At 49.9% G+C, this 115,343-nt stretch carries 91 protein-coding genes, 3 tRNA genes and 1 riboswitch (2 of these 95 only partly in view); of the genes, 43 read left to right on the forward strand and 51 right to left on the reverse strand.

Annotated elements, in window-relative coordinates; genetic code table 11:
- Window positions 1-845, reverse strand: the 5' portion of a protein-coding gene (locus FOA19_RS10775) for an aldo/keto reductase (protein WP_149090835.1). 208 nt of this gene lie to the left of the window's left edge; the window shows 845 of its 1,053 coding nt (coding positions 1-845); it begins with the start codon at window positions 843-845; its stop codon lies off the left edge, out of view.
- Window positions 846-1,027: 182 nt separating this feature from the next.
- Window positions 1,028-1,999 carry a 6-phosphofructokinase gene (pfkA, locus tag FOA19_RS10780; protein ID WP_149090836.1) on the reverse strand — a complete coding sequence of 324 codons (972 nt, stop codon included), beginning with the start codon at window positions 1,997-1,999 and terminating at the stop codon, window positions 1,028-1,030.
- Between the two features lie 404 nt (window positions 2,000-2,403).
- Here pfkA and FOA19_RS10785 point away from each other — a divergent pair, with 404 nt between their 5' ends.
- Complete coding sequence (locus FOA19_RS10785) at window positions 2,404-2,733, forward strand: TerB family tellurite resistance protein (protein WP_223808844.1); 330 nt, start codon at window positions 2,404-2,406, stop codon at window positions 2,731-2,733.
- Between the two features lie 8 nt (window positions 2,734-2,741).
- Here the strand turns inward: FOA19_RS10785 and FOA19_RS10790 are convergent, their stop codons facing one another.
- From FOA19_RS10790 to FOA19_RS10845, 12 genes are all read right to left on the reverse strand, one after another.
- A complete protein-coding gene (locus FOA19_RS10790) occupies window positions 2,742-3,374 on the reverse strand; it encodes a hypothetical protein (protein ID WP_149090838.1) in 633 nt (210 codons plus the stop codon).
- Window positions 3,375-3,480: 106 nt separating this feature from the next.
- A complete protein-coding gene (locus tag FOA19_RS10795) occupies window positions 3,481-5,238 on the reverse strand; it encodes an SLC13 family permease (protein WP_149090839.1) in 1,758 nt (585 codons plus the stop codon).
- Between the two features lie 161 nt (window positions 5,239-5,399).
- Window positions 5,400-6,593: an aspartate aminotransferase family protein gene (locus FOA19_RS10800; RefSeq protein ID WP_149090840.1), complete on the reverse strand. Its 1,194-nt coding sequence runs from the start codon at window positions 6,591-6,593 to the stop codon at window positions 5,400-5,402.
- 835 nt (window positions 6,594-7,428) lie between these two features.
- Window positions 7,429-7,884, reverse strand: coding sequence for a hypothetical protein (locus tag FOA19_RS10805; RefSeq protein WP_149090841.1), 456 nt, complete (start codon window positions 7,882-7,884; stop codon window positions 7,429-7,431).
- Window positions 7,885-7,894: 10 nt separating this feature from the next.
- Complete coding sequence (locus FOA19_RS10810) at window positions 7,895-8,317, reverse strand: hypothetical protein (RefSeq protein WP_149090842.1); 423 nt, start codon at window positions 8,315-8,317, stop codon at window positions 7,895-7,897.
- Window positions 8,318-8,373: 56 nt separating this feature from the next.
- Window positions 8,374-8,913 (reverse strand): RNA polymerase sigma factor, encoded by a 540-nt coding sequence (locus FOA19_RS10815; RefSeq protein ID WP_149090843.1) that lies wholly within the window; start codon window positions 8,911-8,913, stop codon window positions 8,374-8,376.
- A gap of 180 nt (window positions 8,914-9,093) precedes the next feature.
- On the reverse strand, window positions 9,094-10,050 hold the full coding sequence (locus tag FOA19_RS10820; protein ID WP_149090844.1) for a transketolase family protein: 957 nt from the start codon (window positions 10,048-10,050) through the stop codon (window positions 9,094-9,096).
- Between the two features lies 1 nt (window position 10,051).
- Window positions 10,052-11,446 carry a vWA domain-containing protein gene (locus FOA19_RS10825; RefSeq protein WP_223808845.1) on the reverse strand — a complete coding sequence of 465 codons (1,395 nt, stop codon included), beginning with the start codon at window positions 11,444-11,446 and terminating at the stop codon, window positions 10,052-10,054.
- A gap of 54 nt (window positions 11,447-11,500) precedes the next feature.
- Window positions 11,501-12,358, reverse strand: coding sequence for a transketolase (locus FOA19_RS10830; protein WP_149090845.1), 858 nt, complete (start codon window positions 12,356-12,358; stop codon window positions 11,501-11,503).
- Window positions 12,359-12,499: 141 nt separating this feature from the next.
- Window positions 12,500-12,946 (reverse strand): thioredoxin-dependent thiol peroxidase, encoded by a 447-nt coding sequence (gene bcp / locus FOA19_RS10835; RefSeq protein ID WP_149090846.1) that lies wholly within the window; start codon window positions 12,944-12,946, stop codon window positions 12,500-12,502.
- Window positions 12,947-13,118: 172 nt separating this feature from the next.
- On the reverse strand, window positions 13,119-15,035 hold the full coding sequence (locus FOA19_RS10840) for a M23 family metallopeptidase (RefSeq protein WP_223808846.1): 1,917 nt from the start codon (window positions 15,033-15,035) through the stop codon (window positions 13,119-13,121).
- Complete coding sequence (locus FOA19_RS10845; RefSeq protein WP_149090847.1) at window positions 15,022-15,633, reverse strand: fumarylacetoacetate hydrolase family protein; 612 nt, start codon at window positions 15,631-15,633, stop codon at window positions 15,022-15,024. The genes FOA19_RS10840 and FOA19_RS10845 overlap by 14 nt, the downstream gene beginning before the upstream one ends.
- Window positions 15,634-15,867: 234 nt before the next feature.
- On the opposite strand from FOA19_RS10845, the gene FOA19_RS10850 reads away from it, so the two are divergent.
- Window positions 15,868-16,662: a M48 family metallopeptidase gene (locus FOA19_RS10850; RefSeq protein WP_317132031.1), complete on the forward strand. Its 795-nt coding sequence runs from the start codon at window positions 15,868-15,870 to the stop codon at window positions 16,660-16,662.
- Between the two features lie 556 nt (window positions 16,663-17,218).
- Here FOA19_RS10850 and FOA19_RS10855 read toward each other — a convergent pair.
- Window positions 17,219-18,040: a 3'-5' exonuclease gene (locus tag FOA19_RS10855; protein ID WP_149090848.1), complete on the reverse strand. Its 822-nt coding sequence runs from the start codon at window positions 18,038-18,040 to the stop codon at window positions 17,219-17,221.
- A gap of 10 nt (window positions 18,041-18,050) precedes the next feature.
- A complete protein-coding gene (locus FOA19_RS10860; protein ID WP_149090849.1) occupies window positions 18,051-19,433 on the reverse strand; it encodes a UDP-N-acetylmuramate--L-alanine ligase in 1,383 nt (460 codons plus the stop codon).
- 464 nt (window positions 19,434-19,897) lie between these two features.
- Here FOA19_RS10860 and dnaB point away from each other — a divergent pair, with 464 nt between their 5' ends.
- The 3 genes from dnaB to FOA19_RS10875 all read left to right on the forward strand — a co-directional run bounded on the left by dnaB (window position 19,898) and on the right by FOA19_RS10875 (window position 23,082).
- Window positions 19,898-21,460, forward strand: coding sequence for a replicative DNA helicase (gene dnaB, locus FOA19_RS10865; RefSeq protein WP_223808847.1), 1,563 nt, complete (start codon window positions 19,898-19,900; stop codon window positions 21,458-21,460).
- Between the two features lie 203 nt (window positions 21,461-21,663).
- Window positions 21,664-22,395: a TlpA family protein disulfide reductase gene (locus tag FOA19_RS10870; protein ID WP_149090851.1), complete on the forward strand. Its 732-nt coding sequence runs from the start codon at window positions 21,664-21,666 to the stop codon at window positions 22,393-22,395.
- A 135-nt stretch (window positions 22,396-22,530) separates the two neighbouring features.
- The gene (locus FOA19_RS10875) at window positions 22,531-23,082 is read left to right on the forward strand and encodes a glycosyl-4,4'-diaponeurosporenoate acyltransferase CrtO family protein (protein WP_149090852.1); all 552 of its coding nucleotides are present in this window, start codon (window positions 22,531-22,533) and stop codon (window positions 23,080-23,082) included.
- Window positions 23,083-23,181: 99 nt separating this feature from the next.
- Here FOA19_RS10875 and FOA19_RS10880 read toward each other — a convergent pair whose 3' ends face one another.
- Entirely contained in the window at window positions 23,182-25,023 is a 1,842-nt protein-coding gene (locus FOA19_RS10880) for a glycoside hydrolase family 15 protein (RefSeq protein ID WP_149090853.1), read from the reverse strand.
- A 230-nt stretch (window positions 25,024-25,253) separates the two neighbouring features.
- Here FOA19_RS10880 and FOA19_RS10885 point away from each other — a divergent pair, with 230 nt between their 5' ends.
- From FOA19_RS10885 to FOA19_RS10920, 8 genes are all read left to right on the forward strand, one after another.
- Window positions 25,254-25,703: a hypothetical protein gene (locus FOA19_RS10885; protein WP_149090854.1), complete on the forward strand. Its 450-nt coding sequence runs from the start codon at window positions 25,254-25,256 to the stop codon at window positions 25,701-25,703.
- A 195-nt stretch (window positions 25,704-25,898) separates the two neighbouring features.
- Complete coding sequence (locus FOA19_RS10890; protein WP_149090855.1) at window positions 25,899-27,884, forward strand: S41 family peptidase; 1,986 nt, start codon at window positions 25,899-25,901, stop codon at window positions 27,882-27,884.
- Window positions 27,885-28,271: 387 nt separating this feature from the next.
- Window positions 28,272-28,970, forward strand: coding sequence for a hypothetical protein (locus FOA19_RS10895; protein WP_149090856.1), 699 nt, complete (start codon window positions 28,272-28,274; stop codon window positions 28,968-28,970).
- Between the two features lie 68 nt (window positions 28,971-29,038).
- Window positions 29,039-29,290: a hypothetical protein gene (locus FOA19_RS10900; protein WP_149090857.1), complete on the forward strand. Its 252-nt coding sequence runs from the start codon at window positions 29,039-29,041 to the stop codon at window positions 29,288-29,290.
- Between the two features lie 67 nt (window positions 29,291-29,357).
- Window positions 29,358-29,750 (forward strand): hypothetical protein, encoded by a 393-nt coding sequence (locus FOA19_RS10905; protein WP_149090858.1) that lies wholly within the window; start codon window positions 29,358-29,360, stop codon window positions 29,748-29,750.
- Window positions 29,751-29,914: 164 nt separating this feature from the next.
- The gene (locus FOA19_RS10910; RefSeq protein WP_149090859.1) at window positions 29,915-30,907 is read left to right on the forward strand and encodes a hypothetical protein; all 993 of its coding nucleotides are present in this window, start codon (window positions 29,915-29,917) and stop codon (window positions 30,905-30,907) included.
- An 89-nt stretch (window positions 30,908-30,996) separates the two neighbouring features.
- Complete coding sequence (locus FOA19_RS10915) at window positions 30,997-31,368, forward strand: VOC family protein (RefSeq protein ID WP_149090860.1); 372 nt, start codon at window positions 30,997-30,999, stop codon at window positions 31,366-31,368.
- Window positions 31,369-31,698: 330 nt separating this feature from the next.
- A complete protein-coding gene (locus tag FOA19_RS10920; protein ID WP_149090861.1) occupies window positions 31,699-32,058 on the forward strand; it encodes a DUF4180 domain-containing protein in 360 nt (119 codons plus the stop codon).
- 379 nt (window positions 32,059-32,437) lie between these two features.
- On the opposite strand, the gene FOA19_RS10925 is transcribed toward FOA19_RS10920, so the two are convergent.
- Entirely contained in the window at window positions 32,438-34,519 is a 2,082-nt protein-coding gene (locus FOA19_RS10925; protein WP_223808848.1) for a S9 family peptidase, read from the reverse strand.
- A gap of 463 nt (window positions 34,520-34,982) precedes the next feature.
- On the opposite strand from FOA19_RS10925, the gene FOA19_RS10930 reads away from it, so the two are divergent.
- The 6 genes from FOA19_RS10930 to FOA19_RS10955 all read left to right on the forward strand — a co-directional run bounded on the left by FOA19_RS10930 (window position 34,983) and on the right by FOA19_RS10955 (window position 39,099).
- A complete protein-coding gene (locus FOA19_RS10930; protein ID WP_223808944.1) occupies window positions 34,983-36,317 on the forward strand; it encodes a carbohydrate-binding protein in 1,335 nt (444 codons plus the stop codon).
- Window positions 36,318-36,650: 333 nt separating this feature from the next.
- The gene (locus tag FOA19_RS10935) at window positions 36,651-37,031 is read left to right on the forward strand and encodes a PH domain-containing protein (protein WP_149090864.1); all 381 of its coding nucleotides are present in this window, start codon (window positions 36,651-36,653) and stop codon (window positions 37,029-37,031) included.
- Between the two features lie 58 nt (window positions 37,032-37,089).
- Window positions 37,090-37,698: a DUF5025 domain-containing protein gene (locus FOA19_RS10940; RefSeq protein WP_149090865.1), complete on the forward strand. Its 609-nt coding sequence runs from the start codon at window positions 37,090-37,092 to the stop codon at window positions 37,696-37,698.
- Between the two features lie 227 nt (window positions 37,699-37,925).
- Window positions 37,926-38,309 (forward strand): methionine-R-sulfoxide reductase, encoded by a 384-nt coding sequence (locus FOA19_RS10945; RefSeq protein ID WP_149090866.1) that lies wholly within the window; start codon window positions 37,926-37,928, stop codon window positions 38,307-38,309.
- Between the two features lie 15 nt (window positions 38,310-38,324).
- A complete protein-coding gene (locus FOA19_RS10950; protein ID WP_149090867.1) occupies window positions 38,325-38,804 on the forward strand; it encodes an AAA family ATPase in 480 nt (159 codons plus the stop codon).
- Window positions 38,773-39,099 (forward strand): peptide-methionine (R)-S-oxide reductase, encoded by a 327-nt coding sequence (locus tag FOA19_RS10955; RefSeq protein ID WP_149090868.1) that lies wholly within the window; start codon window positions 38,773-38,775, stop codon window positions 39,097-39,099. The genes FOA19_RS10950 and FOA19_RS10955 overlap by 32 nt, the downstream gene beginning before the upstream one ends.
- 426 nt (window positions 39,100-39,525) lie before the next feature.
- On the opposite strand, the gene msrA is transcribed toward FOA19_RS10955, so the two are convergent.
- On the reverse strand, window positions 39,526-40,221 hold the full coding sequence (gene msrA / locus FOA19_RS10960) for a peptide-methionine (S)-S-oxide reductase MsrA (protein ID WP_149090869.1): 696 nt from the start codon (window positions 40,219-40,221) through the stop codon (window positions 39,526-39,528).
- A 319-nt stretch (window positions 40,222-40,540) separates the two neighbouring features.
- On the opposite strand from msrA, the gene FOA19_RS10965 reads away from it, so the two are divergent.
- From FOA19_RS10965 to FOA19_RS10990, 6 genes are all read left to right on the forward strand, one after another.
- Entirely contained in the window at window positions 40,541-41,395 is an 855-nt protein-coding gene (locus FOA19_RS10965; protein WP_149090870.1) for an ABC transporter ATP-binding protein, read from the forward strand.
- Window positions 41,379-42,155, forward strand: a complete 777-nt coding sequence (locus tag FOA19_RS10970; RefSeq protein WP_149090871.1) for a hypothetical protein — start codon at window positions 41,379-41,381, stop codon at window positions 42,153-42,155. The genes FOA19_RS10965 and FOA19_RS10970 overlap by 17 nt, the downstream gene beginning before the upstream one ends.
- 15 nt (window positions 42,156-42,170) lie before the next feature.
- Window positions 42,171-42,548 carry a GntR family transcriptional regulator gene (locus FOA19_RS10975; RefSeq protein WP_149090872.1) on the forward strand — a complete coding sequence of 126 codons (378 nt, stop codon included), beginning with the start codon at window positions 42,171-42,173 and terminating at the stop codon, window positions 42,546-42,548.
- A 6-nt stretch (window positions 42,549-42,554) separates the two neighbouring features.
- The gene (locus tag FOA19_RS10980) at window positions 42,555-43,289 is read left to right on the forward strand and encodes a DUF2807 domain-containing protein (RefSeq protein WP_149090873.1); all 735 of its coding nucleotides are present in this window, start codon (window positions 42,555-42,557) and stop codon (window positions 43,287-43,289) included.
- 523 nt (window positions 43,290-43,812) lie between these two features.
- On the forward strand, window positions 43,813-46,314 hold the full coding sequence (locus tag FOA19_RS10985) for a TonB-dependent receptor domain-containing protein (protein ID WP_149090874.1): 2,502 nt from the start codon (window positions 43,813-43,815) through the stop codon (window positions 46,312-46,314).
- Between the two features lie 279 nt (window positions 46,315-46,593).
- The gene (locus FOA19_RS10990) at window positions 46,594-47,637 is read left to right on the forward strand and encodes a flavin reductase family protein (RefSeq protein ID WP_149090875.1); all 1,044 of its coding nucleotides are present in this window, start codon (window positions 46,594-46,596) and stop codon (window positions 47,635-47,637) included.
- A gap of 95 nt (window positions 47,638-47,732) precedes the next feature.
- Here the strand turns inward: FOA19_RS10990 and FOA19_RS10995 are convergent, their stop codons facing one another.
- The 3 genes from FOA19_RS10995 to FOA19_RS11005 all read right to left on the reverse strand — a co-directional run bounded on the left by FOA19_RS10995 (window position 47,733) and on the right by FOA19_RS11005 (window position 52,122).
- Entirely contained in the window at window positions 47,733-48,173 is a 441-nt protein-coding gene (locus FOA19_RS10995; RefSeq protein WP_149090876.1) for a hypothetical protein, read from the reverse strand.
- A gap of 158 nt (window positions 48,174-48,331) precedes the next feature.
- Window positions 48,332-50,797 (reverse strand): alpha/beta hydrolase family protein, encoded by a 2,466-nt coding sequence (locus FOA19_RS11000; RefSeq protein ID WP_149090877.1) that lies wholly within the window; start codon window positions 50,795-50,797, stop codon window positions 48,332-48,334.
- A gap of 134 nt (window positions 50,798-50,931) precedes the next feature.
- Window positions 50,932-52,122 (reverse strand): transglutaminase domain-containing protein, encoded by a 1,191-nt coding sequence (locus FOA19_RS11005; RefSeq protein ID WP_149090878.1) that lies wholly within the window; start codon window positions 52,120-52,122, stop codon window positions 50,932-50,934.
- Window positions 52,123-52,297: 175 nt separating this feature from the next.
- Between FOA19_RS11005 and FOA19_RS11010 the strand changes: the two genes are divergently transcribed.
- Window positions 52,298-52,633 (forward strand): hypothetical protein, encoded by a 336-nt coding sequence (locus FOA19_RS11010; RefSeq protein ID WP_149090879.1) that lies wholly within the window; start codon window positions 52,298-52,300, stop codon window positions 52,631-52,633.
- Window positions 52,634-52,791: 158 nt separating this feature from the next.
- Window positions 52,792-53,178 carry a hypothetical protein gene (locus FOA19_RS11015; RefSeq protein WP_223808849.1) on the forward strand — a complete coding sequence of 129 codons (387 nt, stop codon included), beginning with the start codon at window positions 52,792-52,794 and terminating at the stop codon, window positions 53,176-53,178.
- A gap of 135 nt (window positions 53,179-53,313) precedes the next feature.
- Here the strand turns inward: FOA19_RS11015 and FOA19_RS11020 are convergent, their stop codons facing one another.
- Both FOA19_RS11020 and FOA19_RS11025 read right to left on the reverse strand, forming a co-directional pair.
- The gene (locus FOA19_RS11020; RefSeq protein WP_149090880.1) at window positions 53,314-54,078 is read right to left on the reverse strand and encodes an MBL fold metallo-hydrolase; all 765 of its coding nucleotides are present in this window, start codon (window positions 54,076-54,078) and stop codon (window positions 53,314-53,316) included.
- 173 nt (window positions 54,079-54,251) lie between these two features.
- A complete protein-coding gene (locus FOA19_RS11025) occupies window positions 54,252-56,195 on the reverse strand; it encodes a glycoside hydrolase family 2 protein (RefSeq protein WP_149091905.1) in 1,944 nt (647 codons plus the stop codon).
- Window positions 56,196-56,691: 496 nt separating this feature from the next.
- On the opposite strand from FOA19_RS11025, the gene FOA19_RS11030 reads away from it, so the two are divergent.
- Window positions 56,692-57,810 carry a glycoside hydrolase family 43 protein gene (locus FOA19_RS11030; protein WP_149090881.1) on the forward strand — a complete coding sequence of 373 codons (1,119 nt, stop codon included), beginning with the start codon at window positions 56,692-56,694 and terminating at the stop codon, window positions 57,808-57,810.
- 383 nt (window positions 57,811-58,193) lie between these two features.
- On the opposite strand, the gene FOA19_RS11035 is transcribed toward FOA19_RS11030, so the two are convergent.
- From FOA19_RS11035 to hppD, 6 genes are all read right to left on the reverse strand, one after another.
- Entirely contained in the window at window positions 58,194-59,201 is a 1,008-nt protein-coding gene (locus tag FOA19_RS11035) for a PorP/SprF family type IX secretion system membrane protein (RefSeq protein ID WP_149090882.1), read from the reverse strand.
- Between the two features lie 6 nt (window positions 59,202-59,207).
- Window positions 59,208-61,832 (reverse strand): gliding motility-associated C-terminal domain-containing protein, encoded by a 2,625-nt coding sequence (locus FOA19_RS11040; RefSeq protein WP_149090883.1) that lies wholly within the window; start codon window positions 61,830-61,832, stop codon window positions 59,208-59,210.
- An 838-nt stretch (window positions 61,833-62,670) separates the two neighbouring features.
- On the reverse strand, window positions 62,671-63,441 hold the full coding sequence (locus FOA19_RS11045) for a carbon-nitrogen hydrolase family protein (protein WP_149090884.1): 771 nt from the start codon (window positions 63,439-63,441) through the stop codon (window positions 62,671-62,673).
- 163 nt (window positions 63,442-63,604) lie between these two features.
- On the reverse strand, window positions 63,605-64,042 hold the full coding sequence (locus FOA19_RS11050; RefSeq protein WP_149090885.1) for a hypothetical protein: 438 nt from the start codon (window positions 64,040-64,042) through the stop codon (window positions 63,605-63,607).
- Window positions 64,043-64,327: 285 nt separating this feature from the next.
- Window positions 64,328-66,076: a phospho-sugar mutase gene (locus FOA19_RS11055; RefSeq protein ID WP_149090886.1), complete on the reverse strand. Its 1,749-nt coding sequence runs from the start codon at window positions 66,074-66,076 to the stop codon at window positions 64,328-64,330.
- 72 nt (window positions 66,077-66,148) lie between these two features.
- A complete protein-coding gene (gene hppD / locus FOA19_RS11060; protein WP_149090887.1) occupies window positions 66,149-67,249 on the reverse strand; it encodes a 4-hydroxyphenylpyruvate dioxygenase in 1,101 nt (366 codons plus the stop codon).
- A 159-nt stretch (window positions 67,250-67,408) separates the two neighbouring features.
- On the opposite strand from hppD, the gene FOA19_RS11065 reads away from it, so the two are divergent.
- Together FOA19_RS11065 and FOA19_RS11070 are read left to right on the forward strand one after the other, a co-directional pair.
- Window positions 67,409-67,804 carry a hypothetical protein gene (locus tag FOA19_RS11065; protein WP_149090888.1) on the forward strand — a complete coding sequence of 132 codons (396 nt, stop codon included), beginning with the start codon at window positions 67,409-67,411 and terminating at the stop codon, window positions 67,802-67,804.
- A 163-nt stretch (window positions 67,805-67,967) separates the two neighbouring features.
- Window positions 67,968-69,125 carry a DUF4738 domain-containing protein gene (locus tag FOA19_RS11070; protein WP_149090889.1) on the forward strand — a complete coding sequence of 386 codons (1,158 nt, stop codon included), beginning with the start codon at window positions 67,968-67,970 and terminating at the stop codon, window positions 69,123-69,125.
- A 73-nt stretch (window positions 69,126-69,198) separates the two neighbouring features.
- On the opposite strand, the gene trpS is transcribed toward FOA19_RS11070, so the two are convergent.
- From trpS to FOA19_RS11100, 6 genes are all read right to left on the reverse strand, one after another.
- Window positions 69,199-70,173, reverse strand: a complete 975-nt coding sequence (trpS, locus tag FOA19_RS11075) for a tryptophan--tRNA ligase (RefSeq protein ID WP_149090890.1) — start codon at window positions 70,171-70,173, stop codon at window positions 69,199-69,201.
- A gap of 97 nt (window positions 70,174-70,270) precedes the next feature.
- Window positions 70,271-70,924, reverse strand: a complete 654-nt coding sequence (locus tag FOA19_RS11080; protein WP_149090891.1) for an alpha/beta fold hydrolase — start codon at window positions 70,922-70,924, stop codon at window positions 70,271-70,273.
- A gap of 24 nt (window positions 70,925-70,948) precedes the next feature.
- Complete coding sequence (locus FOA19_RS11085) at window positions 70,949-71,743, reverse strand: queuosine precursor transporter (RefSeq protein WP_149090892.1); 795 nt, start codon at window positions 71,741-71,743, stop codon at window positions 70,949-70,951.
- A gap of 862 nt (window positions 71,744-72,605) precedes the next feature.
- Window positions 72,606-73,523 (reverse strand): ribonuclease Z, encoded by a 918-nt coding sequence (locus FOA19_RS11090; RefSeq protein WP_149090893.1) that lies wholly within the window; start codon window positions 73,521-73,523, stop codon window positions 72,606-72,608.
- 18 nt (window positions 73,524-73,541) lie between these two features.
- Window positions 73,542-73,919, reverse strand: a complete 378-nt coding sequence (locus tag FOA19_RS11095) for an STAS domain-containing protein (protein WP_062545662.1) — start codon at window positions 73,917-73,919, stop codon at window positions 73,542-73,544.
- Window positions 73,920-73,987: 68 nt separating this feature from the next.
- Window positions 73,988-74,923 carry a phosphoribosylaminoimidazolesuccinocarboxamide synthase gene (locus FOA19_RS11100; protein WP_149090894.1) on the reverse strand — a complete coding sequence of 312 codons (936 nt, stop codon included), beginning with the start codon at window positions 74,921-74,923 and terminating at the stop codon, window positions 73,988-73,990.
- 202 nt (window positions 74,924-75,125) lie between these two features.
- A riboswitch (SAM riboswitch) is annotated at window positions 75,126-75,240 on the forward strand.
- A gap of 280 nt (window positions 75,241-75,520) precedes the next feature.
- Between FOA19_RS11100 and FOA19_RS11105 the strand changes: the two genes are divergently transcribed.
- Genes FOA19_RS11105 through FOA19_RS11115 form a run of 3 tightly spaced genes read left to right on the forward strand, consistent with a single transcriptional unit; the run spans window position 75,521 to window position 79,145 of the window.
- Window positions 75,521-76,858: an O-acetylhomoserine aminocarboxypropyltransferase/cysteine synthase family protein gene (locus tag FOA19_RS11105; protein WP_149090895.1), complete on the forward strand. Its 1,338-nt coding sequence runs from the start codon at window positions 75,521-75,523 to the stop codon at window positions 76,856-76,858.
- A gap of 5 nt (window positions 76,859-76,863) precedes the next feature.
- Window positions 76,864-77,919 (forward strand): homoserine O-acetyltransferase MetX, encoded by a 1,056-nt coding sequence (gene metX, locus FOA19_RS11110; protein WP_149090896.1) that lies wholly within the window; start codon window positions 76,864-76,866, stop codon window positions 77,917-77,919.
- Window positions 77,898-79,145, forward strand: coding sequence for a homoserine dehydrogenase (locus FOA19_RS11115; RefSeq protein ID WP_149090897.1), 1,248 nt, complete (start codon window positions 77,898-77,900; stop codon window positions 79,143-79,145). The genes metX and FOA19_RS11115 overlap by 22 nt, the downstream gene beginning before the upstream one ends.
- A gap of 399 nt (window positions 79,146-79,544) precedes the next feature.
- Here the strand turns inward: FOA19_RS11115 and lysA are convergent, their stop codons facing one another.
- From lysA to FOA19_RS11175, 12 genes are all read right to left on the reverse strand, one after another.
- Window positions 79,545-80,690: a diaminopimelate decarboxylase gene (gene lysA, locus FOA19_RS11120; RefSeq protein WP_149090898.1), complete on the reverse strand. Its 1,146-nt coding sequence runs from the start codon at window positions 80,688-80,690 to the stop codon at window positions 79,545-79,547.
- Window positions 80,683-82,017, reverse strand: coding sequence for an aspartate kinase (locus tag FOA19_RS11125; RefSeq protein WP_149090899.1), 1,335 nt, complete (start codon window positions 82,015-82,017; stop codon window positions 80,683-80,685). The genes lysA and FOA19_RS11125 overlap by 8 nt, the downstream gene beginning before the upstream one ends.
- 118 nt (window positions 82,018-82,135) lie before the next feature.
- Complete coding sequence (locus FOA19_RS11130) at window positions 82,136-88,846, reverse strand: Ig-like domain-containing protein (protein WP_149090900.1); 6,711 nt, start codon at window positions 88,844-88,846, stop codon at window positions 82,136-82,138.
- A 325-nt stretch (window positions 88,847-89,171) separates the two neighbouring features.
- The gene (locus FOA19_RS11135) at window positions 89,172-90,404 is read right to left on the reverse strand and encodes a beta-ketoacyl synthase N-terminal-like domain-containing protein (RefSeq protein ID WP_149090901.1); all 1,233 of its coding nucleotides are present in this window, start codon (window positions 90,402-90,404) and stop codon (window positions 89,172-89,174) included.
- A gap of 31 nt (window positions 90,405-90,435) precedes the next feature.
- Entirely contained in the window at window positions 90,436-91,722 is a 1,287-nt protein-coding gene (gene bioA, locus FOA19_RS11140) for an adenosylmethionine--8-amino-7-oxononanoate transaminase (RefSeq protein ID WP_149090902.1), read from the reverse strand.
- Complete coding sequence (gene bioD / locus FOA19_RS11145) at window positions 91,712-92,365, reverse strand: dethiobiotin synthase (RefSeq protein WP_149090903.1); 654 nt, start codon at window positions 92,363-92,365, stop codon at window positions 91,712-91,714. The genes bioA and bioD overlap by 11 nt, the downstream gene beginning before the upstream one ends.
- Complete coding sequence (locus FOA19_RS11150) at window positions 92,314-93,477, reverse strand: aminotransferase class I/II-fold pyridoxal phosphate-dependent enzyme (RefSeq protein WP_149090904.1); 1,164 nt, start codon at window positions 93,475-93,477, stop codon at window positions 92,314-92,316. Before FOA19_RS11150 ends, bioD begins: the two co-directional genes overlap by 52 nt.
- 9 nt (window positions 93,478-93,486) lie before the next feature.
- Complete coding sequence (gene bioB, locus FOA19_RS11155; protein WP_149090905.1) at window positions 93,487-94,521, reverse strand: biotin synthase BioB; 1,035 nt, start codon at window positions 94,519-94,521, stop codon at window positions 93,487-93,489.
- 369 nt (window positions 94,522-94,890) lie between these two features.
- The gene (locus FOA19_RS11160; RefSeq protein ID WP_149090906.1) at window positions 94,891-96,216 is read right to left on the reverse strand and encodes a toxin-antitoxin system YwqK family antitoxin; all 1,326 of its coding nucleotides are present in this window, start codon (window positions 96,214-96,216) and stop codon (window positions 94,891-94,893) included.
- Between the two features lie 71 nt (window positions 96,217-96,287).
- Window positions 96,288-97,472 carry an acetyl-CoA C-acyltransferase gene (locus tag FOA19_RS11165; protein WP_149090907.1) on the reverse strand — a complete coding sequence of 395 codons (1,185 nt, stop codon included), beginning with the start codon at window positions 97,470-97,472 and terminating at the stop codon, window positions 96,288-96,290.
- 403 nt (window positions 97,473-97,875) lie between these two features.
- Window positions 97,876-98,784: a tetratricopeptide repeat protein gene (locus FOA19_RS11170; RefSeq protein ID WP_149090908.1), complete on the reverse strand. Its 909-nt coding sequence runs from the start codon at window positions 98,782-98,784 to the stop codon at window positions 97,876-97,878.
- Window positions 98,781-99,749: a VWA domain-containing protein gene (locus FOA19_RS11175; protein WP_149090909.1), complete on the reverse strand. Its 969-nt coding sequence runs from the start codon at window positions 99,747-99,749 to the stop codon at window positions 98,781-98,783. The genes FOA19_RS11170 and FOA19_RS11175 overlap by 4 nt, the downstream gene beginning before the upstream one ends.
- A gap of 281 nt (window positions 99,750-100,030) precedes the next feature.
- On the opposite strand from FOA19_RS11175, the gene FOA19_RS11180 reads away from it, so the two are divergent.
- From FOA19_RS11180 to FOA19_RS11190, 3 genes are all read left to right on the forward strand, one after another.
- Window positions 100,031-100,118, forward strand: a tRNA-Ser gene (locus FOA19_RS11180).
- A gap of 113 nt (window positions 100,119-100,231) precedes the next feature.
- A tRNA-Pro gene (locus FOA19_RS11185) sits at window positions 100,232-100,305 on the forward strand.
- A 65-nt stretch (window positions 100,306-100,370) separates the two neighbouring features.
- Window positions 100,371-100,444: transfer RNA gene (locus FOA19_RS11190), tRNA-Arg, on the forward strand.
- A 235-nt stretch (window positions 100,445-100,679) separates the two neighbouring features.
- On the opposite strand, the gene FOA19_RS11195 is transcribed toward FOA19_RS11190, so the two are convergent.
- The 3 genes from FOA19_RS11195 to FOA19_RS11205 all read right to left on the reverse strand — a co-directional run bounded on the left by FOA19_RS11195 (window position 100,680) and on the right by FOA19_RS11205 (window position 102,612).
- Window positions 100,680-101,081, reverse strand: a complete 402-nt coding sequence (locus FOA19_RS11195) for a GlcG/HbpS family heme-binding protein (RefSeq protein ID WP_149090910.1) — start codon at window positions 101,079-101,081, stop codon at window positions 100,680-100,682.
- Between the two features lie 334 nt (window positions 101,082-101,415).
- Entirely contained in the window at window positions 101,416-101,967 is a 552-nt protein-coding gene (locus FOA19_RS11200; RefSeq protein WP_149090911.1) for a DUF4269 domain-containing protein, read from the reverse strand.
- A gap of 96 nt (window positions 101,968-102,063) precedes the next feature.
- Window positions 102,064-102,612 carry a hypothetical protein gene (locus FOA19_RS11205; protein WP_190300372.1) on the reverse strand — a complete coding sequence of 183 codons (549 nt, stop codon included), beginning with the start codon at window positions 102,610-102,612 and terminating at the stop codon, window positions 102,064-102,066.
- Between the two features lie 819 nt (window positions 102,613-103,431).
- Here FOA19_RS11205 and FOA19_RS11210 point away from each other — a divergent pair.
- The 7 genes from FOA19_RS11210 to FOA19_RS11240 all read left to right on the forward strand — a co-directional run.
- The gene (locus FOA19_RS11210; protein WP_149090913.1) at window positions 103,432-105,810 is read left to right on the forward strand and encodes a GH92 family glycosyl hydrolase; all 2,379 of its coding nucleotides are present in this window, start codon (window positions 103,432-103,434) and stop codon (window positions 105,808-105,810) included.
- Between the two features lie 405 nt (window positions 105,811-106,215).
- A complete protein-coding gene (locus FOA19_RS11215) occupies window positions 106,216-106,545 on the forward strand; it encodes an L-rhamnose mutarotase (protein ID WP_149090914.1) in 330 nt (109 codons plus the stop codon).
- Between the two features lie 104 nt (window positions 106,546-106,649).
- The gene (locus tag FOA19_RS11220) at window positions 106,650-107,063 is read left to right on the forward strand and encodes a hypothetical protein (RefSeq protein ID WP_149090915.1); all 414 of its coding nucleotides are present in this window, start codon (window positions 106,650-106,652) and stop codon (window positions 107,061-107,063) included.
- A 636-nt stretch (window positions 107,064-107,699) separates the two neighbouring features.
- Window positions 107,700-110,471 carry a hybrid sensor histidine kinase/response regulator transcription factor gene (locus tag FOA19_RS11225; protein ID WP_223808945.1) on the forward strand — a complete coding sequence of 924 codons (2,772 nt, stop codon included), beginning with the start codon at window positions 107,700-107,702 and terminating at the stop codon, window positions 110,469-110,471.
- A 588-nt stretch (window positions 110,472-111,059) separates the two neighbouring features.
- On the forward strand, window positions 111,060-112,397 hold the full coding sequence (locus FOA19_RS11230) for a sugar porter family MFS transporter (protein ID WP_149091906.1): 1,338 nt from the start codon (window positions 111,060-111,062) through the stop codon (window positions 112,395-112,397).
- A 12-nt stretch (window positions 112,398-112,409) separates the two neighbouring features.
- Window positions 112,410-113,321: a carbohydrate kinase family protein gene (locus FOA19_RS11235; RefSeq protein ID WP_149090917.1), complete on the forward strand. Its 912-nt coding sequence runs from the start codon at window positions 112,410-112,412 to the stop codon at window positions 113,319-113,321.
- A 13-nt stretch (window positions 113,322-113,334) separates the two neighbouring features.
- Window positions 113,335-115,343 carry the 5' portion of a SusC/RagA family TonB-linked outer membrane protein gene (locus tag FOA19_RS11240; protein WP_149090918.1) on the forward strand. It continues 1,021 nt past the right edge of the window, so 2,009 of the gene's 3,030 nt are visible here — the first part of the coding sequence; the start codon lies at window positions 113,335-113,337; its stop codon lies beyond the right edge, outside the window.

A 115,343-nucleotide genomic window follows, 5' to 3' on the forward strand; every position in this document is an offset into this window, starting at 1 on the left:
TGCAGTAGCCAGTTCAGTGCCACCTGGGCTACCGTTTTCTCTGTCTCCGCCGCTATTTCATCTAGCGCGTCAATAATGTTGTAGAAAACCTCTTCGTTCACCACGGCTTCAGGGACGGGGCTGCCTCCCTGTGCAACGCGGCTGTCCTGGGGCATGGGCTGGCCCCGGCGGTACTTGCCGCCCAATCGGCCGGCGGCTAGGGGCGACCAGATGATGCCGCCCACGTTCTGGTCAAGCCCCAGCGGCATGAGTTCCCATTCGTATTCCCGATTGGTGAGCGAGTAATATACCTGGTGCGCCACGTAACGGTTCCATCCATATTTGTCAGAAACTCCCAGTGATTTCATCAGGTGCCAACCCGAGAAGTTGGAGGCCGCGATGTAGCGCACCTTACCGCTTTGCACCAGGTCATCCAGGGTGCGCAGGGTTTCCTCTACAGGAGTGTTACCGTCAAAGCCGTGCATGTGGTACAGGTCAATGTAATCGGTATTGAGGCGTTTGAGGCTGCCTTCTACTTGTTTCAGGAGGTGAAACCGGGAGGAACCTTGGTTGTTGGGCCCTTCCCCAAAGGGGAACGTACCCTTGGTGGAGAGGATCACCTCAGAGCGGCCGAGGCCTTTCAAGGCTTGCCCCAGAATCTCCTCAGACATGCCCTGGGAGTAGATGTCGGCGGTGTCAAAGAAGTTCACGCCGGCATCCATACAGAGGTTAACCATGCGGGTGGCCTCCTCTACCTGGGTGCTGCCCCAAGCCTTGAAGAATTCGCCGCCTCCGCCAAAAGTGGCGGTTCCAAAACTGAGCACCGGCACCTTTAGCCCAGATGCGCCAAGTTGTCTAAATTCCATTGCTGTTCTTTTAAGATGTTGGGTTAGAAAACGGCATTCCCCTCCATTGGTTTTGTTCAGCAAAGCAAAAGGCTGCCTTAAACTCAGGCTTCAAAGGGCCATAAAAGAGAATGCGTTTCCAACCCGATTTTTTAAATCAGGCTGAAAACGCATCAGTAATGTTGCAGCGGTTAAAAGGCGCTTTACACGCTCAGTACTTCCACTAGCTTCAGGAAACTCTCGCTGATGGGCTTTTTCTTGGTGATGGTGTCATGGAACGGGGTGTACACCAGTTCGCCGTTCATTACGCCCACCATTTCATTAGAGCGGCCGGCAATCAGGCCTTCCACGGCGGCCATGCCCATTTGGCTGCTCAAAAGACGGTCGGCGGCGGTGGGGGTACCCCCGCGTTGTACGTGCCCGATGATGGTTACCTTGGCATCCATCTGCGGTAGCGCCTCTTTCACCTTGGCAGCGATCTCGGTGGCACCACCTTCTTCGTCGCCTTCGGCCACGATGATGATGAAGGAGGTTTTGGAACGACGCCAGCCTTGCTGCAGAGTCTCAATCACTTCAGACATAGAGGTAATCGTCTCCGGGATCATCACCATCTCGGCCCCACCACCGATGGCGCAGGGCAGGGCAATGTACCCCGAGTCGCGGCCCATCACTTCCACAAAGAAAACGCGCTCATGGCTGTCGGCGGTGTCTCTGATCTTGTCAATGGCGTCAAGGGCGGTGTTCACGGCGGTGTCATAACCAATGGTGTAGTCGGTGCCGTAAAGGTCGTTGTCAATGGTGCCGGGGCAACCGATGATAGGAATGCCGTACTCTTGGTGGAAAATCTGAGCGCCGGTGAAGGTTCCGTTCCCGCCAATGGCCACAATGCCCTCAATCCCGAACTTTGAAATCTGGTCAAAGGCTCTTTTTCTGCCTTCGGGAGTTTGGAACTCCAGACAGCGGGCCGATTTAAGGATGGTCCCGCCTTTTTGAATGATATTGCTCACGGAATGGGAGAACAACCGGTAAATCTCCCCTTGGATCATGCCATTGTAGCCTCTGCCTATTCCGTATACTTCTAATTTATGGTAAACTGCTGTCCGCACAACGGCACGGATACAAGCATTCATGCCCGGAGCATCTCCCCCGGACGTAAAAACAGCTATTTTCTTCATCTTAACTTCTAAAACGAATCGCAAAGTAAGGCATTACCTCACAAAACTCAAGCTTTTTTGGTTACTCATCTGCCAAATACCCCCCAATCTTCGCTCTGCAGCCCCGCTTATAATGCAGGACTTTTTACCAGTTCTACGATTAAAAAGGCGATAAAGAAAAATATAAATACTTTTAAGGAAATGGGGCAGCGATTTTTTTCAAAAGTCCGTAAATTATATCGTGAAATTGGACGGGTGCAAAAATTTGCGCAAAGGCCGTGCAACCACTAGAAAAAATTTTCTTCCACCAATCATGTAACTCTATGTTTTCAATTTTTGAGAGTGAAGAAACAAAACGGCTCAAGAGCCATATTGTTAATTTAGGGGCGTTGGCTAAAATTGATGGGCACATAGATTCTGCCGAGATGGAACATATCATTGCCATTGGCGCACGGAAGGGAATGCGGGCGCAGGATGTGCGGGCCCTGCTGGCCAACTGCGGAAGCGTGAAACTCACCATGCCCAACAATGACATAGACCGGTTTGACCAAGTCTATGACCTGGTGGAGATGATGCTGGCCGATGGTATTGTGGATGACAGCGAGATGGAGTTCTGCATTGACATTGCCACCAAAATGGGCTTTAGAAAAGCAGTAGTGGGTGTGTTGGTGAAGAAAATCACCACGGGGGTGAAAGACGGCCTCACCCGGGAAGAGATAAAAGACGAAGCCATCCATTTCCTGGAGCTCCAGTAACCAGGCGCTTAGTCACCTGTTTCAAATTTCCTGAATTTCCCTTTCTCCCAAACGTAGGTGGCGGTGTAGTTCTCGGCCCCCACGGAAATGCCATCCTGTGCAATAGTAAAGTGCTGTTTGGTGGCATAGTCATAATACCGATCGGTTTTCTTGGCTAGCCTCAGGTAATGGATACTCCTTTTCTGGTTATCCATATCATACAGTTTGTCCCGTTCCAGAAGGAATTCCTGAAAATCGCCCTCAGAACGCATCACAAAGGCATACACAAACGCTGAGTCCCGCTCCATGAGCTGGATGGCGTAATCTTGCTTTTTATCCCCGTTAAAATCTGCCTGCACGTAGTAAGGCCCTTGTTCTTCCTCCGGAATCCGCTGCAAATCTGTGGGGGTAAGGGTAGGGAACTGCCAGAGGCCGTGGGTCCGGTCCAGGTGCACCTCCAGTTCGGCCGGAAGCTGTTGCCGTACGTCCAGGGGAACCGTGCTGGTGGCGGTACCGTCAAGCGAGGCATCGGTCACCGAGTCTGCTACTTCCTCTAGGACGGTATCAGCGGCAGCAATGGGTTCCTCGGCCAGCGTTTCTCGGGCTTTCTCAGGAGAACAGCCTAAAAGCAGAAGGGAGACAAACAGGGCAGCGCGGTTCATAGATCGTACACAAAAGTTAGCCTTCTCTGTACGCGTGAATCTGTAAACAGGCTACCGGATGGCAGCTGTTTTAAAGCCGATTCTTCAAAAACAGGGCTAAAACAGATTATAGCGGCCAGAACATAGGCACCATTACCAGGATGATAATCACCAGCAAAAGCGTAAGCCCTGACCCGATCTTGAGGAAGTCTTTGAACGTGTACTTGCCCGGGCCATACACCAGAATACAGGAAGGCTCAAACGGCGTCACCAAAGAAACCGAGGCAGACAGCATAATGGCCACGGCAAAGGTACGTGGGCTCACCCCCAGCTGAATGGCTGTTTGCAAGGCCACTGGCAGTACCACCAAAGCGGCTGCCGCGTTGGACATGGGCTGGGTAAGGAAAACGGTGAGCAGGACAAATCCGGCCATTATGACGATGGTACCAAAGGGTTGCAGAAGGTTCACAATGGCGTTGGCCAGGAACTTATCGGCGCCGGTGTTCTCCATGGCCATCCCGAAGGCGGTCATTCCGCCAATTAAGATGAGCAAGCGCCAGTCAATCACCTGATAGGCTCTATCAGTGGAGATGCATTTGAACAGCACGCTGAGCACGGCCGCGCCCAAAAAACAGATTGACAAAGGCAGCAGGTTCAGGCTACCCACTAAAATGGCCACGATAAAGAAAGACAGCGTTAAAATACCTTTGCGCCGTTTAAACAGAATAGGTTTGAACTCTCCCAAGACCGTCAAGTGCTGGGTTGTTTTCAGGTGTTCCACTCGTTCCCCCGATCCCTGCACCAGAAGTAAGTCACCCAGCTGAAGCTGCACATCGCCAATCTTAGTCCTGATGGTTTCGCCCTGTCGGGAGACCGCCAGCACCACCAACCCGAAACGCCGTAGAAATTCCACCTGCTTGATGGTGTTTTTGAGCAAATCAGACTGGCCCGTAATCAGAATCTCCGCTAGCCGGATGTCGCCGCCCACCAGATCGTCCTCCACAATCACATCGGCCAGAATCTGGATGCCTTTGGTTTCCTTCACCTTGATGAGGTCGTCCATCTCGCCCTCCACCAGCAGCACATCATTGCTCCTGATGCGGGTGCGGTAATCGGGCAGGAAGTTTTCTTTGCTCCGGATGATGTTGAGGATGCGGAAACCCATTTTAGAGAGATCGGAGGTAAACGCCACCTGACCAATCAAAGGCGAATCTTCCTGCACCAGGATCTCGGTGAGGTAGGTTTTGATGTTATAGCGGGTAGTAAGGCCCACCGAAGCGGTCTGGGGCAGCATGCGCTTCCCGATGGTCATCATGTAGGCGATCCCCACCATGAAAATCACTATGCCAATGCCCGAAAACTCAAAGAACCCGAACGGCTCATAGCCCGCTTTGCTCATGTATCCGCTCACGGCCACGTTGGTGGAAGTGCCAATCAAGGTACAGGTACCGCCCAAAATAGAGGCATACGCCAGCGGCATGAGGAATTTTGAACTACTGGCGCGCATTTTCTTGGCCACACCCACAATAGGCGTCACAAAAAGGGCCGTCACGGTGGTGTTGTTCATGAACGCTGACACCAAGCCCGGGAAAAACATGATGGAGAAAAGCAGGGTATTGGGCCGGTGCCCCGCGTGCCGCATAAGCCAGTTCACCAGGAAATCCAGAATACCGGTGTCTTCCAGCGCCGTCCCAATCACGAAGATAGACGCCAGAATGATGATGAAATCACTGCTGAAGCCGGCAAAGGCCTCGGCGGGCGTGATGATCTGGGTGCCGGTTAGAATGATGAGGAGAATGAGCGTGACGATGTCTACTGAAAGCTTCTCTGAGGCGAACAGGGCAACAGCAGCCAAAAGTAAGAACAGAACTAAGGCTATCTCCATGTGGCAGGCACCAAGTTAAAAAGGTTGGTAGTTGTATCTACGGATAGGTATGTCAAGGCAGCAGAATAAGCAGAAACTAATTCGTGTCTTGTACTGGCACAGGGTCTAAAAGGTTCAGGAATATACTTGGGCTGATTTGTGCTTATTTACGGGAAAACGGCTCAAAAACGAACTTCCTCGGCAATAGCCGCCAGGATGATGTCACAGGCTTCGTCAATCTCAGGAAAGGTAATGGTAAGGGGAGGGGCAATGCGCATGGATTTGTCGCAGAACAGGAACCAGTCCGTGAGGGCGCCTTTTAGGATGGCATTGTCAATGATAGGTTTCAGGATGTCAAAAGAGTCAAACTCCACCGCCATCATGAGACCCAGGTTCCTGATCTCTTTAATGGCCGGGTGCACCAACCGCTCTTTGAACCGGGCAGCTTTGGCGTTCACCTGCAGCAGCAATTCTTCTTCTTGAATCACCTGCAGCGTGGCCAGCGAAGCTGCGCAGGAAACCGGGTGACCGCCAAACGTAGTAATGTGGCCCAGCATGGGATCATTCTTGAGCGAATGCATGATTTCCTGGCGGGAGATAAATGCGCCGATGGGCATGCCGCCGCCCATGCCTTTGGCACAAGTGAGAATATCCGGTACCACACCAAACTGCTCAAATGCCCAGAACGTGCCGGTACGCCCAAAGCCGCTCTGAATCTCGTCCAGGATCAGGAGCGCGCCTACTTCTTTGCAGCGAGCCTGGAGCGCCTGAAGATAGTCCACAGAAGGAACCCTGACCCCCGCCTCGCCCTGCACCGTCTCCAGAATCACCGCCGCCGTACGCGAGGTGATCTGCGCCAAATCCTCCACTTGGTTATGCCGGATGTGCCGCACATCAGGCAACAGCGGCCGAAAGGCCCGTTTGAAGCTTTCCGATCCGTTCAAGGACAAAGAGCCCTGGGTGGAACCATGATAGGCATTCTCAAATGCCACCAGCTCGGTGCGGCCGGTGAAGCGCTTGGCCAGTTTACAGGCCCCTTCCACCGCCTCGCTGCCCGAGGAAACGAAATAGACATTGTCCAGCCCAGCCGGAAGGGTTTGCGCCAGCGCATGTGCCAGTTGGGCCGGCGGTGCCTGCACAATCTCGCCGTACACCATCAGGTGCAGGTATTTTTCCAGTTGCCCCTGGATGGCCTGCAACACCCTAGGGTGCCGATGCCCTACGTTGCTTACCCCAATCCCCGAGATCAGGTCCAGGTACCGTTCGCCGTTTGGCCCATACATGTATACCCCCTCGGCCCGCTCGACTTCTAAAAGCAAGGGAAAATCAGTGGTCTGGGCTTGGTGTTGCAGGAAGAGCTGGCGAGGTGAAAGCATAGTGGTCAAGGTTAATCTGGGGCAAAGATACAAAGAAGCGGGTAAGGGCTTTCAATGGGTATGGCTTGTATCAATTAGGAGGGAAGTAGCGGAACTGTTTCTAGCCTGTTTTGCCGAAATCTAGGTGGAAACGTAACCCACCCCAACCCCTCCCAGGAGGGGAATCCCAGAATGCGTGAGGAGGCGGATAAATGGCAGTTCTGGTTGTGGGTGATAACACCATCAAAGGTTGGCACGACGAACGGGGTTGATAGGAGGAAGGTAATATGATGTAGGGGCACCTCTTGTGGGTGCCCTTACAGGTAGCTACTGGTTATTGCGGAGACCCCGTTGGAGACAAGGCATGCCTTGTCTCTACATTACCAGATAATCCTAGCAGATACCAAGCGCATCTGTTTCCTGCGGCAGGGCAGGGCGAAGGCCTACAGTGAGGCCGAGGCACGGCCCGCCGCACGGAAGGACAGTTCAGGTGGTAGTGGCCTGCGTAGACTATATAATAGATAGCTTTAGCCAGGTGGTACCTTTACTGAAGCCTCACTGTCCGAGCGTCAGCGAGTTTGAGGCTTCTTGATTCTTTTGGTTACTTTTCTCATCAAGGAGAAAAGTGACGAACGCCCGCAGACCCGGCTGCAGCCAAAGAGTTAGAAGAAAGGGAATAGGAAGTAACTACCTCTAAAGCGGTTCTGAGGCTCGCGCCTCACTGCAGTTGCAAACTGCAGACCATTGTAGGTCCAAGTTGAAAACTTGAACCAGGAGAAGAGGGGAATTATTTTTAATAATAGGCTAAAACAAAAAGGGAGACTTTCGCCTCCCTATTCACACTAAAACCAAATCTTTATTTCTTAGCCGTCTGCAAACGCTCCAGCAACAGCTTGGTGAACTCGCGCTCTGCACGGTAAAACAAAGCCAGTTGGCGAGGACTGATGATGCGCAGGTATTTGTCCATGTATTCTTTTTCCAGGTCCAGTTCTCTTTGGCGGATGTTCAAACGGGCCTCTAATCCAGCCTGAATCTGCTCGTCGGTGAGGGCGTTCAGGTTCTGTTCTTTGTAGGGGCGGCTTTTCTGGCGCAGATCGTTCCGTTTCCGGTCATGTTCCTGGTAAACGGGCCAGAAACGCTGGGCCTGGTCGCCGGAGAGGTTTATCTTGTCGGTGATGAAGGCAATCTTGGCCGTCTCTATTTTCTCTATGCGGGCTTTGCGTTCCTCGGGTGTTTCTTTGTTCTGGCCATGGGCTACGGCAACCGAGCCGGTGAACAGGAAAAACAGAAACAGCAACTTGGTCAATTTCATTCTTTTAGGATTAACGGTAATCATACTCTTCTTCCAACAACTCCTGGGTATGGGTTTCATTCAGATCATTGCGGCGGACATCCAGGAACTCCAGCGACTGGTTCGGCTTCACGGCCGGTACCTCGGCTAAGTCGGCGGTTTCCAGTTCTTCGTGGTTCACCAGGTACTGGAAGATATCTTTCTGCGATATCTGGGCCATTACCGCGTCTGTAGACGGGTTGGCGTCAAAGTACTGGGTGGCCAGAAAAGACACGGCAAACACCACACCCAAAGAGGCGCCGGCTACAGCCGTCCTGAACTGCCAGAACCATGCCACTGGTGACGCTGCACGAGCTGGCGCGGCGTAGGCCGTCCGCTGCATGATGCGCGTGGGCAGAGCATCAAAATAATGCTCGGGTACTTGAAAGCCCGGGTCCTTGGGTAAATCTGCCATATCTAGCTCCTTTTTCCTATCCATCTGTTTCTTAGATGTGTTTTGTCTGAAGAGGTTTAATCTTTTTTCAAATATTCCTCAATTTTTTTTACCGCAATGTGGTAAGAAGCCTTGAGCGCGCCCACCGAGGTGCCCAGAATCTCAGAGATCTCCTCGTACTTGAGATCGTCAAAGTATTTCATGTTGAAGACCAGCCGTTGCTTGTCAGGCAGACGCAGAAGTGCCTTTTGGAGTTTCAGCTGCACCTCGTCGCCGGAGAGCGTGTCTGTAGAATCCAGCTTCTGCGTGAGCTCGGCGGCCACGTCATGGATGGGCAGGAAAAAGCGTTTCTTTTTAGCGCTCAGGAAGTTGAGACACTCATTGGTGGCAATGCGGTAGATCCAGGTGTAGAGCTGAGAATCTTTCCGGAAATTCTCCAGATTGGTCCAGACCTTCACAAACACCTCCTGGGTCAGGTCATCGGCATCGTCATGGTCGATGACCATTTTGCGGACGTGCCAATACACCTTCTGCTGGTACTTGCGCACAAGCTGGTTAAAGGCCAGGTTCCGGGAATCTGGGTGCTGGAATTTCTCTAAAATCTCTTTGTCTTCCAAGGGAAGGGCGTGGTTCAGGTACGTGATGTTTGTGTTTGGCTCAGAGTAGAGGTGTAATCAAATTCAGGTTTGGTTTATGGTGAAATAACGCTTCTGTTTAGGGGCCGATTTCTGGAAAACGGCCCCTAAACAGAAGCGGGATCATTATTTAAGTTATTATTAGCTAGTCACCTCTTGAGATTATTTCTTGCGGGAGATAACGCGCTGAACCGCAGAAACAATGCTCTGCTCATTAAGGCCGTACTTCTCCATCAGCTGCTCCGGCGTGCCGCTTTCCCCGAAGGTATCCATCACCGCCACAAACTCCTGCGGCGACGGTAACTGCTGGGCCAGAACGCGGGCCACCGATTCACCCAATCCGCCGTTGTAGTTGTGCTCCTCTGCGGTCACCACGCAACCGGTCTTGCGTACCGAGGCCAAAATAGCTTCCGTATCCAGTGGCTTGATGGTGTGGATGTTGATGATCTCGGCATCGATGCCTTGCTCGGCCAGCAGTTTGCCCGCCAGGATGGCTTTCCAAACCAAATGACCGGTAGCCAGAATGGTCACGTCTTTGCCTTCGTTCAGCATCAACGCTTTCCCAATCTCGAATTTCTGGTCAGCGGGGGTGAAGTTAGGTACCACCGGTCTTCCGAAGCGCAGGTACACTGGGCCTTCATAATCGGCAATGGCGATGGTGGCGGCTTTGGTCTGGTTGAAGTCACACGGGTTGATCACCGTCATGTGCGGCAGCATCTTCATCATGCCCAAATCCTCCAGAATCTGGTGCGTGGCGCCGTCCTCGCCTAGGGTCAAACCCGCGTGCGACGCGCAGATCTTCACGTTCTTACCCGAATAGGCCACGCTCTGGCGAATTTGGTCATACACCCGGCCGGTAGAGAAGTTGGCGAACGTACCAGTGAATGGGATCTTACCGCCAATGGTCATCCCCGCGGCCAGCCCAATCATGTTGGCCTCGGCAATCCCCACCTGGAAAAAACGCTCCGGAAACTCCTTGATGAAGTCGCCCATTTTAAGGGAGCCAACCAGGTCGGCGCACAGGGCCACCACGTTAGGATTGGTACGGCCTAGTTCCAGCAGGCCAGCCCCGAAACCGGAGCGGGTATCTTTAGATTCTGAATATGGGAAGTCCTTCATCTTAGTTGAAAAGTTTTATCGTCGTCGTTAAATTCGATTTTATGGTAAAATTCTTTACGTCGGTGAATTGGCTGCCTTTTGCAGATTTTAGCCTATAAACCACGCGGTAACGGCCGGGCTGCAAGGGTAGGCTTATCTTACTGCTGCCCTCGGGCAGGTTCCAGAGCCAGTCCTGGGTGCCGTCATTGTTCACCAGGTACAGACTACCGTAGCCTTTCAGGTCCTGTGTGATGTTGAGCGCGCCCGGCGGCGCAAAGGTGATTTCCGTGGCCTGACTCTGTTTGATGGTTACCGTCTTGCGGATGCGCGGCAAAGTAAGCAATTCCACTTCGTAGGTTCCAGTAAGGTATTTCTGCTGGCTGGGGAAGCGCTGGGTCTCCAGAATGTACGGACTGCCTTTCTCGCGTACCAGCGCCGTCACGGAGCCGTAGGAGGTGGGCGCATCCTGCCGCAGATACAAGTAGCCCTGTGGCGCTTTCACTTTGAACACGTTGTGTTGCCCCGGCTTAATGTTCAGGTTTTTCAGTTCCACCGCGGGCAGCGTGTTTACCACCAGGTCATAAGAAAGCAGCGCGTCAATTTCCAGCATATCGGGCTTGCCCGCCAGATCCAGAAAATGCACAAAGTTGTACTCCGGCTGGCCGGTCACGTTGTTCAGGAACGTGAGGTTCACATTGGTTTCTACCGGCCGGCCGGCGTCATCCGTTAGCTCTACTGACACCGTAGTCTTCTTCAAAGCGATACTGATGACGTTGTCCAGCACCTTCTGGAAGGTTTTGATGTCTGAGGCGTTGTAGTACTGGCCCATGCACCCAAACTGCTGCGCGTACCCCGGGTCATCGCCCAAGCCAATAATGAACGGTTTAAGGAAAACCCGCTTTTTCTGGAGCGCCAGCGAGGTAGCGCAGGGATCTCCGCCGCAGCTTTCCAGACCATCGGTAATGATCACGATCACATTACGCGAATTGGCATCCGCCGGAAAATCATTCGCGGATTGCTCCAGGGAGTAGGTGATGGGTGTGTTGCCTTTGGGCGTGATCTGCTGCAGCCGCTTTTTAATGGCGGCGGCATTATGGGCGGCAAACGGAACCTCCAGCTTGGTGTCTTTGCAGTTCTTGAGGTTGACCGGCGTCTGGTGCCCGTACACCCGCAGCGCGATCTCCAGGTTGGCATAAGAGTCCAGGGAATCGGCCATGCGGGCCAGCATGCGCTGGGCTACTTTCCAGCGGTCGCTGGTTTCCCATTTGGCCTGCATGGAGCCTGAGGCATCCAAGAGAAACAACAGTCGCGTCTTCTTGGGCGCCGGTGCCTTGTTTTGCGCAGCCGCAGGCAGAACCGTCATGCCTCCTATAAGAAAGCAGATGAGCCACAGATAAACGGAGCGCAGGAACGTCATACCTAAGAAGGGAAGATGGGCAGACGCCAGAGCGCCTGCCCGCCAGAGAAATGATTAATAGTCGTTGAGGGTTTCTTTCAGTTGTACCAACGCCTGCTCCAACTGGGCATCGTTAGGCGCTACGCCATGCCATTTGTGTGAGCCCATCATGAAGTCTACCCCGAAGCCCATTTGGGTGTTCATGAGAATACAGATAGGTTGACCCTGGCCAGACAAGGCTTTGGCTTCATCCAGCACCGGAATCAGGCTGGCAAAGTTGTTCCCGTTGTCGCAGTTCAGTACTTTCCAGCCGAAGGCCTCAAACTTGGCGCGCAGGTTACCCAAACTCATTACCGCGTCTACCGGACCGTCAATCTGTTGGCCGTTGTAGTCCACGGTCCAGATGAGGTTATCTACTTTGTGGTGGGCGGCGTACATGGCAGCTTCCCAAACCTGGCCTTCCTCCAACTCACCGTCGCCGGTAAGCACATACACCAGTTTGTCATCGCCGTTCAGTTTCTTGATCTGCGCCGCTCCAGTAGCCACCGATGGACCCTGGCCCAGAGAACCAGACGCGATCCGGATGCCGGGCAGCCCTTCCTCCGTGGCCGGGTGGCCCTGCAAACGGGAATTCAGTTTCCGGAAGGTAGCCAACTCTTTTGGATCAAAGTAGCCGGCACGGGCCAGCGTGCTGTACCAAACCGGGGAGATGTGCCCATTAGACAAGAAGAACAGATCCTCGCCGATGCCGTTCATGTCAAACTCGGGCTTGTGGGTCATCTGCCGGAAGTACAGCGATACCAGGAATTCGGTGCAGCCCAGCGAGCCGCCCGGGTGGCCCGAGTTCACGGCATGCACCATGCGCACGATATCGCGGCGTACCTGGTAGGCCACGTTCAGCAGTTGATCCGCGTCGTAGTTGAATGGGTTCATATGAAAAGGTGGAGGTTTTAAAGGTTGAAAATAGGAAGGCTGGCCTTCAATAAATCCGTTTAGCGCCAGAATTTAGGAAAATTGGCCTAAAACAAAAAAGAGCTGCCTACCCCAAGGATGGGAGCGGCGGCTCTTCAAACGTTATTTCAGCAACTGCGCGGTGTGGTTCTTGGTGTCTACCTTGGTGATGATGTCCTCAATCTTGCCTTCCTCGTCAATCACGAAGGTGTAGCGCATAGTGCCCATGTATTTGCGGCCGTACATGCTTTTCTCCTGCCAAACGCCGTATTTCTCCACGATCTCGTGCTCGGTATCGGCCAGTAGGGGGAAGGGCAGCTCAAACTTTTGGATGAACTTCTGGTGTGACTTCTCATCGTCCACGCTCACGCCAAGCACCACGTAGCCTTGGGCCAGCAGCGCGTCATAGTTGTCGCGGAGGTTACAGGCCTGGGCCGTGCAGCCCGGCGTGTCGTCTTTGGGGTAGAAGTAAAGCACCACCTTTTTGCCTCTGAATTGGCTCATTTTCACCGGCGCACCATTTTGGTCTTTCACCTCAAAGTCTGGGGCCGCGTCACCTATCTGTAGCATTCTTTTTTGATTGTTAGTTGTTGGTTGTTGATTGTTAATTGTTGAAGCTGTCAATGGTAACTGTTTTAAGGCTTATTTTCTAAAAACAGGCCTAACGCAGATAGCTAAATTCAGAAGGATCATTGGCTTCTGATTACCAAAAGAAACAATCAGCAATTAACAATCAACAATATTAAATTTTAGTAGTGTACACGGCTTCGTTGCCCATGGCATCTTTCACGCGCAGCACTACGTCACCGGCCAAAGGTACAGTTTTATCCAGTCTCTCTGAGGTGAGGGTGGAGTTTTTGTGTTCCCATTTGAGCAGGAGCCATTGGCCGTTCACCTCGCAGCTCCAATTGGCAATTCCCGACAAGTTGTCCCAGATCCTGAAGCTGAGCTGGTTCGGAGATTTGCTGACCAGTTTCACGGTAGGCGCCACGGTATCGCTCAGGACTTTGAATTTGCCCAGGTCTTTGGCGCTGAAGGTGATAGCGTCTCCGTTCCAGGTGCCGCCCAGGAACCCGGCGCCCTTGCCCCAGCCCAGCGCGTACACCGCCGCTTTGGTTTTGTCCAGCGGCAGTTTGGCGGGCCTGATGGTGACTTTGGCCGGTTGGAACAACGTCGTCAAGGGGTTGTTGATGCTGAAGACATCCTGCGCATCGTGCGAAGTCTGCAGAATCAACGTGTCATACAGCGAGTTCTTTCCGAAGGTGATGTCCATGAACCGGTTGGAGTACAGGTACTCGGTGCCCGGCGGAATGAGGTGGCTGAAGGGGAACCGCACTCGGGTGCCGCCCACCTCGGCTGAATCAGGCAGGCCTCCTATCATGTTATACAGGTACACCGATCCCGCTTTGGTGGTGTAAGACGGAATCACCGCATATTTATAGTTGCCGATGTACAAGTCCAGGTTACGGGGAGCTTTGGCGGTATCTGCCACCGTGATTTTCAGGAAACTCTCCACTATTTCATGCCCGATTTTGGGTTTGGCTACCTGCGGCGTTCCCATGGATTTATAGGCACTGCTTTCGCCTTTGAGGTAGAAACGCAGTTGGGTGGTGTTCTTATAAGAGTCGTACAGATCGGCGGTTACCTCGTATACCTTGCCTTCCTCAATCCGGAACCGGCCCCGGTTATGGTCAATCTCATAGATGGGCAGGTTATTGCCGTCGGCCATGTACAGCCGCTGGAAAGCCCGGTTGTTGATCTTGAGCACCGGAAAGTTGATGTGCGCCGATACCTGCCGCTGCTTATCAAACGGCACGCCGTCAATGGTGTGGCGGTAAACCGGTTCTCCATTGATCTTCAGTTCCATAGACTGCACGCCGTTGGTGTTGGCCGCGCCGTTGTACTGGTCAATCGCCTGGATTTCCAGCCCCAGCAACCCCGAGGCGGAAAGCGTATCTGCGATGGTATAGCTATTGCCTTGTTTCACCGGCGTGAACTCTTGCCGCTTGAATTCGCCTTTCACGCGGGCGTCAATGCTCTGCGGCGTCAGGGCGAAGTTGTAGACGGTGGGTGGTATCTGGTCCACAATCTCGGGAAAGCCGTAGCGCAGCGGGTTGAGCAGGTTGTTTTTGGCATCCCGTACCTCAAAGTGCAGGTGCGGCCCGCCGGAGCCGCCCGTGTTGCCGGAGAAGGCGATAACGTCACCTTTCTTTACGGGGAACTGGGCCTCGTTGAAAGACGCCTCCACGTCAAAAGACTTTTTCTGGTACTGCAACCCCAGCATGTAGTCAGCCAAGGCCGGTACCAAATGGTTCAGGTGGCCGTAGGTAGTGATCAAACCGTTGGTGTGGGTCACGAACACCAGGTTGCCGTAGCCGTAGCTGGAGAGCTTCACATAAGAGATGTAGCCATCGCCGGCGGAGTAGACCGGCAAACCTATCTTGCCCTCGGTCTTGATGTCAATGCCGCCGTGGAAGTGGTTGGGCCTGATCTCACCCATGCTGCCCGAGAGGAAGTTCTGGGTGCCGGGTTTGATGGGGAACGCAAAGGGGTTGGCGGAAAAAGATGCCTGGGGGGTAGGCTGGGCCTGCGCCAGGGCAGCCCCGCTACTTCCCAGCAGAATGGCAATGAAAAAGGAACGTACGCTACTTAACTTCAAAATTCAAAAGGTTTTTGTCTTCTATAAACGCCTCCAGCCGGTCTCCTATTTTAACGGGGCCTACGCCCGCCGGCGTGCCAGTGAAAATAAGGTCGCCTTTCTTGAGGGTGATGAACCGGGACATATACGCCAGAATAGCGCCAAAGTCATGGATCATCATGCCTGAATTTCCCTGCTGTTTCAGCTCGCCGTTCTGTTTCAGGCTGAAGTTGATGTTGTCAAACGCCGGAAATTCCTCCACCGGCAAGAATTCTGAGATGGGGGCGGAGCCGTTAAAGCCTTTGGCCAGGGTCCAGGGCAGGCCTTTCGTTTTGGCTTTGGTTTGCAAATCACGGGCGGTAAAATCAATGCCAATGCCGATGCCGTCAAAATACTTCGCCGCGAACTTGGGCTGGATGTTCTTGCCTTCCTTGCTGATGCGCAGCACCAACTCTACTTCGTAATGGATATCCGTGCTGTAGTCTGGAAAGTAGAAAGGTTCGTTGTTGCGCAGAACGGCAGTATCGGGCTTGAAGAAAATCACGGGCTCATCCGGAACCTCGTTTTTCAGCTCAGCAATATGTTCTGAGTAGTTACGGCCTATGGCAAGTATTTTCATGGCTGGTCTTTTGTTTTCAAAGATAGGACTTTCTCGTGGTCGCCTCAAGTCTGGCAAAAAGACTTGGCTAAAAATAAAATTGGCATGGAATTGTATAGAGGATTGAAATAGATTTGCGCCGTGATTCTGAAGAGGCCAACACTTTGTCTTCCATTCTCCGTATAGGTCAACGTTCCTAGACAGAGGCAGTGCCACGGCAGGATCTTTTTGTATTACCTTAACCTATCTATGAAAATGAGCATGTTCAAAAATGCACTCTTCACCTTGGCGGTTCTGCTATTGGCGGGGTGTACCACCGTTCCTATCACAGGTCGCCGGCAGTTATCGCTGGTGGGTGACCAGGAGGTGATCCAGATGTCTTTCCAGGCCTACAATGACCTGATGAAGCAAAGCAAACTTTCTTCCAACGCTACTCAGACCGCCATGGTGAAACGGGTAGGCCAACGCATCCAAGGCGCCGTAGAGAGCTTCATGCGCCAACAAGGTGCCTCGGCTCAGTTGGAAGGGTATCAGTGGGAGTTTAACCTCATCCAAGACGATAAGCAACAGAACGCGTTTGCCATGGCCGGCGGAAAAACCGCGGTGTACACCGGCTTGCTGCCCATCACGCAAAATGAGACCGGTTTAGCCGTGGTCATGGGCCACGAGATTGCGCACGCCATTGCCAAGCACTCTAATGAGCGCATCAGCCAGCAATTGGCCGCCGAGTTTGGGGGAGCTACCCTGGGTTCTTTGGGCGGAGGTGCCTCTTCGCAGGTGTTGAATACCGCCTACGGGATTGGAGCCGGGGTAGGTTTGATGAAGTTCGGGCGGACCCAGGAGTCTGAAGCCGACCGCCTGGGGCTGATCTTCATGTCTATGGCCGGGTATAACCCAGAAGCCGCCATTCCTTTCTGGGAGCGGATGGCTGCCTCCAGCAACGGACAGTCACCACCTGAGTTTCTGAGTACGCACCCTTCCAACGAAACCCGTATCGCGGATATCAGGAAGAACATGCCGGAAGCGAAAAAATACTACAAAGCCCGCTAAGCCATGAAAGCCAGCACCAAATGGTTTGTCTTCAGCGCTGTTCTGATAGCGCTCTTGCTGAAGTCTGACAAAGCAAGGTAGCCTCCCGCAACTCGTAGAAGATTAATGGATCATTTGACCAGAACGGCCTTCCTCAACAAGGGGAAGGCCGTTCTGTTTTTAAGCTGATTTGATAAGAAAAGGCAATAAATAAAATGCGTATGTAGTATGAACATTCGTAGAGACCAGGCACCGCCTTGTTTCCGCATTATCTGATCAATGTAGAGACAAGACGTGGTAATTGCTATTGCCTCTAAGGTTGTTTGCGATAAAACAATGTATCCTTTAGGCCATGAGGGAAGATGTGTACTACGTTGCAGTGAAACGTCGCTACAGAAAACCAGACAATGTAGCCTTGTTACACGATAACGAGGTACTTCTGCAATAAAAATTGGCCCTGCCACACCTTCAAGAAAACAGAAAAGCCTCTTCCTTTTGAAAGAGGCCTTTCTGTTTAGGGGCTGTTTTTAAGAAAACAGCCAAGATTCATAATTTTAAACGGGGTACTTACTCCTAACTACAGTTTCAAAGCTGTTTGCTTCAAGGCGCCCCTAAGTTTGATGCGGGTTAAGACTTTCTTGGTGTACAGCGGAAAATTTCCCTTCATCATCCAGTCATAATAGCTGGGCTCTTTCTTGAATACTTCCTCTACGGCTACATTCTTGTGTTTCCCGAAGTTGAAGACTTCCACTCCATGGTTGTTGAAAACAATACAGCCAGAGAGGTCAGCGGTTTTCTGGAAGGTGAACTTATGCAGCGCCTGCATGTCATTCTGGATCGGGAAAATGGCTTGGTCCTCGGCACCGGGGAGGGGCACCTCCGCGTACATCTCAACCTGTGATTTCAAGATTTCGTAAGTGGCAATGGTGTCGGCCTCGGCGGAGTGGGCGTTCTCCAGGGGCTTGTTGCAGTAGAACTTGTAGGCCGCCGAAAGCGTGCGCTGCTCCATCTGGTGGAAAATGCGGCACACGTCCACGATGGAACGGTTCTCAATGTCAAAGTCAATGTCCACACGCAAGAACTCCTCGGCCAGCAAAGGAATGTCAAACTTGATGAGGTTAAATCCGCCCAAATCACAGCCTTTCAGGAAATCATCCAGCGACCTCGCCAGCTTCGCGAAAGTAGGGCAGTCGGCCACGTCATCGTCGTAGATCTTGTGGATCATGCTGGACTCAATGGGAATAGGAATGGTGGGGTTGACGCGCGTGGTCTTGAGGATTTCCTCGCCGTTGGGCATCACCTTAAGCATGCTTATTTCCACGATGCGGTCGCGGCAGATGTCCACTCCCGTGGTTTCCAGGTCAAAGAAGACAATGGGTTTGCGCAGATGTAATTTCATAAACCAGGAATTAAGAAGCGGTGATGGTATCTGCCAACTGCTGAAGGTCCAGGTTCCCGAAGTTACCAGACGTCATCATGAGCAGGTTTTTGTCTTTCCAGTTGTTGTTGAGCAGGTACTCCTGCAGGGCCTGGTTATCGGTGTACACTTCAATCCCCTCGTCGCCAAAGGCGGCTTTCAGATCTTGTGGGTCCAGCGGAGGCATGCGTTTGTGCTCCAGGGTCTTCGGGTTGAAGTACACAATCTTCACATCCGGCGACAGGAACGTGCCTTTGTATTGCGGCAGGAAGTCTTTGTTCAAACTGCTGAAGGTGTGCAGTTCCAGGCAGGCAATGAGTTTTCTATCCGGGAACTGTTTCTTCAGAGCCTCAGAAGTTGCTTTCAGTTTAGACGGGGCGTGCGCGAAATCTTTGTACACCAGCGTGTGCTCGTTCTCGCCAATTTTCTCTAGACGGCGGGCAGCGCCTTTGAAAGTAGCCAGCGCTTCATAGAACGCTTGGCCTTTGATCCCGATTTGCTTGCAGACTTCCTTGGCGGCGCTAATGTTCCGCAGGTTGTGCTCCCCGAAAAGCTGGATTTCTACATCGTCCTTCTTAGTTTTAAGCACGGTTTTGCCGCTCTTCTTGATTTTGTGCTCGTGGATGGTGTATCCGATATAGTTCACATCAGAATCATTCGGCACGCACACTTCCTGCACCTGCTCATCATCCTGGTTGTAAATAAGGGTGCCGGCCTTAGGCGTCATGTCCACGAAAATGCGGAACTGTTCGCGGTAGTTTTCCTCGGTGGGGAACACGTTGATGTGGTCCCAAGAGATGCCGCTGATCACGCCAATGTGGTGGTGGTACTTATGGATCTTGGGAACACGCTGGATAGGTGAGGAGAGGTACTCGTCGCCTTCAATCACGATGATGGGCGCATCCTCGGTGAGTTTCACCATCAGGTCGAAGCCTTCCAGTTGGGCACCTACCGCGTAATCAAACTTGCGGTTGTGGTACTTGAGCACGTGCAGGATGATAGACGTAATAGACGTCTTGCCGTGACTACCCGCAATCACAATGCGCTGCTTGTTTTTGGACTGCTCGTAGATGAACTCGGGGAAGGAGAAAATAGGAATGTTGTGTTCCTGCGCGTAGAGCAGCTCAGGGTTATCCGGGCGAGCGTGCATGCCCACAATCACGGCATCGGGGGTAGAATGAAGCTTTTCGGGGAACCAGCCTTCGGCTTCGGGGAGCAACCCTTCGGCGGCCAAGCGGCCTTTTGCCGGTTCAAAAATCTCATCGTCTGAGCCTGTAACTTTCAGGCCTTTCCGGTGCAATGCCAGGGCAAGGTTGTGCATAATGCTTCCTCCAATGGCAATCATGTGAATGTGTTGATACGCCTCTGTACTCATGTAGTCTCAATCAAAGAGAGCAAATGTAGTGATTTTAGAATACGCCCTTCTACGAGACCCGCAACGGATTTGTGGATATCTCCCCTAAAATTTGTGGATTACTCTCCAAGGTTCACCAAACAAGAGTCTAAAGTTTGGCTAAAATGCATCAGATTTTTAGGCGTTTTAAGCCAATTTTTAAGAAAAGAGACCCCAAACCCCGGGCTGATTTCAAGATGTTTGAACAAGCAAATCACTCCTCAGGAATTCTGTTACATCCTAAGCAGCAATCATTATCTTGCTTTTGCACCCATCCAGGCGGAAAATCCGGAAATTATTTAGCCACGGCTCAGGAGTAGATTCAATTTGAGAATCAAGGGAATAGACAGGTGGTTGAAAAATAAGTGGCTGGAGTGTGGATATGTAGGTCTTTTTTGTGGATTACCTGAGGCCCGAACTTAGTTACATTTGCTTTTATGGAGGAGATGAAATTAAAAGCGACGCGGGGTAAGGCTGCCTGGAATCCCAAGCAGACCGTAACACCCGGAATGGGAAAGCTTCCGCCGCAGGCGTTGGAGTTGGAAGAGGCGGTGTTGGGTGCGCTCATGTTGGAGAAAGACGCCCTCACGGCCGTAATTGACTTATTAAAACCCCAAAGTTTCTACAAAGACGCGCACCAGCGCATATTCAAGGCGATTCTGGCCCTTTTTGACAAATCAGAGCCAATCGATATTTTAACGGTAACCCAGGAACTGCGCGAGCAGGGCGAACTGGAGTTTGTGGGCGGGGCCTTTTATGTGACCCAGCTCACCACCCGTATCAACTCGGCGGCGAACATTGAGTTTCACGCCCGTATCATCACCGAGGCCGCCATCAAGCGCGATCTCATCAGTATCTCTTCTGAGGTGCTGGGCCGTGCTTACGAAGATACCACCGACGTATTTGACCTGCTGGACAGCACTGAGGCCAAGTTGTTTGAGGTGTCTGAAAGCAACATCCGGAAGAACTTCGATGACATGCAGTCCTTGATGCACAAGGCCATCAAGGAACTGGAAGCGAAGAAAAGTCAGAAAGAAGGGTTGACGGGGGTACCAAGCGGCTTTACCGCCCTGGACCGCGTGACTTCTGGCTGGCAGCCCTCTGACTTAGTGATTCTGGCCGCCCGTCCGGCGATGGGAAAGACAGCCTTCGTGGTTTCGGCCATGCGAAACGCCGCCGTGGACTTCAACAAAGGAGTAGCGATCTTCTCTCTGGAGATGTCGTCCATTCAGTTGGTGAACCGTCTTATCTCCGCTGAGGCGGAGCTGGAAGGGGAGAAGATAAAGAAAGGAAACCTCGCGGATTACGAGTGGGCGCAGTTGAACCACAAGATTTCCCGCCTGAGCCAAGCCCCTATTTTTATCGATGATACCCCGGGTCTTTCCATCCGGGAGCTCCGCACTAAATGTCGTCGTTTGAAGGCGCAGCATGACATCCAGATGGTCATCATTGACTACCTGCAGCTCATGAGCGGAAACACCGAGGGCAAAGGCGGCGGTAACCGTGAACAGGAAATCGCGTCTATCTCCCGGGCCTTGAAACAGCTGGCCAAAGAATTGAACGTACCGGTGATTGCGCTTTCGCAGTTGAGCCGGGCCGTGGAAACCCGTGGAGGAGACAAAAAACCAATGCTTTCCGACTTACGTGAATCTGGATCCATTGAGCAGGATGCCGACATGGTAGTGTTCCTGTACCGTCCGGAGTACTATGGTATCACCGAGGATGAGATGGGTAACCCAACCTTGGGCGTGGGGGAAGTGATCATTGCCAAGCACCGGAACGGTGAAGTGGGCAGTGTGCACCTCAAGTTTATTGGTAAGTATACTAAGTTCGGGAACCTTGAAGATGGCTTCGGCGGCGGCATGGACGGCGGCGGCGGCGGGTTTCCGACCTCTGACTTTGATGGACCACCCTCAGCGGGAGGACCAAATACCATTAGATTAGGCAGTAAGATGAACGACGGTGGCGGGTTCCCAGCCTCCTCGTTTGACGATGCTCCTCCGTTTTAATAAACAAACACTTAAAATATTAAAAGGCCGCTTCTGCAAAGGAACGGCCTTTTTGTTTTAACATCAATTAGTAAAAATAGCCCTAAACTGATTTTCGATAGTATATTAGAAGTCTTTAATATTCCGTTGAGGGAAAGGCAGTCACTTTTTCTAAGCATTCCTGCTCCTTCTACTTTTAAGATTTTATACCATATTAAACCTTCATGAAAAGAATCGCTTATTCCATTCTATTAGCATCATTGTCATGGTCTTGCACCAAAGAAGTTCAGAAGTCGGAAGAGGTTTTACCCGCGGAGAAAGTTTACCTGGGGAGCACTGAGGGTAAAATCCAGAAGTACCGCGAAGACTCCCAAAAATACTGGGATAAGGGTGATTCTGAGAATGCCCAGAAATACCGCGATTCTATCAAAGCCGTCGTTGTCAATACCTATCTCAAAGAATATACCTTCACGTCCCTGAGCGGATCTGTTTTTGAAACGGCCAGGCAACCCAAACCGATGCTCCTGCAGATCACCGCTTCCTGGTGTGTGCCTTGTCGGGCAGAGATTCCTGCTTTAAACCAGATTGTAGAGAAGTTCCAGGACCAGATTGACTTTGTTCTTCTGTTCCAAGACCAAGCCGATGGGCTTACAAGTCTAGCCAAAGAATACAACTCCGCCATTACGTTGGTACCTTCCCATAAGGAAGTTTCAGACCCCAATACCATTGACATTGCCGGGTTCAGGCACACCATGGGTTTTCCAAGCAACTACCTCGTTACCGCTGAAAACAAGGTGGTCAACTTTACCCAAGGAGCGCAGGCCCCTAGGAATTATACCGGCGAGGATGGAAAAGAAGTCATCATCACCGTGGAAGAGGCAAACCGCCAGAACTTTGAGCGGTTAGAAGCGGAAATCAAAGACTTGCTTCAGAAATCAGCCGTGCACAATTTCTAAGGCAGTCCTTTTAAGGCTAGGCAGATGGAGGATAGCTGATGTTGCCTCCAAGTGGCCACTATAAAAAATATGGCTTAAAACGAATGCATAGGGGGAGTACTACTTCAACATATCTTGTCGTTTAAAGACCACTACATGAAAAAGGCACTTCTGAACTGGAGCATTGCTTTAGGAGCTACCTTGGTTACCGGGGGAACGTGTTATTTCCTTGCCAATAGCTTTGGGGCTGATAGTTTTGTGTTCAGTTGGGTGCTCAATTTTATGCTAATGGCATGGTACACGCTGGTAGTTAACCTGTTTGCCCCAAAATTGGATTTCAATTACTTTAAAGCCAAGAAATTTGAGCGAGGCGGAAAAATCTACGAATATTTGGGAATACGTTTCTACCGAGGTTTACTGGAAAGGATTGGCTGGGAAAAACTAAACAACAAAGCCTATCCCATAAGGAAGGATTTGGCGGTCCTGAAAGCGCGTGAACGGAATACCCGCATTTCTGAACTGGGCCATTTAGTTATTGCTGTTATCGTTTTCTGTACTATGCTTTTGGTTTGCGATTCTTTACTAGAAGCAAAATGGCTATTGGTGCTGAATGTCTTGTTAAACATTTATCCCATCTGGTTGCAGCGGTATACCCGTCCTAGGTACACCAGAATATTAGCGATTGTTATGAGATCTAAAGTCCGTTAGCCGAAGCAAGAAAGGTCTTTTGAATTAAAAACTTCATAGTATTCAAACTTACAGTTTTAAGCCTGTTTTCTTGAAATCCGCTTTAAAACGAAATCTGACCTAGATAAATAGATCGCGGTACCCGTTTTTCTTTTCTCCGTTGAGTTGGCGGTTGAGTTGGTAAGCGGCGCTGATGAGGGCCAGGTGAGTGAAGGCTTGGGGGAAATTACCCAGCTGCTCGCCTTGTTTGCCTATCTGCTCAGAGTAGAGGCCCAGGTGGTTGGCATAGCCCAGCATGGTCTCAAACTGAAGGCGGGCTTTGTGGTGCTGACCGGCCTTGGAAAGATTCTCGGCGTACCAAAAAGAGCACATACTGAAGGTGCCTTCATCACCAGATAATCCATCCTGGGCGCCGTCGGTGAGGTTGTAGCGGTACACCAGGGACCCGGCCATAAGTTCTTCCTCAATGGCTTTGAGGGTAGACAGCCATTTGGGATCTACGGGGCTGATCATGCGCACCAGAGGCATCAGGAGCACGGCGGCATCCAGGGTGGTGGCGCCCCTGTACTGCACAAAAGCCTGCTTTTCCTCGCTCCAGTGTTTCTCATAGACTTCTTCGTACACCGTGTCGCGTTCCTTGATCCACTTCTCCAGAGGGGCAGGGAAGGACCGGCTCTGCGCAATTCGTATGCCACGGTCCAGGGCTACCCAGGCCATGATCTTAGAATAGGTGAAATCCTGCTTTTCGCTGCGCACTTCCCAGATGCCGTGGTCGGGCCGGCGCCAGTTGTCGGCCACGAAATCAACCAGGGAGCAAAGGGCTTTCCAGAAAGAGTAGGTGATGGGGCCACCATACTTGTTGTAGAGGTAGATGGTGTCAATGAGCTCGCCATAGATGTCCAACTGGAACTGCTGGGAGGCTTTGTTCCCGATGCGCACTGGTCCCGACTGGAAATAACCCTCCAAATGATCCAGCGTGGATTCGTGCACATCTGTGGAGCCGTCCACGGCGTACATCAGTTGCAGGTCAGAGGGTTGGGGCATGTCTTTGCAGCGGTCCATGACCCAGAGGCAGAATTTCCGGGCTTCGTCCATGTAACCCAGGCGCAGAAACGCGTAAATGGTGAAGGCGGCGTCCCTGATCCAGGTGAAGCGGTAATCCCAGTTGCGCACGCCGCCAATGGCCTCGGGCAGGCTGAAGGTAGCGGCCGCCACGGTGGAGCCGTAGGTGCAGGAGGTGAGCAGTTTGAGCGTGATAGCCGACCGCATGACCATCTCCTGCCAATAGCCCTGGTAAGTAGACTTCGCCACCCAATTATGCCAGAACCGGAAAGTTTGCTTCAGGGTATCGTCAAAGTACGTCATCAGGTCCTGCGGGAGCCCTTTTTCCTGGGCGGTTGGCCCTTCCAACACAAAACAGATGGTCTCGTTTTTAGCCAGGGTCCAGGTGCCTTTAAGATCGCCTTTGACTACCGTGCAAGGTTTGCTGGCCGAAAACCTGATTTGGGTCTTGTCTTTGCCTTCGCTTTGGATGAGGAAGGTTTGGTTTCCCTGCCGGTTGACCACGTGCGGAGCCCGGGCATAGTCAAATTCCGGTTTAAAATCCATCCGGAAGGTCATCTCTCCTTTCACCACTTTCACCATGCGCACAATGACCCCGCTGTTTTCCTGGTCTTTGATCGGCATGAAATCAAGCAGCTCGGCCATCCCGTTCTGGGTAAAGAACCGGGTCTGCAGAATGGCGGTGTCTGGGATGTACTGCTGCCTGCTTCTAAACTCCTTGGCGTCAGGCTGGATAGCCCAAAACCCGCCTTTCTTGTGGTCCAGCAAGCGGGCGAAAAGGGTAGGGGCATCGAACCGGGGGAAAGGGAGGTAATCCAGGGAGCCGTATTTGGAGACCAGCGCCACGGTGTGGAGATTCCCAATCAGGCCGTATTTCTCAAGGGGTAAGTAGTGTTGCATGTCCTGAAGCAGTATTTACACTGTAACGGCTCAGGAAAAGGAGTGTTCATCTTTCTGTAAAGGCACAAGCCTAGGTGGGTCCTGTTTCAGGCCCGTTTTTGGGAATTCCGCCGGAAAACGGCAAGCCGCCTTAGCCTCGGCTTTGGATTTTCGTATAGCAAGAGCCCACGGGTTTTCGTTTTTGAATCTGTTGTGGTATGTTCGTGGTAGCGAGGGCTTAGTTTGATCAGATGAACACGTTTCAGTTAAAAAGAGGAAGTTTACGAATAGAGGGGGACCGCATCTTCATCAATGGTGAGCAAGCCAAGTATGTGAAAGTATTGCACCTGGTAGCCTCCCTGTGCTGGACGGTGTTTTTCTCTCTGCAGGCCCAGAAGCACTATAAAACCTACCTGCTCACCCACCAACTCTACCAGTTGCTTTTTGCCGGCATCACGGCTGGCATAGTGGTGTTCTGGCTTTACGTGGGCTACACCCGCGGCATCAAAGACTCTGGGCGGGATGAGATTGACCTCAAGCAGATTGTGAAGGCCCAGAAAAAGCTGCGCGGCTCTGATGAAGTGCCCATGATCACCCTTTTTTTAAACGATAACCGCCGAAAGACTCTGGAGTTCAACAACCTGGATGACCTCCATTTTGCCGATTCCTTGGCCGGGCGCGGCGTACTCATTGTGGAATAGCAAAATAAGCCCAACCTTACACCGTTTAACAGGTAATAGTCCGTTTTGGGTTTGTTTCTCCAAAACAGGCGTAAAACGGATTTTGATCTTTCTACAAGCCACAAAAAGGAGCGGCGCCTTTTGCACAAGCGCTTTTGGAATGGACGGCAAATCACCCTTGTTTCCTTAGTAGCCAGGCAGGAAAAGACGTTTATTATGAGAAACAGCTACAGAACACCACCCCTTGTCTATATAGAACCCCGCTTTAGGTTTAAGCTCCTGATGCTCCTGTGGATTATAGGCGTTGGCCTTCAAAGCCAAGGAAAGGCTTGGGCCCAGGAGAAAGACAACCTGGACACCGATAAGCAGTTGTACTTCTTCCGGATTTGGGGGCACCTCAAGTACTACCATCCGACCTCGGCCATGGGGCAGCTAAATGCCGATTCTTTGTTTCTGGCCAACCTGCCCAAGGTAGACTCGGCTAAAACAGAAAAGCAGGTGAACGCCGTATTCAAACAACTCCTGAAGGAAGTGGGTGTGCCGGCCGGCGACAAATCAAGTCCGCAGAAAGACAATCCCAAAGGCGCTTTCCTGCTCAAGAACCTGGACGATACCTGGCGCACCAAATCAAAATTCCTTTCCTCTGATAACCGCAAAATGCTCAACCAGATCTTTGAGCGGCGCTATACCGGGGAGAAACACTACTACACCTACATCCGCAACAACCCATACGGCGGCACCATGCCCCACGAGCCGGAATATGCCTTAGAGCCCAAGGAGAACCTGCCGTATCCGCTCCGCATGCTGGCTCTGGCCAAATTCAAGGCCTTTGTAGACTACCTGTTCCCTTACAAGCACCTCATGGACGAGAGTTGGGATGCTGTCATAGGCCAGTACCTTCCGCAGTTTGCCCAATGTGATTCCCGTGAGGAGTACGAGCGGCTGTTGTTAGGCGTGAACGCGCGCCTGGATGATACCCAGGCCTATTCATTCTTCAGGCAATTGAACCACCGCGAGAAACTCTTCAAGAACCACTACTACCCACCCTTTGACTACCAGGTGGCCGAGAAGAAGATTGTGGTCACCGCCATCATTGACGAGGCCCTCTGCAAACGCTCCAACATCCGCCGCGGCGATGTGATAGAAGGTCTGGACAGTGTTTCGGTGGCCGAGTGGGTGGGGGCGTTGGATGCGCTGCTGTCGGTGTCCAATGAATCCAGTCTGTGGGCGCGGGTAGGCGAGTGGGGCGATAACCTGCTGTTCCGCTCAGAGGATGCTACCATGAAAGTACAGCTCACCCGTGGCGAGGAACAGCTTACCACCACGCTTCGGCTGATGGATCCCTCGGTCGCTGCCAAAGCCAAACTCATTGACGCGTACTTTAAAAAGACGCAGGCAGTGCCGGCCAAGAAAAGCAAAGGCCTGGCGTACGCGGCCAAAGGCATTGTGCACTTCAAAATAGACGATACTTTCCGGCTTATCAAAGACGAGACTTCTGAGGAGGATTACCGCCTGATGGACTCCCTGTTCACCCGCGCCATGAAGGCCAAAGGCATCATTTTTGACATGCGCGGCGAGCCAGATAACAGCGATTTCGTTTTCCATTACGCCTACAAGAAATTCGGGAAGAAGAACCACTACTTCGCCCGTTATTTTCAGTTGAACCCTTACCAGGTAGGTTCTTACCGTCTGCTCACCCAGCCCGAAGTCTATTATCCTACGGACATCACGCCTAATGAGGAAGAGTATAACGGCAAAGTGGTGATTCTGGTGAACGGTACCACCCAAAGCATTAGTGAGTGGCACACCATGAGCCTGCAACGCCTGTTCCCCAACAGCATTACCTTGGGCGAGCAAACCGCCGGCGCCGACGGCGATGTGAAGCGGATCATGTTGCCCGGCAAGTACCTGGTGGCGCTCTCTGGCAACGGCATCTATTACCCCAACAACAACGTTACCCAACGCCTGGGGGTGCGCCTGGATGAGCAGGTGCGTCCTACCCTTATGGGCGTGCTCGGCAAAAAAGACGAGTTGCTGGCGAAAGCCATTGAACTCATTGGCGAAGAAGAGAAATCCGCCGATCAGGAAAAGCCAACGGAAGCGAAAAAGCCAGAAATAAAGAAGGCTGAATCCAAGAAAACCGAAACCAAGAAAATAGAGGCGAAGAAAGCAGAGCCCAAGAAAAGCAAGGCTTCCTTGTAAGGCCTTGATCTGCCTCTAACACTCCCCGTTGGAAAGCTTATATAACAAATTATAGAATTAAATATTGAAGGGAATTTAAGCACTTGGTGCGAATGACTTTAATTGGAACCTGAAGTAAATGCTGCAGATTAAGACTGTAGGTTTAAAAAAGCAGCAAGTCACTAAAATCCCATTCCCTTTTACTTCCCATAGGTTTGACGGTATCCTGTGTCCGCTTGAAAATCTTTTTGCATTGGCTATATTGGCAAGTAAATATAAGGGACGGCCCTTCGGTAAAGGAGTTCTGTAAATGGGTGTTTGGAAGGGAAAGCGACTATACCCAATGTTTTAATAACCGGAACTGCTCCTTATACACAATAGTTGTGTAGCATTTAATAAAATCTAGAAATGTTAATTGTACCAGAGGAAGAAGTTTATATTGATAAAGAAGATCAAGACGGTTATAAATCAATAGGAATAGTAACTGAAAAGCTTGATATCTGTATTCAAAAATATAAACAGGAAAACTTTAATGGAATATTTGGTCATCCTAATTTTGGGTTCAAGAATGAGGACTTTGGTTTTATAAAGGACTTTAAGGAGGCGAAACGCATTTGGTTTTGGGATATTAATGTTTCTGATGTTTCAGGATTATACACTCTAGAAAATCCAGAATATTTCGGCGTGATGGGAAAAAGGCCAATGCTAGATTTTTTCCATTTTGCTAGTTTAAAAACTTTAGTACTTGAATGGAATTCAAAAGACAGGAACTTACAAACCTGTAAAAATCTAGAATTATTCAATCTGTGGAACCATAAGCCAAAAGAAAAGTCATTTATAAATTTTAATTTTCCAAACGCGGCTAAAGAGGTTGGACTCTATTGGACTAATATTGAAGATTTAACCACGATGAATGGTTTAAGAGGTTTAAATAAAATTTCAATTGAAAGGTCAAGAAATCTAAAAAGTTTAAGAGGACTGGAAAAATACTCCAATTCTTTAGAAAGCATTTTTATTGATACCTGCGGAAAATTAACAGATTATACTTTTGTCCTAGAGTTTCCGAATCTTAAAAGTGCTACAATCAATAGAGTAAAATTAAAATAAACGCTACACAACACCAGCTAAAAAGCATTAAAACGCTTTTTAGCCGCGGACCGTTAGCACAAATAAAAATGAATAAAGAAGAACAGAATTGGCGAGCAGTATTTGTAATAATACCAATAATTCTAGGATACAATCTTGCCAATGTAATAGCACCAGAGGATAACAAGGAATTTCTTTATGCTGCCCTTTTTGGTGGTGCTGGAGCGTTGATTGGGGCAGGTGTTTACTACCTCATTAAAGAGAAAAGCAAAAAACTAAAGATTGCTTCAGCAGTTGGTCTTTTCACTATTGGAGTACTAGCCCTTTATCTGGCAGTATAAGAAACGGCAGACGTGCAAATTTTGAAAAGGTTATAACACAGTTCTATAATTAATAAAACAATAAATCATGTCAAGAGCTTTCATTGCTTTATTTATTCTTTTACAAGTCTTAACAAGCTGTACTCAAAAAGTAGCCCAACAAAGTAGTGAAACATTAAATTCTAATCTTTCCCAGTCCGATTTAAAAACATTCATTCTTAAGGAGACTGAAGCAGGAGGCAAACTCGACTACTTCACATCAATCAAGGGACACGAATACGACGGAATACAGGTAAAACCAGGGATCTACGATACCAAAATAGGATTGGCGATTTATAAATGGGGCAAAGCAAACTATGATGCTGGCGTAAAATCTCTAGAAGAAGTATATGCTATCTTTTCTGAATATAAGAAGCGACCAGTAAATGAAATAGAAAAAACCTATTTAAAAATGGGGTTCGGTAGAGAATTAGAAAAATAACTTCTGGCAACAACGTGTAAACGCCCGGTTCGGCCAACAGCCTTGCCGTCCTTTAGTTCAGTTAAAGGTCGATGGTACCTGTATCTAAAAAGTGCATTAGCCATCCAGCGTCTAATGCAAGTGCCCACCTTCTATAAAAGTACCTTTCCAGTAGATAACCTTAAATGAATTTTTATATACGAATTGTTTCAATTGCTTTACTTCTTTCAGGGTGTGTTTATGAAAGGGATTACTCAGAAGTGCTTGATATCAGCCAATTGAAGAATACTTCTTTTGTTCCAACTCTAGAACAAGCCATTGACAAAGGTAAAAATCAAATATACTGCTCTACTTTACTTTTTGCCTGGAACGAAATAAGGGAGGAATCGAGCAGTAATATAGAAATTAGAAAAGCAACTGAACAGTTAATTTTTATCAATGAATCAACCTTATTCAGAAACTCCCTTTCTGAAAATGAGATTAATAACCAAGTCGCCATTGAAGATGATTTGATAAGTGCTAAATCTGAGTTCTCTAAGTCATTACCATTTATCTTTCATTTTGAAAGGAATAACAAGAATCTGAGGTTTGGTGCTAACCTTGTAGAGTCCTTCGGATTCAATGGAAGTAGCCCTGAACTTGCTTCCCAGGTTGAAGTCTTGTTTTACTGCAGTGAAAAGGAATTTGCCATTAGATTGAAACCTAAGGCAGAAGATCAAGAAGTACTTCTTTATTTACCTTCAAAAACATCTGGTTCCTTTGAGAAGTTGTTGCGTAAATTAAATCAAAGCATTAAAACATTCTCTAAATCACGATCGGCAGAGAAGGATTATTGGAGATATTACTTTTCTGAGCAAGACACATTGAGTATCCCAATCTTAAATTTTAATTTAGAGAAGAATTATAATACATTGGTAGGTAGTAAGGTGGCGATAAATGGTAAAGAGTTTACTGTCCAAGAAGTAAATCAGCAAATTGCCTTAGTTCTTGATCATAAAGGAGCAGAAGTGCAAAGTGAGGCAGAAATCGGACTTGTAACTGGAGAGATAGCAGACTTGCCAAAATCTAAAAGGATCATTTTTGACAAACCCTTTTTAGTGGTGTTTAAAAAGAAATCCTCTGTAAACCCTTACCTAGTAGCCTGGATAACAAATGCAGAACTAATGAATAAAAAATAAAAGTACCTGTACCATACGAACCTATGGCGCAGTGAAACGCTCATATCCTAAATCATTACCAGTAAGCATTACTATAAAAAGAAATAAATATGAAATTAGGCGCCTTTTCTATTAGTCTCAATGTCAAAAGCCTGGAGACCTCAAAGCAATTTTATGAAAAATTAGGGTTCACCGTTTTTGCGGGCAGTCTTACTCATAATTACCTTATTATGAAGAATGACAAATCCCTTATTGGTCTCTTCCAAGGTATGTTTGAAGGCAATATTTTAACGTTCAATCCAGGTTGGGATGAAAATGCCACTAATACAGAAAGTTTCGACGATGTTAGAGAAATTCAGCGCCACTTAAAAAATGGAGGAATTCAACTACTGGGCGAGGCAGATGAAGAGACTTCCGGACCCGCAAGTTTTATGGTAACTGATCCAGATGGAAACACCATTTTATTTGACCAACATCGGTAAGAAGCCTTCAAAAAACAAATTTTGAAAGTAATACAGTTTAACCGGCAGTCAACCAATGTTAAAAGACTAAACGTAAGTCATATTTCAGCCCCGAATACGGTTTTGTTAAACTAGATTACAATAATATAGATCAAAGTAGAATATTATTATAGTTGATACAGGTGAGAAACGCCCAATCAGGAACAATGCTTCCCTTTAAAGAACTACAAATTCAATACTACCAAAACCTTCATCAATTTTAAAAGCCAGGCTCTACTCTAATGCCAGTGCTTATGAAAAACGTTGCAGGCATACGAAGGGACAATTCTGCTTTACTAAACCAAACCGGAAATGGAGATTATTACGCACGATGTAAAAAATATAAAAATTGCCGAAGTTATTACAGATGAGGTTGTTTTGAAAACCACTGAAGATGGGCTGGATCTACTTGGAAATTTAGCTTATCAGGAATTTGATAAGATCATCATTCACGAAAAGAATATTACGCCTGCGTTTTTTGACTTAAAAAGCAGAATAGCAGGTGAAATCCTACAAAAGTTTACACAGTACCAAATGCCTTTAGCCATAGTTGGAGATTTCTCTAAGTTTAAAGGTAAAAGCTTGAAAGATTTTATTCTTGAAAGCAATAAGGGCAAGCAAGTCAATTTTGTTTCTTCAACTGCTGAAGCCTTAAACTCTCTTTCCAAATAGATAAGGAATAATTAGTAGTGGAAAAAGGATGAGGGCACTTTTGAAAAATCCGGGCTTAAAATGCTTTGTGTTCAAAGTGAGGCTTAGGAAAGTTAATGTAATTATTTCAGAATAAGAAAACTTCACCCGCTAACATCAACTATCTCAATTATAGCTTAGTTGTTAAAAATGAAAGCAAATACCTATACACCAATTAATGTATAGGTATCTGCTTTTAAGTCTTGCGCTCATCATAGGCGAGCACTATTCACTTATATTGTTCTTCAAATATTAGCAAGCCTTTGAATACCTCTGATTGTAGCCTGAAGGTTACTGCTTGCGCTAGTGGAACCAATGTGATCATTATTGGTCCCATGTTTAAAGCCAAAGGAGGTAATTACTATTCTACTGGTAAGGCTGGTTCTTTTTCTCCAAATAGGTAGTGGTTAAACCATTGCCAGTTGTGCCAGGTAGCCGCTAAACGCTCTTTTGGTTTATTGATGCCGTGCCCGAAGCCTTTGTAGACAATCAGTCTGGAAGGAATACCCCGGTCCTGTAAACCACGGTAGAGCTCATAAGCGTTTGGAATGGGCACCCTTTTGTCAAATTCGCCGTGCTGGATCAAGGTAGGGGTGCTGGCTTTGTTAATGTTGGTCATGGGAGAAGTCTTGAGGTAAATATCCATATCGCTCCAGGGGGTGGCTTGCAGGTATTGGCGGGTAAACGGCGTGATGTCGGTGTTGACGTAATAGGTGATCCAGTTGGAGATACCGGCGCCTACCGAGATGGCTTTGAACCGGTTGGTGTTGGTGGTGAGAAACGCTGAGATATAACCACCCTGGCTCCAGCCCATGGAACCCATGCGCGTAGTGTCAATCATTCCTTTCTTATCCAGGTAGTCTACGCCGCTCATCACATCCCACATATCGCCCACGCCCAGGTTGCGTACGTTAAGCGACCGAAACTTCTCGCCATAGCCAGCGCTGCCCCGGTAATTCACCCGCAACACCAGGGCGCCTTTCTCCACCCATTGCAGCATGGGGTACACGTAAGAAGGGGTAGGATCTGGCAGGTCAATGCCCGTTGGGCCCCCATGAATGACAATGAGCAAGGGGTATTTCTTGTTGGCGTCATAGTTGCGCGGTTTCAGCAGCACGCCGTCAATAGAAGCGCCATCGGTACTTTGCCAGGTAATGACCTCGTTCAGGGGCGTGTTCCAGCCCTTGATCTGCCCGGTGTTGTTCGTGAGTTTTTTCAGGGGCTTGTTCAACTTGCCGGTGTAGATTTCCCCCAGGTCGGCGTGGTTCCTGCCGCTTACCGCCACCAGATCGGTGTTTTTGCTGAAGGCCACATAGTTGACCAGATCCAGCGCCAGCGGTAAGGCTTTGCTTTTACCGGTTTTAGGGTTTACCTCAAATACCTTCTGCCTTGTTTTTTCCAAAGCATTGACGTAAATGCCGTTCTTATTCCACTCCATCACAGATTTGTTTTCATCAATGGCTTGCGCTACCTCCTGGCTTTTGCCGGTTGGGGTGTCATAGATGAACAGGCGGTTGTTCTTGAAGAAATAAGTGGTGGAATCATCCAGGGAACTGCTGTACACAAAAGCCTTTCCGTCTGGGCTCCACTTACTGAAAAAATCTCCGGTAGGGTTGGAGATTAGGGTTTTGACTTCTTTGGTGTCTGCGTTGACGAGAGCAATGTCTGACCGCAGGCTACTGGTGATTAGCGGATTGGGTTGCTTGTTGAAAGCGATGGTTCTGCCGTCTGGGTTCCAGGCAAAGCTGGTGACGTGGAAATCACCGGAGGTAATCTTGCGGGCTACGGGCAGTTTATAGCAATCTTGTGAAGGAACAACCGATGTGGTGCTTGCCTGGAGCGAGTCTTTCTTAACAGGGTAGCAGGGCACTTGCCCGGCCAGGGCCACGGAGTCATAGTGGAAGTTGAGTAACCAGAGATGGCTTTGCTTAAATTCTTCGCCTTCAATGGCGAAGGCTCCGTAGCGCTCCTTCGTAGTTTTCTCCTTTTTGCTTTCTACCTCGGCTTTGGTATAGGCTAGCCGGTTACCAGTAGGGCTCCATTCATAACTTCCCACGCCATCCTCGTCTTTGGTGACCTGCAGCGCCTCCCCACCGGTGACCGGAATGATGTACAGCTGATTTTTCTCACCCCGGTCGGTTAGAAAGCTCACGAACTTGCTGTCTGGGGTAATGCGTGCCGAGGTGCTGCTGCCTTTGGCGGTGCGGGTAAGGGGCAGGGGAGCGGCGCCGTCCCTTGACAGCCAAAGCTCCGTATCATAGGTATTATTCGTCCAATCGGTGCTGGTGACACTGTACACCACGGTTTTCCCATCAGGCGAAATAAGGGGAGCACCTACTTGCTTCAGGCTGATGACTTTTTCAAAGGAGATGGAAGCGCCCTGCTGGGCCCAAACGCTTCCTGTACAACCCAGGAAAAGGAGAAAAAGTAACCCTATTTTCATAACTATAGTCATTGATTGTATACACCTTCCGGAATAACTCTAAATAGTTAGAGCTGAATAAATTAAACACTTTTATTGCATATAGGCCAGTGACTGAAAATATTAATATATCTGGTACTTTACCAGCCTCGTACTAAAACTCTAAAGATATAGGCTTACTTGCAGCCATACAGTGGAACGTGGGCGCCGGTAGCCAGAAAGAGTACTTAGGAAATACGGAATGCTCCTCACCAGCGAGGAGTAAATAAAATCAGGTTTCAGACTGTTCCGGCACACGTTAATTTTTACCACTTAACGGCTCATCTTCATAGGAACTATGGCAAAACTCAGGGCACTTCTTTCGTTGAGCATCTTGGCGCTTGATATTGATCCATTCACCGCTGTGGGGCAGCAGAGGCCTTATTTAGGGGCACCACTTGAGCTTCCAACCCGCGTGGAAGGCGAGAACTTCGACCGCGGCGGCATGAATGTCGCCTACTACGATACAACCCCAAAAAACCGCGACCAAGCTTATCGCACGGGCGAGGACGTGGACATAGCCCGAAACGTCCACACCACGGGCCATCACATCAGTGCCATCCGGAAAGGCGAGTGGCTGGAATACACGGTCAATGTCGCGGCGGCCGGTGAGTATGATTTCACGGCATCCGTAGCAACCACCGGTTCCGGCAAGAGCTTCCAGATGCTCATTGACGGTGTCAACCGGATGGGGAATATCAAGGTTCCCAACCGGGGAAGCTACCAAAGCTACTCTCTCACCGCCGTCAAGCGCGTGAAACTTAGCGCAGGTCGGCATCTGCTGCGGTTCCAGACGAAGTCTCAATATTTTGATGTAGATTACTTCGAATTCAAAAAAGTAAGCAAAGATCCTCCTCCTCCTGCTCAGACGCCATCTACGAGCAAAGTGAACCTGATCCTGGACTTGGATATCTTCAACGACTCAGACGATGCGGGGGCTCTGGCCGTTTTGCACAGCCTGATTCGGTCCGGCGAGGTCAATGTGCTGGCCATGATGGTTACGGTGTCTTACCCGTACAGCGCCCCGGCCACTGATGCAATCAATACGTATTTCGGACTCCCGAATATCCCCATCGGGATTCTGAGGGATAATACCCTTCTCCCCACCGGCGGCTGGTACAGTCAAATTTCCGCCAATTACCCCCAAGATCTCGTCAACGCGCCCAATGCCACGACCCTCTATGAGCAAATCTTATCCCGACAGCCGGATAATAGTGTCGTGATCGCAACCATCGGTCCGCTCCGCAACCTTGATAACCTGATGGCTTCCTCCGAAGGCATGGATCTGATCCGACGGAAAGTGAAGAGGCTGGTCGCCGCAGGGGGGTGGATAGACGAAGACGGCTCTTCCGGAACTTCCTTTAACTACAAACTGGCGGCCTCCAGCACCCAACGGGTCATCAACCATTGGCCGGGGGAGGCTTGGTTTGTGCCCAACCAAGTGGGGGATAAGATCAAGACAGGAAATCGCCTCCTGGCCACCAAATCCAACGCCAATCCTGTGCGCAAGGCCTATGAAATTGCTAAGAACCGTTACCATGGCCCCGATTTCCGGCCGAGCTGGGACCAAATGGGCGTGCTGATTGCCGTGCGGGGCCTATGGGGCGGGAGGTTTACGTCCGAGACCAACGGACAGCTGAGATCCGACCCGGGCGGGAACGTCTCCTGGAAATATCCTTCCTTCCACCACCCAGACAAAAACCACCACTGGATCAAGCTCAACACTAGCCCGTCAAAGATGAGCGTCATCGTTGAGAATATGATGATGCTTGATCCGTGAGGTGGAGAACTAGGATTTTGAAAGTGAAACTAGGCTGCTTCAGGCTGATGACATTCTATCGGGAGAGCAAGGAGCCTGTTAAACCCAAATGCTTCCTGTACAACCCAGGATAAGTAGGAAACCCGAACCGATTCTCCTAAAACCAGCCATTAGATATAGACACCTTCCAGATTGGCTCTAAATACCAGATTGGCTCTAAATAGTTATAGCTGAATTAATTAAATACTTTACTTGCATACAGACTAGTATCTGGTAAATTTAATATATCTGGGTAGGCGTAGTCATCTGGCTTCCACCATGGCCTCTTATCCGTTCACTTAAAACTATAGAAACATGGGTCTTTTTTCAGCAATACTAGGGAATGCCGGAGCGGTAAGCCAGGAGACATTGATCAAGGATTATGGCAAACTGCTGGCCGAGGGTGAGATGATTGAGCTGGGATTTAAGCTCATCAGGGATACCTTCATCTTTACGTCTAAAAGATTGATCCTCATAGAAGTGCAGGGCCTGACCGGGAATAAGGTGGAATACCTTTCCATCTCCTACAAAAGCATCTCCAGGTTCAGCGTGGAAACAGCCGGTACCTTTGAACTGGACGCCGAGCTCAAGATCTGGGTTTCCAGTGAAGTAGAGCCCAGCATCCGGAAGAAATTCAACAAGGCCGTAGATGTCTACGAGGTGCAAAAAGTGCTGGCCATGCATGTGTTGAGATAACCCATCCACTTGAAAGTCCAAGTTCTATATAAAATTAAATAAAGGAAGAAATACTGTTATGAACACCAAGTTAGCCTTCACTACAATGATTTTTTTGGGTTTAGGGCTGGGTAGTTGCCAGAAAGACGCGCCCGAGCCAGAACCTAAACCTACGCCTGTCACTTCCTTTAGTATGCAATTGAACAGCCAACGGTGGCAACCCAGCCAGGTAGGGGAGGATAAATGCATGCAAAAATTCCATGGCGCCTGGTCTAGGATCACTACGAACGAAGGAAGCAGGCCTATTTTCACTATTGAGGCCAAAAATGATATAGCAGGAGAGAGCAGGCGTGAGGAATACTTACGAATTCAGATTAGCAATCTCAAGACAATAGGGGTTTACGCGATCACAGACGCTTATACAAAAGATTTCTTCTCGCACGCAAGCTTCAGGGTGAACAGACCCGGGGAGACGGTCAAGCATTATACGAACAAAACCGATAAACCTGCCTTCTGGGTAGAGGTGAAAGAGTTTATTGATTTACCAGAGTTCTCTCATAAAGGAATTAGGGGTACTTTCTATGGTACGCTGTACAATGAGGTTAATCCGAAGGACTCTATTACCATTCACCAAGGGGAGTTTTTATTCAAAAAGGTGAATTGGTATAACTATGACCAATGCTTCTAATAACTTTTGTCTAATAACTCTTGAAGGAAGCATTTTCATTTTTTTACCTTCTTCCTATAAAACTCCAATCTTCCAGTGAGGCGGCGGTTATTGTTTTTAGGTGGTTTCCTGTAAAACACCGCCAAAACAGGATGCCGGAATTCTCCCTACTTTTGCCTTGTTACCTAATCAGCAACGAGACCTGGCCAAAGTCAGTATGAGTAGCAGAAGTAAACAGCAAAAGCACCATGGAAAACGAAGAGAAAAAATATAACCAGCTTACCCCCGAAGAAGAATACGTGATCCTGCACAAAGGCACGGAGCGCCCTTTCACCGGCAAACTGTACACCGTCAAAGAACCCGGTACCTATGTTTGCCGCCGCTGCAACGCGCCGCTGTACCGCTCTGAAGACAAATTTGAGTCGCACTGCGGATGGCCCAGTTTTGACGATGAAATTCCGGGTGCCGTGACCCGCGTGCTGGATGCCGATGGTCGGCGCACTGAGATTGTCTGCTCCAACTGCGGAGGTCACTTGGGCCACGTGTTTCTAGGAGAACGCTTTACCGCCAAGAATACCCGCCACTGCGTCAATTCCATCTCAATGGCGTTTGTGCCCGCCCAGGAAAAATAATCCAAGGCTACGCGGGTGGAGGCCATTCTGTTTATAGGCATGCAGGCATCGGGGAAGTCTACTTTTTACAAGAAGCACTTCTTCAATTCGCACGTGCGCATCAGTATGGATCTGCTCAAGACGCGTAACCGGGAACGCCAGTTTTTGCAGGTTTGCCTGAAAACGACCGCTAAACTGGTCATAGATAATACCAACCCCCGCAAAGAAGACCGCCAGCAGTATATTCCGCTGCTGAAGGAACGGCGCTACCAGGTGATTGGGTATTACTTCCAAACGTCCCTACCTGAGGCCCTGGCCCGCAACAGTGCTCGTGAGGGGAAAGATAAAGTCAAAGACGTTGCTTTGTATGACGTACGCAAAAAGCTGGAGCCGCCCGCTTTCTCTGAAGGCTTCGACCGGCTTTTTAGCGTGCGCATTCAAGGCGATGGGTTTGAGATAACCGAATGGAGAAAAGAAGAAGGGCATGTTCCAGAACCGCCAGATAGACTGGGTTAAAAACGAGCAGAACCAGGAGGCGGGCGTCTACGTCTGCAGCCGCTGCGGCAATCCCCTGTTTTCCTCGGACCAGAAGTTTGATTCCAAAACTGGCTTCCCCAGCTTCTGGGCACACCTGGAGGAGAACGTCCAGCAACAGCTCCTGAAAACCTACGGCCGCGACCGCACCCAACTCCTCTGCCTACAGTGCGGCCTTCACCTAGGGCACCTGTTCCAGGACAAAAGAACACCATCTCACATCCGCTACTGCATCAACGCAGATTCAATTCACCTGCAAAAGGAAGATTTAAAATAGTTTGAGAAAAAGTCTGACGACTGAAGGAAGTTCCGCTGATGAGCCTCCGGCACTTGTTTACAGTTATTCAGTTTCTTTCTTAGTTTTCTAGCGTTTGGCTAGTTACTGACACATCTTCCTTTTACAGTCATTCCTATTACTAAAAAGCATTTTACTCCCTTTTGTCATCCTGAAAGGATCTCGTGGGCGAACGGTTATGGCCTATCTTCAACGCAATTCTAGTTAACCCACAAGATCTTTCCAGAGGATAAGAGAAGGAGGTCCTTATTAAAGCGTAAAAATACCTGGACAAATAAAAGCAGAAGTGGATTAGAATGCGTGCGGACTCGAGCTGCAAATTCGCGCCAGCGGTAAGTTCATTTAAACTATTTCCTGTGTATTTCTGAGCTGTTTTTTAGAAATAAGCCATAAAGGCGCTCTTGCCTATTATCTATAGGCAAAAGGAAAGCCCGGGGTACCTTGCGTCATATAGAGAGCTAGCAGGGTATTCTGCACGGGGACAGATAGTCCCAAGCTTGCAATCTCCTCCATCAGGGTCTCCTGTTCTCCGTACCCGCCTACGTACCCATTCACCCGGGCAACGGCGGTGGAGTTGTTGAAGGCTTCATAAGCAGGGTAGATTTTCTGCAGTTCCCGCAACACCTCGGTATGCCGGCGTAGTTTCCATTTCTGGTGCCGCTCCTCGGCTAGGTGAAAGTTTTCGTAGGGAATCAGCTCCGTGAGCACTTTCGCTTGGAACTGCTCTTCTGCTGCTTTGATAGCGTCCTGCGCTCCTTGTTCCTGCTCAGGGGAATGGTAGAAGATAGCCGAGGTGTACTGCCTTTTGCGGGGTTCTTGGGTAGGGGTGTGCTTGGCAAAGAACTTCTCCAGCAATTGCGCAAAGGTGACTTGCTCAGGGTCAAACTCAATCTGTACGGTCTCAATGTGATCGGCGAGGGTGCGGTAGGTAGGGGCAGGGGTAGTGCCTCCGGCAAAACCAACCCTGGTTCTGATCACGCCTTTCATAGCCCCAAACAAAGCCTCTGGGCTCCAGAAGCACCCCATAGCCAGCGTGGCAGTTTGAATGTCCGTGTAACTTAACTGGTCCAGGTGGGGGATTTTACTTTCTTCAAACGGGTTCATGGTGTCTTGTACGGAAAAATCAAGAGGATGTGAACGAGACACCTAGTACACCTCCCATACACTCCTAGTACACCTGGGTTGGTGACAATTTGCCCTGAAATGGAGGAAAAAGGTTTGTCCTGAGTCCGAAATTTGATCTGGCAAACAGCGATCTCTTTCCCGAAAAACCTTCTTTCCATCGTTTTAAGGCTGTTTTTATAAAAACATGCTATAAGTAGGAACACTCCTCTGAAATTTTTTTGACCACTGCGTTGCTTTTCTCAAAACTGTTTCTACATTTGTAGTGTACTAAGTAACTAATACAGTAAGCAACTAGGCTATGATACACATTGACAATTTAAGTTTTGGGTACCGCAGGGGGACGTTGCTGTTCCAGAACCTGCATTTGTCACTCTCCCGGGGCCATATCTACGGATTGCTCGGGAAAAACGGGGCTGGCAAGTCCACGTTGCTGAAGAATATGACCGGGCTGGCGTTCCCCACGGCTGGCACCTGCACCATAGACGGCGCCGATGCCTCCAAGCGCTCACCGGAGGTGCTTTCCAACCTGTTCTTCCTTCCGGAGGAAATCTTTGTGCCTTCCACCACCACCGCAAAATTTGTTTCCAACACGGCTATCTTTTACCCCAAGTTCAACGAGGAGGAGTTTTACCAATACCTCACCGAGTTTGAGGTGCCCCGTGAGGCCGTGATGGACAAGCTGTCGTTCGGGCAACAGAAAAAGGTCATGATTGCCTTTGGGCTGGCCACCAACACCGACCTGCTGGTTATGGATGAGCCTACCAACGGGCTGGACATTCCCTCTAAGGTGCAGTTCCGCAAGATCATTGCCTCCGCGCTGAACGAAGACCGCTGCGTCATCATTTCCACCCACCAGGTGCGTGATCTGGATAGCCTTATTGACTCTCTGGTGGTGGTGCACAACCGCGAGATTGTGGTGAACCAGGAAATGGACAGTATTGCCGAGAAACTGGTATTTGCCACCCTTCCTACCACCGATGGCTATGATGTGCTGTATGCCGAAGACTCCTTCCAAGGGCAGAATGTGATCATGCCCAACCATGAGGGCGTGTTCAGCCGGGTAGACATGGAGCTTTTCTTCAATGCCATTATCTCAGATAACCAACCCTTGCTTCAACTTCTACAAAAAGACAAGTATGAAAACGCAATTTAGCTTTACCCGCTTCTGGTGGTTGTTCAGGAAACACACCGCAGAGAATATAAAATATTACCTTTTGTGCGCCGCGGTTCTGATAGGCCTTCTGGTTTTGTTCATGGGTTTTTTGATTATGGTGGAAACCTCGCCCATGACTACAGATAAACAGGGCGTGATTTACGTCTTCATGCTGCTAGCCGCAGGGCCCATCTTCACCAGTACCATCTTTGCCCACTTAGGAGACAAGAGAAAAGCCATTGCCTCGCTCACGTTGCCGGCGTCCCATTTTGAGAAGTACCTGGTGGGCTGGATTTATTCTTACGTCATCTTTCAGGTGGTATACATTGCCTGCTTTTTCCTGGTGGCTTCCATCTTACTCCCCCTGGATGATTGGCGAGGGCAGGAGTATGAGATCATGAGCCTGTATTCCAATGAAGATGGGCAGATAACGGGCTTGAATCTGTTCTTTTTCCTGCATTCGGTGACGTTCCTGGGCTCCATCTTCTTTGAGAAGTGGCAATTCATCAAAACCGCCTTCATCATTATCATCATAGGCCTAGTGGTGACGCTGGTTAATAAAACCATCCTGCAATCTTTGCTGGGGCATACCTTGGACGACGCTTTCCCGTTTTCCAATCTGTATTTCTCAGAGGCGGGAGAATATTTTCAGCTCCGGTTCCCCGAGAAACAGGAGTATATATTGGGGTTGGTTCTTCTGGGAACATCCCTGCTCTTATGGACTAGCGCCTACTTTAGGTTGAGAGAGAAAGAAGTGTAGGCTAACGATAGAACTATGGAATTTAGAAACAATGAAGCCATCTACCTCCAGATTGCCTCGCACGTGAGTGAGAACATTCTACTGGGCAAATGGCTCCCCGAAGATAAAATACCGTCTGTGCGTGAACTGGCGGTACAGCTACAGGTAAACCCCAACACCGTCATGCGCACCTTTGAATACCTGCAGAACCAGGAAGTGATCTACAACAAGCGGGGCATTGGCTTTTTTGTGACCCCAGAAGGAGTAGAGAAGGTAAAGCACCACCGCAAAGAGCGTTTCCTGCAACAAGACCTGCCCGAATTCTTCCGGAATGTGTTCCTCCTGGATATTTCCCTGGACGAGCTGCAGAAAAGGTATGAACAATTCAAAACAGAGCATTTCACCTTAAAATAGAACAAGATGAAAAAGAGTACAATTCTCATATTCTCCGCATTGGTCTTTTTCCTCTGCTCCCTTACGGCCTTTAACTTTGCCATGAAAGCAGAATATGACAAAGGCCTGTTCAGAGACCCCTTGGTTGATTTCATTTCCACAGACATCACTGGGTTTGATGCCATACAGGTAAACGGAGGCAGTAAACTCAGCGTGAAGATTGTGCAGGGCGCTTCCCAGGTGCGGGTGCATGAACGCGCCCAGGATTTCGTGCGGTTCAAAAAACAAGGCAATAAACTCATCGTGGATGTGGACCAGATAAAAGGCCGGGATTTTCGCTACAACGGAAGTTACAGCGTGTACATTTCCTGCCCCAAGCTGACGTCACTCACCACCTCGGCCCGCTACAAAATGGGCGGAGAACCGCAAACCGATCTGTTCTTGCAGGAGATTTACCACAACATTACGCTCAACAACTTCACCCAGGATAGCTTAACCATTCAGCAAGACCATGCCACTGCGGTGGAGTTGAACAACCTGAAACTAGGCAAACTGAAAGCTGTGGTGGGCCTTTCGGAAGGAAGCGGCTCCAGGCTGACCATCCTCGGAAAGAACCAAATACAAGCTGCTGATCTGTCCATTCAGCACAAAGGTGGCCTCAATCTGTTTGACGTAGCCATTCCTTCGCTTACCTATCAATTCTCAGACAGCGCCAGGGCTGTCTTCAGCGGAGCCGCCTTGCCTGCGCTCAGTAAAAAATAGTATTCACCCGGGAAAGGAGGCGCTTTTTGGTTTGGGTGCTTCCTTCCTCTGGTGGACCAATGACTTTCTTATTTTCAGCCTGAATTTCTAAAAACAACCATAAAACCGCTCTACGCTTAATAGAGAATTTCATCGTTTTAGAGCTGTATTCCTAAAAACAGCCCCAAAGAAAGATCCTCAATCCCTGCTTTTTCTCTGTGAAAAAAGTGGCCTGGCAGCGCTTTGTTGGTACAATTCTTTTCTACGCTTTTCCATCACCCCATAGGTGTTCCTGGCCTGCGCTTGACTGATTGAAACTTCAAAACCCTCTTTCTGGAGGTTAGTAACCATTCATCCCATTTTTCCTGTCTTTCATCACATTTAGTTTCCAGAACGCCTAGGGCGTGCTAACCTTGTGCCATAACAAAGCACCTACTGTACTGATTTCCGGCTGCCATCTTATAGAATTCCAATACAAGGCATACAAGGATTTTACAGGGCTTTTCTGAAAAGTGATATCTAACTAACCCTTATTACTAGAAACATGAAAAACGTTATACTCCTGGCAATTGCCGGCAGCCTGGCCGCGCAGTTCACTTTCGCCCAGGCTCCGCAGAGCAAGCCTGCTTCCGCTCCTCCCCAAACGGCTTCCGCACCATCTTTCCCTAAAGGAAACAGCAAAATAGCGGGCGTGGTGATTGATGACGTAGCCAAGAAACCAGTGGAGTTTGCCACCATCAGCCTGATTGAGAAAGCCTCCGGAAAAACCGTGGACGGCACCGTGACTGATGAGAAAGGCCGTTTTACGCTGGCGCGGGTAGCGGCCGGGCATTACAAAATATCGGTCAGCTTTCTGGGGTACGAGACCCGGGAGATGGACAACATCACGCTGGGCAGCAAAGAGGAAATCAATATTGGGGCCGTGGCGCTCAAAGGCAATTCCAAGATGCTGGACGAGGTAGCCGTGGAAGGCGATAAACTGCTGGTGGAGGACAAAGTGGACCGCATGGTGTACAACGCCGAGAAGGACATTACAAACGCAGGAGGCACCGCCGGGGATGTCCTGAAGAAAGTACCCGGCGTAACGGTGGACCTGGAAGGCAATGTGGCGTTGCGCGGCAGCTCTAACCTGCGGGTGTTGATCAACAACAAGCCCTCGGCGGTGATGGCCACCAGTATTGCCGATGCCCTGCAGCAGATTCCCGCTGACCAGATCAAAAGCGTGGAAGTCATCACCAACCCTTCTGCCAAGTACGATGCCGAGGGCACGGCCGGTATCATCAACATCATCACCAAGAAAAACAACCTGCAGGGGGTAACCGGGCAGGTGAATGCCACCTACGGCAACCGGAACACCGGCGTGAACGGCAATGTGAACTACCGCAAAGGCAAATTCGGGCTGACCACCTCATTGGGGCAGAGCTGGCGCAACAACCCTGCCGAGAGCCTCCGCGACACGTACTACAATGGCATCCCGGGCATTGACCGGCTGCACCAAACCATGACCGGCAGACGCGAAGGGATATTCAAGATGCTGCAGGTAGGGCTTGATTACGACCTGAACCCTAAAACCAGCTTATCGGCCGGCTTCAGGATGCAGAGCGGGGTATTCGCGTATAAGACCTCGCAGGTTTCCACCCAGTATTTGGGCGGGGAGGTAAAAGGCGGTAACACCCGGATCAACAACAATGAATTTGACAACCTCAACTATGACCTCAACCTGGATTTTACCCGCCGTTTTGAAAAACCAGGCCGAGAACTCAGCATCCTGGGATTGTTGAGCCGCAACAACCGCCAAAACAACAATTTCGCCGATGTCCTGAACCTTGACCAGCAACTGGCTTTACGGGAGCAGAACCTCAATGACGCGTACAATGAGGAAAAAACCTTTCAGGTAGATTATACACATCCGTTCAAGAACAAGCACCTGCTGGAACTGGGTACCAAAGCCATCCTTCGTTACGCCGAGAGTGATTACCAGCTTTTGGTCGCCAATCCGGCCACGGGACCTTTCGTGCTGGACCCTAGCCGCACCAACATTTTTGAGTACCAGCAGAACGTGGGCGCCGCATATGCCTCCTATGAGTTCAGCCTGGATAAAAAGTATAACTTTAAGCTGGGCTCACGGTACGAATACACCCACATTGACGGCGATTTCACCTCTACGGAGACCTCAGTAGGGCAGAAGTACGGCAATTTCGTGCCCAGTGTGGCCATTTCCAGATCCCTCAAAAACAACCAGACGGTGAAGTTCAACTACACCAAACGCATCCAACGGCCACAACTGGGTTTGCTGAATCCCTTTGAGAACCGCGTTGATACGTTCAACATCCAGGTAGGAAACCCCAACCTGCGGGCCGAGATCACCAACGCCTATGAACTAGGGTACAGCACCTTTTTCAAAAGCGGCACCTCGGTGAATGCCTCTTTCTTCTGGCGGCAAACGAACAACTCCATTGAGGCCTACACCTTGCCCACCGAGGGAGGCGTGAATTATACCCGGTTCGGGAACATTGGGCGGAACGCCAGTTATGGGGTAAGCCTTTTCGGGAGCACCAAGTTTTTGCAGAAAGGAAACGTGAGCACCAACATCAACCTCTTCTACAGTGACCTGGAAAGCCAAACCTCGCTGCTGAATGCCTCCAACTCCAGCATGATGTACAATGCCAACATTAACGCCTCGTACAGCTTTGAAAAAGGGTTCAGTGCCCAGGTGTTCAGCCAATTCAACTCGCGCAGGGTAACGCTGCAGGGGAAGGCATCAGCGCTCGCCATGTACACCATCGCAGTGAAGAAAGACATCCTCAAGAAGAACGGCAGCATTAGCGTGGGCATTGACAACCCTTTCTCCGAGACCCTGAAACAGCGAAATTCCTTCAAAACCCAAAACGCGGAGCAGGTAAGCACTATGTACCTGTACAACCGGCAGGTAAAGATCAACGCCAGCTACAAGTTTGGCAAGCTCAACACCAAAGCCCAGGCGCCTCGCCGCAAAAAGAAGATCAACAACGATGACGCCAAATCTGACGGTGATTCTAACGGGTAAGTTCTGTTTCTGCTCAACCTTTTGTAGGCCATGATCCTCCTCTTTGCGCTCCTCGGAATCTTGCTGAGTTGCCTGTAAGCAGCAGAGATAAGCTTGCTTAGCGCCCATAACCCCAAACCGGTTTCCCCTAAAAAAGGGAAGCGGGTTTGGGGTTCTTTTTTGGAAAATGCGCCAAAAACTAACCTGTTTGTGAGTAAGCGTATAGATTGCAAAGTATTGGCCTTATCTCTGGAGCGGTGAAATCCGTTAAGAGGTATTTGACTTGAAAGTGCTGCCTGCATGAGTGCTACCTATCTGCCGCTTACCATTACCCACATCAAGGAAGAAGTACCCGACGTAAAGACCTTCGTATTCGGGGGCGAGGATGCCCAGGCGATCTCTTACCTGCCGGGCCAGTACCTAACGCTGGTGGCGCAAAACAAACAGGAGGAGATCAGGAGGTCTTATTCCATCACCTCCGCGCCGGCTTTAGGCGAGCCGCTGGCCATCGGGGTGAAAAGGATAGAGAACGGATTCCTTTCGCGCCAACTAATTGACCAAGCCAGGGTAGGAGACACCCTGCAGACCATCGGAGCCGCCGGGTTTTTCACGTTGCCCGAGGAGATGACGGCTTACCCGCAGGTGTTTTTTTGGGCGGCCGGAAGCGGAATCACTCCCATTAACGCTTTGATCAAAACCCTGCTTTATGCCCACCCAGGTGTTTCTGTGGTGTTGGTGTACAGCAACCATTCGCCCCAGACCACCATCTTCTTACTGGAACTGCAACTGCTGGCCCAGCAACACCCAGCACGCTTCCAGGTGAAATTTCTGTTCAGCATTTCGCCCCGGTTGAGTGAGGCCCGGCTGCACAAAGACCTTCTGAAAGAGCTGGTGCGGCATTACAGCAAAGTGTCTGCAGAGAATTTATTATGTTATGTATGCGGCCCGGAAAATTACCGGCGTTTGTGCCTGTACGGGTTAAGGGAGATGGGCATACCCGCGGCCAATATCCGGCAGGAGACCTTCAGCACGGTAAAGGTGATCACCAAAGAAACCCCTCCAGACACAGACCCGCATACCGTCACCATCCAGTACCAACACCAGGTGTACCAACTTTCAACCCAGTACCCCGATACCATTCTGCAGGCCGCCAAAAAAGCAGGGCTTTCCCTGCCGTACAGCTGCGAGGCGGGGCGCTGCGGAAACTGCGCCGCCACCTGCCTGCAAGGCCAGGTCTGGATGTCTTACAATGAGGTGCTCACGGACAGGGAAGTCGCCCAGGGCCTGGTGTTGACCTGCGTAGGGTACCCCGTAGGAGGGGATGCGGTGTTGAAGATTGGTTGAGAGGTTGATTTGGGGCTGTTTTTTGGAAATCGGCCTGAAAACGGAAGGGTAAAAAAAATACTCCAACAAGTATATCCTAGTTGGAGTAAAAACGCTCACCTGGTTACGGCACGCTGGGGATTTTCAGTACCCACGTTGAGAAGCCAGTCAAGGGCGGGGGGCACATCCTCAAACATTTTGATTTGGAACTTGTCGCCGATGTGCTGGTGCAGGTGGTGAAAAGACATCTGTCCGTAGATTCCGGGGGCCAGCACCTGGCTCAGATATTCCAACCCAAGCTCCATGACTTTGGGCGTCCAGTATTTCACAATCCAGTCATTGGCCACGTCCCAGGGCCCGATCAATTCTTTGTGGTTGTTCAGCAACCGGGAGCAAGGTTGCTCCTGCAGTAACTTGATATAATAGCTGCCTCCCTCCATCACGGTTTCCAGGGTCTGGATTCCAATCCACTGGGCGTGGATATAGAGGTTGTCTGGCATCCGCTCCGCAATAAGGAAAACATCCCCGTTGGGTTTCTTCAGTTCTACTTTTGTCATCTGGTTTGTCTGTTGCAACGGATAGTCAAGGTCCGTTCTTCCCATCCAGGCTTCTCAGCCAAAATTCGTCGTGGAAATCTAAGTTTTATTACGCAGAACAAAAAAAGGTGGCCTATGTTTTACCACTGACCACCCCTTATGAATAGAAAACAGGCCAATTACCGCATGGTTTGCGGCTGCGGCTTGTTCTTGACGTATTTCTCCAGCCACTGGTCCATTTCCCAGAGCATGTGCATGATAGACTCCTTGGCGCCGTAGCCGTGGCTCTCGGCGGGCAGGAACACCAGGCGGGTGGTGGCACCGTGGCCTTTCAGGGCATTGTAGAAACGCTCACTCTGGATAGGGAAAGTGCCGGAGTTGTTATCGGCCTCGCCGTGAATCATGAGCAAAGGCGTCTTGATTTTATCGGCGTAGTTGAACGGCGACATCTTGGCGTACACCTCGGGGGCTTGCCAGAACGTGCGTTCCTCAGCCTGGAACCCGAACGGGGTAAGGGTGCGGTTATAGGCCCCGCTGCGCGCAATACCCGCCGCGAACAGGTTGGAGTGCGCCAACAGGTTCGCCGTCATGAAAGCCCCGTAGGAGTGGCCGCCCACCGCCACGCGGGTAGGGTCTGCGATGCCCATTTTAGTCACCTCATCAATAGCTGCTTTGGCGCTGGCCAACAACTGCTCTACATAAGTGTCATTAGGTTCAGCGTCTCCTTCGCCCACAATCGGGAAATCAGTGCGGTCCAGCACGGCGTAGCCTCTGGTCACCCAAAACAAGGGAGAACCGTAGTTGATGCGCGTGAACTCATAAGGCGAGCTTTTCATCTGGCCGGCACTGGCGGCGTCTTTAAACTCCCGCGGATACGCCCACATCAGCATCGGCAGGCGGCCCTGTTCTTTCTTGTAGCCTTTAGGCGTGTAGAGCGTGGCGGTCAGCGTGACGCCGTCGTTGCGTTTGTAGGTCAAGAGCTGCTTGTCCACCCCAATCAACTCCGGCGACGGATGCGGGAACTTGGTCACCGCGGTGAGTTTCTTAGACCCGATCTGGCGCAGAAAGTAGTTAGGCGGATCGTTCTCAGACTCGCGGCGCGTGATGAAGATGCCTTTCTCTGGGTTCAGGACATCTACCGGCAGCTCGTAAAAAGGTGCCTCCGAGCGCCACAGGATATCGGCTTTCTTGGTGGTCAGGTTGAACTTGCTCAGATAAGGACGGTTCCCCTGCGGCGAGCCACCCTCGCTGATCATGTACAGATTCTGCCCAGATTTATCCGTCATGAGCACGTTGCGGCCGAACTGGTTTTTGGTCATTACCGGCGAGCCTGGGTCTGAGTACAGGTCTTCGTAGGAACGCTCCACCAGCAGCACCGGCTCGGCGCCCGGCTGGCTTGGGTTCACGCGCAAGCGGCGCTCCTGGCGGGTTTTCCACCAGCGCTCAGTAACCAAAGCTAAGTCCTCGTCTCCCCAGGTAATGCCGCTGAAGCGGAGTTTGGTACCCACCAGCGCCACCGGTTTTTGAGTGAACGGCGCCGCTTGGGTATAGACGATGTCCCGCACTGGCACTTCTTTCTTGTCATCACCGCCATCTTGGGCTTCTACCCAAAAGAGCGTGGCAGGCTGGTCAGCGCGCCAGTTAACGCTTCTGGGGCCGGCCGCCACTGCGTTGAAGCCCACCGGAATGTTCTCGCCCAGCGGAATGTCAGCGATCTGCTTCACCACTTTTCCCTGGCGGTCCCACACTTGCACAGAATACGGGAACAGACTGGAAGGCACGAGGTAGGAGTAAGGCAGATGCGTGGCGGAGACCAGCACGAACTGACCATCTGGAGAGACGCTGAAGGACCGGATAATGCCTTGCTCGCCCAGGTTCGTCTGCTTGCCGTCCAGGGTAACCTGCACGAGTTGGCCTGTTAAATAGTAGTCAAAGAGAGCCTCGTCTTGGCGGTTCTTAAGCAGATCCTGGTAGGTGCGGGAAGGGGCGGTGCGGCCCAGGTTCTCCTGGATAATAGGACCTATCGGCGTGGTGTTAGACTTAGGTGCCTCGCCGCGTGACGGATTCACCAGTTTCACCAGCAGGTTCTTACTGTCGGGTGTCCAGCTGAAGGCATTGCCCCAGGCATCGTTCACGGTGGCGGTGGTGAGTTTACGGGCAGTTTTGTCAGCGGCGTTTACCACCCAGAGTTCAATGCCGTTAGCTACGGTGTTCAGGAAGGCCACTTGCTTTTCATCCGGCGACCAGGTGACATCGGTGATCTTGGCTTTGCTGGGCAGGCCCTGGATGGTGAACTCCTTTCCGCCGGAGACTTTTTTGAATTTGAGGGTATGGAAAGAAGTACCACGGCTGGCCCCGTTCACCGCCGGATTTATGCGGAGGCCCCCGATACGGGCCTCGGGCGCGGCCACCTCCTCAATGGAAGGGTAGCCGGCGCGCTCCATGAGCAGCATCCACTCGCCTTTAGAATCGAAAAGGACGGAGGGCGTGGCTGGGGCTTCAATCAGTTTGGCAATAGACTCAGCGGGGCGCTGGTAAGGCACATTGAGGTCTTTGGCGCCCTGGGCCATGACGGCCGGTCCGGCCAGCGACAAGGCCAGCAGCAGCACCGATAGCCGGGAACGTCGGGAGATGATTTTATTCATGTTTGTGAAGTTGGTGGAAGGATGTATGAACCAAGATATACAAAACTTCTGACATATGTTTAGAGGCGGATTCTGAGAAAACAGCCCCTAAACCCGCCTGCTTAAATCACCAAAGAAGTGAGAGGCCAGCCTATCTACTGGCGCTCTGCCAAAGCTTGCTTGTAGAATAAAGCTTCGCGTTTCTTTACCGGCGTGCTGAGGTACCGGTCCAAAAACTGATTCTGCTTCTGCACCATAGCCGCGGCTTTTTCCAAGGAAACCTTCATGTTCTGCAAAGAAAGGAACAAGTTGGTGTTGTCGGCGGGGTTCACCTGCTGGAGCAGCCGCCTGGTCTCACTGAACTTACCGGCGCAGCTACTGGCCATCTGCCGCAACTCCTGGTCTGACCTGGCTGGCAGAAACCGGTTGTTTCGGTACCTGATGAACTGGTTCAAGGCGTTGATGCCCTCGTTGAAGGTCTTCACGGCCATATTGTACGCGTCTACCGTTTCGTTTTCCCGGATGACGGAGAGGTTCTTCTTCAGGTGGTTCAGTTGGTCCAACACCACCGCCGGAATCACCGGGTTGGCAGACATCCGCCGGATGGCGCCCGTCAATTGCGCCTTCTCTGGAGCGGACCTGTAAGTAGCCAGCGTATCCAGGAACTTGAATGCCGGTTTGGGTTTGGGCAAAGCACCTCTGGAGGAAATGAATTCACTGTAGGTTAGCGGCTGCGTCTGTAATTGCCACATCGGGTCAAACGGCATGTGCGTTTGGATCATCTTGGCCGGCGACACCATAAAGTACTTGGTATTAGCCCGGGAGATGAACACGCCTTTTTCCACCACGCCCGCGCCCCAGGTGGGATCAAACAGGTACCATTGGCCTTGCAGTTGGGCGGCGCACCAGGCGTGCGTCATCGACTGCGACATGCCCCGGGGTATGACAAACCCGGTCACTACGTAGGCTGGAACGCCCATTTTAGCGCAGACCTCCTGGAATACCTCGGCGTAGCCCTGGCAAAGAGCCTTTCTGGTGCTCAGCGTCTGCGCGATTAAGGCTTGTTTTTCGTAAAAGAGGGGTTTTCTGGCCAGGGCCTGCACGTCATAAGCCACGTTAGTCGCAAGCCAATCGTACAAACCTTTTACTTTTTCTTGAGGCGTTTTGTAGTGGCTGTTTAGAAACCGGACAAGCCCATCAGAGGTGCTGGCTTGGGCTGCTGGGATACTAGGGGCGGCGGAGACAGACTCGCCGGCGGGCACAGCGGCTCTCGGGGAGCGAATCACCTGCGCCCTTACCTGCCCACCCATGAAAAAAATGAGAATAAATAAAGCCAGCCTAGCCATCTTGTAGTGGTCTGAGATTAAAGGCGATGTGCCTTTTTGTAACGGTGAAACAGCAACCGCTGGGATAACGTTTCCGGGTTTGTTTTTAAAATTAGCCAGATTTGGATAGTCCCTAAAATAATTGGCTTTATACTTGTATCTAGGTTTTCAAATGTTTGGCCATTGAGAAGAAAATATGAAACGACAGATTGTACAATTCTTTTTTTTAGTGATTTTTCTGGTGAGCGTAGCGTCTTGCTCCAGCTCTAAGAACACCAGCAGTTCAAGGTATCCATCCGGCACCCGTACCTCTAAAAGCCAGAGAACCTCAGACTCATTTCCGGGCGTGATCTTCGGGGAGAGCAGAACCTCTACCAGGGGCCTTCCTCCGGGGCAAGCCAAGAAAGTGAACGGCGACCAGTCTGCGCGGGCTTATGCGCCAGGGCAGCAGAAGAAAGCCGGCAAAGGGCATGGAAACGGAAAAGGCCATGGAAACAAAGGCGGCAAAAAGAAGAAAGGCAAAAAGCACTAAGAGGCTTTTACCCCATTATGAATTTTTTAAATAGGGCTTGCTTAGGGCAGGCCCTCTTTTTTTTATCTGTGGATTGGATTATTTAAGCCCGAAGGAAGCTGGCGGCAAACCACCTGTCTTTGTCCTCGTAAACAGGCGTATACCTTACCTTTAAGACTATGGCTATTTTAGATATTTTCAACGACGACGATAAAGATAAAGACAAGTCACAAACCGCGAACAACGTAAACGATGAGTATCATCAGCGGAACGCACCCGGGAACCACCCAGACCCTACGGCCAAACGCAACATCAACGTGTACGGAGACACCGAGCGCAATGACCAGAAAGACAAACTGGAGAACCTGCACATCGGCGGAAATGAGGTGACCGGGTACGGCGCAAATGACCACGATGACAAAGAGGCCATCTCCCAAGGCCCTGGTTTTGAGTTTGAGGGTAGCTATGATGCCATGGACGGCAGTGCCAACGGCCTAAGGATGCACGACCAGCCTTTGGACAGCAAGGACACCGAATCTGACGAAACCGATTACAACCGCGTGTAAGCCTTTACATGCAAAAAGCAAAAGCTGGTTTTCCATTTCTAGGGAAACCAGCTTTTGCTTTTTAGGGTTTTTTTTAAAAAAAGGCCATAAACGATCTTCATGCCTCTGACAGGTTAGAAGATATATGTTCAGGTTTTAGCTTTTGTTTTCTGGGTACCAGTTGCGCAAACGCACCTCTACGTTTTTCTTGCCGGCCTCTACATTGTTTTTGAAGGCATTCACATCACTGAGCCCACCCTGGCCTCGGTAGTGGTAAGGATACACCACCTTGGGCTTGAACTCCAACACCGCCGAGGCCGCCTGGTTCACGTCCATGGTGTAGGGTAGGTTCATGCACACAAACGCCACGTCAATGTTCTTCAGGGCCCGCATCTCGGGAATGTCCTCGGTATCACCGGAAAGATAAACGTTTTTGTTTCCGATGCGCAGTACGTACCCGTTGCCCCGGCCTTTAGTGTGCATGGCATCAGCGGCCTCGGGGAGGTTGTACATGGGCACGGCCGTGATGTCAATGCCTATTTCGCTGGTTTTGGCACCATTGGTCAGCACCTTGGCCTTGGCTTTCATGGCCTCGGGTAGTTTGTCTACCACTGCCTGCGGGGCCACAATAATGGCTTTTGAAGTTGGCAGCGCCTCCAGGGTTTTCAGGTCCAGGTGGTCGGGGTGGATATCGGTGATGAGGATAAGGTCTGGGGCGGTGAGGCCGGTGAACAGTTGGGCGCCGCCGTAAGGGTCTACCCAGATAGTTTTATTGTTCCACTGCAACACCACGGTGCCATGCGTCACCGGCTGCACAACCAAATCACCTTTCTCGGTTTTGATGCGGTCTGGTTGGGCTAATCCCTGCGCCCAGGATTGCCACGTGCAGAGGCAGAAAAGTAAAAGCAGAAGTTTTTTCATCTTGTGTTTTTTAGGTTGTTGAGTTAGAGGAAAGACAAATTACCGGCAGTAATGTTTCAAGTACAAGTAGGGGAAAGTTCATAAGTTATCAAACGAAGAAACCTGTTTAGAGGGCGTTTCACAGAAATCACCCCCTAAACAGGTTTCAGGCTTCAAGCTAAACCATCAGCAGCTTATTCGCTTTTCTTTTTCTTCAGGAGCCGCTTACTGGGCTTCGCGTCAAAGTCGCTGCCTTTGGTACTAAGGATTCCGGGCGGTACCGTCAGTTCTCCCGTGTGGAAGTCAATCAGCCCGTTTTTCTCTTCTTCAATGTTGGTGGCCTGCGTGTACACATCCCCCGCGATGCGGCGTTTGCGCAGTTCCCGCTTGAAATCCAGGATTCTTTGGGTACGCTCTTCAGAGCCTTCGGGCCCGCCGTAGTCTGAGAACCCAAAGCCGCCCCACTCACTCACAATCAGCGGCGTCTGGCCGCGGTAGAAGTACTGGTCGCCAATCACCAGCGGCAGTACCGCCACACCCTCCATCTCACCGGCGGTAAGCTTATCCAGCAGCTTTTTCCATTTGCCCAGTTTGGGTGTGTACAAGTGGGCGGTCAGCAGATCGGTCTTCAGCTTGCCTTCATAAGAGATGTGCTGCCAGCCGTCATTGTCCACTACCAGGAACTGCGGGTACCTGATCTTCATGAAATGGTAGGTGTCCATGATGTACTGGCGGGTCTCCGGGTTCGTGGCGATGTCCTGGGCGCCCCAGTCCTCGTTGTACAAACTCCAGATGATTACCGAAGGGTTGGTTTCAATGAGGGCCAGCATCCGGAGGAGTTCTATCTTATGGTTTGCGCGGCTTCGCCGGGTAGAGGAGTGCGGACTGGGCACTTCCACCCACAGCAGCATCCCCATCTCATCGGCCAGGTTGTAGATGCGCGGGTCAATACCGGCAATGTGCACCCGCACCAGGTTACAGCCCAGCTCTTTCATGGCGTACATGTGCCGCTTCATTTCCTCATAGGTGGCGGTACCCGGTTGGTATAGGATGCCGTCAATGTAGATCTCCTGGTTGTTGAGGTAAAGGTGGCGGCCCCGAGCCTCAATCTTGCGCAGCCCAAAGTGACCGGCAATCTCAGAGGCGTAGCCGCTGGAGTCAATTAATTGCGCCTCAAATTTATACAGGTGCGGATCCTCGGGGCTCCAAAGCTCGGCGTCCGGCACTTCAATAACCACGTACTGCGACCTCTGGCCGGCCTCTAACCTAAGTTCATAGTCAGAAGTGGCGATGGGGGTGGCGTCATCGGGGGCATTCCGCTCGAAGATGTTTAGCCTGAGCGTGTACTGTCCGGGGTCCTGGATGCGGGTAGTGAAGTTGAAACGCACCAGTGAATCTTCAATTAATCCTTGTACCCCAACCCTGGACCGCAGCCGGTTCCGCTCCACAGTCTCCAGCCAAACGCTTCTGACGGCACCGGTATAGGTCTGGTACCAAATCCCGCCCCGCTTGTACACGTGCGATTCCTGCTTGCCGCGGGGAACCTCGGCGTCCATGCTGTGCGAGATACGCACTGTGAGGAAGTTCACCGGCAGCAAATGGTCTTCGTTTATCTCAAAGGAAAAGGAGTTGTACTCGCCGTAGTGCACATCGCCGCCTTCCACATCGGTGAGGAGACGGCCGTTGAGCCAAACCCTGGTTTCGTAGCCACAGGCCCCAAAGGTAATTTGGTAAATCCTTTTCCCGCCGCTTTCCAGTTTCTCGGGGCGGGTGAACTCGCGCTCGTACCAGGCAATGAGTTTGTCTTGCCAGGCCGGCGTACTTTCCAGTTCCCCTTTTGTTTTGGCCATGTGGTCTTCCACCGATCCGGGCCAGTTGGCGGTATGCTCGTATTTGTGCCCAAGGTACCAGCCCTCCCTAATGCCGCGGTCTTCCTGGTCCAGGGAGAATTTCCATTCGCCGTCCAGCAAAGAATAGGTATTAGGCCGAAGGACTACCCGCGGGATGGGGTTCTCTGTGCTCCGGGAGGCAACGCCTTCCTCCTCTATTTCAGCCTCAATGGACTCCTCAATTTTTTTAGAAACAACGGATTCTTCAAAGCTCTCGGTAACGTTGAGGTTGGGGTGTTTAGAAGTCATAATGCTCATTGATTTGTAGACGTGTCTGGTTTACTTCTTGCTTAAACGAAGTTTTTTTCTGGTAAGGTTGTCTCTGAGTGAAATGAGTGAAGAAAAATGCTATTTTTATAATGCCTCCGGTTTAAGCCCTTTTTTGAAAAAATAGTTCAAAATAGCTTTTAATCAGAGATTTACGATTTGTCTCCAACGCCTTTTTTAGTGGATCTGTTTAGACCATCGGCAAACGTTTTGTTTTATATCCACCAGGAATCGTCAGCCGTTTTTCAAAAAATAGGAGGGGAGGAGTATGGTCTTTAGAAGTTGATGCTTGTTAGAATTCTGAACCTGGAAACGGTATAAACAATGAGTTCTGTTGTTAAAAGAAACATCTAAATAGCATCTAATATTTATGGTCACAGTCCGAGAGGCGTTTTTGCCCTTATTTCTTGAAATCGGTTGCAAAGAGGCTGGAGATTTGCCTATATTCACCTGAACAATCCAAACTTAAAACCATAAGATGACAAAGTTTAGAACCGCAAAGTACCTTCCTTTGGTATTTGTTGCCGCTTCTGCCTTCTCCAGCGCCTGCCAGAAGCAGAGCGGAGCAGAATCCCAATCTGCCGATGTACAAAGTGGTGCTACTGCAACTGCAGACACGGCTTCTTCCAAGTACCTGTCCAAGCCGCTCATCCCGGGCATGTATACCGCAGACCCATCGGCACACGTGTTCAACGGTAAAATCTACATTTACCCCTCGCACGATATTGAAGCCGGTACCCCAGAGAATGACAACGGTGATCACTTTGACATGCGGGATTACCACATCTTCTCTATGGATGACATCAACGGCAAAGTGACCGACCACGGTGTTGCCTTGGACATCAAAGACATTCCGTGGGCCAAGCGCCAGCTGTGGGCGCCTGATGCGGCTTTCAAAAACGGCAAGTATTTTCTGTATTTCCCGGTGAAAGACAAGCAGGACGTGTTCAGAATTGGAGTGGCCACCTCTACTTCGCCTACTGGTCCTTTCAAAGCAGAGCCTAAGCCTATTGAGGGAAGCTTCAGCATTGACCCAGCCGTTTTCACCGATACTGATGGTTCTTCTTACATGTATTTCGGCGGCATCTGGGGCGGACAGCTGCAGCGTTGGGCTTCCGGCAAATACGACTCTACCGTGGCGCCTGAGCCAGCCTCTGGCAATGCCCTGGCCCCTAAAATGGCCAAGATGCGCGCCGATATGTTAGGCTTCGAAGGCCCCGTGAAGGATGTGCAGCTTCTGGACGAGAACGGCAAGCCTTTCCCCGCCACCGAGCACAACAAGCGTTTCTTTGAGGCTGCCTGGGTACACAAGTACAACGGCAAGTATTACTTCTCTTACTCTACCGGCGACACTCACAACATTGCCTATGCCGTGGGCGATTCCCCAACCGGGCCCTTCACCTACAAAGGTGTGCTCCTGAACCCGGTTGAAGGCTGGACAAATCACCATTCTGTGGTTGAGTTCAAAGGCAAGTGGTACCTGTTCTACCATGACACCGAAACGTCTGGTAAAACGCACCTGCGCAACGTAAAAGTAACCGAACTGACTCATCAGCCAGATGGCACCATCAAAACCATCACCGCTGTAAAATCATAATTAAGGTTTTTCTAAAGCATAAAGGCCCCGCTTCTCTTTTGAGAGGCGGGGCCTTTTCAATAGGGGTAAGGTAGAGGCAATTCCTTGTGTTTGCCCTTTTTGCCTCGTTTTTAAAGAATCGCTTAGAATATGGTAGTGGGATTATGGCCTGGTTTCATGAAAACAGCCGCAAAACAGTTTAGGGCAACCACAAGGGATTGCCCCTACATTATCAGCAGAAGTAAGGGAATAGGCTGTGTTTGGCTTCTACAAGTTTTGTGAGCTTAGATTTGAAGGTTTGCCTTCCGGGGTTTCAGGTGCGTTTTTAGAAATATAGCCTAAAAACAGCAGCGGCTCAATTCTTCAGAATTGAGCCGCTGCTGTTTAAGAGTAAGAAGAAGGCATTAATGCATCCATCTAGGGCAGATTACCTTTCCTTTGTTGAAGAGTTTTAAGCCAAGGACAACCTCATGGGTGCCGGAATTGGCGATGTTCAGCTCAGAGGTGTTGTAGTCATAAGAGTAACTCAGGTCCATGATGGTGCTGATGTTCACCCCGGTCATTACAGCAAAAGCATCCTGGTTCCGGAAGGAAACACCCGCCCAAACCCGGTCTGCATAAAGGGCCCTAAGGTTGAAATCCAGGGTAGAGGGGCTGGGATTGGTAAACTTGGCCAGGATGGAGGGAATGAGGACAACATCCCGACCCACGTTGAATTTATAACCGGCGGTACCAATGAAATGCTTTTGCAGCACATTGTTAGATTGCTCGTCTTCCTGCTCTGGATTCAAATCGCGGTTGCTTTTCAGGAGCTGTGCGCCAGACAATCCCACAAAGAACTGGTTGGAGTAGATCCAGGTTCCCACGCCCAGGTCAAAGTAGTTGCGGTTCACGTAGTCGCTCCCGATGGCCGGATCTGGGTTGGAGAACGTGGCTTTGCTAGGATTGAAGCTGTTGCGCAGAATACCGGCACTGGCACCCATAGACACCGTAATGGTTTTGGTAATGGGCAAGTGGTACGCGTAGGTGAGGTTCGCGTTGGTGCGGCTCAGCGGACCCGTTTCATCCCTGATCACCTGCACGCCTACGCCGTGGTGCGGATACTGCCGCACAAACCGGTTCTGGTTCACGGTACGGGTGCTGGTGATTCCCTTGCCCACGTTGCGCACGCTGGAGACCTGCTTGTTCAAAGGGGTATGCGCACTGATGTGGTAGGTCTTGGGCGCGCCCTCAAGCCCTACCCACTGCTGACGCGTCCCAATCTTCACCTCGGTGTAATCTTCTATGCCGGTTATGGCCGGATTAAGTAAGTAACTATTGATCATGTATTGGCTAAACTGCGGCCGCTGTTGTCCCCAGGCCGGGGCAGTCAGGAGCAGTAGAACCAAAAAAGCGCCTATATATCTCTTCATCTGATTTTATTTGATAATGGTAACGCTGCCCGTGAACGGCTTTTCATCTTTTTTCAACCGGATAATGTAGTAGTAAGTGGCCAAAGGCAACGGACTTCCATTATGGGTTCCATCCCAAGGCTGGCTGTACCCGTTGGACTTGAACACCTGGGCGCCGTATCGGTTGAAGATTTCCACGGTGGCCTCTGGGAAGTTCTCAATGTTCTGGATCTCCCAGGTTTCATTGATGCCATCGCGGTTAGGGCTGAACGTGTTCACAATCACAATGCGCGGCAGAACGGTTACGGTGACGTCATCTACCGCCTCGCAACCTGCTCCACTGGAAACCGTCACCGTGTAAGTGGTGGTCACGGACGGGGAGGCAAATGGGTTGGCCACATTCGGGTTATCAAGGCCGGTGGTAGGTGTCCATTTGTAGGTGTTTCCGCCGGTTGCCTTCAACTGCACAATCTGTCCCTGGATGATGGTGGTGTCTCTACCAGCGTTAGCCGAGATAGGAGCAACCGTTACCCTAACAGCCGTACGGCGAGGGCTCACACACTCATTGGCACTGATCGCTTCCACGTAGAAAGTGGCATCGTTAGTTAAAGGAGGCGTGGAGAAAGGCGAGCCAGAACCAATTGGACTTCCACCAGTAGCCTCAGTGTACCAGGCGTAGGTGAAGTTACCGGTAGCCGGAAGCACTTCCAGCACCGCAGAACTTCCCTGGCAGGTACTCACATCAGCTGACTTTACAATAGGCGCTTGGGGTAATTCCTCAATGTCAATCTTGATGGCTTCGGCCGAAGGCACAAACCCACAGTTTGAATTTTTGTACCGGGCCACTCTTCTGAACCAGGTTGGCTGTGACACGAAAGCAGGGGTAAAAGATGCCCCGTTTTTGTTGTCAGAACCTTGGGCCGCGGCGGCATCCACGAAGCCAGCGGTGGCGCTGGTGGTGCTACTTTGCCAAACGTACTCAATATCACCGGAGAGCAGGTTACCGGTGAAGGTGGGTGCGTCTCCTCTACAAACTACTGTTCTGTCTACCTCAATGATATTCTCGCTTGGATCAATCACCGGTAGCACCTCAATGGTGATCACGTTGCTGAGGTTAGGCGTGTCGCACCCCTCAAACGTAACCGTACGGCGGTATTCTGTGGTCTGCGATAGTTCCGCTGGGGAGTAGCTCTGCTGGTCGTTTCTACCTGCGGCAGGAGCGAAGGCGGTTTCTCCCTCCGCCCGGCTTTCCCAAAGGTAGATGGGGCGGTTCGTACCCACCCGGGCATCGTTACCGGTAAGTGCGGCGGGTTTGGTATCCGCGCAAATGGTCTGCGCAGTGCCAATGGTGTTCTGGATGTCTTGCTGAATGATGTTAATGGTAAACTCAGCGCGCTCCAGGCTCTCGCAACCATTCTCCACGGCGGTAATATAGAATACCGTTCTGCTGGTGACAGGGCCTACAAAATAGGAAGGTACCGGTCCGCCGGTGTTCAGCGGGGTCGTGCTAGTTGGAGAAGAATAGAAGTTATAGGATTTGGTTGGGTCATTAGGGCTGGGTGCTATTTCATACGTGCCACCGGCGCAGGTAGAGGTTTGGGTTTCCTGCAAGAATGGCTTGGCTGGCAGCGGCGTGAAATCTATGTTGATGAGCGTTGGTCCCTGTAAAACGTCAGAGAATTCGCACTCATTCGCATAAACTAAGGAAACCACATAAGATCCCCTTTTCGGAAAAGTAAACCTTGGGTTTTCAGCCTTGGGGTCACTGATGGTAGCTCCTGTCCCAGAAACTATAGTCCATTGAATAGATCCTGCTCTAAGCGTGCCTAAGTTGTAATCCAGTTTTCCGTCCTGACTTCCTATTAATTGGCTTCCATTGATGGTCAACGGCGGAGCATTAGGAGAAAGGTCCTCGCATTCGCTAATGGCCTGGGCGTTAGCCTGCGGATACACGATGACTACATTCTCTTCGTGTACATACCGCCCATCAGACTCTGCGTCTGGATTATCAGGATCTACCGGATCTTCTGGGCCATCAGGGTTATTGGCGTCAAAGCAAGCGCCTTTGATACGCAGCCTTATGGTGTAACTTCCCTTCAGGTTGAACTGTATGATGGGGTTTTCCGAAGTGGAATCAGTTCCCTCGATGAATTTTGCCACAGTGGTGGGAACCTGCTCGTCGCTGCTGTCGGTGATCTCCCAGGCATAAGTCAGGCCCGTGGCCGGGGTAGACTCGTTCTTCAAGGTAACCTTCACGGGGATACCGCAGGTGTCGGCACTCTGGGGCGTCATGCGCTCCCGTTTATCCACAGTGAACTTCGCTTCCTCCTTGTTCACCGTCATGGCCACGGCATCAGAGGTGTCTGCGGCGCAGGATGGGCCTCTCACAATAACCGTATAGCTACCGGATTCTTCTAAAGGATAAGTGCTTTGGTTTGCGTTAGGAATATTGACCCCGTCTTTTTGCCATTGGTACAGAAAATTCTGGCCAGACGGAGTAGCCGTCAATGCGGTGCCAGAGCAGACTGTGGTTTGAGCAGGAGGGGTGATGGCAGCCCCACAAGGTGATGGCGGGGTGGTTTGCCCATAAAGGAAAGAGGAGCTATAGAGATATATAGCAAATATCAGCAGATAGCTTTTGAATGAATGCATTCGGTTTTCTGGAATAAGTAAACAACATCAAATACAGGTAAACATGTTGAAGAAGGAAATTCCACAGAACTATTCCGTCTGCCAATCCAGAAACAGAGTGCTTTTCTAATTTGATCCAGATGTAGGAGTGTGGTAATAGTTATATCAAATGTTCTCTCTTCTTAAGTATATGAACCTCTTGTTATTAATCGTAAAAAAAGGAGTTTTAGTATACTGTTTCCCTTAACTATTTCCTTAAAACAAAAGGGAAAAAAGCACTTGGTCTTTGGCTTCTCGCATTCTCAGGTTCCTGGCATATCAGCCTACCCAAAATACACAATAAAACCAAATCCACAACCTGGCAAGCCCAAATCCTTGGCCACGTTCGTCTGACCTTCCTTAAAGACCGAACATTACCACGGTTCTATCCTTTACCTCCTAGAGTACTCCTAAGCAGAGTAATAGTTTCCCTTAAAGAAACTAAAACTATAATAAAAAATGGAAAATACTGTACTTCTTAACAAAGAGATAAAATAATACTCTCACTTATGTTCAATCTTTCTAAGGAAGCAGAGATTTCTTAAAGGATGAAGCGGAGTACATAATGTAAAGAAACTAGAAGTAGCTATGGGTTCTTAGTTGGAAGTGCTACGCTGTTTTTTACCAACTAAGAAAGCTGAGTCGATATGATATGATTATGCCTCCGGTTACCTGATGAGTAGATGATGACTTGAGCTTGGAAGAGGAGGAAAGTCGTTTTAGCCCTTGATTAAGCAAAAAAGGCCACAAACAGAGGGCTTCTACTTGTAGGGTAAAGTTACTCAGATGAAACTCTAGTATCATCTGAGTAACTGTAGTGCTACTTTATTGGGTTAGAAACTGTCTGTTGGTAGGCGTAATCTGGATATTGCCTTTCTATCAATTCTTGGGTAGTGGTGTTAAATACCAACAGACCCTCCTCCGTGCCGTTGAGCTGACCTAGGAGGTCGCCTTGGTTATTCCAGATAGATGATTTACCTCCGCAGGTGAAGTTATCGGAAAAACCTACGCAATTGGCTAGGCCTATGGTCATGACATAACTCTTTGACACCTCGGTCAGTCTCTCTAAGGCTTTGTCCATGCCCTTCACGGATTTGGCCACGCTGGCTAGGTAGATTTCTGCTCCGTTTCGGGACGCATCTTGCGCGTGTTGGGGAACAAATACCTCATAGCAAATGGCTAGTGCTACTTTAGGTTTTTGGCTGAGAAAGCTGATGTTGTTATGACCACCTACGAAGAATGGTTCCTCATCTGCGTGCAGGAATTTTTTTGAATAGGTTTGCCTTGGCTGATAAGGCTGAAAGAACACCAAACTGATACAGGTTCCCGCTTCCGATTTGATGGGGACGCCTATGCCTATGGTCACCTGTGCACTGTTGCTGATGTCCTGAAAAGGGTCAAACCTTTTATCCTCTGGGGTGGTGGCTAGTGCTTCGGCCAGTTCTGGTTCATACCCGGTGATGGAAAGCTCCGGGAAAATGATGGTATCCGCACCTAAGGCAAGCGCCTCTGATATAAAAGTTAAGTGGTTTTCTATATTCCCCTGGATGTCTCCCTTAATGGGTTTGGTCTGAACTACACAGATTTTCATTTCTTGGCCTTTTTATAGGAACTGCCCCATAAACGGCAACTGTTTCAGGAGGGAAATTACATAATCTTTTCGCAAAGAATGACCAGAAGCTCCTTTATATAATTGTGGGTTAAGAATGCAGTCTCCTATAGAAGAATCAAAAGTCCATTTTCCTCCATCCTCCTCATTTTGCCAGGTTGACCTTAACAGAAAGGGAAGTGATACGTGATGATGCCATACCTCCTCTTTTGAAAAGGGGAGAAGTGTTCTGATGCAGCGACAAGGATACAGCCTTTTTCTTAGTGCTTGATGATTCTATAAATAGCGGAATACTTAGAACGCACAGGCCTACACCCGCAGAAGCTACATCCTCATGGGTATCCGTCGTATAGGGGTAGTTCCCCAATAATACCTTTGGTTTATCCTCAGCCTCCAACTCATGCAGCAAAAGACTTACGGTGGCTATGGTTATACCTGTGCCAAGCGCAATCCAAGCCCAGTTTTTTTGGCTTTTTGCCTTTTGTATATATTCAGCCTGGGAGAGTTTTAGGCGTTCAGGTTTTCTTTGCCCATACATAGTCTGCGAGAAAAGAAGCATTAAAAGGAATAGAGTTGTTTTCATCTCATTTATAAGAAATGATCCATTTTGATGGACGGGCTTCAATTGGAAACACGGCACTTGTGGGTTGGTGCTTGTGGGTAGGAGAGGAGATGATTTGGGTATGAACCCAATAGAGAATCAGAGGTATATGTATAAGATAATCAATGGCTTAACCAATAGCAAAGGAATAAAGCCTTTTGTGCTAGCTGAGTTATGATTTAAGCCTTTATTCTTTAAAACAGCTTAAAAACAAAAGGGCTTTCCTGCATTAACCAGGAAAGCCCTTTTTACTTAAAACTAGATAGTTTATTTCAGGTTCAGATCGGTGATGATCCGTTGAATTTTGTCATTCAGTTTCTGACCTACCTGGTCAAATTCATCGGCGGAAGCCAGGGGCTCGCGTACGCTGAAGTAGAACTTAATCTTAGGCTCGGTGCCGGAGGGTCTGGCCGATACTTTGGTGCCGTCCTCGGTGAGGAACTGGAGCACGTTGGAGCTTTCCAGGCCTGTGGCGCTTTCCTCGCCGTTGCGCAAGTTTCTCCGGAAACCGGTCTTATAATCGATCAACTCCACTACTTCAGAACCTGCAATGGATTTGGGCGGATTCTCACGCAGTTCCTGCATCATTTCCTGGATTTCCTGAGCACCGCGGTGTCCTTTTTTGGTCAGAGAGATGAGGTCCTCCTTGTAGAAGCCAAACTCCTGGTACATCTGGATCATGAGTTCGTAGAGGCTCTTGCCCTGGTCTTTGGCGGCCGCTGTCATTTCCGCGATCATGGCGCAGGAAGATACCGCGTCTTTGTCGCGCACGAAATCACCCACCAGGAAGCCGTAGCTTTCCTCGCCGCCGCAGATGTACTGAGCCTCGCCTTCTTTCTCGCGCATGATGGTCGCAATGTACTTGAATCCGGTAAGGGTCTCATAGCAATCTACCCCGAAGCCCTCGGCCACGCGGTTGATGAGATCGGTGGTCACGATGGTGTTCACCACGTATTCTTTGCCGGTGAGTTTACCGGCTTTTTTCCAGGCCTGCAGGATGTAGTAAGTAAGGAGAGCCGCAGTCTGGTTTCCGTTAAGGAGGACAAACTGACCGTTCAGGTCGCGGACGGCGATGCCCACGCGGTCAGCATCGGGGTCAGTGGCCAGCACCAGCTCGGCGTTCAGTTCCTGGGCTTTCTGCATGGCCAGGTTCATGGCGTCTTTCTCCTCAGGGTTCGGGTAGACCACCGTTGGGAAGTTGCCGTCAGGAGTAGCCTGCGCTTCCAGAACGTGCACGTTCGTAAAACCGAAACGTTCCAGCGCACGTGGTACCAACGTAATGCCGGTTCCGTGGATAGGGGTGAAGACAATGCTCAGGTCGTGCTGGCGTTTGATCATCTCGGGGTCTACTGAAAGTGTCGCCACTTTGTCCAGGTACGCCTGGTCCAACTCATCCAAAATGAACTCCACGTTCGCCTCGTTGCGCTCAAACTTCACCTGGTCCAGCGAGGTGATTTTGTTTACCTCGGCAATAATGTTCTTATCGTGCGGAGCCGTTACCTGACCGCCGTCGTTCCAGTAGGCTTTGTAGCCGTTGTATTCTTTGGGGTTGTGCGAGGCCGTCAAAACCACGCCGCTCTGGCAACCCAGGTGCCGGATGGCGAAGGACAGTTCCGGCGTAGGGCGCAGTTCACTGAAGAAGTACACCTTGATGCCGTTGGCGCTGAACACATCGGCAACCACGTTGGCGAAGTAGGGGCTGTTGTTGCGGCTGTCGTGCGCAATGGCCACACTGATTTGCTGACCGGGAAAAGACTTCAGCAGGTAATTGCTCAGGCCCTGGGTAGCCATGCCTACTGTGTAGCGGTTCATGCGGTTGCTGCCCACGCCCATGATGCCGCGCAGACCGCCGGTCCCAAACTCCAGGTCCTTGTAGAAAGAATCGGTGAGGGCATCAGAGTCCTGGCTGTCAATAAGGCGTTGCAGTTCGGTCTTGGTGTCTTGGTCATAGGCACCCTCTAGCCAGGTGTTCACCTTGGTCAATACGGCTGGTTCCAGCGATAGATTATTATCCATAGTTTTGTAGAAAAAGGCAAAAGCGTTTAGGGGCTGTTTTGGAGAAAACAGTCTCAGAACGGCTTTCCAGGTTTATAGGTTACCCCGCAGGGCTTGTTCACGTTCAATTGACTCAAACAGCGCTTTGAAATTCCCCTTCCCGAAGGATTTGGCGCCTTTCCGCTGGATGATCTCATAGAAAACCGTAGGCCGGTCTTCCACGGGTTTGGTGAAGATCTGCAGCAGGTAGCCTTCGTTGTCTCGGTCCACCAGGATGTTGAGGTCTTGCAAAGGTTTCAGGTCCTCGTCTATGTGGCCCACGCGGTCCAACAGGTCGGCGTAGTAGGAACTGGGCACGCTCAGGAACTCCACTCCGCGCCGGCGCAACTCGTCCACGGTAGACACAATATCATCGGTGGCAATGGCGATGTGCTGCACGCCCGGGCTGTGATAATAGTCCAGGTACTCTTCAATCTGCGATTTCTTCTTGCCCTCGGCAGGTTCGTTGATCGGGAATTTGACGTAGCCGTTGCCGTTGCTCATCACCTTGCTCATTAAGGCTGAGTACTCCGTGGAGATGTCCTCATCGTCAAAGGTGAGCAGCAGCTGGAAGCCCATCACCTTGGCGTAAAAGTCCACCCAGGTGTTCATCTCGCCCCAACCCACGTTGCCCACGCAATGGTCCACGTGTTTCAACCCCACAGGCGCCACCGGCACCGGGCTTTTACGCGGCTTGTAACCCGGCATAAAGGCGCCGGTGTAGTTCTTGCGCTCTACAAACGTATGGATGGTCTCACCATAGGTATAGATAGACGAAATGCGTACCTCACCATACTCATCAGTAAGGGTCTGCGGCTCTCCCGCCGATCTGGCACCGCGTTTGGTGGTTTCCTCGTAGGCTTGGTAGGCATCGTCTACCCACAGAGCCATCACCTTCACACCATCGCCGTGCAGGCGCACGTGCTCAGAGATAGGCGAGTCTGGCATCAGGGAGGTGGTGAGCACAAACCTGATCTTGCCCTGTTGCAGGACGTAAGAAGCCCGGTCCCGCACACCGGTTTCAGGGCCGGCGTAGGCTACCAACTCAAACCCGAAGGCGCTTTGGTAGAAGTAGGCGCTCTGCTTGGCGTTGCCCACGTAGAATTCGATGTAATCTGTACCGTTGAGGGGAAGAAAATCGGTGGGCTCAGCCATAGGGGAGGTTTTTTGGGGAATAGCTCTGGTTAAAATGTCAATTTGTGTAAAAATAGAATAAATGCGCAGGAAAGAAAATAGGTTTTTCGCGTAGGGTATTTGGGGCGTCTACTTGGAAATAGTCTCAGATGTTATAAAATTTGTAAAAAATAAGAACCCATGAATATCCAGGAACTGAATACCGCGCTGGTCACGATAATCCAGAAAAAGCAGGAACTAAGCAAACTCTCTTACAATGATAATCGCTACGATGACGTGGAAGAGGAGCTGCATGATTTGGAGGATGAGTTCAACGACAACTTCGGCGAGTATCTGGAAGACGTTTTAGGCGATGTGCACATGAAAGTATGCCCAGACACCGATGTCCTGCTCCCTACCGCTTACCTGCCAGAAACCCTGAACGCAGAGGAACTGAACGGCAAGCAGGGCGTGTGGGTGGAGGCCGATGCTTACCCCAACAAAGAAGCCCGCCTGGTGTTGATCCCTAACCCAACCCGGCTCTTCCTAAGCGTGGGCAAAACCGTGCGCGAAGAAGTCTGGAACGCTGACGTTTAGTCTTCGTCTTTGGCCTCGTAGCCAAAATATGCGCCAAGAAATACGGCTCCTGCTAAGCAGGAGCCTTTTCTGTTTTAAGGCAGTTTTTTAGTTAAACGGTTAAAAACATAAAGCTTTAGAGCATGCCTGTTGTAATTAATTTTTATTGTTGCTATCCTTCAGGATGAAAAATGAACTTCGGCTCTTAGCCTTCTTGGTTTGCCTTGCGCTGTGTGCCTGCCAGAAACAAAAGCCGGTTGCGCAAACAATTGCTGCCCCAAAGGCCGATGTCAGGAATGAAGTTGTACCGGTAAATGATACGGTTTATGAGACGCAATACCTTTACTCCCGGGAAGAAGAAAAGGACAGAAATGAACAGAGCGAGTTCAAAGTAGGTAATGATGTTTACAAGGCGTTTACTGAAAGCTATAGCCTCAATGACAGCTCCTTGGTACAAATTCTGCCAGATAGCATAAAAAGCAAGCAGATGAGTGTAAAGAAATTAAAATGCCACAACCACGTCTATAACATTAAGCTAACTAAAAACGGGAAGCTGGTTTACGAGAAACAATTTACCAAACTTGATTTTCTGAAACTAGATGATGACGGATTCTTGAAAGAGAGTGCCCCAAATGCTCCTTCTTTTAGAGGAGTGACGGCAGATGGTAAAGTACTTTTCGATATGTGGTTTTGCCTCCCGGATAGTGACTTTGGCGGTATCTCGTTCTTTTCCACAGACCTGAAAGGAAACCTTCTCCAGTTAGAATCTTACAGCAGCACGGGAGGAAACGGTTGTGACGGAGGAGTAGAGACGAGCCCTGATAGACGTTATTTTCTTTCCTGTCAAAAGTTATACGGTCCAAAAGGGTATGTTTTCTCTTTCGGGAAACCAGACATGGTGAAAGCGACCTTTCTGAGTGATACAACCTTTGTGGCCATCTATGACTTCGTGCACCGCTCTTATAATAAGTTGAAGGGAGAATGGGAAGAGACACATGATGAAAAAGCTAATAACTTAATTGTGTATCATGTGAATGGTAAAAGATTAGCCAGCTACAGGTACCGGGGGTTTACCAATGAGCTAGACTATAACGCTCCACTAGAAATTTTTAAAGACCCAGGAGTTCTTGTCTTAATGGATACCGAAAAAGAAGAAATTCATTCCATCTCCTTGGCACATTCGCAAGTTTCCGCTGTGTATTCCTTGTCATCATTAACCAAACTCACCTCAAGAAGCCAAATGCCTGACTGGCAAGAAGCTTCAATGGAAGCCTTAGGCAAAAAATACTACTTCTACTTTGCCTTAGATACTTTGAAAGCTTACCATATAGCAAAAAGATAGAAGTAAAAACAAGAAAGCCGAAGCAGTGAAGCTTCGGCTTTCTTGTTTTTACGTCGTTTTCTCTGAAAATAGCCTAAAACCCAAGCTTCTCACGTACGCGCTGAAGAACGGGTCCGCCGATGGCGCGGGCTTTGGCAGCACCTTCGGCTAACTTGGCGTCTACTTCAGCCAAGTTGTTCATGTAGTAGTGAAAGCGCTCGCGCGGCTCAGCGTATTTAGTGAGGATGAGGTCATACAGGGCCTGCTTGGCGTGGCCGTAACCGTAACCGCCCGCCAGGTAGTTCTGGCGCATGGTCTCAACCTGTTCAGGCGTGGCCAGCAGCGAGTACAGCTTAAAAGTGTTGTCAGTGGCTGGGTCTTTAGGGTCTTCCAGGCCTTTGCTATCCGTCACGATGCTCATGATGCGTTTGCGCAGGTCCTTGTCCGGCAGGAAAATGTCAATGGTGTTTCCGTAGGATTTGCTCATCTTCTCCCCGTCAATGCCCGGTACCGTCATCACGCTCTCGTCTACCTTCGCCTCCGGCAACACAAAGGTCTCGCCGTAGATGTGGTTGAAAGAACTGGCCACGTCGCGGGTGATTTCCAGGTGCTGTACTTGGTCCTTGCCCACGGGCACGAACTCGGCATCGTAGAGCAGGATGTCGGCGGCCATCAGGATAGGATAGGTGAACAGACCGGCGTTCACATCGGCCAAGCCGCGGCGAGCTGATTTATCTTTGAAGGAGTGCGCGTTGGCCAGCATAGGATACGGCGCGAAGCAGCTCAGGTACCACGTCAATTCCGTCACTTCGGGCACGTCTGACTGGCGGTAGAAAATGTTCCGGTCAGTATCAAACCCGAAAGCCAGCCAGGCAGCCGCCACCGCGTAGGTGTTCATGCGGCGCTCCTGCGCATCCCGGATGGAGGTAAGCGAGTGCAGATCAGCAATAAAATAAAGCGAATCGTTCTCAGATTTCTTGGAAAGCTCTATTGCGGGAAGGATGGCGCCCAGCAGGTTGCCCAGGTGCGGACGGCCACTGCTTTGGATGCCGGTGAGAATTCGTGCCATGTTGTTTTGATAATTTGTACAAAGAAAGCGATTGCCGGGCAAACGGGAAAGCCTTTCTGTTTTAGACCCATTTTTGCAGAAATACCGAAAAAAGGTCTTAGTCCAGGTACCGGTTGATGACTTGGCTCACTTCCTCGGCCCTGTTCATGACTATGAGGTGCTCGCCGCCTTTCACCAGATGCAGGTCCGGATATTGGGGCACAGGCAGTACTTTGTCTGCGTCGCCGTGAATCACAATCACTCCTTCTGTAGGTGCCTGGTGCCGCCAATGCAAAATCTGGTGCAGCGACCAGCGCAGGAAAGACACACCGGTATCCCGAATGATGTCACGCAGAATGCGTTTCTCTTCCCTTGTATGAGCCCCGAACAACCAATTCGCCGGATAGGTCCAGCCTTTGAACATACCCAACGGCAACCACTGGTGCATCTGCAAAGTACCCGCTATTTTATAGTGCATGGGTAATTCCTGTGTATTCGCCAGGCTGGACAGCAGAATCAACCGCCTCACCGGAATCTGCTTCGCGATTTCCTGGATGACCATACCACCGAAACTCAGGCCCAACAAAATGGGCGGCTCCTGGTTTGGCTCTATCTGCCGGATCAGTTTCGTGGCGTAAGAAGCCATGGTATCCTGAGGCTCTGGGGTAATCCAATGAATGATTATAGGATTAGGATGGCGCAACTGTAGGAACTGGAACAAGCGTTCATCGGCGCAGAGGCCGCTCAGCAGGTAAAGGGGAGATTGGCTCATGAAATACGGGTACGAAAGAAAGTACTAGTCTTTCGCGATGAAGGTTTCCATAGGTACATGGTGCTCCTCGGCCAGGTAGCGGTCTATAAACGTATGCGCCACGTACAGCACAGGGGTGAGCACCACCGCTACGGTAAATTTATAGAGATAATTGATGACGGACACCGAAAGGACCGTTTTCAAATCCCAATCCCCGAACAGGTAAAAGGCGATAAACAGTACCACCACCGTGTCGACTAACTGCGAGACCAGCGTAGAGCCCGTAGCTCTGAGCCAGATCTTCCGGCTGCCGGTCAAATGCTTGAGCCAATGGAAAACATGCGCATCCAACAATTGCCCCAGCAGGAAAGCCACCAAAGAACCTACAATAATCCCCAATCCCTGCCGGAATACTTTGCTGAACGCGTAGTCCATGTCAAAAGCAGTTCCGTTTGGTCCCTGGCTGTTGATCTCCTGCCAGAACTGGGCCGGCGGCAAGGCGGTAGCAATGACAATCACCAGGAACGCGTACGCGATAAGCGCTGCCGTCAAAAAGCTGATACGCTTCACCCCGTCTTTCCCGAAATACTCATTAATAATATCAGTAGTAATAAAGACCACCGGCCAAATGATAACGCCCGCTGTAAGGTTAAAATCCAACTTGGTGCCCAACACCGGAATCTGCGCCCCACCTAACCCAAACACGCCCTCGCCCGAGAAGATCTTCACCCCAATCAATTCTGCCAGCAATGCATTGGTAAGGAAAATACCACACAGCACCATATAGAGCTGCCGTTTCTTGAAGCCCATATTGCCATTGGAAGAAGAAATTTGCTGCATTTTGTGCGGATAGAAAGTAAGGGAATAGGTGATTTGGACTGTAAAGATGGAAGAAAGCGGCTAATAAGCAATAACCAAAAGTGCCGGTGTTTTTAGGGTAATTTTGAAAAAACGGCTTCTAAACGGATTTTCAGAAGTCGGTAGGAGAGACAGTATTATCATGGAACTTCTGACTGGGGCTAATTTGCAAAAGTGGAAGCGTTTTGGCTAGCAGGTGTAAACGCCATAAATTATGATTTAGGCTCACTGCCTTACATTTTCGCTTGGGCAATCCTGCGGAGGAGAATCTGGGTTTTGGTGAATGGCATTGAAAAGCACTAAACAGATAAAAGTAGGTCTTGAGGCTATCGTTTCACGGCAGTTGCAAACTGCCGGTCATAATGGGTCCAAGTCACAGACTTGAACCATGGTAAGTAGAGAGTAAACGCCACTACCAGCAGGTGTAAACACCCCTCTTCATAGCTACGCTCGCTGCCCCAAACTCTCGTTTAGGCAATCTTCAAGGGGAGAGTTTCCGCTTAGTAGGCGTATATCCGTTTCCAGCCTTTCGGTTGAGCGCCTTGTCAGGTTCCGGTGCCGAAGGCATTGCGACTGCAGGGAGCAAAGGAAGCTGGCGCAGCGCGAGGCCGGAAGGCGGGGCCTCGCGGCCGTGAGCGCTCGGAGCCTAACAATAAAACGATAAAGTAATTGCACCAACGCAAACAGCAGAGCTACGCCAGCACAAACAGACTATGAGGCAAAAGAAAAAGTTATAAGTTGAGCAGAGAAGCCGCCCTTCACGTACCAAGCAAGTTGCATGAACTAATCACCAGTTTTAAGGCTAAAATTAGAAAAACACCTTCAAAACAAAAAGAAAGGTTTACTACTCCAACACACTGATTGTCTTCCCCTCCGTGGCCAAAGCCGTGTTAGGAAAGATAGACTGTGCTTCTGCCAATAAAGGAGTCAAGTCTTTGTAGCGGGCGGAAAAGTGGCCAATGAGCAGCCTTCTTACCTGTGCTTTCTCGGCGAGGGTAGCGGCTTGGGCGGCCGTGCTGTGGAAGGTGTGGGTGGCACGGTGCTCCATGTCGCTCAGGAACGTGGATTCATGGTAGAGCAGGTCCACGCCTTTCACGTAAGGCAGAATGTCTTCTTTGTACTTTGTGTCTGAGCAGTAGGCGTAGCTGCGGCTGCGTTTGGGTTCGGTGGTGACGTCCTGGTTGCGGACCAGGATCTCGCCTTGCTCGTTGCGGATGTCCTCGCCCCATTTAAGCCGTACCAATTGGGGAGGCGTCAGGAACTCGGGGAGTTTGCCTTTGAGGAGGTGGCGGGGTTTGGGCTTTTCTCTGAAGAGGAATCCACAGCAGGGCACCCGGTGCTGCATGGGCAGCGAGTGGACAGTCATGTACTTGTCCTCAAAGATTTTCTTGCAGACGGTGGTATCCACTTCCACAAAATTTAGGTGGTAGGGGAGTTGGGTGCCACCGTATTTGAATTGGAGGGTGATGATCTCGGCCAAACCTTTGGGGCCGAAGAGGTTGAGGTGGCCGGTGCGCTGCTGCAGGTGCATGGTAGAAAGCAGGCCTGCCAGGCCAAAGTAATGGTCACCGTGCAAGTGACTTATAAAGATGTTACAAATGCGCTGATGCTTTACTTTGTATCGCATCAGCTGCATTTGTGTACCTTCGCCGCAATCAATCAGGTTTATCTGATTGCCAACTGTGAGAAGTTGGGCCGTATGATTTCTTTCAAAAGACGGGGTGGCAGAGGAGCTCCCAAGTATTTTCAGCTCAAAGTCCAAACTGCAGCCCGCTTATAACTATTCTTCTTTTTTGGTGAGATCGCTCTCAATCTCGTGCAGGAAAACGCGGTCAATGCCTTCTTCCACTGTAGGCAGAATGTTCAAAACAGACTCCAGCTTAGAGATAGTGATCAATTTGGTAACGTGCTCTTGCAAGCCGGTTAAGATAAGAACCCCTCCGGAAGAGTTGCAAAGACGGTTCGCAATCAGGATAGAAGACAATCCGGAAGAATCAGTATATTTTACGTTGGTAAGATCCAGGATCAGGTTGGTAATACCTTCTGCATTCAACTTCACAAACTCAGACTTCAAATCGGGCGCGATCGTGGTGTCTAGCTTTTTTTCATCTATGGTGATGATGGTGTAATTCTCTTTTTTATCAATTGTGTACTTCATAAGTAACAGCAAAAAGGTTTAGAGTGCGAATCTACCAATTTTTGGTGGAATATCTTTAACAATGTAATCTAAAAAATGTTGGCCGCAATACTTTCCTGTAGCGTATGTGGCTGACTGGCATAGTCCTGGGGAACAAACTTTTTGCCTAGCAACTGCTCGTACAATTCAATGTAACGCTGTGAAATCTCGGATACCTTGGCATCGGTCATCTCGGGGACTTGCTGCCCTTCCTTGCCCTGGAAGCCATTCTCAATGAGCCATTGACGTACGAATTCCTTTGAAAGTTGTCGCTGTGGTTCACCGTTGGCCTGCCGCTCCTGATAACCTTCTGAGTAAAAGAACCTTGAAGAATCAGGGGTGTGGATTTCATCTATTACATAAATGATGCCATCTGCTTTCCCGAACTCATACTTTGTGTCCACCAAGATAAGACCCCGCTCTGCTGCCAGTTCTGAGCCCCTTTTGAAAAGCGCCCGGGTATATTCCTCTAATTGGACATAATCTTGTTCGGCCACTATTCCTTGGCGCAGGATTTCCTCCCGGGAGATGTCTTCGTCGTGACCTTCAGAGGCCTTGGTGGTAGGCGTGATGATGGGCTCCGGGAAAGGGTCATTCTCGCGCAGACCTTCCGGCAGGGTAACTCCGCAAAGGGTGCGTTTGCCGGAGCTGTACTCGCGCCAGGCGTGGCCCGCCAAGTACCCTCTGATCACCATCTCCACTTTGAACGTTTCGCACTGCCGGCCAATGGTCACGTTAGGGGCCGGTTGGCTCAATACCCAATTAGGAACTACGTTGGCGGTAGCTTCCAAAAAGGAGGCCGCAATCTGGTTCAGCACCTGTCCTTTGAAGGGTATAGCGCGAGGAAGCACCACGTCAAACGCCGAGATGCGGTCCGTGGCCACTAAGGCAAGTTTGTCTTGGAAGTAATAGACGTCGCGGACCTTGCCCCGGTAAAAGCCGGTCTGCTCTGGAAAATGGAAATTGGTTTCTTTTAACGCTTGCATAGCAGATAACTAAGGGAGGCAAAGTTAGGAAAGGATACAGAAGGGGCAAGAATATTTCTATTTTATGACTTCGTATCTCCTAGTCCCCATTTACTAACATTTGTTGGTTTTTTAAAATAATTCGCAAATTATTTCCAAAATTATTTGAGGTTTAGTTTTTCGTTGATAGATTTGCAGCATCAAGTCAATTATTCCGGTAGTTGATTTATAAAGAAGAGCGGAGAGACAGGCTCAATGAAGCTCTAGCAACCTACCAACCGTGTAAGGTGCTAAGTCCTGATCCCAATGGACATATTGCCACTTGGGGAATATAAATTGATACGAAGATGGAAAAACAATTCAACGCCACTTCTGACAATGCAGCGCCGCGCCTGACCATGGCGGCAACAGGTATCACCCATTCTATTATCCCTTCCATTACGCGAATGTGCACAATTTCCATGATGGATATTTGTTGCTGTTGTCGCTAAACTCCTCTAGTTAATTAATTTTTTCTCAGGGGCCTGATGCACAACAGCTTCAGGAGGAAACCTGTCACCTGTTTGTTTTTCTGGCCCTTGAATTTGTTCAATTCTTCAATTGTAACCGGCTAAAATCATGTCTAATTCATATCGTTTTGAAACCCTTCAGCTGCACGCTGGCCAAGAAATAGATCCTACCACCCGTTCACGGGCGGTACCCATTTACCAAACTACCTCTTACGTTTTTGAGAACGCTGAGCACGGCGCCAACCTTTTCGCCCTAAAGCAGTTCGGGAATATCTATACCCGTATCATGAACCCCACCACCGATGTGTTTGAAAAGCGCATCGCGGCGTTGGAGGGAGGCGTGGCTGCAGTGGCGGTTGGTTCTGGCCAAGCGGCGCAGTTCATCGCCTTGAACAACATCCTGCAGGCAGGAGACAATTTCGTGGCTTCCAGCAACCTGTATGGAGGCTCTTATAACCAATTCAAAGTAGCCTTCAAGCGCTTGGGCATTGAAGTGCGGTTCGCCAAAGATGATGAGCCCGCTACTTACGCCTCTCTCATTGATGGGAACACCAAGGCGCTCTACCTGGAGACCATTGGGAACCCACGCTTCAATATTCCTGATTTTGAGTCCATCGCGGCCGTGGCGGCAGGACATCACCTTCCGCTGGTAGTGGATAATACCTTTGGGGCAGGTGGTTACCTGTTTCGTCCGCTGGAGCATGGGGCTAATGTGGTGGTGGCCTCCGCTACCAAATGGATTGGCGGGCACGGCACCAGCGTGGGCGGCGTAATTGTAGACGGCGGCAATTTCAACTGGGGCAACGGCAAGTTTCCGCAGTTCAGCGAACCGTCTGAAGGTTACCACGGCCTTAACTTCTGGGAAGTGTTTGGCGCCAACGGCCCGTTCGGCAACATTGCCTTTGCAATCAGGGCCAGGGTAGAAGGTCTAAGGGATTTCGGTCCGGCCTTGAGTCCTTTTAATTCTTTCCAGTTGATCCAGGGTCTGGAGACGCTTTCCCTGCGGGTTGACCGCACGGTGCAGAATGCCCAGGCTTTGGCCGAGTGGCTGGAAAAGCACCCGTTGGTGGAGAGTGTGAATTATCCGGGTCTTCCTTCCAGTCCTTATCATGAACTCGCCCACAAATACCTGAAACGTGGTTTCGGGGGCGTGCTCAGCTTTAATCTGAAGGGCGGCAAAGAAGAAGCAGAAGTGTTTGTGAACAGCCTGGAACTGGTAAGCCACCTGGCAAATGTGGGCGATGCCAAAACCCTCATCATCCACCCGGCCTCTACCACCCACCAGCAGCTAAATGAGGAAGAGCAATTATCAGCCGGGGTGACCCCCACGCTCTTGCGGGTATCGGCAGGAATTGAGCATCTAGAGGATATCAAAGCAGATTTTGAACAGGCGTTTGCCAAAGTGAAAGTAAGAGAACCTAAGTTGGAGGCAGAGTTACCTGCGTAAGGATCATGTTAAAAGGACGCGTTTTTAATTACACAGAAGAATTCACGTTGGAGTCCGGGCGATCTTTGCCCGGTTTCCAGCTCTTTTATACCACCTGGGGCACCCTCAACGAGGACCGCAGCAACGTAGTGTGGGTTTGCCACGCCTTTACCGGCAACGCTTTCGTGAAAGACTGGTGGGGAGACCTGTTTGGCGAAGGAAAGACCTTTGATCCGGCCAAGCATTTTATTGTCTGCGCCAACTCACTGGGAAGCTGCTATGGTTCAACGGGCCCCTTGAGCCTGAACCCAGATACCGGCAAACCCTACTACCACGCCTTCCCGGTATTAACCAACCTGGATGTGGTGCGGGCTTTTGATGCTTTGCGTGAACATTTGGAAATTGAGCAGATAAACGTCTTGATTGGCGGCTCTATTGGCGGCCAGCAGGCGTTGGAGTGGGCGATTGAGCACCCAGAGAAAATCAAACGTCTGGTGCAGGTGGCGGGTAACGCACGGCAATCGCCTTGGGCTGTTGCCCTGAACGAGAGCCAACGCATGGCCATTGAGCAGGACGTAACTTGGCAGTTGGCCACCGATGACGCCGGCCTAGAAGGAATGAAAACAGCCCGTTCCGTAGCCTTGTTGTCTTACCGCACCTATAACTCTTATAACCAGGCGCAGCGCGAAGGCTCCTCAGACCTGAAGAGAATCTACCGGGCAGCCAGTTACCAGCGGTACCAGGGCGAGAAGTTGGCCAAGCGCTTCAATGCTTTCTCATATTGGCAGCTTACCAAAATGATGGACAGCCACAACGTGGGTCGTAACCGTGGCAACGTGGAGGCAGCTTTGCGCCAGGTAAAAGCAGAGACCCTGATCATTGGCGTGGACACCGATCAATTGTTCCCTTTAGGAGAGCAGAAATACGTGACCCGGTATATTTCCAACGCTACTTTCCAAGTCATTCACTCAGAAGCCGGGCATGACGGGTTCCTGCTGGAGACAGACCAGCTAAGCCGTCACTTAGATACTTTTTTACAGAAAAAACAACAGAGAAAAACATGGATTCCCACCGTCTTCTAAAAATCGGCTTGTTTGGGTTTGGCTGCGTAGGTCAGGGCCTGTACGACATACTTTCCCGCGAAGAGGCGCTTCCGTTCAAAGTGGAACGCATCTGCGTGAAAGACCCTACTAAACTTCGGCCTTTGCCCACTGAGAGTTTCACCTACGACTGGCACCAAGTGCTGCAGGATGATTCTCTGGACATCTTGGTGGAAGCGATTAGCGATGCCAACGAGGCTTACACCATTGTGGCAGAGGCGTTGCGGCGCGGCAAGAAAGTGGTGACCGCTAACAAGAAACTGGTGGCCTACCATTTACCCGAGTTGCTGGCTTTGCAGCAGGAGTTTGGTGGTGTGCTGTTGTACGAGGCAGCCGTGGCTGGGGGAATCCCGATTATCAGAACCGTGGAGGAATATTTTTCCAATGAACCGCTGGAGCGCGTGCATGGCATCTTGAACGGTTCCTCCAACTACATTCTCAGCCAGATCTTCAAGTTGCAGAAAGGCTATGCTGAGGCCCTCAAAGAAGCCCAGGACAAAGGCTTTGCGGAGCTGGACCCCTGGCTGGACGTGGCCGGGGCCGATGCCCGGCATAAGCTTTGCATCTTAGCGGCGCATGCGTTTGGCAGAACCATTGCCCCCGAGGAACTGGCTTTCTTTGGCATAGATTACCTGAGCGACGCAGACGTGGAGTATGCCAAGCAAAGCGATTCTGTCATCAAAATGGTAGCCTCGGCGCACTTAACTGCAGACGGGGAGTTGGTGCCGGTGGTGCTACCCAGTTTGGTAGACGCCTCAGACGATTTGTTTGTGGTGGAGCAGGAATTCAACGGTGTAGTGGTGCAGGGGACTTACTCTGGTCCGCAGTTGTTCAAAGGCAGAGGTGCCGGCGGCCACCCCACCGGAGCCGCGGTGCTGTCAGACATTGTATCCATCAGCAACGGATATTCTTATGGGTATAAGAAGCTCAACAAAACTACCAATGCTCCGGCCCTAGCCCTCGATTTTGAACTGGAAGTCTACCTGCGCAGCAGCGAGCCAGAACTGGTTGCCGCCCTTGGGCTCACCAATCTGCAGAACGTGCAGCGGGACAATGACACCTTTAGTGTGCTTGGAACAGTGACGCTAGGCAACCTGATCAAAAACCAAGACCACATCAGAAAAGCAGGCGCTTACATCATGGCCCTATCTTCTGATTTCGTGGGGGCACCCGCCAGAAAAGTGAAAGTACAGGAGCAGGTATCCTGATATTCTAGATTTAATTTGAAAAACTTTACAGCATTAAATGCGGATGGTCCGCTTTCAAAGAGTAGCTTGTTTATTTAGTTCGTTCAATTACGCAGACACCTGGCTATAAGCTGGGTGTTTACGTTTTGGGCCTTTTTTATGAAAATGGTGGCTAAAAGAGAAAGATATAAAGCGATCAGGATCGATTCATTTCAGTGATACCAAGCCGATTTATTTTTGGTCAGTTTTTAACAAAACAACCGCTAAACGCAATTCCTATTCTTCTTTACTTACGTAGCTTGATAGCTTCTTGAAAAGAGTGCCTTAATGCCTTAATAAAGAATCCCTGTTTTAGAGCTGTTTTCTTAAAATCAGCTCTAAAACAGGGATTCAAAATGAAAGCTAAGACAGCTTTAGAAACTAAGAAAGGTAAATGGCTTTCACCCGGTCCCGGAGGTTGTACTCAGAGACCATTACCTCGCCATAGGCACCGGCTGTCCTGATGGCTACCAGATCGCCGCGTTTGGTCTCTGGCAATTCAATAGCCTTGGAAAAGCAGTCCGTTGATTCACAGATAGGGCCAACCACGTCATAGGTTTTGGCGGGAAGATCAGAGGAAAGGTTCTCAATCTTGTGGTACGCCTGGTAGAGCGCCGGGCGCATCAATTCGGTCATCCCAGCGTCCAGAATCACGAAATTCGTCTTTTGGCCGTGCTTCATGTACAAGACCTTAGAGATAAGGTTTCCGCTGGGGGCTACCAGGGCTCGGCCTAACTCAAAGTGCACCACTTGTCCCGGACGTTTGTCCAGCAGCCGCTCAAAGATCCCGAAGTAGGAAGCGAAGTCCGCGATGGGGTTTTCTTCCGGGGTGATGTAATCCACGCCCAGGCCGCCGCCCACATTCAGGTGCGGGAAAGTGAGGCCGCGCTCCTCAAACCAATTCTGCAGCTCGTTTACCCGGACGCAAAGGTTCTCGAAAGCCCGCAGATCGGTGATCTGAGACCCAATATGGAAGTGCAGCCCGATGAGTTTCAGGTTAGGCCAAGCTGCAAATTGGGGCAGCAGTTCCTCCAGTTCCCACACGTTGATCCCGAACTTGTTTTCCTCCAGCCCGGTGGTGATGTGCTTATGGGTGTAAGCGTCTACGTTTGGGTTGATACGCAAAGCTACCTGCGCTACTTTTCCTTTAGCGGCTGCCAGTTCCTGGATTACCTCCAGTTCCTGCACGGATTCTGAGTTGAAGCAGAAGATATTGGAATCTAAGGCAAAGTTAATCTCAGCATCGGACTTGCCTACGCCCGCAAACACAATCTGCTCCGGCGCGAAACCTGCCTCCAGCGCCCGACGCACCTCGTTGCCACTCACGCAATCCGCCCCGAAACCTCTTTCCAGGATCTCGGCCAAGATAGGGGAGTTGGCGTTCGCTTTAAGGGCGTAATGCACGTGATACCCGTATTTCCCAGCTTCGGCCTTGGCTGTATCCAGCGTTTGGCGTAACAGGGAAAGGTCGTAGGCATAAAAAGGGGTAGGTTGCTGAGAGAACGCCTTCAGTTGTTCTTTAAGCATTGGTCTCCTCCCTTTCCTGGAACACCCCTTCATTGATAGACACCAAGGCGTCTTCTTTATGGATGGTATTCACTAAAAAACTGATGTTGTTTTTGCTTCCGCCGTAAGAGATCATGCGTAATGGAATGTGCCCCAGCGACTGCACCACTTTCAAAGCGGCGCCTGGTTTGTCTTCCATGAAGTCGCCGACTACGCACACAATGGTCAACTCGGTGTCAATCTCTACCGTGCCGAATCGCTGCAGGGCCTCTGTGATCTCCGGTAGATACGTGATGTTGTCAATGGTAAGGGAAACGGCTACCTCAGACGTGGTGATCATGTCAATAGGCGTCTTAAAACGCTCAAACACCTCAAACACGCTGCGTAAGAAACCATAGGCCAACAACATCCGGCTGGATTTTATTTTGATCGCGATAATCCCGTCTTTGGCAGCCACTGCTTTGATCTTGTTGCCTGCTTTCTTGGACGATATAGTGGTTCCCTGAGCCTCTGGTTGCATGGTGTTCAGCAACCGCACCGGAATGTTGTGCTGCTGCGCCGGCAGGATGCTGGACGGATGCAGGATTTTCGCCCCGAAGTACGCCAACTCCGCCGCCTCGTCAAAAGACAACTCTGCAATAGGATAGGTGTTCTTCACTATGCGCGGGTCATTGTTGTGCATCCCGTCAATGTCGGTCCAGATTTGGATCTCAGACGCCTTAACGGCCGCCCCAACAATAGAAGCGGTGTAGTCACTACCCCCGCGTTTAAGGTTATCGATCTCGTTTTTGGCGTTGCGACAGATGTATCCCTGCGTGATGAACAACTGGTTGTCTGGATATTGATCCAGCAAGTTTCTCAGGTTCTCACGGATGAAAGCCTGGTCTGGCTCCTCGTCTGGGGTGATCTTCATGAAGTCCAAAGCGGGCAGCAACACCGATGGAGTGCCTTTCTCATCCTGGAAAATCTTGAAGAGCTGCGTAGACAGCAATTCGCCCTGCGCTAAAATGATTTTCTCAGAAGCAGGGGAGAAAGGTTGGTTAAAGCAGTCCCGGATATCTGAGAATACAACTTCAATTACCTGTTTACCCTTTTCCTTTGATGCTTCCTGTTTATATAAATCAGCAATCACCTGTTTATAGTGTTGCTCTAATTGTGCTGTGAGAGATTCTGCCTGGGCTACGTCGCCCTGGGCCAGTTGCTGTCCAATCTGCACCAGGTGGTTCGTGGTTCCTGACATCGCAGAAAGCACCACAATCACCGGTTCCTGAGTTGGAAGCAGTTGTGAGACGGCACCCATCCGCTCCGCAGAGCCTACGGAGGTACCCCCAAATTTCATGATTTTCATAGATATTAAATAAAACCTGCGAATTTACTAAAACATCAGGGGAATACTAAAAGAAAACCCCACCTACCGCTACTTTTTATTAGCGGTAGGTGGGGTTTAATAAGAGAGTTAAAAAGGATTAGTTTTCCTTTACTACCCTGATGAACTCAGAAAGCGAAGTGCCTGTCACTCTTAGGATGTAGACACCATTTGCAATTCTTGACAAGTCTCTGGTAAGTTTCACCTTACCTGAGGTAACATTAGCAGATTCCTTGTAAATCAGCTTCTGGTTTAGGTCATAGAGTTCTACCTGTACTGTTCTGTCTTCTACACTGTTAATGGAGATAGAAACTTCTCTCGTGAAAGGGTTAGGAGAAACGGCCACTTGAGCTGTTGCCTTGTTACCTGCAGCATTCACTGATACAACCTTGCTGTACTCAAAGGCTCCGTTTACATCAACTTGTTTCAAGCGGTAGTACACTGTGCCAGCAGGGGCAGAACCATCGGTGAAGCTATAATTCTTCGCCACGCTGCTGGTTCCGTTTCCATTTACCTGACCAATGCTCAAGAAGGTGTTGCCGTTTATGCTACGCTCCACCTGGAAATAAGCATTGTCTTTCTCAGAGGCGGTGGTCCAGTTAAGCTTGATGCCATTGTTAGTGGCCGAAGCTGTAAAGGATGTTAAAGTAACCGGAAGCGGAGTGCCTATGATCACGGTTGGAGAAAGGGTAGAAGTACCGCCGTTGGCATCAGTTGTTCGGATAGTAGGCATGTAAAGATCTGATTCCAGCAGACTGCGGTTGCTGACATACATTCTTAACTGACCATTCACAATCCGGTACGATACCCCTGGTATTGAATAATTGTTATCAATAGAAAAAGCTGTTATAAAAGCATCACTATCACCAAATGTGAAAAGCACATCTTCATTCTGGTACTCAGAAACTGCCTTAGGCTGCATAGAAGAAACAACTTCTGCCTCACAATCCAGGGTGATGGTTACCTCAGCTGACTGTGAACCACAAGAAGCGGAAGTTACTGTCCATTTGAAAACGTAAGCTCCCGAACTTAAACCAGAAACAGTTGTAGTTGGGTTGGTGGATTCAGCAAAAACAGGATTTCCTGAATCAGTAGGCTTCGAAATTACAGTCCAGACACCACTAGTGCCAGTTGGAGCCGCAGATGCTTCTAGAGCTACTGTTTTGCTTCCTTGGGCACTTGTTGAACAAACTGATTTATTTTCTCCAGCATATGCCGTGAATGCTGGTGTAGAGGAGATAGTAACTTCATTAGATAGCGGACTCTCACAAGTGTTAGAAGTTGCGCGCACATTGTAGGTACCGGCCGCAGAGGCCGTGAAGGAAACCGCCCCATTTGCAACAACAGGTGAGCCACTTGGGCTGCCATTCAGGAACAGTTGATAACTGTATCCATTTACTGGGGAACTAACTGTAATGGTAACCGATGTACTACCACAAATGCTAGCGTTGCTAGCGGTAATTGCCGGTGCAGTTGGAGCTGGGTTCACGGTTACAGTAACTTCATTTGAAGTGGCAGAAGGGCAAGAACCACTGGAGGCCACCACGGTGAATTTAGTTGTAGCACTTACAGATGCTGTGAAAGAAACCGTGTTACTTCCATTGTAGGTGATAGAGCTACCTTCTGCTACTCCGTTACGAGAAAGCCTGTAGGAAACACCATTCACCAAATTACCAGTAGCAGTAATGATAGCATTGCCGCTGCCACAGACAGCTGCCACGTTAGAACTGACCGTAGCCGAAACCGGTGTAGGTGAAACAGTGACGGTGACCTGATTAGAAGTAACTGAAGGGCAAGAGGCATTAGAGGCTACCACTGTGAAATTAGTAGAAACAGCACTTACTGTGGCAGTAAAGGAAATAGCGTTGCTGCCATTATAAGTGATGGCGCTTCCTTCAGCTACACCGTTTCTGTACAACTGGTAGGCAATTCCATTTACAAGTCCTGAAGAGGCAGAGATAATTACGTTGCCGCTGCCGCAGACTGCTGAGGTGTTAATAGAGATAGTAAAGGCTACAGGAGCAGGGTTTACAGTTACATCTACATAACCTTCCATAGTGACATTGCCGCAATTCCCAGCGCTAATGGCCTGAACTGTCAATGTAGTAGGAGAAGTTAAAGCTCCAGAAGTAAGGGTAATGGGACCACCTGTACTAGTTACCGCATTACCGCTTGAAGTAGCACCATTGTAGATTTGATAGACTATGCCGTTCTGTGAAGAAGGCAAAGTGATAGACACTGTTCCTCCTGAGCAAACCACCTGCTGGCTAGAAGTAAAGCTAAACACGGTAGGAGTAGGGGTTACGGTAACGGCATGTGTAGAACCAATGGGCAAAGAAGAACAGCCAGAACGGATGGCAGTTACTCTAAGAGATGCATTAGACGTCAAGGCATCTGTGGCAAGAGTAATGGCACCTCCGGTACCTGCTACCCCAAATCCAGTTGCCGTGGTACCGTTGAAAATTTGGTACGTTACTCCAACTTCTGAGCTAGCTAGGCTTATGCTGGCGGTTGAACCGCTACAAATACTAGATGCAGTAACTAGGGTGCTGGTTTGGGTTGACGGAGCTGAAACAGTTACAGTAACTGGGCTTCCTACTGTGAAAGCTGTACAGTTAGCAGGGCTGCTTGGCGTAGCCTGAACAGTAAACGTGGTAGTTGCAGTAATAGCAGCTGAGGTAAGGGTAATATCTCCCCCGGTTCCTTCTACAGCTGCCCCAGTGGCCATTCCGTTGATGTACAGTTGGTAGAACACCTCCGTTTCAGAGGCGCTTACTCTAATTTGGGCAGTACCCCCGCTACAGATGGTTGGGGTGATGGTTGCCACTGTGAGGTTGCTGGATGGCACAGAGACAAATACACGGTTACTCATATCTACAGAACAGGGGTTTCCTGTTCTGGTGGCAACAACCTTCAGGTTAGAATTGCCCGTCAGCAAGCCAGTAGTTATGTTGATAGCACTTCCGGTTCCAGTAACAGCAGAGCCCGTATTTGCATAGGCACCAGTGGCGGGATTGTAAATCTGAACCTGATAGCTAACTCCAGTTTCAGAGCCTGCCAAGGTTAAAGTGGCTGCAGTGTTAAAGCAGATGGCCTGTGTAGTAGGAGTAACTGCGAAGGAAGTAGGAATAGGATTTACTGTTACCACAGAGTTCCCTGTCATGGTCACTCTCCCGCCACAAGTGTTAGTTGCCACAATAGTGTAAGTACCTCCTGTGGTAATGGCACCTGTTGAAAGCGTCAACGCACCGCCGGTTCCTTCCACAATGTTTCCTACTGGAGAAGCACCCAAATAAATTTGGTACGAAACACCTACCTGTGATCCTGAAAGGGCAATGGAAGCTGCCTGACCACTACAGATCGTCTGGGTAGGAGGAGTAACGTTGAAGGTAGTTGGAGTGGTAGAAGTAACATTCACCGTAAACTGCTGCGTCAGGGCAAACGGAGTACATCCCCCTGAGGTAGCTAATACCCTAAAAGTGTAAACCCCAGCCGTGGACAGAGCGGCAGATGTCAGGGTGATGTTTCCTCCATTGCCAGTTACCGGGTTACCTGTATTTGTGAAGGTTGACCCTGAACCGGTTTGTAGTTGGTATAACACATTACTTTCTGAACTTTGAATTACTACAGATGCAGTAGCAGTATTACTTGCACATATTGACTGAACAGATGGAGTAATGGTTAAAGCATTGGAAGGCACAGTCACGGTGAAGGTGTTTGCCATGTCTGTAGAACATCCATTCTTAGTGGCTACCACTTTGAATGTGCCGCTAGCTGTAATGGTGCCAGTAGTTAACGTAATGGCACTGCCTGTACCTGCCACAGCGTTCCCCGTGTTAACATAAGTTCCGGTAGAAGGGTTGAGCACCTGAATTTGGTAAGAGGCACCTGTTTCAGAATTTGCTACTGTTACAGTTGTTGAGGCACCATTACAAACGGTTGTAGAAGCTGGGGTAACAGCATACGCCGTAGGAGCCGGTGCAATAGTAATGGAAGTTGACCCTTTCAAAGTAGTCTGGCAATCTGGGGAACCTACCTGGAAAGCTCTAACCGTTAAAACAGCCGCAGTTGTTAGGTTACCGGAAGACAAGATAATGGTGCCTCCGTTCCCCACCATGGCAGGTCCACTGGCGGTTGATCCATTATAAATCTGGTAAATAACCCCATTCTCGGTATTGGCTACCGTGATAGTGGCTGTACTGTTGTTACAAACCGTTTGCGCTGATGGGGTGAATGTTGGGGTAGTAGAAGGTGAAACGCAGGAAACGGTAACAGCAGCTGTTTGCTGACTCTCACAACTACTAACACCAACTGGAACAGTTGTTGGCGCTATGGAAGCAGTAACAGAAGTTCCTGTAGACAGATTTGCTTGGTTGGTGGAATTAATGGCAATTGACCAAGTTACAGGAGTTGAGGTAGAAGCCCCAGAAATGGTTGCCGTTCCGGCTATACGTTGACCTTCAATGTAAACGTATACAGTACCATTTGTGGTGGTGGAACCGGTAATAACGGTTGCCCTTTCTTTAATCGGAGAGGCTAATGCTAAACCAAAGCTGGCGGCAGTTGCAGGATTAGCCACGGTGATAGTTGAAGAAGCTGGACTCACGGTTTTACCTCCCGGTGCAGTTGCTACAGCGTACAAGACGTCTCCTCCTCTAAGAGTAATGCCGCTTAATACCTGTGCAGACCACACACCTCCAGAAACTGTAGCAGTTTCAGTGATGCGGGTATCCGATGCAGTGTTTGGGATTGCACCGCTTCTCCGGTAAACAATGACCGTTGTTCCTGCAGCTTCAGAAGACGTGCCTGTAATGGTTGTTACAGTTGGGCATGGGGCTGTGGTGGTGAAAACAGGTGCCGCGGTTACACAGCTTGTTCCAATCACCAAAGTATTAGAGGGTCCCGATAAGCCTGTAGTATTAGCTTTTGTGCGGACACTAACTGTATCATTCGCACTTAATTGATAGAGAGAAAGGTTAATGGACCAAGTCCCTGTAGCCGTAGCTGTTGTAGTAGGAGCCAAATCTCCATTTGAGGTAGTAATAGGTTGTCTATTAACAAACAAATAAACAGGGCCGTTAGCAACTGCACCAGTTCCCTGCAATGGAGTAGTAGTGCCGGTACAGTAAAAAGTGTTGCTTATGGTAGGGGTGGCTGTTGTTACAGCTCCTGGAGTGGTAGTCTCATTACCACCATTAAGATACCAAGCTGCTGATCTAGGGGATTCACAACCATTGGAAGTAACAGTAGCAGTTAAAGTACCATAATTGTTAGTGCTAGTATTGCCACCACAATTATAACTGAAGGTGAAGTTACCTGTAGTACAGGCCACTGGAGTATATTTATAAGTATAAGTAGTAACACTCACCCCATTAACTGTAGAAACAGTAGAGGTTGGAGCTTGGTAAGTACCGGGGTAATAAACCCCATCTCTATATACCTTTATAGGAGAAGGACTACCAGCCGAATAGGTAAGGTAAGCCGGGAGTTGTACGGTTGAGGTTATATTTACACTTTGTTGGTTGCTGTTAAAAGACGCAATTTTTGGAGCTGGAGTAATACATCTTGAAACAGCCTGCGCTCCAACTGTAACAGTATTAGAAGACACCGAGGTACTAGCCGCGCAATTCCCACTGGCCGCTCTGGTCACTCTTACTGTTAAGATATCACCAGCTACAAGCGTGGTACCGCTCGGTAACGGGAAAGAAAAAGCTCCATTGGTTACGGTTACAGGTGAAGCCGCTACTACCTGGGTTCCATTCCGGAAGAGGGTGATGGTCCCGCCATTTTCTGAAGAGGTTCCAGTAATGGTGGTAGTACCTACCCTTACAGCAAGGTTTGTGGTGATGACAGGTGCCGCCGGAGCCGCAGTTTGGCAAAACTCGCCAGCCTGAATTTGTTGTAGGGAGGTAGATGGGAATGCTGGAATCAGATCACGCCAAATCCGGAATTTATCATTGGCATAGGTTCTGTCATCAACTCCTCCAACATCAGAAATAGTACCTTCCAGCCCTGTTTGAGCGCTGGTAACGGTTGATCCAGTAACCCGGAGGGGGGTAGAAGAACTAATGCCAACGCCTCCATCACCACTAAAAGCCGAGAGTGGCACATAAAAATCAAAGAAATAATCAGCATTTCCGCCTGCAGTAGAAGCGGCAATGGCTTTCTGGAAGTATTGGCTATAACCATTGTTCGCGCTACCACGCCAGATGACGTTGCTGGTGAAAGGATCTGTGTCGTCTCCGCTCCCCCGGTGGCGGTAGATGACAACGTCAAAGTTGAGGGCCAATACTACCTCAAACTCAAAGCCAAGGTTTTTCACCTTAGAAGGCGTGGTGTAATCCACCAAGGTACCGTTGGCAAGCCGTTGTTTATTGAAGACCCCATCAGAGTCAATCAAGAAGCTATATCCTTTAGAGGCCGAAGAGTTACCACCCAATCTAACCCTGAACATCACTTGTGTGCCATTAAAGGCCATGTACAATGGGTTGGGTGCTAAGTCTGTGTGACCGCCGGCTGATCCGGTTACCAAGTCATTCAAGGGCTCAGAGCCTAATTGGGGCAATTCCCGGTAGGCAATCTCATTGTATTGGAATGTTCTGTCATTCGTCCCTACATACCCTGTGTTGGTCTTGGAAACATAGTTATCAAGATTAGGGTCCAAAACATTCCTGCCGGTTCCGGTAGCTGGTTGGAATATCAAACCAGGAGTTTGGGCCTGAGTAATGTTTTGATAATACAAAAGACAGAAAAGGATGGCAATGAAAATTTTGCAATTCTTGCTTTTAGGAAGTAAAAGTTTTTCCGTCATAGCTTATTTTTAGGTGAATGATGAACAGTTGTGGGGTACGTCAATATTATCTTTCGCAGGTTTGGAAAAACATAAATTCGGTGAATTGTGTCTTCCGACCGACCAATGATAAAAAATACGGCTAAAAAAAAGGATAGTTTATAAAAGCTGCTTGGTAATTAGAATGAAACACAGTAACAGGTGGACAAGGGAATTTGTTTTGTCCTAAGGATGGGAAAAAATAGAGGATAGAATGGGGAGATATAAAATACAATATTCAAAATTTTGAAAGGATGTTCCAGAACGGAGAAATACAGAAATGCGGTTTTTACTAGCGGGTTGATTGTTAATACCCAATGGAGTTCTCTTTGGCCAACAAAGTTAATATAAGGCTTGCGGCATTACCCCCGAAACCTGCTGCATTTACCATCAAATGAGTAGGCTGAATAGTATCAGGAGCGATGGTGCCTTGTAGTCTTGAAGCATTGAAGTGGGAGAATAGCAACCCCATACCCATTTCAGCAGACAATGCCCCGGAGGCACCTAGGGTATGGCCAATCTGGATTTTGTTCGAGAAAAAATTTACAGCATCTTCGCCAAAAATACTGAGAATAGCATTCATCTCTGCAGCATCGCCGGCCTTGGTACCGGGAGCATGCAGGACTATGGCGTCTATGTCGGCATGGGAAAGGTTAGCTTGTTGTAAGGCGTCGCGCATGGCTGCCTGAAAGTGAAGTCCTTCTTTGGATATACCCGTTTTAGAGGGGCTGCGTTCGTATCCCATTCCCACGGCTGCCACCACTACTGCTTTCTCCCGCCTGAGGCCTTCAAACTCTTGCTGGGTCATTCTTTCCAATGCAAAAACGGCAGCTCCTTCACCTAAAACAAAGGTGTTGTGCTCCTTATTCAAAGGACGGCAAGGATTTTCATCAGCTCTAAACTTGGAGTAGATGCCGATGGATTTCATTTGCGCGATGGTGAAAGGTGTGAGGGGAGCCTCGGTGCCGCCTACCAGAAAGCGTTTCGCCATACCGGACTTTAACCAGGCTACCCCATTGGCGAAAGCCTGCAGAGCGGTACTGCAGGTAACGGAATGGCTAATGAGCGGCCCCTGCGCCTGCAGGTCATTGGCTACCCAACTGGCCACGTTCCCCAGGGTTGTACTGGGGGAGACTGCAGGCGATAAACGTTTTTCGGGCGTTTTTAGAAAATCAGCGTGGAAATGCTCAAATAAGCCGGTGGCTCCTCTAGAGGATCCTATGTTGATGCCTACCGGTAGTTCCTCATCCGTGGTCCAACCAGCCTGGGCTACTGCTTGGCGTGCTGCTAAAATGGCCAGTTGCACCGAGCGATCCAGCGAAGCATATATGGGGTTCTCCCGAACTAAATCTTGCAGCAGGTTTTCAGCCGCAAGAGAAATTAGAGCCACAGGAGTGTCAATCCCCAAGTGGGATAGGTTTGTAAATGCGGTTTTCCCGCTGGTGTAGGAGGCATATACTTCTTCCGGGGTGCCTCCCAGCCCCGATATGGATCCCATTCCCCGGACCACAATCCATTCCTGATCCCCTCTGCTCTTCATCTGTTTTCTGGGTAATTTTCTATAAACAAGCCTAAAACGCCTGCACTACTAAATTTCGCATCTGCTCCATGACCCCATACACTTTCTCAAGTTGGGCATTGGTGATGCAATAAGGCGGAAGAACGTACACAATGTTGCCCAAGGGCCGCAGCAGTACACCGTTTTCTAGGGCCAAATTGTATAGCTGGTCCCGGAGAGAATGGAAATAGGAGGTCTGCCCCACTTCAAACTCAATGGCCAGAATGGTGCCGGTTTGGCGGCAAACCTTTATTCCCGGCTTTCCTTCCAAGGTCCGGGCGAAGGCAGCATGAGAAACACTGATTCTATCCAGGTTCTCCAGAAATGATTGTTTCTCTACTAAATCCAAGCTGGCCAAAGAAGCGGCGCAGGCCACCGGGTTTGCAGTATAGGAGTGCCCATGGAAGAAGGTCTTGGTCTTGTCTTCGCTCAGGAAAGAATCATAGATGGCCTGCGAGCTAGTGGTTACGCCCAGAGCCATGGTGCCGCCGGTAAGCCCTTTGGAAAAGCACATCAGGTCAGGTTCCTGGCTCAGGTAATCGCAGGCGAAACGCTTCCCAGTTCTCCCAAAGCCAGTCATGACTTCATCAGCGATGACGAGTATTCCTTTGGCCCGGCACAGTTCTAACAAATGGTCTAATACTTCTGGAGAGTACATGACCATACCGGCGGTACCTAATACCAGAGGCTCAAAGATAAAAGCAGCAATATCTTCCCGGTCCAGCAGTTTTTCCAATTGCGCGGTGGTAAGTTCTTCCTCACCGGGTACTGGCACAGGCAGAAACTCCACTTCAAAAAGATACTGCTGAAAAGGCCGGGTAAAAACCGACCGCTCGCTCACCGACATGGCCCCGAAGGTATCGCCGTGGTAGCTGCCTTCAAACGCGATGATTTTCGTCTTGTCCTTGCCTTGGTTAAACCAGAACTGCAACGCCATCTTGAGCGCCACCTCCACGGCCGTGGACCCGTTGTCTGAGTAAAAGACCCTGGCCTGGTTCTGAGGCAAGAGCTTGAGCACCCTTTCTGCGAGTTCTACCGCGGGTGCGTGGGTGAACCCCGCGAAGATCACGTGCTCCAGGGTACGCAATTGCTGGCTTACGCGCTCCGCGATGTGCGGGTGCGCGTGCCCATGGATGTTCACCCACCAAGAAGACACGGCGTCAATGAACTCGCGGCCATCCTCGGTGAAAAGGACGGCGCCTTCTCCGCGCGTAATCCCAATGGGAGGGGGAGCCGTTTGCATCTGGGTGTACGGGTGCCAGTTCACCAACTGGTCCCGCTCCGAAAGGCTATTGTGCATGGTTGGTTAAATAATCTTGTAAGGTCTTCGCGTACCCTAATACTGTGTTTTTATCAAAGCTTTCTTCTTGCAGAATGCGCGGAAACGCCTTTAGCTGGTAGTAGTTCAAGATGAATTCTTCTGACGAAGGGTTGGGCACCCCGTTGAAGACAATGCCAGCTACGCCAATGTTTCTGCTCTTGAGCACCTCCACCGCCATTAAGGTATGGTTAATACTGCCCAAGTAATTTTTGGAAACCAATACTACTTCCAATTGTAGCTTTTGAATCAAATCTAAAACTAAGTCCCGCTCGTTCAACGGCACCATCAAACCTCCGGCTCCTTCCACCACCAGGTTGTTCCGGGTGGCTGGTAGTTGGATCTGCTCCAGGGTTAGCCGAATGTTCTCCGCTGCGGCTGCGGTGTGCGGGGAGGCCGGCCTCTGCAGGCGGTAAGCCTCGGGATGAAAGACAGTACGGGTGTTGGAGATCAGGCGCCGCACGGTGTGGGTGTCTGAGTCTTCCAGGTTTCCGGCCTGTACGGGTTTCCAGTAATCAGCTTGGAGCGCTTCGGTGAAGATGGCGGCGGCAATGGTTTTACCCACATCGGTGCCTATGCCGGTAATGAAATATCTTTTGGGGTGTGCTGATGAAGCAAGTTGCATAATTCTTGTACTTGGGCTTTGGTATTGTAGGCGTGCAGCACCAGCCTGAGGCGCTCTTTGCCCGCCGGAACGGTGGGGCTGAACACGGGCCGCACGTCAAATCCCGCTGCCTGAATATGGTTGGCCAATCTCCGCAGCGCCACCGGATCCGGCAATTGCCAAGCCTGGATGGGGCTGCCGTTTTGGCCCTCTTTTCCGGAAAACGAAGCCAAAGCGCGTCCGTCTTCCAGGAGTGAATGATAGTATCTCGCGAGTTCCTGTACCCGGGCTCTTTCCTGGGTTAGGGAGGGAAGTAACCGGTAGGCTTGCCTGATGGCGGCTAAAGAGGCCAACGGTAGGGCAGTGGTGTAGATAAAAGGCCGACTGAAATTGAGCAGAAATTGCTGCAGTTCCCCTGGGCCTACCACCGCTGCACCGTGGGCCCCAATCGCCTTCCCGAAGGTCATGATGCGGGCAAACACCTCCTGCTCCAGCTGTAAGGCAGAAACCAGGCCTTCGCCCTTTTGGCCGTACAGTCCATTGGAATGTGCCTCGTCCACTACCAGGTACAAGCCCTGTTCCTGGCAAAGGGAAGCTAGTTCCTGCAGCGGGGCGAAGTCCCCATCCATGGAATAAAGTGACTCTACGGCTACGTACACATCACCCTGGGCGCGCTTTAGCTTCTGCCGGAGGTCGTCTACATCGTTATGCCGAAAGGGGAAACTCTGCGCGAAACTGAGCCGGATGCCTTCTTTCATGGAGGCGTGGCTGGCCTCATCGTAGAAGATGGTGTCTCCGCGCTGGGGCACTGCCGAGAAGAATCCGCAATTGGCCACGTATCCGGAGTTGAACAGCAGGGCTGCCTCCGCATTATGGAATAGCGCTAATTCTTCCTCCAGTTCCTGGGCGTAGCGGGTATTCCCGCTTAGTAGCCGTGAGCCAGTGGCGCCGTGGGCCAGTTGACTCTCTACTTCTTCGGTTATATTTAGGGCCAGAACCTCTGATGCTGCCAATCCCAGGTAATCGTTGGAACTGAAATCCACCAATCCTTTAGGGGGAACAGAAAGACTCCGCAGGGTTCCTTTCTGCACTCTGGTTTCCAGCTGGCGCAGCAGACGTTCCGGCACCTTCATGGCAAAAAGTTATTCAGCGGCTACTGCTTCTGCAGGAGCGTCAACGGTTCCGCCGCAGGCCGTCTCGGCTTTGAAAGATTTACGAGGGTTCAGACCCAGCAACTCAAACATAGCCTTGTCATCGGCGAAGCCCGGGTTAGGCGTGGTCAACAGTTTGTCACCGGAAAAGATGGAGTTGGCGCCTGCCAAAAAGCAAAGGGCCTGCTCACTCACCGGCATTTCCTGGCGACCAGCCGACAAACGCACCATGGTTTTCGGCATTAGGATACGGGCGGTGGCAATCATGCGCACCATTTCCCAAACGCTCACGCGCGGTTGCTCGGCCAACGGCGTGCCTTCTACGGGTACCAGCGCATTCACCGGCACACTTTCTGGGTGTTGCGGCAAGTTGCTGAGCACGTGCAGCATGGCAATACGGTCATCGTCGGTCTCGCCTAGACCAATGATCCCGCCGCTGCACACCGAGATACCGGCTTTGCGCACGTTTTCAATAGTACCCAAACGATCACCATAGGTACGAGTGGTAATGATATTGCTGTAATTCTCTTCTGAGGTGTCCAGGTTGTGGTTGTAGGCGTAGAGACCGGCTTGTTTCAGACGCTCGGCCTGGTACTCGTTCACCATCCCCAGGGTACAGCAAACCTCCAGACCCATCTCGTTCACACCTTCCACCATCTCCAACACACGGTCAAAGTCGCGGTTGTCCCGCACTTCGCGCCAAGCGGCACCCATGCAGAAGCGGGTGGAACCACCTTCTTTGGCTTTGCGGGCCGCGTCCAACACCACCTCGTTGCTGAGGAGCTTGTGCGCCTGCACACCTGTATGGTAACGGGCCGCCTGCGGACAATAAGCGCAGTCCTCCGGGCAACCGCCAGTTTTCACACTCAGCAGCGTGCACACCTGCACTTCGCCGGTAGCCTGGAATTGTTTGTGAACCTGTGAGGCCTCCACGATGAGTTCCAGCACGGGTTTATAGTAGATGGCGCGTATTTCATCCATGGTCCAATCCGTACGGAGAGGGGCGGTGTTCAGGGCGTCCGTCATAGTCTAAAAAGTCTAGTTTAGGCGGCTAAAGTACGGCGGAAAAAGCAATAGGAGAAATTTTTAAGCCTCAATGCTAACCCTTGTTAGGCTATTTTTTGGTTGTTTTCTGAAAATCAGGCAGAAAGCAGTTGTAGCGGCGTTACACTTTAACGCCGTGCGGCTATGGAACAGAACCGTACCGATTGGAGAAATCGGTTTTAAAAAGAATCTTCTGGAGGTTAATGTTGCAAAGCCGATTCTACCTATGGGCACCTTTGCTGCTGCGTGGAACCACGGCGTTACAGGGTAACGCCGCTACATTCGTTTCAAGTCTGATTTTCAGAAATCGGGCTTAAAACAACAATCCGCAATCAGCAATCAACAATTACATTACTTCTTGTCTGCGATTACCTGGCCGTTGCGGTACTCTACTTTTTTGGTGGGCTTGCCGGTCTCGTCAAAGTAGGTCCAGGTGCCGGTTTCGCGGTTGTTGCGGAAGGTGCCGGCCATTTCGGTTTTACCGTTCTCGTAAAGTTGTTTGAAGGTGCCGTAGCGCAGGCCGTCTTTGTACAGCGTCTCTGACTTTACCTTGCCCGAGGGGAAGTAGGTGATGAGCGTGCTCACGATTTTGCCGTTCAAATAAGTAGCCTTTGATTCCACCTGACCATTGTCATGGTAGGTGAGGCGCTCGCCGGTGATGCGGCCGTTTTTGTAGGGCTCTGAGGTTTTTAGTTTTTTGTTCTCGTGGAATTCCTCCCAGGTGCCCACGCGTTTGTTGTCTTTGAACTCCTCCTGTGCGGCGATGGCGCCGGAAGGGTAGAAGCGGGTGATCTTGCGGTCTTTCTCGGCGTTTCCGTAGCGGATTTCCTGTTGCAGTTTTCCGTTCTCGTCAAATGATTGTGCCAATCCTACCCGCAGGCCTCTACTGTAAGTGACGGTTGCCTTCCGGTTACCGTTTTCATAGTAGGCCACTGAGGGTCCCTCGGGTTTGCCCGCCACCACACTGCCCTCGGTCATGAGTTTGCCCGAGCGATAGTAGGTTTTGAACTTGGCAGGTTTGGTAGGTCCCGCGCTGATGGTCTCGGTTTCTAGTTGGCCGTTGTCATAATAGGTGCGGTAGCCGCCCTCTATCATTCCGTTACGGTAATTGGCCTCCGATTCTTTTTCCCCGTTGGGGTGGAACGTGCGCGAAATCCCGCTCTGCGCCTTGCGGGTGTAGGTGATCTCTGACCGCAGCTTGCCATTGGGAAAATACTCTTTCACGGTGCCCTCGGGGAAACCCTCCACAAAATTGGCTTCCTGCTTTAGTTGGCCGTTCTCGTGGTAGCTCTTGAAAGGTCCGCTCTGCAGATCGTTCAGGTATTGGCCTTCCTGTAATTTATTGCCGTTGGCGTAAACCGCCGAGAATGGCCCGTTCTTTTTACCGTCTTTGTATGGAACCGTCAGTTTGGGCTTGCCATTGGCGAAGAACTCGGTGTAGAGACTGTCGCGCTTGCCTTCCACCACTTTCACCATGGCCTCCAATTCTCCGGTAGGGTAGTATTTGCGGTAATAGCCGTGCATCACCGAATCTGCCGAGCCCTTGATGAAGTACACCTCTTTGATTGCCGATTGCAGCGAATCATAGTAGGTAACCACGCGAGTCTGGGCCTGGGACTCCCATTGGAACCCGAGCGTGAGCAGCAGAAACGCAGATAAAAACAGAATCCTTTTCATGGATACAAAACAATAAAAAAAGCCTTACTTATAACGTAAGGCTTTTTTGAATTAGTATAGTTCAACTAGGCTTACACCCGCTCCAGCACGATGGCCGAGGCGCCACCTCCGCCGTTGCAGATACCGGTCACCCCAATTTTGCCGTTGTTTTTTTGCAGTACGTTGATGAGGGTAGTCACGATTCTGGCTCCTGAGGCTCCCAATGGGTGACCTAAAGAAACAGCACCACCGTACACGTTCACGTTGCCGCCTTCCAGACCCAACTTCTGGTTGTTAGCCAGCGATACCACCGAGAACGCCTCGTTGATCTCGTAGAAATCCACTTCAGAAGGCTCCACCCCGGATACTTTCAAAGCTTTAGGAATAGCCAGGGCCGGAGTAGTCGTGAACCATTTAGGCTCCTGTTCGGCATCGGCGAAGCCGCGGATTTTGGCGATTGGTTTCACGCCCAGTTCCTCGGCCTTCTCTTTGCTCATCAGCAGCAACGCCGCGGCGCCATCATTGAGGGTTGAGGCGTTAGCGGCAGTAACGGTACCCTCTTTATCAAATACAGGGCGCAGGCCTGGGATCTTGTCAAAGTTCACCTTGCTGTATTCTTCATCCTCGGTGATGAAGATTGAGTCTTTCCCGCGCTGCGGGATCTCAATAGGCACAATCTCGTCTTTAAGGAAACCGGCTTTGGCCGCGGCCGCGGATTTGCGGTAAGAGTTGATGGCGTATTCGTCCTGCATCTCGCGGGTGATGCCCAACTCACGGGCGGTGTTTTCGGCGGCGCTGCCCATGTGGTAGTCGTTGTAGACATCCCAGAGGCCGTCTTTCACCAAGCCGTCAATCATCTGACCGTGACCCATCTTGGCCCCGAAACGGGCTTTGTCTAGGTAATACGGCACGTTGGACATGCTCTCCATACCGCCTGCCACGATGATGTCTTTGTGGCCCAGCATGATGGCTTGCGAGGCGAACATAATGGCCTTGGAACCCGAGGCGCACACTTTATTGATGGTGGTACATTCCACTTCGTATCCTAAACCGGCGCCAATGGCTGCCTGCCGGGCGGGTGCCTGTCCCACGTTCGCCGACAACACATTGCCCATGATCACTTCCTGTACCAGGCTTTTGTCTACCCCGGCTTTCTCCAACGCGCCTTTGATGGCGATGGCACCCAACTGAGGAGCCGTCAGGCTGGCCAAAGCTCCGCCAAAACTCCCGATTGGCGTACGAACCGCCGAGATAACATATACTTCTTTCACTTGCATAGCAGTAGTTTTTCTGGATTATCGGTTTGAAATTAGGAGTTCTCTCAATAAAAACCAAACGCTTGTTAGGTTGAAAGGGTTCTCACTTGTAAAACAAAAGTCTGCAGCAAGAAGGTAGAAGACCAATGTTGAAGGTTGTTGAGCAGAACAATAAAAATCAGCAAATCCATTTTAGGTCTGTTTTCAGAAATTCAGGACTAAACTGAAAGTTTATTTCATCAATAATCAGCCTAAATTAAATCTTGGGTATCAATAGTCTTTCTTGCTGTAGTTGTCACCATAATGGTAAGTATTGCTTCATTCCCCAGACCGTTGGTTCTTTTGACTAGTCTCTTTTAGCTTATATAAGCTGCAACTGCTTTAAGCCTTTTTTCCTGAAAACGGCCAATAATCAGCTTCGTATTTACCAATCTGGGGTGTTTTTGTCAGTTGTTTTGGTTTTTCTGCGAGGCAGTTGCTGCAGGTATTGGGCTTCTTCCTGACGCATAGCATCCAGTAACTGGCGGGCTTTTTCGGGGGAGAGCTGCAGTTTCTTTAGGCGTTCAAAGCGGGTTTGCAGCAAGGCATCTTCTTCGCGGGCGGCTTGGCTGCTTCTTCTGTTGCCGCCAGTGGCATTGCTATCCGGTCGTCCCTGGTTGCTGTAGCCTTTGTTCAATCCCTCATTCCTTCCGAAGTTTTCTTGCTTGTTCTCGGTTCCTGTGCCGTTCTGCGGAGTTGAAGCGCCTCCATTGGCGGTATTTCCTGGGCCTGTGCTTTGGTAACTGTTGGGGGCACCTGCTGCTGAACTGCCGTTTGCATTTGGTTGCCTAGAACCGCCCGGCCCATTCTGGTTCGTTCTCTTTTGGGGTGGTTTGGGTCCCTGGCGTTTTTCGGGGTGCAGCAACAAGTATTTCTGGAGCAGTTCAAAATTATAGCGGGCGGTGGCGTTCGTCTCCCTAGCTTTTAGGGCTTGTTTGCAGAAATCAATGGCTTTGGGGTAGTTTCCTTCCTCGGCTTCAATGACGGCTAACTGGGTAGCCACCGTGGAGAGCAGTTCTTTGTCCTGCGTTTTCAGCAGGGATCGGTAAAGCGGGGAGGCCTGGCTATACTCGTGCAGGTGAAAATAGGAGTGGGCCAGGTTCAGGGTGACAGTGGCGGGGGCTTGGCCGTCTTCGGCGTCGCGCACTTTTTCATACAACGCCGCAGCCTGCAGGTACTCCTTTTGTTTGTAGGCAGCCTCGGCTTGCTGACTGAACAGGTTCCGCTGCGCAATGCGTTGGAAACCATCAAACGGCAGGGAGACAAGTAAAATGATAAACCACCAGTAATTCATATCTTAAGCACCTGTATTGTCCATAAAACATCCAGCGCAATGAGCAGCAGGGCGGCCAGCAGGGGGTAAAGGTATTTATTTGCCGCTACCTCCACCACTTTGGCCTGGCGCAGCTCACTTTTAACGGTATTCACTGCGCTCAGCAAACGCGACATCTCACTTATGTTCTGATTTATCTCAAAGTAGTTGCCTTTGGTACGTTGGGCCACCTCTTTTAAAACATTGGCTTCTAGTTTGGTGAGCACAGTTTGGCCATTGCCGTCTTTCTTAAAGGTACGTCCCTCGGGAATCTTACCGCCGGCGTAAGTTCCGATGCCCACGCAGTACACCCGCACGCCTTGGTACACCAAAGTCGCCAAAGCGTCCTGCATATTTTCCCCGAATGTCTCGCCATCAGAGAAAATCACCAGTATTTTGGAGCGTTCCACCTCTCGGCTTGTTTCGGTTTCCCTGAACTTCTGGCTAGCCAACTGCAAAACCGGACCCAATTGGGCAGCCTCTGCGGGAGCCAAGGAAGTGCGCATGGATTGCACGAAGAGGTCCAACGCGCCGTGGTCGTAGGTAAGCGGACTGAGCACGAAAGCCTCGGAGGAAAAGCCGATGAGCCCAATGCGGTCGGCGTTGGAGTTTTGGATAAACTCTTGCAGTTCCAGCTTTACCTTCTCCAGCCGCGAAGGAGGCACGTCCTGGGCTTTCATGGACTGGGACAGGTCCACCGCCAGGTACACATCTTTGCCGTTGGTCCTTATTTCTTTGGTCATGGCCCCGAAAGATGGTCCTAGTAAGGCCACCACCAACAGCCCCATGTAACTACTCCTGATAATGGCTTTGACGTAGATGGCGTTCGCCTTTTGAGAAAACTGCCGGGCCAGCCGCTTTATCCTGAACAGGTAACCGCCATAGAGCACCCCAAAAAGGAGGAAGAAGAAAAACTCCATGGAAGTAAAAGGCAAATACCAAGTCATAGAAAAAGGCCAGTGCTTTATAGTGCGGCGGCAAGTTATAAAGAAAGAAACAAACGCCCGTTGCCCTTCTTTAGGCTACAAGACCGCTAGGGCAGGTGGTAAACACAGATGAAACGTCTGCCGCGAAAATAAATTTCAAAATTTCTCCTGGGCTAAGCCATTGTCATAGAAGCGGATGGTGGCCGAGGGAGCGGCAAAGGGGAAATTTTTTTAGGCGGGGCTTTGGTAATCTCATTTTAGTTCGGCTATATTTGCACACTCTTTAACAGAAAGGGATGCCCGGAGAGATGGGTGAGTGGCTGAAACCAGCAGTTTGCTAAACTGCCGTACCTCTAAAGGGTACCGGGGGTTCGAATCCCCCTCTCTCCGCGAAGTTTTTTTTGAAATTAAATTTTGAAAAGAAAACTTCATTTAATATCTTTGCACCGCAATTACGGAGAACAGAAGGTTTGAGAAGTTGGTCACTTTGTAATTGCAGGACTCGGGGTGTAGCGTAGCCCGGTATCGCGCCACATTTGGGATGTGGAGGTCGTAGGTTCGAATCCTGCCACCCCGACGAAAAAGGATGAGTAATGTTGGATGACTACAAAGACATTCTCCATTACTCATTTTTGTTTCGATGGTCTCGTAGCTCAGCTGGATAGAGCAACTGCCTTCTAAGCAGTAGGTCTTTGGTTCGAATCCAAACGGGATCACTTAGAAATCAGCCACTTATAAGGTAAAACTTGTAAGTGGCTTTTTTGTTTGTACACATTTAGCATCAATTTGCCCTATCACTTTCCCTCTAAGCTCACATTTAAGCTTTTCATAAATTTCCAAACAAAGAACCTCTCCTTGACATAAGGTCTCATTATGTGCCGCAGGCCACAAACAAAAAGGCCCCTCAATCAGAAGGGCCTTGATGGGGGAGGTTAGAGAGGTTTTAACCTGCTATGCAAGGGCTCTCACTCCGGCCTCCGCCACCGCATGGTCATTCTCCACCGTGCTTCCCGACACCCCAATGGCCCCGATGACCTCACCGTTGCCCCCCATGATCGGGAGCCCGCCCGGGAAGGTAATGAGCCCGCCGTTAGAATGCTCTATGTTGTAGAGAGGGCCGCCTGGTTGGGAGGCCTGTCCCAGGTTGCCGGTGGGCATGTCGAAGAAGCGCACCGTCCTTGCCTTACGGATCGCGATGTCAATAGAGCCCAGCCAGGCCCCGTCCATACGGGCGAAGGACGTCAGGTTGGCCCCGGCATCCACCACGGCGATGTTCATTTTCAGGTTCAGCTCCCTGGCCTTCTCCAGGGCTGCTCTGACTGCTTGGTCGGCCTTTTCCAGTGTTATTCCCATTTTGCTTGCGTATGTTCGGTTAGATGAATGATATGGTGCTTGATCCAGTATCTGATACTCTAGGCAACGGGAAAGGTTGGTGCAACCAGTACTTTGGGTGCAGATGGAATCCAATCGTTATAAGGGCACACCCGAAAGCACCTTCTTAGCGGACGTTACTTAGCTTTACATGACTATCGATTATATACCAAGAAGTAAGGCCCTGCTTATTACTAAGGTTGGATGAATAACGTTCCAGCAAAAAATGCATTAACCTATTTCTTGCGTAGAAAGGCTGATAAGCCAATTTATTTTATGCAGGAGTGACGGTTGGGCTGAACGGTTTTAATGCTTTTTAGCCCTTACTTGGCAGATAGGGTTTTAATTTTTCTTCATATTTTAAAAGTTCAAGATATGGATCTCCCTTCAATCCTAAAGCATGGGCAAAAGCCGGTTCCGTTTTAAATCCTTGCTCCTTAAGTTCCCTAATGGTTTGCCTGAACTGATTCCCCTTGGAAAGTAGAAAATAGTACTCTACTACCATGTGCCTGTAAGCATACTGCTCTTTCGAAGGTTTATTCTGCCCGAATATTTCAATTTCAAAGCCTTCAACCATAAAATTGGCAATTACGGTACGTTGATCCTGAACCATTGTATCAACTATCTGAAAGCCTTTACAACCGGAGAAATATTTTAACAGAATAAGCTTGAATTGATTGATATGTTCCCAGTAACAGACAATGTCCAGATCACTATTTGCTATATCAATGTCTATCGGAACTGTCCCTACCAATAGGGGGGAATAAGGTTGCAGACATTCCATTATTGAATATTGAGTAAGCACAGTATATGCGTCCTGTTGCTTTGGAGTACCTTTCTTCAGATATTCAATGATAGTGAAATCCATTCTTTTAGTAAACCTTTCTGCAAACGTATTTTTGTAAAAGACGGCAAGGCCTTCGGCCGAAGATGGCGTTTACACATTGTTAGCTTTAGTTCAATATCAATCTCTGCTAAAAGCCAATGCGAAATATTCATCTGGAAGCATTTTGAGTTCTTTAATCAATTTCACCTTTTTATTTTCAGTATTGCACTCAAGCTGGTCTTCAGCGACTGTTAGGCAGCTTTCCTGTCCGTTTATGTGGAGGTAGAGAAGGTGATAAGGCATAGGTGCTACAAATCCACCACAATCCTTGAGTACGACAACTGATTGTAATGTACTGATATTCAGCAACCTAAATTGTTTCCTGCTTCCCGAGATTTGTATTTCGCCAGTCTTCTTTTTTATACCATGCTCTTGCATCTTTTCCACTATCAGGATTTGGTAAACCGCATTTCCTGAATTCCAGAGAATTTTGCTGTACCCGATTCTACTGTAATGGTTGTATATGATTATAGAATCAATTCCTGAATTTCTAAGACTATCAGTAATCTGTTTAGACGTTTTCAATAAATTGGTGACGTGTTGGCTACCACAAATGGCGATACTTCCCTGTCCGTGAGATTTTATCCCGATTAGGAGTAAGCAAGATATAACAAGTATGAATTTCATTATATGAATTAAAGCCAACTAATAGATTAGCAGAACAACTCCGGTTATTGAACCTATGTGCGGAGTTAACATCCGTTTATCCATCTACCGTTGGTCGAATAAACGGAACTAGACTGCCGAATATAACATATATGGCTTAATAGACGCATTAGCAGGTTAAGTTTTCGCTTCAAAATAAAACGTGCTTAATATTTCTTGTTTGCAGCTAGTCTGCGAAGGTTCTGGCGCTTAGTTTTCCTTCAATTCAAGCAAATGGTAGGATCGTAGTAAGAAAATCGCACATACGGGTGTAAAAAAATAGATCGCTCACCTCGTACGGTGTGCGATCTATTTTTTACACCCCGATCACCCCTTGTTTGATAGAATCCTTTATAGATTTAGCTACACCCTTGCATAAAAGGCAATAAAATTTACATTTGTAGATATGTCTGAACATATAGGCAGAACCATTGAAGAGGCCATGGCTTTTTGGTTGTTCACCGCCTTTTGCCTGTGTGCGTTTTGGATGGTTTTGAGAGTGGTTTAGAAGGCCAAAGGTAAATTTTTGCAAGAGATACAGGATATGTGGGTTGCACATTAGGTATATCCTTGGGACTATAGCCAGACGCTTTGTTGTTTACAAGCGCCTATCCCGTATTTCCAGCAACAAGCCTGGGAATAAACAGGGGTAAACCCTTCATATTTAAATGCAGAGGATCTGCTTGCCAGAGGCTTAGGCAAAGGTCGGCTTGTCAGAAGAGAAGAAGTTGCTCAAGCCTGAATCCAGCCAGTTCAGTTGCTTTTTTTAAAATATAAGCAAAATACCAATCTGACGATCACATGAAAATACGAAACCTCCCTCTACCATCCTCTCTGCTTATCCTGTTCCTTGTTTTAGGCTCCTGCGCCGTTACCAAGAACGGGGAAGATGTACTCCGTTACGTGGATCCCAACATAGGTACGGCCCATAGCCGGTGGTTCTTCTACACCCCGGCCGCGGTGCCCTATGGCATGGCCAAGTTGGCTCCCTCCACCAACGGGCATTACGGAAATAAGGACGGGTGGGAGGCCGTAGGCTACGATACCCGCCACAACTCCATAGAAGGGTTTGTGCATTTCCATGAATGGCAGGTGGGCGGGGTAAGCTTTATGCCTACGGCCGGAGAGCTCCAAGTAAAACCCGGCGAACTGGAAAACAGCAGAAGCGGCTATCGGTCAGATTTTGACCGGAGAAACGAAGTGGCGCAGCCAGGCTATTACAAGGTTCTACTGGATGAGTTCAAGATCACCGCCGAGCTGACTGCCACCAAGCACGTAGGGTTTCACCGGTATACTTTTCCCCAAAACCAGCAATCAAGGATTATCCTGGACATAGGGAACGTGCAGGGCGAGAGCGGTTGGGTGACGGATGCTTCCATTGAAATGGTCGATGATACGCATTTCGAGGGTTTTGTCCATACCTACCCGAAATATGTAAAGAAATACGACCCAAAAGGGAAGGTTTCCATGTATTTTTATGGAGAGATAAGCAATAAGCCTTTGCGCGTGGGCTCATTTACGGAAAAAGGAGTAGAGGCTTCTTCCTCCGTAGCCACGGGCAAAGGAGCCGGGCTCTTCCTGGAATACAATACCCAAAACCAGGAGGCTATTGAAATCAAAGTAGGGCAATCGTACACGTCCACCCAGAATGCCAAATTGAACCTGTCCGCCGAAGCCGAGAAGCTGTCGTTTGACAAAGCAAAGGAACAGGCCCAAAGCGCTTGGCGGGAAGAGCTAAACAAGCTGCGGGTAGAAGGCCCTGATGAAAAGAACAAGGTTAAATTCTATACCGGTTTATTCCATGCTTTACTGGGTCGGGGCGTGGCCAGCGACGTGAATGGCTCCTTCCCCCGGCATGACGGCACGATCGGGCAGCTACCCCGCGACGCGAAAGGAAACTTTAGCTATAATTTCATGAACACGGACGCCATCTGGGGAGGTTATTGGAACCTGACGCAATTGTGGACCTTGGCCTATCCGCAGCATTACAATGACTTCGTACACACCCAGCTACAGGTCTATAAAGAAAGAGGATGGTTCGGTGACGGGATCGCCAACAGTAATTTTGTTTCAGGAGTAGGTACAAACATGGTAGGGTTGGCCATTGCGGCAGCTTACAATGCTGGAATCAGAGATTATGATACGGAGCTGGCCTATAAAGCAGTGTATGAAAATGAAATGGGCTGGAAAAACAGGGCAGAGGGTTCCGGTAAAATGGATGTGAAAGCCTTTGTGGAGCGTGGGTACAGTCCTTTTATAGGAGGTGGCAATGAATTCATTACTGATTCCACGGGGTCCACGTTTTCGGCGTCCCATACCATGGAGTACGCCTTCAGTGCCTACGCTGCCGCCCAAATGGCAAAATCCATGGGCAAAACAGAAGACTACCAGAAGTTAATAAAGTATTCAGACGGTTGGAAGCACCTGTTTAACCCACAGTCTAAATTGATACACCCTAAAGACCTCCGGGGCAATTTCATAACCTCGTTTGACCCAAATCAGGCTTGGAGAGGATTCCAGGAAGGGAATGCCATCCAATATACCTTTTTTGTCCCCCAGAACCCGGAAGCCTTGATCTCTGCAGTCGGCAAAGAGGAATTTAACACTAGGTTGGATGATATCTTTACCAAATCCCAGAAAAACGCTTTCGGGGGTGGTAAGACCATTGATGCCTTCGCGGGCATCAACTCCCTCTACAACCACGGGAATCAGCCTAACCTGCACATAAGCTGGCTCTTTAACTTTTCTGGCAAGCCATGGCTAACCCAAAAATGGACAAGGGCTATCTGCAATGAATTCTACGGTACAGAGGGCGTGCATGGCTACGGCTACGGGCAGGACGAAGACCAGGGCCAATTGGGGTCCTGGTATGTCATGGCAGCACTTGGCCTGTTTGACGTGAAAGGCTTCACTGATGCCAGACCTATCATCCAGATCGGGAGCCCTTTGTTTGACAAGGCCACGATAACCTTAGGGAACCAAAAGAAGCTTGTCATTGAGACCAAGAACAACCTGGCAGATAACGTGTATATACAGTCTGCCTCTTTCAATGGGAAGCCTTTGACCAATAACTGGTTGTATCTGGATGAATTAAAGAGAGGCGGTAAGCTAGAATTTGTCATGGGGAACCAGCCGAATGAAGCCTGGTGCGCTACGGTTCCCCCTTCGGCAGCACAATAGCGGCATCAGCGCCAGGCAATGGATCCTGAACGCTTAGCGCATTCCCCTAGATGGCCTACGATCGGTTTTTAGGGAACATTCCATGTACAGGGTGAATTTTTAAATACACAAAGAACCTTTATTACTTAGACTGGGAAAGACAATTCCTTGGTGGGATGTATAACCACCAAGGAAAACCCTGGGTAGTGCAGGGACTTTGGTGGCATTACCTTTACTCCGGTAATGTGGCTTTCCATCCAAACAGAGCGTTAGAGCCCCTGAAAGCCGCCGCCGAGATTCTCCTTTACATTAAGATATAGCAGTGCTAATGCGTGTAGAAGGTATGTTCTTTCTACTGGAATGGTTTCCCATTTAAGCGCGAACTTTGGAATTTTGAAGAGTATAAAACCCCTAAATCGTTATCCTATGCCTAGGCTGTGTTTCACCCTTGATCTGAAAGATGACGTCACCCTGATCGCTGAGTACGAGGCCTACCATGAAAAAGTGTGGCCAGAAGTAAAGGAAAGCATTACCCAAGCAGGTATTGAGCAGATGGAGATTTACCGGTGGGGCAACCGCTTATTCATGATCATGGAAGTAAGTAAGGATTTTAGTCCGGAGCGAAAGAGGGAAGCAGATGCGGCAAATCCCAAAGTGCAAGCGTGGGAGGAACTGATGTGGAAATACCAGCAGGCTTTGCCCGGCGCAAAGGAAGGGGAGAAGTGGCAGTCAATGAAAAAGATCTTCACCCTGTGAAACCAACTAAAGGAGAATGCCAACCTTCTACGCTTGGTCTTTTCAAATTGACGGAGGAATAGGTACCTTTGTTTCTTTCTCGCCTGACCTAAGATTCACGTAAAATGCGCCTATACAGCAGCCACCTGCTCACCTTAGACTATGACCCAAGCACGGATATTCTTTTCACAGAATGGCCCAGTGCTCACCCCTATAATCTAAACGAAGTAGACAAGGCCCTGCAAATTCTGGTGGAAACCATCCGGAATTACGATGTGAAAAGACTCCTTATTGACGCGAGCCAGACAAAGGTTGATCCCGATTTGGACGAGGAGCGCTATAAAGAAATCATCCTGAGGTTCGCCTACGACCTGATGAAGACACGCCTGCAGAAGTCCGCAAGGGTTTTAACCGCGGACAAAGCCCGTGAAGCAAGGTCCCAAGAGATTGCCCAAGAAGTCTCGCAGAAAACCCATTTATCCGTGCAGAGCCAGTCCTTCGCTACCAGGTCAGAAGCCCAGGCTTGGCTGCTGGAATAAGGTTTCTTTCCTCTGGGCCAGCTTGCAAGGTTATCAAAAAAAGAGGAATGTTCATCCAAACCTCTATTAACCTGATTATCCTTGTTCTCTTTTAGAGTCAGAATTAATGTCTCTTGATATTGTATTATCCCTTCTCCGGATTGATGGAAATAAACGACAAAGCAGACCAATAGAATAGGGGAAGTAAGTAGTAGTAATTTGGTATTTGCTTAATTGACTTGCTGTGAGTCGTTATTTAGAATTGTTTGTTTACCTCTGGTCCGGGTAACAAGTTGAGAAAAAAGGAGATTTTGTTGCCCCTGGCATAAAGAGATAAAGAGCCGAGGTCTCCGACTTTCGGCTCTTTGTATTTAGGTAGATAGTTGGCCCTACTGAAAATTTCCCCGTCTACCAGATACCTTAGCCGCTGTGCCTCTGCTCCTGAAGCTCTTGATGTAAATTTTCTAAACAATTCCTTTAGCCGCGCCGGCTGTCCTCGCTATCCCATTTGAAGATTCTTTAAAAAAGCGTAATTTAGGAGTTGGGAAATTGAGTTTTCCTCAGGAGGATGGATGGTTTTATTGAGTTTTCAAAAAAACACCGCAAAAACAGGCAGGCAAACACCGGTAGATGAGAAAGTTGATTTTTGAAATGAGGATGGCGTTACTCTTTCTGCTCCTGGTGTCCTTTTTGGCTTCTTGCAGAGAGGCCCAGGAAACGAAAGAGTTTACCATAGGTTTTTCCCAATGCACAGAGGGAGATGCCTGGCGGAAAGCTATGCACAAAGAAATGGCCCGTGAAGCATCTTTCCACCCAGAACTCAGCCTGCAAATCAAAGACGCCAAGAATAGCAACGCTACCCAAATAAAGCAGATCAGGGAGTTTATAAACCAAAAGGTTGATTTGCTGATTGTGTCGCCTAATGAATCTGAACCTATCTCAGGGGTAGTGGAAGAAGCCTTTGAGAAAGGAATCCCAGTCATACTGGTAGACCGCAAAATCAACTCCTCTTCTTACAGTGCCTACGTGGGTGCCGATAATTTCCAGATTGGTAAGTTGGCCGGAGATTATGTGGTGAATCTACTGAAAGGCAAAGGCAAGGTGATTGAAGTGTGGGGTTTGGAAGGATCCTCGCCGGCCATTGAGCGTCACAAGGGATTTCTGGAAGCCGTCCATAAGTTTCCGCAGGTCCAGGTAGTGGCACAGGTGAAAGGCGAGTGGGAAAAGGAAATCGCGAAAGACCGTTTCCCGGCTGTTTTTAAAGAGCACCAAGACGCGGATCTGGTGTTTGCGCACAATGACGTCATGGCGCTTGGCTCTTTTGAGAGCTTGAACGGCTTTGAGGCCCAGAGCAAGTTGAAGTTCATCGGGTTCGATGCGTTGGGTGGTCCTAACGGGGGTCTGCAGTTGGTAGAAGACGGTATACTGGATGCCACTTTCCTGTACCCTACGGGCGGGGAGGAGATCATCCAACTGGCCTACAACATTCTGCATAACCGCCCCTTTAAAAAGGAGAACATCCTCAACACCACCGTTATTGACGAGCGCAACGTCCATATTCTTAAACAGCAGACCAATAAGATTATCAGTCAGGAAGAGAATATTAACCGGCAGCAAAACAAGATCAACGAGCAGATCAAGATCTACAACAACCAGCGGACCCTGCTGTACATCCTGGTGTTTAGCTTGACGGTGATTATTGTGCTGGGGGCTTATGCGCTGTACTCGCTGAAAGTTCGGCACGAAACCAACCGGGCCTTGATTGCCAAAAACCGTGAAATTTTGCAGCAGCGGAATGAGATAGCCGAGATGGCCAAAAAGGCCGAGAAAGCCAATGAGGCAAAACTCAAGTTCTTCACTAACGTGTCACATGAATTCCGGACGCCGCTTACCTTGATTCTGGGTCCGGTAGAGGACGCGCTGCAAAGCAATATTTCCCTCGGGTTAAAGAAAGACATGCTGCTGGTGCGGCAGAATGCCCTGCGCTTGCTCAAACTAGTAAACCAGCTCATGGATTTCAGGAAGGTGGAGCGTAAGAAAATGCGCCTGCAGGCCACCGAGAACGAGTTAGTGAAGTTTGTGGAGGACGTAGTGCAGTCTTTCGAGCGGTTGGCCAAGAAGCGGCACATCCAATTAAAAGTCATTTCTCGGCTGAAGGAAATCAACGTGTACTTTGACAAAGATAAGGTAGACAAGATCCTGTTCAATCTGCTGTCCAACTCCTTCAAGTTCACCAAAGAGAATGGCCGCGTCACGCTGCTGATTGAATTGTCTGATGACCGAAACCATGTGCTGGTCACCGTAGAGGATAACGGCAAAGGCATGACCCCCGTTCAGGTAGCCAATGCCTTTGACCGGTTTTACACCGCCGAGGACAATGCCAGCCTGGGGACCGGTTTGGGCTTGGCGCTTTCCAAGGAATTCATCAAACTGCATCACGGCGAGATTTCGGTGGTGAGCAAAGAGCGCGAAGGCACCCGTTTCACTTTTAGCCTTCCTTTGGGAAAAGAGCACCTAAAAGAAGAGGAAATCGTTCAGGAAACCACCAAAGCTGGGCAGAATGCGCCATTGATGGCCGGTGTCCTGGATGCGGACTTGGAGTTGCATACGGGCAGTCTGGCACAGGAAGATTCACCTACTGTAAAGGAGCACACCATTCTAGTGATTGAGGATAACAAAGAACTCCGGGAGTTCCTGGTTTCCAGGCTTACCGCCGATTTCAACGTGGTAGACGCGCCGCAGGGGAGCTTTGGTTTGCAGCAGGCCTTTGACATCATCCCAGACCTGATTATCTGCGATGTGAACCTGCCGCAGAAAAACGGTTTGGAAATTACTTCTGCCCTGAAGAACGATGTCCGGACATCCCATATCCCGGTGATTCTGCTGACCGCCAAAGATAGTTTGGAGCATAAGATTGATGGTATCCAGGCCGGGGCCGATTTGTATGTGACCAAACCGTTCAGTTTCCTTTACCTGCTGGAGCGGGTAAAAGGCCTTATCAGAAACCGGGACCTGCTCAAAGTCTATTATAATAGCGCCATCTCGGTAGACACTAAAACGCAGACGGCCCAACCAAAGCAATTGGATAAGAAGTTCATCAACGAGGTGGCCGCGCTGGTGGATAAAAACCTGCAGAACCCAGACCTGAGTGCGAATGACATCGCCGCTGGGTTGGGCATGTCCAGGGTGCATGTGTACAGGAAAATGAAGGCCTTGCTGGGTTACTCTTTGAACGACTACATCGTGAATACCCGGCTCAAGAAAGCCCGCCATCTGCTCTTGAACAGCCAGATGAATATCTCAGAGATCGCGTACGAAGTGGGCTTCTCTTCGCCGGCCTACTTCTCTACCGCCTTCAAGAATCACTTCAACATGAGTCCCTCAGAATTCAAGGCCTCCAGACCAGGTAAAGAAAAGACTCAGGTTTAGGAGTTCTGTTTTAAAGGACCTCACTTCCATTAGGCACATCCCGTTTAGGAGCCGTTTTTATGAAATCGGCCCCTAAACGGGATGTGCTTTTCGCCTTAGAAGCATTCCTCTAATCACTTTACTTACAACCATCGGATAAATGGAATCTCGCTATTTTACTTTCCTAAGGCTTTCTGCTTGTTAGAGATGATATAGGATTACAGGCTTCTGTGCGTCAAGATATTTCAAGGCAAATCCAAAATGCAAAGAACCATAAAGTTACAGGAGGCTTTGGTACTCAAGAGGAGGATTTTAGCAAAGTCTTAAAATGCCTTACAGTTGGGTTCTCCTTTCTGCATGATTTTCAAAAAACGGGCTATAAATAGATAAACCTCATTTTGGATCTGGGCAGTAACCTTGGAATATGTATCATTTTTGGAACACTGGTTACAAATACGAAAGAGGGTATAAAATTGTAATAGGTTAATTAACTGATAATCAGTTAATTGTAAATAAAAACCTTTAAGTATCAAAATGAATGCTTTTTGAGATTCTAATGAAATAGGAGAGTACTTCAGGCGTCTACCTTTGAGAAAAACATTTAAGTTCATGGTAGGCAAAAAAGTATTCTTCTGGTCCATTGTGGTTGCATTGGGCGGATTCCTGTTCGGGTTTGATACCGCGGTTATTTCGGGGGCTGAAAAGGCAATTCAGCAGTTGTGGAACCTGAATGTGTTTGAGCACGGCCTAACGGTGGCCATTGCTTTAGTAGGAACGGTGCTGGGTTCTTTAACCGGCGGTATTCCCTCAGACAAGTTCGGGCGCAAGAACACCTTATTTGGGATTGCAGTCCTTTATCTATTAGCCTCGGTGGGCACGGCACTGGCCCCTGACTGGTATACCTTTCTCATCTTCCGCTTCTTAGGCGGAATTGGGGTAGGGGTCTCATCGGTAACAGCTCCACTTTATATCTCAGAAATTGCTCCTGCCAAATCAAGGGGCAAACTGGTGGCCTTGTTCCAGTTTAATATCGTGTTCGGGATTCTGATGGCCTATGTGTCCAACTATGCCTTTGCTGGGCTAGGGGAGCACGACTGGCGCTGGATGCTGGGTATCCAGGCGGTTCCTTCCATTATCTTCCTAGTAACGGTGCTCATGGTGCCTGAAAGCCCAAGATGGTTGTTGCTCAAGCGCGCTGATAAAGTGGAGGAAGCCAAAAGAACCCTGCAGATTGCCAATCCCGGGGCCAACGTGAACCAGATCGTGGCCGACATCCTCATCTCGGCGCAGGAGCGCGACGACCATGGCAACAAGCCGGCTTTGTTCTCTAAAAAATATTCCCTACCCATTACCCTAGCGGTGCTGTTCGCCTTCTTCAACCAGGTATCGGGCATCAACGCCATCATTTATTACGCGCCGCGCATTTTTGAAATGGTAGGTTTGGGGCAGGAATCGGCGTTGCTTTCCTCGGCGGGCATTGGGTTGGTGAACTTCCTTTTCACGCTTTTGGCCATGAACGTGATTGACCGGTTCGGTCGGCGCTCGCTCATGCTCATTGGGTCTGTGGGGCTAATCCTTACTTTGGCTTTGGTAGCGAAGGCTTTCTACCTGGAGGAATTCAACGGCATAGCAGTTCCCATCTACCTGTTTGTATACATTGCCTTCTTCGCCTTCTCCCAAGGAGCGGTGATCTGGGTGTTCATCTCTGAGATTTTCCCTAACCAGGTGCGCGCCTCGGGTCAGGCCTTGGGCAGCTTCACTCACTGGATCATGGCTGCCATTATCGCCTTCAGTTTCCCTTATATCTCAGAGACCCTGGGCGGCGGCAATACCTTCCTCATCTTCACCGGCATGATGGTGCTGCAACTCCTGTTTGTATGGCGCCTGATGCCGGAGACCAAAGGTACCTCCCTGGAGAAAATTGAAAAAAGCGTTGTATTCCATTAATCCTTAGCCTGTATGAACCAGAAGATAGTTTGTTTCGGAGAAACCTTATGGGATATCCTGCCCAGCGGAAGAATGCCAGGCGGCGCCCCCATGAACGTGGCCATCCACTTGCACCACAACGGTTTTGATCCGGTGGTGGTGAGCCGGGTAGGCAGCGATGACCTGGGAAAAGAACTCGTGGCTTTTCTGCAGGAGCAGAAGATTAACACAGATTACCTGCAGACCGGGCAGACCCACCTCACCGGCATTGTAAAAGCCAATATCTCAGACCGCAACGAGGTCACTTACAAAATTGTGGAACCCGTGGCCTGGGACTACATCCAATTAGAGGAGCGCACCGCGCAATTGGTTTCTGAGAGCGACCTTTTCATTTATGGAAGCCTGGTAGCCCGCGGCGCCACCTCCCAGGATGCCTTGCTGCAATACCTGTCCTTGGCCCAGAAGAAAGTTTTTGACGTGAACCTTCGGCCGCCGCATTACACTACTGAGCGGGTATTGGCTCTGTTAGGCCTAGCCGATATCGTGAAAATGAACCACCAGGAACTGGCCGAGATCTGCACCTGGCTGGGAACCGAGGGCGACATGGTGCAGCAGATGCAGTTCATCAAAGAGCATTTCGGGCTGGAGCTAGTCATTGTGACCCGCGGCGATGAAGGAGCCGCGGCTTTCTCCCAAGATGGGTTCTTTGAGCATGAAGGCTTCCAGGTAGAGGTAGAAGACACCATTGGCAGCGGCGATGCATTCTTGGCCACGTTTCTAACCAACCATCTCCAAGGCAAGCCCATGAACCAAATCCTGGAGAGAGCCTGCCTTATTGGGGCGTATGTAGCCACCCAACGGGGAGCCACGCCCACCTATGACCCTGCCAGCATCACCCCAGATTCTCTGAAGAAAGACACGCAACCTTATAAGCTTCACATCTAAAAACCTTACCTATATGAAAAGATTCCTACACCTAGTCCTCATTTTGTTCTGCATGGCTCAGGCCGTGAAAGGACAAGATGTAGGGGAGATAACCGGGCAGGTTGTTTCAGCTGATAAGAATGAGCCATTGATAGGAGTATCTGTGGTAGTAAAAGGAACCACCACGGGTGCGGCGACAGATGCCGACGGCAGATTCACGGTAAGAGCAGCCAGCAACTCCATATTAGTGGTGACCTACATCGGTTTCCTCTCGCAGGAAGTACCCGTGAACGGCAGAAGTAATGTACAGATCAGCTTGCAGACTGACGCCAAAGCCCTGGAAGAAGTAGTAGTGACCGGTTATACCAGTGAGAAAAAAGCTGACATCACCGGCGCAGTATCTGTGGTGAAGATGAAAGATATCACCAGCATTCCAACTGGTAACGTAATGTCTTCTCTGCAAGGTCGCCTACCTGGCGTAACCGTAGTGAACGACGGAACACCAGGCGGGGTAGGAACAGGGGTTTCTATCAGAGGTATTACCACCATCAATAACAGTACTCCTTTGTATGTAGTGGATGGCGTGCAAACGAGGGCCAATGTGGCCACGCTGTTGAACGCGAATGATGTGGAGTCCATTCAGGTATTGAAAGATGCCGCTTCGGCTTCCATTTACGGTACCCAGGCGGCTAACGGGGTAATCATCATCACCACCAAGAAAGCCAAGCAAGGCGAAATCAAGGTCGATTTTGACGCGCAGCTAAGCGCTCAGTACTTCCACACCGGCATAAAAATGCTCAATGCCCAGCAATGGGGAGATGTTTACTGGAAAGCATACCAGAATGACGGAGTCCAGCCCCGCCATGATCAATATGGTAGCGGACCTACCCCGGTGATCCCTGAGTTCATTGATCTGAACAAAACCATCAGAGCTGGCAATACCAACTGGGCAGATGAGGTGTATAAAACCGCGCTTCTCCAGAACTACAACGTGTCAGTTTCCAAAGGATCAGAAAACGGATCTGCCTCGCTCTCCTTCAATTACTTTGACCAGGATGGTTTGATCAAGTACACCAATTTCAACCGGTACAATGTGCGCTTGAACTCAGACTATGGCTTTTTCAAAAACAGGCTTAGAATAGGAGAGAATGTAAATGTGAGCAGATGGACTGAGAAGTTCAAGCCCGGCGGAGTTGAAGAATTAGTGATAGCCCAACACCCCTTAATTCCGGTGTATGATATCAATGGGGGCTATGCCGGACCCACGCAGGGTCTTGGTGACAAGCCCAATCCCATCCGGTTGTTGAATCAGCAAAGAGAGAACCGATCCAACCAATGGCGGATCTTCGGTAACCTGTTCGCTGAATTGGAGCCGATAAAAAACCTTCGGTTGAGAACAAACTTGGGTCTGAATTACAACAATAGCTTCGCCTCTAATTTTGAGCCCAGATGGAGAGAAGGGGACCGCACCGTTGACCTAAATATACTGAATGTCACCAACGGCAATAACCTGGAATACATTTTCACCAACACGGCTAACTACACAGCTCAATTAGGCGAACATTCCTTTTCTGCCTTGGCGGGCATGGAGGCCAAAGAATATACCAGCGAAGAGCTTTTCGGCCGCCGGGTTAATTTCCTGATTGAAGACATAGATTATCGGTACCTGAACGGGGGAAGTGGCGCGCAACTGAATGGGAACTCAGCTTCCCGCACTGCCATGGTTTCCTACTTCGGGAAAGTGAACTATGCCTTCATGGATCGTTATCTGCTATCCGGAACCGTGCGGCAGGATGCTTCCTCTAGGTTCGGGAAGAACAATAATGAGGCCGTGTTCCCGGCTGTCTCCGCTGGTTGGAGAATCAGTGAGGAAAGTTTCCTGAAAGATGTTTCTATCCTAACAGACCTTAAACTGAGAGCAAGCTGGGGTAAGACCGGGAATGACCTGATGGATAATGAGGCTACGTATACCAAGTACGGCATTAACCTTAACACCGCCGGCTATGACTTGGGCGGCGTGAACCAGGGGGTGATCCCAACCGG

The organism is Rufibacter hautae, from assembly GCF_008271695.1.
Classification (GTDB): domain Bacteria; phylum Bacteroidota; class Bacteroidia; order Cytophagales; family Hymenobacteraceae; genus Nibribacter; species Nibribacter hautae.

What these genes read in the sequence shown, in the direction of transcription:
- pfkA (WP_149090836.1), bottom strand. Translation starts at nt 1,999, where the DNA reads ATGAAGAAAATAGCTGTTTTTACGTCCGGGGGAGATGCTCCGGGCATG.
- FOA19_RS10785 (WP_223808844.1), top strand. Translation starts at nt 2,404, where the DNA reads ATGGAACATATCATTGCCATTGGCGCACGGAAGGGAATGCGGGCGCAG.
- FOA19_RS10790 (WP_149090838.1), bottom strand. Translation starts at nt 3,374, where the DNA reads ATGAACCGCGCTGCCCTGTTTGTCTCCCTTCTGCTTTTAGGCTGTTCT.
- FOA19_RS10795 (WP_149090839.1), bottom strand. Translation starts at nt 5,238, where the DNA reads ATGGAGATAGCCTTAGTTCTGTTCTTACTTTTGGCTGCTGTTGCCCTG.
- FOA19_RS10800 (WP_149090840.1), bottom strand. Translation starts at nt 6,593, where the DNA reads ATGCTTTCACCTCGCCAGCTCTTCCTGCAACACCAAGCCCAGACCACT.
- FOA19_RS10805 (WP_149090841.1), bottom strand. Translation starts at nt 7,884, where the DNA reads ATGAAATTGACCAAGTTGCTGTTTCTGTTTTTCCTGTTCACCGGCTCG.
- FOA19_RS10810 (WP_149090842.1), bottom strand. Translation starts at nt 8,317, where the DNA reads ATGGCAGATTTACCCAAGGACCCGGGCTTTCAAGTACCCGAGCATTAT.
- FOA19_RS10820 (WP_149090844.1), bottom strand. Translation starts at nt 10,050, where the DNA reads ATGAAGGACTTCCCATATTCAGAATCTAAAGATACCCGCTCCGGTTTC.
- FOA19_RS10825 (WP_223808845.1), bottom strand. Translation starts at nt 11,446, where the DNA reads ATGACGTTCCTGCGCTCCGTTTATCTGTGGCTCATCTGCTTTCTTATA.
- FOA19_RS10830 (WP_149090845.1), bottom strand. Translation starts at nt 12,358, where the DNA reads ATGAACCCATTCAACTACGACGCGGATCAACTGCTGAACGTGGCCTAC.
- bcp (WP_149090846.1), bottom strand. Translation starts at nt 12,946, where the DNA reads ATGCTACAGATAGGTGACGCGGCCCCAGACTTTGAGGTGAAAGACCAA.
- FOA19_RS10845 (WP_149090847.1), bottom strand. Translation starts at nt 15,633, where the DNA reads ATGAAAATACTTGCCATAGGCCGTAACTACTCAGAACATATTGCTGAG.
- FOA19_RS10850 (WP_317132031.1), top strand. Translation starts at nt 15,868, where the DNA reads ATGAGCATGTTCAAAAATGCACTCTTCACCTTGGCGGTTCTGCTATTG.
- FOA19_RS10855 (WP_149090848.1), bottom strand. Translation starts at nt 18,040, where the DNA reads ATGAAATTACATCTGCGCAAACCCATTGTCTTCTTTGACCTGGAAACC.
- FOA19_RS10860 (WP_149090849.1), bottom strand. Translation starts at nt 19,433, where the DNA reads ATGAGTACAGAGGCGTATCAACACATTCACATGATTGCCATTGGAGGA.
- dnaB (WP_223808847.1), top strand. Translation starts at nt 19,898, where the DNA reads ATGAAATTAAAAGCGACGCGGGGTAAGGCTGCCTGGAATCCCAAGCAG.
- FOA19_RS10870 (WP_149090851.1), top strand. Translation starts at nt 21,664, where the DNA reads ATGAAAAGAATCGCTTATTCCATTCTATTAGCATCATTGTCATGGTCT.
- FOA19_RS10875 (WP_149090852.1), top strand. Translation starts at nt 22,531, where the DNA reads ATGAAAAAGGCACTTCTGAACTGGAGCATTGCTTTAGGAGCTACCTTG.
- FOA19_RS10880 (WP_149090853.1), bottom strand. Translation starts at nt 25,023, where the DNA reads ATGCAACACTACTTACCCCTTGAGAAATACGGCCTGATTGGGAATCTC.
- FOA19_RS10885 (WP_149090854.1), top strand. Translation starts at nt 25,254, where the DNA reads ATGAACACGTTTCAGTTAAAAAGAGGAAGTTTACGAATAGAGGGGGAC.
- FOA19_RS10890 (WP_149090855.1), top strand. Translation starts at nt 25,899, where the DNA reads ATGAGAAACAGCTACAGAACACCACCCCTTGTCTATATAGAACCCCGC.
- FOA19_RS10895 (WP_149090856.1), top strand. Translation starts at nt 28,272, where the DNA reads ATGTTAATTGTACCAGAGGAAGAAGTTTATATTGATAAAGAAGATCAA.
- FOA19_RS10900 (WP_149090857.1), top strand. Translation starts at nt 29,039, where the DNA reads ATGAATAAAGAAGAACAGAATTGGCGAGCAGTATTTGTAATAATACCA.
- FOA19_RS10905 (WP_149090858.1), top strand. Translation starts at nt 29,358, where the DNA reads ATGTCAAGAGCTTTCATTGCTTTATTTATTCTTTTACAAGTCTTAACA.
- FOA19_RS10910 (WP_149090859.1), top strand. Translation starts at nt 29,915, where the DNA reads ATGAATTTTTATATACGAATTGTTTCAATTGCTTTACTTCTTTCAGGG.
- FOA19_RS10915 (WP_149090860.1), top strand. Translation starts at nt 30,997, where the DNA reads ATGAAATTAGGCGCCTTTTCTATTAGTCTCAATGTCAAAAGCCTGGAG.
- FOA19_RS10920 (WP_149090861.1), top strand. Translation starts at nt 31,699, where the DNA reads ATGGAGATTATTACGCACGATGTAAAAAATATAAAAATTGCCGAAGTT.
- FOA19_RS10925 (WP_223808848.1), bottom strand. Translation starts at nt 34,519, where the DNA reads ATGAAAATAGGGTTACTTTTTCTCCTTTTCCTGGGTTGTACAGGAAGC.
- FOA19_RS10930 (WP_223808944.1), top strand. Translation starts at nt 34,983, where the DNA reads ATGAATGTCGCCTACTACGATACAACCCCAAAAAACCGCGACCAAGCT.
- FOA19_RS10935 (WP_149090864.1), top strand. Translation starts at nt 36,651, where the DNA reads ATGGGTCTTTTTTCAGCAATACTAGGGAATGCCGGAGCGGTAAGCCAG.
- FOA19_RS10940 (WP_149090865.1), top strand. Translation starts at nt 37,090, where the DNA reads ATGAACACCAAGTTAGCCTTCACTACAATGATTTTTTTGGGTTTAGGG.
- FOA19_RS10945 (WP_149090866.1), top strand. Translation starts at nt 37,926, where the DNA reads ATGGAAAACGAAGAGAAAAAATATAACCAGCTTACCCCCGAAGAAGAA.
- FOA19_RS10955 (WP_149090868.1), top strand. Translation starts at nt 38,773, where the DNA reads ATGTTCCAGAACCGCCAGATAGACTGGGTTAAAAACGAGCAGAACCAG.
- msrA (WP_149090869.1), bottom strand. Translation starts at nt 40,221, where the DNA reads ATGAACCCGTTTGAAGAAAGTAAAATCCCCCACCTGGACCAGTTAAGT.
- FOA19_RS10965 (WP_149090870.1), top strand. Translation starts at nt 40,541, where the DNA reads ATGATACACATTGACAATTTAAGTTTTGGGTACCGCAGGGGGACGTTG.
- FOA19_RS10970 (WP_149090871.1), top strand. Translation starts at nt 41,379, where the DNA reads ATGAAAACGCAATTTAGCTTTACCCGCTTCTGGTGGTTGTTCAGGAAA.
- FOA19_RS10975 (WP_149090872.1), top strand. Translation starts at nt 42,171, where the DNA reads ATGGAATTTAGAAACAATGAAGCCATCTACCTCCAGATTGCCTCGCAC.
- FOA19_RS10980 (WP_149090873.1), top strand. Translation starts at nt 42,555, where the DNA reads ATGAAAAAGAGTACAATTCTCATATTCTCCGCATTGGTCTTTTTCCTC.
- FOA19_RS10985 (WP_149090874.1), top strand. Translation starts at nt 43,813, where the DNA reads ATGAAAAACGTTATACTCCTGGCAATTGCCGGCAGCCTGGCCGCGCAG.
- FOA19_RS10990 (WP_149090875.1), top strand. Translation starts at nt 46,594, where the DNA reads ATGAGTGCTACCTATCTGCCGCTTACCATTACCCACATCAAGGAAGAA.
- FOA19_RS10995 (WP_149090876.1), bottom strand. Translation starts at nt 48,173, where the DNA reads ATGACAAAAGTAGAACTGAAGAAACCCAACGGGGATGTTTTCCTTATT.
- FOA19_RS11000 (WP_149090877.1), bottom strand. Translation starts at nt 50,797, where the DNA reads ATGAATAAAATCATCTCCCGACGTTCCCGGCTATCGGTGCTGCTGCTG.
- FOA19_RS11005 (WP_149090878.1), bottom strand. Translation starts at nt 52,122, where the DNA reads ATGGCTAGGCTGGCTTTATTTATTCTCATTTTTTTCATGGGTGGGCAG.
- FOA19_RS11010 (WP_149090879.1), top strand. Translation starts at nt 52,298, where the DNA reads ATGAAACGACAGATTGTACAATTCTTTTTTTTAGTGATTTTTCTGGTG.
- FOA19_RS11015 (WP_223808849.1), top strand. Translation starts at nt 52,792, where the DNA reads ATGGCTATTTTAGATATTTTCAACGACGACGATAAAGATAAAGACAAG.
- FOA19_RS11020 (WP_149090880.1), bottom strand. Translation starts at nt 54,078, where the DNA reads ATGAAAAAACTTCTGCTTTTACTTTTCTGCCTCTGCACGTGGCAATCC.
- FOA19_RS11025 (WP_149091905.1), bottom strand. Translation starts at nt 56,195, where the DNA reads ATGACTTCTAAACACCCCAACCTCAACGTTACCGAGAGCTTTGAAGAA.
- FOA19_RS11030 (WP_149090881.1), top strand. Translation starts at nt 56,692, where the DNA reads ATGACAAAGTTTAGAACCGCAAAGTACCTTCCTTTGGTATTTGTTGCC.
- FOA19_RS11035 (WP_149090882.1), bottom strand. Translation starts at nt 59,201, where the DNA reads ATGAAGAGATATATAGGCGCTTTTTTGGTTCTACTGCTCCTGACTGCC.
- FOA19_RS11040 (WP_149090883.1), bottom strand. Translation starts at nt 61,832, where the DNA reads ATGCATTCATTCAAAAGCTATCTGCTGATATTTGCTATATATCTCTAT.
- FOA19_RS11045 (WP_149090884.1), bottom strand. Translation starts at nt 63,441, where the DNA reads ATGAAAATCTGTGTAGTTCAGACCAAACCCATTAAGGGAGACATCCAG.
- FOA19_RS11050 (WP_149090885.1), bottom strand. Translation starts at nt 64,042, where the DNA reads ATGAAAACAACTCTATTCCTTTTAATGCTTCTTTTCTCGCAGACTATG.
- FOA19_RS11055 (WP_149090886.1), bottom strand. Translation starts at nt 66,076, where the DNA reads ATGGATAATAATCTATCGCTGGAACCAGCCGTATTGACCAAGGTGAAC.
- hppD (WP_149090887.1), bottom strand. Translation starts at nt 67,249, where the DNA reads ATGGCTGAGCCCACCGATTTTCTTCCCCTCAACGGTACAGATTACATC.
- FOA19_RS11065 (WP_149090888.1), top strand. Translation starts at nt 67,409, where the DNA reads ATGAATATCCAGGAACTGAATACCGCGCTGGTCACGATAATCCAGAAA.
- FOA19_RS11070 (WP_149090889.1), top strand. Translation starts at nt 67,968, where the DNA reads ATGAAAAATGAACTTCGGCTCTTAGCCTTCTTGGTTTGCCTTGCGCTG.
- trpS (WP_149090890.1), bottom strand. Translation starts at nt 70,173, where the DNA reads ATGGCACGAATTCTCACCGGCATCCAAAGCAGTGGCCGTCCGCACCTG.
- FOA19_RS11080 (WP_149090891.1), bottom strand. Translation starts at nt 70,924, where the DNA reads ATGAGCCAATCTCCCCTTTACCTGCTGAGCGGCCTCTGCGCCGATGAA.
- FOA19_RS11085 (WP_149090892.1), bottom strand. Translation starts at nt 71,743, where the DNA reads ATGCAGCAAATTTCTTCTTCCAATGGCAATATGGGCTTCAAGAAACGG.
- FOA19_RS11095 (WP_062545662.1), bottom strand. Translation starts at nt 73,919, where the DNA reads ATGAAGTACACAATTGATAAAAAAGAGAATTACACCATCATCACCATA.
- FOA19_RS11100 (WP_149090894.1), bottom strand. Translation starts at nt 74,923, where the DNA reads ATGCAAGCGTTAAAAGAAACCAATTTCCATTTTCCAGAGCAGACCGGC.
- FOA19_RS11105 (WP_149090895.1), top strand. Translation starts at nt 75,521, where the DNA reads ATGTCTAATTCATATCGTTTTGAAACCCTTCAGCTGCACGCTGGCCAA.
- metX (WP_149090896.1), top strand. Translation starts at nt 76,864, where the DNA reads ATGTTAAAAGGACGCGTTTTTAATTACACAGAAGAATTCACGTTGGAG.
- FOA19_RS11115 (WP_149090897.1), top strand. Translation starts at nt 77,898, where the DNA reads ATGGATTCCCACCGTCTTCTAAAAATCGGCTTGTTTGGGTTTGGCTGC.
- lysA (WP_149090898.1), bottom strand. Translation starts at nt 80,690, where the DNA reads ATGCTTAAAGAACAACTGAAGGCGTTCTCTCAGCAACCTACCCCTTTT.
- FOA19_RS11125 (WP_149090899.1), bottom strand. Translation starts at nt 82,017, where the DNA reads ATGAAAATCATGAAATTTGGGGGTACCTCCGTAGGCTCTGCGGAGCGG.
- FOA19_RS11130 (WP_149090900.1), bottom strand. Translation starts at nt 88,846, where the DNA reads ATGACGGAAAAACTTTTACTTCCTAAAAGCAAGAATTGCAAAATTTTC.
- FOA19_RS11135 (WP_149090901.1), bottom strand. Translation starts at nt 90,404, where the DNA reads ATGAAGAGCAGAGGGGATCAGGAATGGATTGTGGTCCGGGGAATGGGA.
- bioA (WP_149090902.1), bottom strand. Translation starts at nt 91,722, where the DNA reads ATGCACAATAGCCTTTCGGAGCGGGACCAGTTGGTGAACTGGCACCCG.
- bioD (WP_149090903.1), bottom strand. Translation starts at nt 92,365, where the DNA reads ATGCAACTTGCTTCATCAGCACACCCCAAAAGATATTTCATTACCGGC.
- FOA19_RS11150 (WP_149090904.1), bottom strand. Translation starts at nt 93,477, where the DNA reads ATGAAGGTGCCGGAACGTCTGCTGCGCCAGCTGGAAACCAGAGTGCAG.
- bioB (WP_149090905.1), bottom strand. Translation starts at nt 94,521, where the DNA reads ATGACGGACGCCCTGAACACCGCCCCTCTCCGTACGGATTGGACCATG.
- FOA19_RS11160 (WP_149090906.1), bottom strand. Translation starts at nt 96,216, where the DNA reads ATGAAAAGGATTCTGTTTTTATCTGCGTTTCTGCTGCTCACGCTCGGG.
- FOA19_RS11165 (WP_149090907.1), bottom strand. Translation starts at nt 97,472, where the DNA reads ATGCAAGTGAAAGAAGTATATGTTATCTCGGCGGTTCGTACGCCAATC.
- FOA19_RS11170 (WP_149090908.1), bottom strand. Translation starts at nt 98,784, where the DNA reads ATGAATTACTGGTGGTTTATCATTTTACTTGTCTCCCTGCCGTTTGAT.
- FOA19_RS11175 (WP_149090909.1), bottom strand. Translation starts at nt 99,749, where the DNA reads ATGACTTGGTATTTGCCTTTTACTTCCATGGAGTTTTTCTTCTTCCTC.
- FOA19_RS11195 (WP_149090910.1), bottom strand. Translation starts at nt 101,081, where the DNA reads ATGGGAATAACACTGGAAAAGGCCGACCAAGCAGTCAGAGCAGCCCTG.
- FOA19_RS11200 (WP_149090911.1), bottom strand. Translation starts at nt 101,967, where the DNA reads ATGGATTTCACTATCATTGAATATCTGAAGAAAGGTACTCCAAAGCAA.
- FOA19_RS11205 (WP_190300372.1), bottom strand. Translation starts at nt 102,612, where the DNA reads ATGAAATTCATACTTGTTATATCTTGCTTACTCCTAATCGGGATAAAA.
- FOA19_RS11210 (WP_149090913.1), top strand. Translation starts at nt 103,432, where the DNA reads ATGAAAATACGAAACCTCCCTCTACCATCCTCTCTGCTTATCCTGTTC.
- FOA19_RS11215 (WP_149090914.1), top strand. Translation starts at nt 106,216, where the DNA reads ATGCCTAGGCTGTGTTTCACCCTTGATCTGAAAGATGACGTCACCCTG.
- FOA19_RS11220 (WP_149090915.1), top strand. Translation starts at nt 106,650, where the DNA reads ATGCGCCTATACAGCAGCCACCTGCTCACCTTAGACTATGACCCAAGC.
- FOA19_RS11225 (WP_223808945.1), top strand. Translation starts at nt 107,700, where the DNA reads ATGGCGTTACTCTTTCTGCTCCTGGTGTCCTTTTTGGCTTCTTGCAGA.
- FOA19_RS11230 (WP_149091906.1), top strand. Translation starts at nt 111,060, where the DNA reads ATGGTAGGCAAAAAAGTATTCTTCTGGTCCATTGTGGTTGCATTGGGC.
- FOA19_RS11235 (WP_149090917.1), top strand. Translation starts at nt 112,410, where the DNA reads ATGAACCAGAAGATAGTTTGTTTCGGAGAAACCTTATGGGATATCCTG.